Origin of the sequence: Nonomuraea sp. NPDC000554 (assembly GCF_040300065.1) — a bacterium.
Taxonomy (GTDB): Bacteria; Actinomycetota; Actinomycetes; order Streptosporangiales; family Streptosporangiaceae; genus Nonomuraea.
This window is the reverse complement of the sequence record NZ_JBEPDC010000028.1, coordinates 55,501-146,442: the sequence shown is the minus strand read 5'-3', so window position 1 is coordinate 146,442 and position 90,942 is coordinate 55,501. Positions and strand designations below refer to the sequence as shown.

The 90,942-nt window shown below is 71.4% G+C and carries 91 protein-coding genes and 1 pseudogene (1 of these 92 only partly in view); 48 read left to right on the top strand and 44 right to left on the bottom strand.

The window, feature by feature from the left end:
* Window positions 1-91: 91 nt before the first annotated feature.
* The gene (locus tag ABT294_RS39455) at window positions 92-313 is read right to left on the bottom strand and encodes a hypothetical protein (RefSeq protein ID WP_350811550.1); all 222 of its coding nucleotides are present in this window, start codon (window positions 311-313) and stop codon (window positions 92-94) included.
* A 40-nt stretch (window positions 314-353) separates the two neighbouring features.
* Window positions 354-815: an ATP-binding protein gene (locus tag ABT294_RS39450; protein ID WP_350811549.1), complete on the bottom strand. Its 462-nt coding sequence runs from the start codon at window positions 813-815 to the stop codon at window positions 354-356.
* A gap of 133 nt (window positions 816-948) precedes the next feature.
* Between ABT294_RS39450 and ABT294_RS39445 the strand changes: the two genes are divergently transcribed.
* Complete coding sequence (locus ABT294_RS39445; RefSeq protein ID WP_350811548.1) at window positions 949-1,728, top strand: helix-turn-helix domain-containing protein; 780 nt, start codon at window positions 949-951, stop codon at window positions 1,726-1,728.
* On the top strand, window positions 1,719-1,976 hold the full coding sequence (locus ABT294_RS39440; RefSeq protein WP_350811547.1) for a DUF397 domain-containing protein: 258 nt from the start codon (window positions 1,719-1,721) through the stop codon (window positions 1,974-1,976). Before ABT294_RS39445 ends, ABT294_RS39440 begins: the two co-directional genes overlap by 10 nt.
* Window positions 1,977-2,049: 73 nt before the next feature.
* On the opposite strand, the gene ABT294_RS39435 is transcribed toward ABT294_RS39440, so the two are convergent.
* Window positions 2,050-2,646, bottom strand: coding sequence for an MBL fold metallo-hydrolase (locus ABT294_RS39435; protein ID WP_350811546.1), 597 nt, complete (start codon window positions 2,644-2,646; stop codon window positions 2,050-2,052).
* Window positions 2,647-2,721: 75 nt separating this feature from the next.
* Here ABT294_RS39435 and ABT294_RS39430 point away from each other — a divergent pair, with 75 nt between their 5' ends.
* Both ABT294_RS39430 and ABT294_RS39425 read left to right on the top strand, forming a co-directional pair.
* Window positions 2,722-3,135, top strand: coding sequence for a TIGR03668 family PPOX class F420-dependent oxidoreductase (locus tag ABT294_RS39430; protein ID WP_350811545.1), 414 nt, complete (start codon window positions 2,722-2,724; stop codon window positions 3,133-3,135).
* A 90-nt stretch (window positions 3,136-3,225) separates the two neighbouring features.
* Window positions 3,226-4,707: a cobyric acid synthase gene (locus ABT294_RS39425; RefSeq protein WP_350811544.1), complete on the top strand. Its 1,482-nt coding sequence runs from the start codon at window positions 3,226-3,228 to the stop codon at window positions 4,705-4,707.
* Here ABT294_RS39425 and ABT294_RS39420 read toward each other — a convergent pair.
* Window positions 4,699-5,517 (bottom strand): patatin-like phospholipase family protein, encoded by an 819-nt coding sequence (locus ABT294_RS39420; RefSeq protein WP_350811543.1) that lies wholly within the window; start codon window positions 5,515-5,517, stop codon window positions 4,699-4,701. The two genes, ABT294_RS39425 and ABT294_RS39420, sit on opposite strands and share 9 nt — an antisense overlap.
* A gap of 174 nt (window positions 5,518-5,691) precedes the next feature.
* Between ABT294_RS39420 and ABT294_RS39415 the strand changes: the two genes are divergently transcribed.
* Window positions 5,692-5,868 carry a zinc ribbon domain-containing protein gene (locus ABT294_RS39415; RefSeq protein ID WP_350811542.1) on the top strand — a complete coding sequence of 59 codons (177 nt, stop codon included), beginning with the start codon at window positions 5,692-5,694 and terminating at the stop codon, window positions 5,866-5,868.
* Between the two features lie 8 nt (window positions 5,869-5,876).
* Here ABT294_RS39415 and ABT294_RS39410 read toward each other — a convergent pair whose 3' ends face one another.
* From ABT294_RS39410 to ABT294_RS39395, 4 genes and pseudogenes are all read right to left on the bottom strand, one after another.
* Entirely contained in the window at window positions 5,877-6,497 is a 621-nt protein-coding gene (locus tag ABT294_RS39410) for a LysE family translocator (protein ID WP_350811541.1), read from the bottom strand.
* 94 nt (window positions 6,498-6,591) lie between these two features.
* A pseudogene (locus tag ABT294_RS39405) lies at window positions 6,592-7,538 on the bottom strand (quinone oxidoreductase family protein).
* Window positions 7,539-7,546: 8 nt separating this feature from the next.
* Complete coding sequence (locus ABT294_RS39400) at window positions 7,547-8,425, bottom strand: hypothetical protein (protein ID WP_350811540.1); 879 nt, start codon at window positions 8,423-8,425, stop codon at window positions 7,547-7,549.
* Between the two features lie 111 nt (window positions 8,426-8,536).
* Complete coding sequence (locus ABT294_RS39395) at window positions 8,537-9,289, bottom strand: MerR family transcriptional regulator (protein ID WP_350811539.1); 753 nt, start codon at window positions 9,287-9,289, stop codon at window positions 8,537-8,539.
* A 523-nt stretch (window positions 9,290-9,812) separates the two neighbouring features.
* Between ABT294_RS39395 and ABT294_RS39390 the strand changes: the two genes are divergently transcribed.
* Window positions 9,813-10,466: a maleylpyruvate isomerase family mycothiol-dependent enzyme gene (locus ABT294_RS39390; RefSeq protein WP_350811538.1), complete on the top strand. Its 654-nt coding sequence runs from the start codon at window positions 9,813-9,815 to the stop codon at window positions 10,464-10,466.
* A 28-nt stretch (window positions 10,467-10,494) separates the two neighbouring features.
* On the opposite strand, the gene ABT294_RS39385 is transcribed toward ABT294_RS39390, so the two are convergent.
* A complete protein-coding gene (locus ABT294_RS39385) occupies window positions 10,495-11,367 on the bottom strand; it encodes a Vgb family protein (protein WP_350811537.1) in 873 nt (290 codons plus the stop codon).
* A gap of 115 nt (window positions 11,368-11,482) precedes the next feature.
* Between ABT294_RS39385 and ABT294_RS39380 the strand changes: the two genes are divergently transcribed.
* On the top strand, window positions 11,483-12,070 hold the full coding sequence (locus tag ABT294_RS39380; protein ID WP_350811536.1) for a TetR/AcrR family transcriptional regulator: 588 nt from the start codon (window positions 11,483-11,485) through the stop codon (window positions 12,068-12,070).
* Window positions 12,071-12,157: 87 nt separating this feature from the next.
* On the opposite strand, the gene ABT294_RS39375 is transcribed toward ABT294_RS39380, so the two are convergent.
* The 7 genes from ABT294_RS39375 to ABT294_RS39345 all read right to left on the bottom strand — a co-directional run bounded on the left by ABT294_RS39375 (window position 12,158) and on the right by ABT294_RS39345 (window position 19,946).
* Window positions 12,158-13,435, bottom strand: a complete 1,278-nt coding sequence (locus ABT294_RS39375; protein WP_350811535.1) for a glycosyltransferase — start codon at window positions 13,433-13,435, stop codon at window positions 12,158-12,160.
* 299 nt (window positions 13,436-13,734) lie between these two features.
* Entirely contained in the window at window positions 13,735-15,354 is a 1,620-nt protein-coding gene (locus ABT294_RS39370; protein WP_350811534.1) for a serine/threonine-protein kinase, read from the bottom strand.
* Window positions 15,344-16,075, bottom strand: a complete 732-nt coding sequence (locus ABT294_RS39365) for an HAD family hydrolase (RefSeq protein WP_350811533.1) — start codon at window positions 16,073-16,075, stop codon at window positions 15,344-15,346. Before ABT294_RS39365 ends, ABT294_RS39370 begins: the two co-directional genes overlap by 11 nt.
* Window positions 16,065-17,147 carry an ABC transporter ATP-binding protein gene (locus ABT294_RS39360; protein WP_350811532.1) on the bottom strand — a complete coding sequence of 361 codons (1,083 nt, stop codon included), beginning with the start codon at window positions 17,145-17,147 and terminating at the stop codon, window positions 16,065-16,067. The genes ABT294_RS39365 and ABT294_RS39360 overlap by 11 nt, the downstream gene beginning before the upstream one ends.
* The gene (locus tag ABT294_RS39355; protein ID WP_350811531.1) at window positions 17,144-17,995 is read right to left on the bottom strand and encodes an ABC transporter permease; all 852 of its coding nucleotides are present in this window, start codon (window positions 17,993-17,995) and stop codon (window positions 17,144-17,146) included. The genes ABT294_RS39360 and ABT294_RS39355 overlap by 4 nt, the downstream gene beginning before the upstream one ends.
* On the bottom strand, window positions 17,983-18,801 hold the full coding sequence (locus ABT294_RS39350) for an ABC transporter permease (protein ID WP_350811530.1): 819 nt from the start codon (window positions 18,799-18,801) through the stop codon (window positions 17,983-17,985). The genes ABT294_RS39355 and ABT294_RS39350 overlap by 13 nt, the downstream gene beginning before the upstream one ends.
* A complete protein-coding gene (locus ABT294_RS39345) occupies window positions 18,798-19,946 on the bottom strand; it encodes an ABC transporter substrate-binding protein (protein WP_350811529.1) in 1,149 nt (382 codons plus the stop codon). Before ABT294_RS39345 ends, ABT294_RS39350 begins: the two co-directional genes overlap by 4 nt.
* A gap of 102 nt (window positions 19,947-20,048) precedes the next feature.
* On the opposite strand from ABT294_RS39345, the gene ABT294_RS39340 reads away from it, so the two are divergent.
* From ABT294_RS39340 to ABT294_RS39330, 3 genes are all read left to right on the top strand, one after another.
* Window positions 20,049-20,795 carry a GntR family transcriptional regulator gene (locus tag ABT294_RS39340; protein WP_350811528.1) on the top strand — a complete coding sequence of 249 codons (747 nt, stop codon included), beginning with the start codon at window positions 20,049-20,051 and terminating at the stop codon, window positions 20,793-20,795.
* A gap of 79 nt (window positions 20,796-20,874) precedes the next feature.
* Window positions 20,875-21,141, top strand: a complete 267-nt coding sequence (locus ABT294_RS39335) for a DUF6504 family protein (RefSeq protein ID WP_350811527.1) — start codon at window positions 20,875-20,877, stop codon at window positions 21,139-21,141.
* The gene (locus ABT294_RS39330) at window positions 21,141-24,785 is read left to right on the top strand and encodes a DNA polymerase III subunit alpha (RefSeq protein ID WP_350811526.1); all 3,645 of its coding nucleotides are present in this window, start codon (window positions 21,141-21,143) and stop codon (window positions 24,783-24,785) included. The genes ABT294_RS39335 and ABT294_RS39330 overlap by 1 nt, the downstream gene beginning before the upstream one ends.
* A gap of 45 nt (window positions 24,786-24,830) precedes the next feature.
* On the opposite strand, the gene ABT294_RS39325 is transcribed toward ABT294_RS39330, so the two are convergent.
* Window positions 24,831-25,604, bottom strand: coding sequence for a DUF4328 domain-containing protein (locus tag ABT294_RS39325; RefSeq protein WP_350811525.1), 774 nt, complete (start codon window positions 25,602-25,604; stop codon window positions 24,831-24,833).
* 46 nt (window positions 25,605-25,650) lie between these two features.
* Complete coding sequence (locus ABT294_RS39320; protein WP_350811524.1) at window positions 25,651-26,298, bottom strand: response regulator; 648 nt, start codon at window positions 26,296-26,298, stop codon at window positions 25,651-25,653.
* Window positions 26,299-26,388: 90 nt separating this feature from the next.
* On the opposite strand from ABT294_RS39320, the gene ABT294_RS39315 reads away from it, so the two are divergent.
* Together ABT294_RS39315 and ABT294_RS39310 are read left to right on the top strand one after the other, a co-directional pair.
* Window positions 26,389-27,066 (top strand): ABC transporter ATP-binding protein, encoded by a 678-nt coding sequence (locus ABT294_RS39315; RefSeq protein ID WP_350811523.1) that lies wholly within the window; start codon window positions 26,389-26,391, stop codon window positions 27,064-27,066.
* Complete coding sequence (locus tag ABT294_RS39310; RefSeq protein ID WP_350811522.1) at window positions 27,063-28,994, top strand: FtsX-like permease family protein; 1,932 nt, start codon at window positions 27,063-27,065, stop codon at window positions 28,992-28,994. Before ABT294_RS39315 ends, ABT294_RS39310 begins: the two co-directional genes overlap by 4 nt.
* On the opposite strand, the gene ABT294_RS39305 is transcribed toward ABT294_RS39310, so the two are convergent.
* Window positions 28,991-29,992, bottom strand: coding sequence for an LLM class F420-dependent oxidoreductase (locus ABT294_RS39305; protein WP_350811521.1), 1,002 nt, complete (start codon window positions 29,990-29,992; stop codon window positions 28,991-28,993). The genes ABT294_RS39310 and ABT294_RS39305 overlap by 4 nt on opposite strands.
* Window positions 29,993-30,160: 168 nt before the next feature.
* On the opposite strand from ABT294_RS39305, the gene ABT294_RS39300 reads away from it, so the two are divergent.
* The gene (locus tag ABT294_RS39300) at window positions 30,161-31,513 is read left to right on the top strand and encodes a sulfatase family protein (protein WP_350811520.1); all 1,353 of its coding nucleotides are present in this window, start codon (window positions 30,161-30,163) and stop codon (window positions 31,511-31,513) included.
* 19 nt (window positions 31,514-31,532) lie between these two features.
* Here ABT294_RS39300 and ABT294_RS39295 read toward each other — a convergent pair whose 3' ends face one another.
* Entirely contained in the window at window positions 31,533-32,273 is a 741-nt protein-coding gene (locus ABT294_RS39295) for a helix-turn-helix domain-containing protein (RefSeq protein WP_350811519.1), read from the bottom strand.
* 50 nt (window positions 32,274-32,323) lie between these two features.
* Between ABT294_RS39295 and ABT294_RS39290 the strand changes: the two genes are divergently transcribed.
* Window positions 32,324-33,169, top strand: coding sequence for an NAD(P)H-binding protein (locus ABT294_RS39290; RefSeq protein WP_350811518.1), 846 nt, complete (start codon window positions 32,324-32,326; stop codon window positions 33,167-33,169).
* Window positions 33,170-33,199: 30 nt separating this feature from the next.
* Here the strand turns inward: ABT294_RS39290 and ABT294_RS39285 are convergent, their stop codons facing one another.
* Complete coding sequence (locus tag ABT294_RS39285; RefSeq protein ID WP_350811517.1) at window positions 33,200-33,889, bottom strand: FadR/GntR family transcriptional regulator; 690 nt, start codon at window positions 33,887-33,889, stop codon at window positions 33,200-33,202.
* Between the two features lie 77 nt (window positions 33,890-33,966).
* Here ABT294_RS39285 and ABT294_RS39280 point away from each other — a divergent pair, with 77 nt between their 5' ends.
* The 3 genes from ABT294_RS39280 to ABT294_RS39270 are packed head-to-tail and all read left to right on the top strand — an operon-like array spanning window position 33,967 to window position 36,660.
* Window positions 33,967-34,698 carry a (Fe-S)-binding protein gene (locus ABT294_RS39280; protein WP_350811515.1) on the top strand — a complete coding sequence of 244 codons (732 nt, stop codon included), beginning with the start codon at window positions 33,967-33,969 and terminating at the stop codon, window positions 34,696-34,698.
* A complete protein-coding gene (locus tag ABT294_RS39275; RefSeq protein WP_350811514.1) occupies window positions 34,695-36,098 on the top strand; it encodes a lactate utilization protein B in 1,404 nt (467 codons plus the stop codon). The genes ABT294_RS39280 and ABT294_RS39275 overlap by 4 nt, the downstream gene beginning before the upstream one ends.
* A complete protein-coding gene (locus ABT294_RS39270) occupies window positions 36,085-36,660 on the top strand; it encodes a LutC/YkgG family protein (RefSeq protein ID WP_350811513.1) in 576 nt (191 codons plus the stop codon). The genes ABT294_RS39275 and ABT294_RS39270 overlap by 14 nt, the downstream gene beginning before the upstream one ends.
* Here the strand turns inward: ABT294_RS39270 and ABT294_RS39265 are convergent.
* Together ABT294_RS39265 and ABT294_RS39260 are read right to left on the bottom strand one after the other, a co-directional pair.
* Complete coding sequence (locus ABT294_RS39265; protein WP_350811512.1) at window positions 36,650-37,660, bottom strand: baeRF2 domain-containing protein; 1,011 nt, start codon at window positions 37,658-37,660, stop codon at window positions 36,650-36,652. The two genes, ABT294_RS39270 and ABT294_RS39265, sit on opposite strands and share 11 nt — an antisense overlap.
* A 3-nt stretch (window positions 37,661-37,663) precedes the next feature.
* Complete coding sequence (locus ABT294_RS39260; protein ID WP_350811511.1) at window positions 37,664-37,948, bottom strand: DUF2795 domain-containing protein; 285 nt, start codon at window positions 37,946-37,948, stop codon at window positions 37,664-37,666.
* A gap of 75 nt (window positions 37,949-38,023) precedes the next feature.
* On the opposite strand from ABT294_RS39260, the gene ABT294_RS39255 reads away from it, so the two are divergent.
* From ABT294_RS39255 to ettA, 10 genes are all read left to right on the top strand, one after another.
* Window positions 38,024-39,103 carry a GNAT family N-acetyltransferase gene (locus ABT294_RS39255; RefSeq protein WP_350811510.1) on the top strand — a complete coding sequence of 360 codons (1,080 nt, stop codon included), beginning with the start codon at window positions 38,024-38,026 and terminating at the stop codon, window positions 39,101-39,103.
* Window positions 39,104-39,159: 56 nt separating this feature from the next.
* Window positions 39,160-40,338: a precorrin-6y C5,15-methyltransferase (decarboxylating) subunit CbiE gene (gene cbiE, locus ABT294_RS39250; protein ID WP_350811509.1), complete on the top strand. Its 1,179-nt coding sequence runs from the start codon at window positions 39,160-39,162 to the stop codon at window positions 40,336-40,338.
* Between the two features lie 67 nt (window positions 40,339-40,405).
* Window positions 40,406-41,254 (top strand): sirohydrochlorin chelatase, encoded by an 849-nt coding sequence (locus ABT294_RS39245; RefSeq protein WP_350811508.1) that lies wholly within the window; start codon window positions 40,406-40,408, stop codon window positions 41,252-41,254.
* Window positions 41,255-41,277: 23 nt separating this feature from the next.
* The gene (gene cobT / locus ABT294_RS39240; protein ID WP_350811507.1) at window positions 41,278-42,348 is read left to right on the top strand and encodes a nicotinate-nucleotide--dimethylbenzimidazole phosphoribosyltransferase; all 1,071 of its coding nucleotides are present in this window, start codon (window positions 41,278-41,280) and stop codon (window positions 42,346-42,348) included.
* A gap of 108 nt (window positions 42,349-42,456) precedes the next feature.
* Complete coding sequence (gene cobA / locus ABT294_RS39235; RefSeq protein WP_350811506.1) at window positions 42,457-43,689, top strand: uroporphyrinogen-III C-methyltransferase; 1,233 nt, start codon at window positions 42,457-42,459, stop codon at window positions 43,687-43,689.
* Complete coding sequence (locus ABT294_RS39230; protein WP_350811505.1) at window positions 43,686-45,578, top strand: dynamin family protein; 1,893 nt, start codon at window positions 43,686-43,688, stop codon at window positions 45,576-45,578. The genes cobA and ABT294_RS39230 overlap by 4 nt, the downstream gene beginning before the upstream one ends.
* Window positions 45,575-47,197, top strand: a complete 1,623-nt coding sequence (locus ABT294_RS39225) for an ABC transporter (protein WP_350811504.1) — start codon at window positions 45,575-45,577, stop codon at window positions 47,195-47,197. Before ABT294_RS39230 ends, ABT294_RS39225 begins: the two co-directional genes overlap by 4 nt.
* Window positions 47,198-47,620: 423 nt before the next feature.
* Complete coding sequence (locus ABT294_RS39220) at window positions 47,621-48,835, top strand: single-stranded DNA-binding protein (protein ID WP_350811503.1); 1,215 nt, start codon at window positions 47,621-47,623, stop codon at window positions 48,833-48,835.
* 322 nt (window positions 48,836-49,157) lie between these two features.
* Window positions 49,158-50,447: a sensor domain-containing diguanylate cyclase gene (locus ABT294_RS39215; RefSeq protein WP_350811502.1), complete on the top strand. Its 1,290-nt coding sequence runs from the start codon at window positions 49,158-49,160 to the stop codon at window positions 50,445-50,447.
* A gap of 272 nt (window positions 50,448-50,719) precedes the next feature.
* Entirely contained in the window at window positions 50,720-52,384 is a 1,665-nt protein-coding gene (gene ettA / locus ABT294_RS39210) for an energy-dependent translational throttle protein EttA (RefSeq protein WP_350811501.1), read from the top strand.
* 439 nt (window positions 52,385-52,823) lie between these two features.
* On the opposite strand, the gene ABT294_RS39205 is transcribed toward ettA, so the two are convergent.
* Together ABT294_RS39205 and ABT294_RS39200 are read right to left on the bottom strand one after the other, a co-directional pair.
* The gene (locus tag ABT294_RS39205) at window positions 52,824-53,258 is read right to left on the bottom strand and encodes a hypothetical protein (RefSeq protein ID WP_350811500.1); all 435 of its coding nucleotides are present in this window, start codon (window positions 53,256-53,258) and stop codon (window positions 52,824-52,826) included.
* Window position 53,259: 1 nt separating this feature from the next.
* Window positions 53,260-54,207 carry a ribonucleotide-diphosphate reductase subunit beta gene (locus ABT294_RS39200; protein ID WP_350811499.1) on the bottom strand — a complete coding sequence of 316 codons (948 nt, stop codon included), beginning with the start codon at window positions 54,205-54,207 and terminating at the stop codon, window positions 53,260-53,262.
* 75 nt (window positions 54,208-54,282) lie between these two features.
* On the opposite strand from ABT294_RS39200, the gene ABT294_RS39195 reads away from it, so the two are divergent.
* From ABT294_RS39195 to ABT294_RS39185, 3 genes are all read left to right on the top strand, one after another.
* Window positions 54,283-54,495, top strand: coding sequence for a hypothetical protein (locus tag ABT294_RS39195; protein ID WP_350811498.1), 213 nt, complete (start codon window positions 54,283-54,285; stop codon window positions 54,493-54,495).
* 71 nt (window positions 54,496-54,566) lie between these two features.
* Window positions 54,567-54,941 carry an acyl-CoA thioesterase gene (locus tag ABT294_RS39190; RefSeq protein WP_350811497.1) on the top strand — a complete coding sequence of 125 codons (375 nt, stop codon included), beginning with the start codon at window positions 54,567-54,569 and terminating at the stop codon, window positions 54,939-54,941.
* 49 nt (window positions 54,942-54,990) lie between these two features.
* Entirely contained in the window at window positions 54,991-56,163 is a 1,173-nt protein-coding gene (locus tag ABT294_RS39185) for an MFS transporter (protein WP_350811496.1), read from the top strand.
* Here the strand turns inward: ABT294_RS39185 and ABT294_RS39180 are convergent.
* The 4 genes from ABT294_RS39180 to ABT294_RS39165 all read right to left on the bottom strand — a co-directional run bounded on the left by ABT294_RS39180 (window position 56,158) and on the right by ABT294_RS39165 (window position 59,782).
* Window positions 56,158-57,663 carry a glycoside hydrolase family 13 protein gene (locus ABT294_RS39180; RefSeq protein ID WP_350811495.1) on the bottom strand — a complete coding sequence of 502 codons (1,506 nt, stop codon included), beginning with the start codon at window positions 57,661-57,663 and terminating at the stop codon, window positions 56,158-56,160. The two genes, ABT294_RS39185 and ABT294_RS39180, sit on opposite strands and share 6 nt — an antisense overlap.
* An 18-nt stretch (window positions 57,664-57,681) precedes the next feature.
* The gene (locus tag ABT294_RS39175; RefSeq protein WP_350811494.1) at window positions 57,682-58,065 is read right to left on the bottom strand and encodes a globin; all 384 of its coding nucleotides are present in this window, start codon (window positions 58,063-58,065) and stop codon (window positions 57,682-57,684) included.
* 9 nt (window positions 58,066-58,074) lie between these two features.
* Window positions 58,075-58,992: a mechanosensitive ion channel family protein gene (locus tag ABT294_RS39170; RefSeq protein WP_350811493.1), complete on the bottom strand. Its 918-nt coding sequence runs from the start codon at window positions 58,990-58,992 to the stop codon at window positions 58,075-58,077.
* 505 nt (window positions 58,993-59,497) lie between these two features.
* Complete coding sequence (locus tag ABT294_RS39165) at window positions 59,498-59,782, bottom strand: hypothetical protein (RefSeq protein ID WP_350811492.1); 285 nt, start codon at window positions 59,780-59,782, stop codon at window positions 59,498-59,500.
* 301 nt (window positions 59,783-60,083) lie between these two features.
* On the opposite strand from ABT294_RS39165, the gene ABT294_RS39160 reads away from it, so the two are divergent.
* From ABT294_RS39160 to ABT294_RS39135, 6 genes are all read left to right on the top strand, one after another.
* Window positions 60,084-61,613 (top strand): NsdA family TPR-like regulatory protein, encoded by a 1,530-nt coding sequence (locus tag ABT294_RS39160; protein ID WP_350811491.1) that lies wholly within the window; start codon window positions 60,084-60,086, stop codon window positions 61,611-61,613.
* Entirely contained in the window at window positions 61,610-62,098 is a 489-nt protein-coding gene (locus ABT294_RS39155; RefSeq protein ID WP_350811490.1) for a GNAT family N-acetyltransferase, read from the top strand. The genes ABT294_RS39160 and ABT294_RS39155 overlap by 4 nt, the downstream gene beginning before the upstream one ends.
* Before the next feature lie 668 nt (window positions 62,099-62,766).
* Complete coding sequence (locus tag ABT294_RS39150) at window positions 62,767-64,035, top strand: DMT family transporter (RefSeq protein WP_350811489.1); 1,269 nt, start codon at window positions 62,767-62,769, stop codon at window positions 64,033-64,035.
* A 196-nt stretch (window positions 64,036-64,231) separates the two neighbouring features.
* The gene (locus ABT294_RS39145; protein ID WP_350811488.1) at window positions 64,232-65,944 is read left to right on the top strand and encodes a tetratricopeptide repeat protein; all 1,713 of its coding nucleotides are present in this window, start codon (window positions 64,232-64,234) and stop codon (window positions 65,942-65,944) included.
* A gap of 155 nt (window positions 65,945-66,099) precedes the next feature.
* Window positions 66,100-66,552 carry a hypothetical protein gene (locus tag ABT294_RS39140; RefSeq protein ID WP_350811487.1) on the top strand — a complete coding sequence of 151 codons (453 nt, stop codon included), beginning with the start codon at window positions 66,100-66,102 and terminating at the stop codon, window positions 66,550-66,552.
* A gap of 251 nt (window positions 66,553-66,803) precedes the next feature.
* The gene (locus tag ABT294_RS39135; protein ID WP_350811486.1) at window positions 66,804-67,955 is read left to right on the top strand and encodes a pyridoxal phosphate-dependent aminotransferase; all 1,152 of its coding nucleotides are present in this window, start codon (window positions 66,804-66,806) and stop codon (window positions 67,953-67,955) included.
* Here ABT294_RS39135 and ABT294_RS39130 read toward each other — a convergent pair.
* Window positions 67,952-68,875 carry a zinc-binding dehydrogenase gene (locus tag ABT294_RS39130; protein WP_350811485.1) on the bottom strand — a complete coding sequence of 308 codons (924 nt, stop codon included), beginning with the start codon at window positions 68,873-68,875 and terminating at the stop codon, window positions 67,952-67,954. The two genes, ABT294_RS39135 and ABT294_RS39130, sit on opposite strands and share 4 nt — an antisense overlap.
* A gap of 121 nt (window positions 68,876-68,996) precedes the next feature.
* Between ABT294_RS39130 and ABT294_RS39125 the strand changes: the two genes are divergently transcribed.
* Together ABT294_RS39125 and ABT294_RS39120 are read left to right on the top strand one after the other, a co-directional pair.
* On the top strand, window positions 68,997-69,773 hold the full coding sequence (locus ABT294_RS39125; protein WP_350811484.1) for a hypothetical protein: 777 nt from the start codon (window positions 68,997-68,999) through the stop codon (window positions 69,771-69,773).
* 43 nt (window positions 69,774-69,816) lie between these two features.
* On the top strand, window positions 69,817-70,560 hold the full coding sequence (locus ABT294_RS39120; RefSeq protein ID WP_350811483.1) for an MBL fold metallo-hydrolase: 744 nt from the start codon (window positions 69,817-69,819) through the stop codon (window positions 70,558-70,560).
* A 3-nt stretch (window positions 70,561-70,563) separates the two neighbouring features.
* Here the strand turns inward: ABT294_RS39120 and ABT294_RS39115 are convergent, their stop codons facing one another.
* The 4 genes from ABT294_RS39115 to ABT294_RS39100 form a co-directional block, all read right to left on the bottom strand.
* Window positions 70,564-70,998 carry an NUDIX hydrolase gene (locus ABT294_RS39115; protein WP_350811482.1) on the bottom strand — a complete coding sequence of 145 codons (435 nt, stop codon included), beginning with the start codon at window positions 70,996-70,998 and terminating at the stop codon, window positions 70,564-70,566.
* Window positions 70,999-71,106: 108 nt separating this feature from the next.
* Window positions 71,107-71,889, bottom strand: coding sequence for a hypothetical protein (locus ABT294_RS39110; protein WP_350811481.1), 783 nt, complete (start codon window positions 71,887-71,889; stop codon window positions 71,107-71,109).
* Complete coding sequence (locus ABT294_RS39105) at window positions 71,886-72,185, bottom strand: PadR family transcriptional regulator (RefSeq protein WP_350811480.1); 300 nt, start codon at window positions 72,183-72,185, stop codon at window positions 71,886-71,888. The genes ABT294_RS39110 and ABT294_RS39105 overlap by 4 nt, the downstream gene beginning before the upstream one ends.
* A 119-nt stretch (window positions 72,186-72,304) precedes the next feature.
* Window positions 72,305-72,592, bottom strand: a complete 288-nt coding sequence (locus ABT294_RS39100; protein ID WP_350811479.1) for an ArsR/SmtB family transcription factor — start codon at window positions 72,590-72,592, stop codon at window positions 72,305-72,307.
* 99 nt (window positions 72,593-72,691) lie between these two features.
* Here ABT294_RS39100 and ABT294_RS39095 point away from each other — a divergent pair, with 99 nt between their 5' ends.
* Both ABT294_RS39095 and purU read left to right on the top strand, forming a co-directional pair.
* Window positions 72,692-73,570, top strand: coding sequence for a TIGR03620 family F420-dependent LLM class oxidoreductase (locus ABT294_RS39095; protein ID WP_350811478.1), 879 nt, complete (start codon window positions 72,692-72,694; stop codon window positions 73,568-73,570).
* A gap of 134 nt (window positions 73,571-73,704) precedes the next feature.
* Entirely contained in the window at window positions 73,705-74,559 is an 855-nt protein-coding gene (gene purU, locus ABT294_RS39090; protein ID WP_350811477.1) for a formyltetrahydrofolate deformylase, read from the top strand.
* A gap of 32 nt (window positions 74,560-74,591) precedes the next feature.
* Here purU and ABT294_RS39085 read toward each other — a convergent pair whose 3' ends face one another.
* Window positions 74,592-75,743, bottom strand: coding sequence for a WD40 repeat domain-containing protein (locus tag ABT294_RS39085; RefSeq protein WP_350811476.1), 1,152 nt, complete (start codon window positions 75,741-75,743; stop codon window positions 74,592-74,594).
* On the bottom strand, window positions 75,740-76,270 hold the full coding sequence (locus ABT294_RS39080; protein WP_350811475.1) for a SigE family RNA polymerase sigma factor: 531 nt from the start codon (window positions 76,268-76,270) through the stop codon (window positions 75,740-75,742). Before ABT294_RS39080 ends, ABT294_RS39085 begins: the two co-directional genes overlap by 4 nt.
* Before the next feature lie 115 nt (window positions 76,271-76,385).
* On the opposite strand from ABT294_RS39080, the gene ABT294_RS39075 reads away from it, so the two are divergent.
* A complete protein-coding gene (locus ABT294_RS39075) occupies window positions 76,386-76,757 on the top strand; it encodes a YciI family protein (protein WP_350811474.1) in 372 nt (123 codons plus the stop codon).
* Window positions 76,754-77,971: an RNA polymerase sigma factor gene (locus ABT294_RS39070; protein ID WP_502912204.1), complete on the top strand. Its 1,218-nt coding sequence runs from the start codon at window positions 76,754-76,756 to the stop codon at window positions 77,969-77,971. Before ABT294_RS39075 ends, ABT294_RS39070 begins: the two co-directional genes overlap by 4 nt.
* Window positions 77,972-78,038: 67 nt before the next feature.
* Here ABT294_RS39070 and ABT294_RS39065 read toward each other — a convergent pair whose 3' ends face one another.
* The 3 genes from ABT294_RS39065 to ABT294_RS39055 are packed head-to-tail and all read right to left on the bottom strand — an operon-like array spanning window position 78,039 to window position 81,247.
* Entirely contained in the window at window positions 78,039-78,389 is a 351-nt protein-coding gene (locus ABT294_RS39065) for a VOC family protein (RefSeq protein ID WP_350811473.1), read from the bottom strand.
* A gap of 4 nt (window positions 78,390-78,393) precedes the next feature.
* Window positions 78,394-79,185, bottom strand: a complete 792-nt coding sequence (locus ABT294_RS39060; protein WP_350811472.1) for a helix-turn-helix domain-containing protein — start codon at window positions 79,183-79,185, stop codon at window positions 78,394-78,396.
* Window positions 79,186-79,192: 7 nt separating this feature from the next.
* Window positions 79,193-81,247: a prolyl oligopeptidase family serine peptidase gene (locus ABT294_RS39055; RefSeq protein WP_350811471.1), complete on the bottom strand. Its 2,055-nt coding sequence runs from the start codon at window positions 81,245-81,247 to the stop codon at window positions 79,193-79,195.
* A 294-nt stretch (window positions 81,248-81,541) separates the two neighbouring features.
* Here ABT294_RS39055 and ABT294_RS39050 point away from each other — a divergent pair, with 294 nt between their 5' ends.
* The 3 genes from ABT294_RS39050 (at window position 81,542) to ABT294_RS39040 (ending at window position 83,139) form a co-directional block, all read left to right on the top strand.
* A complete protein-coding gene (locus ABT294_RS39050) occupies window positions 81,542-82,048 on the top strand; it encodes an HNH endonuclease (protein ID WP_350811552.1) in 507 nt (168 codons plus the stop codon).
* 76 nt (window positions 82,049-82,124) lie between these two features.
* A complete protein-coding gene (locus tag ABT294_RS39045) occupies window positions 82,125-82,934 on the top strand; it encodes a GNAT family N-acetyltransferase (RefSeq protein WP_350811470.1) in 810 nt (269 codons plus the stop codon).
* 4 nt (window positions 82,935-82,938) lie between these two features.
* Window positions 82,939-83,139: an FmdB family zinc ribbon protein gene (locus ABT294_RS39040; protein WP_350811469.1), complete on the top strand. Its 201-nt coding sequence runs from the start codon at window positions 82,939-82,941 to the stop codon at window positions 83,137-83,139.
* Here ABT294_RS39040 and ABT294_RS39035 read toward each other — a convergent pair.
* From ABT294_RS39035 to ABT294_RS39020, 4 genes are all read right to left on the bottom strand, one after another.
* Entirely contained in the window at window positions 83,136-84,017 is an 882-nt protein-coding gene (locus ABT294_RS39035) for a serine hydrolase (protein WP_350811468.1), read from the bottom strand. The two genes, ABT294_RS39040 and ABT294_RS39035, sit on opposite strands and share 4 nt — an antisense overlap.
* A gap of 65 nt (window positions 84,018-84,082) precedes the next feature.
* Window positions 84,083-84,577: a WYL domain-containing protein gene (locus ABT294_RS39030; protein ID WP_350811467.1), complete on the bottom strand. Its 495-nt coding sequence runs from the start codon at window positions 84,575-84,577 to the stop codon at window positions 84,083-84,085.
* 171 nt (window positions 84,578-84,748) lie between these two features.
* Window positions 84,749-86,587, bottom strand: a complete 1,839-nt coding sequence (gene ilvD / locus ABT294_RS39025) for a dihydroxy-acid dehydratase (RefSeq protein ID WP_350811466.1) — start codon at window positions 86,585-86,587, stop codon at window positions 84,749-84,751.
* Window positions 86,588-86,710: 123 nt separating this feature from the next.
* A complete protein-coding gene (locus tag ABT294_RS39020; RefSeq protein WP_350811465.1) occupies window positions 86,711-87,517 on the bottom strand; it encodes a thioesterase family protein in 807 nt (268 codons plus the stop codon).
* A gap of 62 nt (window positions 87,518-87,579) precedes the next feature.
* Between ABT294_RS39020 and ABT294_RS39015 the strand changes: the two genes are divergently transcribed.
* Window positions 87,580-88,263, top strand: a complete 684-nt coding sequence (locus ABT294_RS39015; protein WP_350811464.1) for a TetR/AcrR family transcriptional regulator — start codon at window positions 87,580-87,582, stop codon at window positions 88,261-88,263.
* Here the strand turns inward: ABT294_RS39015 and ABT294_RS39010 are convergent.
* Window positions 88,260-89,087 carry a nuclease-related domain-containing protein gene (locus tag ABT294_RS39010; RefSeq protein WP_350811463.1) on the bottom strand — a complete coding sequence of 276 codons (828 nt, stop codon included), beginning with the start codon at window positions 89,085-89,087 and terminating at the stop codon, window positions 88,260-88,262. The genes ABT294_RS39015 and ABT294_RS39010 overlap by 4 nt on opposite strands.
* A 140-nt stretch (window positions 89,088-89,227) precedes the next feature.
* Here ABT294_RS39010 and ABT294_RS39005 point away from each other — a divergent pair, with 140 nt between their 5' ends.
* On the top strand, window positions 89,228-90,634 hold the full coding sequence (locus tag ABT294_RS39005; protein WP_350811462.1) for an amidase: 1,407 nt from the start codon (window positions 89,228-89,230) through the stop codon (window positions 90,632-90,634).
* 53 nt (window positions 90,635-90,687) lie between these two features.
* Window positions 90,688-90,942: the beginning of an FHA domain-containing protein gene (locus ABT294_RS39000; RefSeq protein ID WP_350811461.1), read on the top strand. 438 nt of this gene lie beyond the right edge of the window; only the first 255 of its 693 coding nucleotides appear in the window; the start codon lies at window positions 90,688-90,690; its stop codon lies off the right edge, out of view.

Sequence of the window (90,942 nt, the reverse complement as noted above, 5' to 3'; positions counted from 1 at the left end):
TCGGGGCGAGCAACATCAAGAGGGCCGGGCTGGTCCTCCGAGACGCCAGCGCGGCGTAGCGAGAAGCCCCCTCGTTTACGAGGGGGAGGAGTCACAAATAGCCTTCGAATCCGGGAGGGCAGTGCGAGGTGCGGGCGACGTAGCCCCTTCTGTGTCCCGAGGTGTCGGGGCCGTAGGTCAGGCAGAGGCCGGTGGAGACGTTTCTGACCACGTGGCCTTTGCCGGCGGCCAGTGCCTCTGACGCGGCCGGGGTGAGGGCGGCTACGACGGTGGCTCCGACGGCCACAAATGCGATCTTTATCCGTCTTTTCATGGGCCGGAATGCTATCTCGATCATTTCGCTCGTACGGCGATCACGGCCACGCGATGAGCTGGAACCAGACGGACTTGCCGTAGGGGGTCAGAGTCCAGCCCCAGTCGTGGGAGAAGGTCTGGACGATGGCGAGACCTCGGCCGCGGATGTCGAGGTGGCTCGCCCGGCGTAGGCGGGGGAGTGCGACGCAGGTGTCGTGGACGTCCACGACGATCAACTCCTGCTCGCGGCTGACGGAGATGCGGATGGCGCTCGCCGTCGGTTCGCCCGCGGGCGTGTGCGCGAGGGCGTTGGTGACCAGCTCGGACGTCAGGAGTTCGGCGACCTCCGGGACGTCCGGCGCCGCGTCCCAGTCGGCGGCCACGTCGCGGACGAACCGCCGGGCGGATGCCAGGCATTTCCCGTTGCGCGGAATCCATTTCTCGCCGAGAAGGGGGACGAGCCGGTCCGGGGCGTTCCGGCATTCGGCGAGCGCCGCACGGGCCTTGAGTGCCTCTTTCATCGATGTTTCTCCCCGCCTCGGATTTCCGGGCTCCAGAGTGCCGTGTCGCAACTACCCTCAGTAGTGACTTCGTCACCAAGGCGGTGTTTTGAAGGCCGCGTCCGTGTCGTTGAACTCCGGCAAAGGGGGCGTTGTGGGTGATTTCTACTCGCCGCAGGCGATATGGGGCAGGGAGCTGCGGCACTACCGGCAGGAGGCGGGGCTGACGCAGGCGCAGCTCGCCGAGAAGATCCACTTCAGCGAGTCGCTGATCAGCGGGGTGGAGACCGGCCAGCTTCCGGCCAGTCCGGAGTTCGCCCGGTGCTGCGACGACGTGCTCGTCACGGGAGGCGCCCTCCAGCGGCTTCTCGACTGGCGACGGGGCCAGGTATATCCCTCCTGGTTCGGGAAGTGGCGTGACAAGGAACAAATGGCGACCACGCTCCGGACCTATCAACCGCTCCTGATCCCCGGCCTCCTCCAGACCGAGGCGTACGCGCGTGTGCTGCTGCGCGGCAATGAGACGGCAGTGTCCGGCCGGTTGAACCGGCAGCTCATCCTCACCCGAGAGGACCCCGCGCCGCCGTGCCTCCGATGCGTGATCGACGAGGCGGTCCTGCACCGGCCGATCGGCGGGCCGGAGGTGATGCGTGAGCAGCTCTGTCGCCTGGTCTCGATGATCGGCCCCCGGCTGAGCGTGCAGGTTCTCCCACACGGGATGCACTCCGGCCTGCTGGGCGGTTTCGTCCTGGCTACCCTGGCTGATGGAGCCGACGTACTGTATGCGGAGACGGCCGTCCGAGGGATCACCACCAGCGACCGGGACGACGTCAGCGCGGCGGTCGAGCGCTTCGAGGCCATTCGCACCGAGGCGTTGCCGCTGAACATGTCCATTGATCTCATCACGGAAGCGGCGGAGGAAAGATGGACCTGAGCAACGCGCGGTGGCGTAAGTCAAGCTTCTCCGGCGACAACGGCGGCGACTGTGTCGAGTTCGCGGAGTTGACCGGCCTCGGTCAAACGGCAGGCCCCGTCGAAGGTCTGGAGCACAAGGCCGGGCATGACAGGTTGGTCGCCGTCCGTGACTCGAAGGACCCCGACGGGCCCAAGCTGTTCTTCACCCCGGCAGAGTGGAACGCCTTCCTCGACGGCGCGAAGGCCGACGAGTTCGATCTCAGGTAGAGCGCGCAGGCCCCTCGGTCGTACGGCCCGGTTGCCGGTGGCCGAGGGGACATGACCGCCTCAACGACCCATCTCAGGCCGATTCGCCGGGCGTCAGATACCGGTAGCCGCTGTCGGTCTCCTCGGCGAGCCAGCCGTTGACGCTGCTGAGGCCGCGATCGTTGAGTTGGGCGTCGTGGATCGCGAACGCCCGCTGCGGCTTGATCGCGTTGACGAAGTCGATCGCCTCCGCCATCTTCATCCACGATCCCTGGGCCGGAACCAGGAGCGTCTCGATCGGCTGCTCGGGGACGTGCAGCGAGTCGCCGGGGTGGTAGAGCGCCTCGTCGATGAGGTAGCCGAGGTTCGCGCAGTCGGGTTGGCCGCCGTAGATGAACGCGTGTCGCCCGCCGACCGCCCGTACGCGGAAGCCGGCGGCGGTGAACTCCTCGCCGGAGGACACCCCGGTGACGTCCAGCCGTGGAATGTCCGCATCGGCAGGGGCGTAGACCGGCACGCCGAGCCCGGCCAACCGGAGGACGTCGACGTGATCGGCGTGCTCGTGGGTCACCAGCACGGCGTCGGCGCCGGTCAGGGCGGCCGGCTCGCTCCAGGTGCCGGGATCGATGACCAGCACCCGGCCGTCGTGTTCGAGCCGTACACACGCGTGGGTGTACTTCATGATCCGCATGACGTCCCAAGGTACGCCCGCCGCACCGCGCACCCGCAATCGTGGCCGGCCGGGATATGCGGGAAGGGGGAGAGCATGGACGTTGAGCGGGCTCGGGAGATGTTCGGTGGCGAGCGGGTCGCCCGGCTCGCCACCGCCGACGCAGAGGGGACGCCGCATCTGGTGCCCGTCGCGTTCGCCGTGCGCGCCGACCGGGTGGTGACGGCGATCGACCACAAGCCCAAGACGACCGCCGACCTGCGGCGGCTGCGGAACATCCGGGCGAATCCCAAGGTCAGCCTGCTGGCCGACCACTACGAGGACGACTGGACGCGGTTGTGGTGGGTGCGTGCCGACGGGCCGGCCCGCGTGGTGGAGGACGGCCCGGAGCGCGAGTCGGCGCTCGACTGGCTGGCCGGCAAGTACGACCAGTATCGAAGGCGCCGCCCGGAGGGGCCGGTGATCGTCGTGGACGTGGTCCGCTGGTCCGGGTGGGCGTACTCGGGATAGCCCGACGGCGGCGTGCATGGTGGATGCCGCTGGGCGCACTCGGGACAGCCCGACGGCGGCGTGTGTCGTGGATGCCGCTACGGTGGCCCGGTGAAGGGTGCGTTGCTGGTCGCGGGGACCACGTCCGATGCGGGGAAGAGCGTGGTCACGGCGGGCATCTGCCGGTGGCTGGCCCGCCGGGGTGTCCGGGTGGCGCCGTTCAAGGCGCAGAACATGTCGCTCAACTCGTACGTCACCGCCGACGGCGCCGAGATCGGACGCGCCCAGGCCGTGCAGGCGCAGGCCGCCGGGGTCGAGCCGGTCGCGGACATGAACCCGATCCTCCTCAAACCGGGCAGCGACCGCCGTAGCCAGGTCGTCCTGATGGGGCGGCCGGTCGCCGACGTCGACGCCATGGAGTACGGCGAGCTGCGGGACCTGCTGCGCGCGTCCGCGCTCGACGCGTTCGGCAGGCTGCGCGAGGCGTACGACGTGGTGGTCTGCGAGGGCGCGGGCAGCCCTGCCGAGATCAACCTACGCAGGGGCGACCTGGCGAACATGGGGCTGGCCAGGGCGGCGAACCTGCCCGTGATCGTGGTCGGTGACATCGACAGGGGCGGCGTGTTCGCCGCGTTCTACGGCACGGTAGGCCTCCTGGACGAAGCCGACCAATCGCTTATTTCAGGATTCGTCGTTAACAAGTTCCGGGGCGCGCGGGAACTCCTGGAACCCGGCCTGGACCAGCTCCGCCGCCTGACCGGCCGCGAGGTCTACGGCGTCCTGCCCTGGCTGGACGGCCTCTGGCTGGACGTCGAGGACTCCCTCGCGCTCGACAGCCGTACCGTCCCGACCCGCAGACCGCACGGCAGGCAGACGCTCCGGGTCGCGGTGGCCAGGCTGCCGCGCATCTCCAACTTCACCGACCTGGACGCGCTGGCCGCCGAGCCGGGCGTGCACGTCCGCTTCGCCACGGACCCGGTCGAACTGGACGACGCCGACCTGGTGGTGCTGCCGGGCTCCCGGGCCACGGTGTCGGACCTGCGCTGGCTGCGCGAGAGCGGCCTGGCCGCCGCGCTGAGCGCCCGCGAGCGGCCGGTCCTCGGCATCTGCGGCGGCTTCCAGATGCTCGGACGCGAGATCGTGGACGAGGTGGAGTCCGGCGCCGGCCGGGTCGACGGGCTCGGCCTGCTACCGGTGCGGGTCGAGTTCGCCAAGGAGAAGACGCTCTCCCGGCCGCTCGGCCACGCCTACGGGCACCCGGTGCGGGCGTACGAGATCCACCACGGGGTCACCACCGTCGAGGGCGGCGAGCCGTTCCTTGACGGCTGCCGCGCGGGGAACGTCTGGGGGACCACCTGGCACGGCGCCCTGGAGAACGACGCGTTCCGCCGCGCCTTCCTGCGGGACGTGGCCGAGCGTGCCGGGCGCGACTTCGTCCCCGCCCCCGGCACGGACTTCGCCCGGCTGCGCGAGGAACGCCTCGACGCCCTGGGCGACCTGGTCGAACGGCACCTCGACACCGACGCGCTGCTGCGGCTCATCGAGCACGGCCCGCCCGCCGTGCCGATCCTCCCGCCCGGAGCCCTAGCCTGAATCGGATCCGGTCCGCAGATATCGGGCAGAGGCCTGGTAGGCGCGTTCGATGTGGCGCGCGGTCTGCGACACATCCCGGTACCGCAGCGGCGACACCGCCTCGGTGGCCCCCGACGGCAGCACGTGCACTTCCACGCCGGGCGGCAGGGTGGCCATCTCCTCGGCGAACCGGTGCCTGCGCGCGATCTCGAACGCCACCATGCCCACCTCCCACGGCCGCCGGGGCGCGGCAAGAGGGCGCTCGATCCGTCCGACATGCAGGACGTAGAGCCGTTTCGCGCCGAGCCGCACCGCGCGCCCGACCGGGATGCTGTGCACCAGCCCGCCGTCGAAGTAGTGCTCGCCGCCGATCGCGACAGGCGGCAGCAGCCCCGGCACCGCGCACGACGCCAGGACCGCGTCGACCAGCGGGCCGCTGGTGAACCAGTGCCCGCTCGCCCGCTCCACCGAGGCCGCCACGCACTGGAACGGCACCGCCAGGTCCTCGATCAGCGACACCGGCACCATCTCGTCGAGCAGTGCGCGCAGCGGGCCCGCCGGGTGCAGGTGGGTGCCGGTCTTGGCCAGGGTGGAGATCCGGCTGACCCAGGAACCGGCGAACGCGGTGCGCACCACGTCCGAACGCCACAGCGAGCTGAGTATGCGCACGGCGTCGGCGGGCGCGGCGGCGATCAGCGCGCCGTTCAGCGCGCCGACGGACGTTCCCACCACCAGGTCGGGCTCGATCCCCGCCTCGTGGAGGGCCTGCAGCATGCCCACCTCGTACGCGCCGAGCACGCCACCGCCACCCAGGACGAACGCGGTCTCCACGCCAGCACGCTACCCTCGCTGCCGGTTCCGGCACGCGACCCGCCCCTCAGGCTGCCGAGCCCGCCGGGCGACGTGATCAGGCCGACCGGCGGAACGGTGCGCGCCGGCCTGGCCGTGGCGCCGATGACGTCTCCGGAGCGGAACTCTGGCCGAGCGTTCACCCGTTGTCGTGACATGACGAGACCGCAGCTCCTCTGCCCCCTCTGCCACGGCACCGAGTTCCAGCAGGAAGAGGGCCGACTCGACAGCAAATGGGGCGTCACCTCCCACCGCATGACCCTGATGATCTGCAAGCGCTGCCGGTACATCCTCCACTTCTACGACAAGCACTCGATCTTCGACTTCGACTGACCGTCCGATCAGTCCTGGAACGCCAGCCGGAGACCGAAGGCGACGATGACCACGCCCGTGACCCGGTCCAGCCCGCGCCGCACCGCGGGGGAGCGCAGGAGGCCGCCCATCAGGGACGCGAACCCGACCAGCACCGCGCTCCACACCAGGGCCTCGGCCACGTGCACGCCCGCCAGCAGCAGCCCCATCGCCGCGTGCGGCGCCCCGGACGGGATGAACTGCGGCAACATCGCCACGTAGAACGCGCCGACCTTGGGGTTGAGCAGGTTCGTCAGCAGCCCCCGCCGGAAGCCCGTGCCGAATCCCGCCGCCCGCTCGTCCGCCGGTGTCTCGTGCCCGTCCGATCTGGTCAGGAGCATCCGCGCGCCCATCCACACCAGATAGGCGGCGCCCGCCCACCGCAGGACGTCGTAGGCGACCTGCGAAGCCGCCAGCAACGTGGACAGGCCCACCGCCGTCAGCAGTCCCCAGGCGAGGGTGCCCAACTGGATCCCCAGCACGACGCCCCAAGCCGGACGCCTACCGGCCAGCAGCGACGTCCGCAGGATGAGCGCCGTGTCCAGCCCGGGGGTGACGGTGAGCAAGGCGACAACGGCGGCGAATGACCAGATTGAGGAGGTTACGTCCACGCGCCAGAAGCCTAACCACCCACTGGCCACGCACCCACGCCACCCCGGGACGTTCGGCCGCTTCGCCGCCCAGCCGCTCTGTAGCCGTCCGGGGTTACGGGATGAGCAGCAGCTTGCCCGTGGTGCGGCGGGCGGCCAGGTCCTCCTGGGCCTGCCCGGCCTGCGCCAGCGGGTAGCGACGCGAGATGTTGATCTTCAGATCTCCGGACGCGATCCACCCGAACAGGTCCGACGCCCGCCAGAGCAGCTCGTCGCGGTCGGCGATGTAGTGGACCAGCGTCGGACGGGTCAGGAAGAGCGAACCGCCCTTGTTGAGCCGCTGCGGATCGACCGGCGGCACCGGCCCGCTCGCCGCCCCGTACAGCGCCATCAGGCCGCGTGGCCTGAGCGCCTCGAGGCTGCCGTCGAACGTGGCGGCCCCACGCCGTCGTAGACGACGTCGATCTGGTGGCGCAGCTTGCCGGCGAAGTCCTCGTAGCTCAGCACCTCGTCGGCGCCCGCCTCACGGGCGATCTTCGCCTTCTCCTCGCTGGAGACGGTGGTGTGCACGGTGGCGCCCCTGAGCTTGGCGAGCTGGATGAGGAGCTGCCCCATCCCTCCGGCGCCGGCGTGGACGAGCACGTTGTCGCCCGGCTTCACCTCGTGCGTGGAGTGGGTCAGATAGTGCGCGGTCATCCCCTGGAGCATCGTGGCGGCCGCCAGCTCGGCCGTCACCCCGTCAGGCACCGGCACCGCCCGCCCGGCCGGGATCACGGCCTTCTCGGCGTAGCTCCCGAGCACGTTGGCCCACGCCACCGTGTCGCCGACCGCGACGTCCGACACCCCCTTGCCCACGGCGGACACGACGCCCGCCCCTTCGGACCCGATCGGGCTGGGCAGGGGCAGCTGGTACGCCCCCGAGCGGTGGTAGACGTCGATGAAGTTCACGCCGCTGGCGGCGACGTCGACCACGACCTCCCCTTCTCCCGGCACCGGGTCGGGACGCTCCACGTATTCGAGAACCTCTGGGCCGCCCTGGGCGGAGATGACAATGGCACGCATGCCCCTAGTCAACCTCGACCCCCGGCAGCTGATTCCACCGGCCCGTCTCCGTGCGCGTGCTGCCGGCGGGGGCGCATCGCGGCGAGGACGGTTGCGGGGTCGTCGGCGAAGAAGCGGATCGTGCGGGCCTCGGCGCGGCTGCCGAGGGGCCGCACGGCCGTGATCGGTTCGGTCAGCTCCAGGATCAGGTTCGTCTGGGACGCCACCGCCACGGCCAGCCGATCGCCGTCGACCTTGACCGTGCCGCTCTCGTTGAAGTTGCGGACGTGCCGCACCCTGGCGATCCGCTCGCGCGGGACGCGCAGGTCGAAGAACGCGCCGTAGCGGATACGCACCTCGTCGTCCGAGACGACGTGCGGACGGGTGACGCAGGCCGCGATGACCGCGAGCACGATCAGGACCGTGTAGGCGTCGGCGACCAGGACCACGGCACGCAGGCCGACCGGCGCGCCGAACGCCCGCAGCAGGACCTCCGCGCCCACCAGCTCCACGACCATCGCGCCCAGGAAGATCATCATCGTGAGGGTCTGCGCGCGCGAGTAGGAGACGGCGGTGGCGTCGGCGGGCACGCCGTGGCGGCGACGGGCGACCCACAGGGCGAGGCTGATCATGCCCTTCAGGTCGAACCCCATGATCCGTCGCACCTGCTCGGGAACCAGCTCCTCATAGGCCGCGCGCAACGCCGTCCGGCGGTCCGCGCCACCCCGGCGGGCGGCCCGGAACAGCCGGTACGCGGTCATCGCCTCCAGGACGAGCACCGCAACGACGGCCGCCTCGGCCACCGCGACCACGGGGAGCGGCAGCGACACACCGGACACGAGCAGGACCGCGAGCACCAGCTCCGCGGGGACCGTGGCGAACAGCGCGGCACGCGCGACCCTCAACATCACCTTCGCTCCTTCAACGGGAAGACCTCGGCCTGGGCGGCGGGCAGCCTCGCCATCACCTTCGCTCCTTCAACGGGAAGACCTCGGCCTGCGCGGTGGGCAGCCTCGCCATCACCTTCGCTCCTTCAGCTGGGCCACGAGCAGCTGGAAGACCTCGGCCTGGGCGGCGGGCAGCTCCCGCAACAGCTCCACCAGCCACTGACCGGTGCCGGTGTCGTCGAGGCTCGCGATCATCGCCGAGACCATCTCGTCGGGAAGGTGGGTCGCGAGGTCACGGGCGACCACGGCGACGCGCGGATCTCCGGGGTCGGCGTCGGCGAGCTCGTCCAGCCGGGCGATGAGGGCGTGCCCCCGCGCGTACGCCTCAGGCTCGGTGAGCGGGCGCAACAGATCGGCGAACTCGGCTCGGTCGGCCGGGTCGGTCACGCTGGCGACCAGGGTCAGCAGCTCGCGGTCGAGTTCGGCGAACGTCGAGCTCCCGGTGGGGAGGCCGCGCAGCACCTCCGCCATGTCGGGCGACACCGTCGAGTCGGGATGCAGGTCCGCCTCCGCCAGCAGAGCCGCCAGCCGGGCCCTTCTGGCGGCGATCGCCGCCTGCTCCCTGGCCAGGTCGGCGTCCAGCTCCAGAAGCATCTCCCGCAGTTCCCGGCCCTGGTCGTCGGCGAGGACGTCGCGGATCTCGTCGAGGGACAGGCCCAGTTCGGCCAGCCGGCGCACGCGGGCGAGCGCCACCGCGTCGCGCAGCCGGTACTCCCGGTAGCCGTTGGCCAGCCGTTCGGGCTCGGGGAGAAGCCCCAGATGGTGGTAGTGGCGCACGGTCCGGGTGGACACCCCGACCAGCGTCGCGAGTTCGCCGATCCTCATGCCCTCATTGGACACGTTGACGCCACGTCAAGGTCAAGCCGATCGATTCCGGCTCCCTCGACTGCTCAGAAAGGGAGTCAGGGGTGCCGTAGCTCTCGGGGGCACCAATGGGTGCCGATCCCTGCTGCGTCTGTAATGAGTCTGAATTCCCGCCAGATGTAATAGCGGTTCATCGGGATTCCGTCTTCGCGACGGAAGATGTGTGCGGTGTCTTCTCCTCAGCGCCGCCAGCGCGGCCACCACGGAGGGCGAAAAGGGTCTGTGATAAGGATGTCGATGCTGATGGTGGCCTTATAGCTGGCTCGGTCGACGGTTCCTTTGGTGTTGTACATGGAGATCGCGCGTTTGGCGACACGGGGTCGGGTCCGGATGCGCTGTTTCTTGGATCAGGGACGCGGGAGCGATTCATCGCCGATCGGGACAGTGATCGTGAGCACTGACGGCCCCGAAGGTTGGGGCTCCAGCAGTCTCAATAGCCTACGGAGACGCACTCGGTTTCGGGCGACGTCGACAGGAGGCTGAGATGAACCGCGATGAGGTATGGCAGGCGATCGATCATGAGCGGTCCAGCCTCGCGGACCTTCTCGACGATCTCTCTGACCGGGAATGGGAGGTCGCATCCCTGTGCTCAGGCTGGCGGGTGCGTGACGTCGCCGCCCACCTGACCCTTGCCCAGATGGGTGTCGCGCAGGTGGCGCGTGAGCTGCTGAAGGCACGTGGAGATATCAACCGTATGCTTCACGACACCGCCATCCGGCAGGCCGAGATACCCTTGCACGAGATCAGCGCCCTGTTGCGGGGCATGGTGGGCACTAGGAGAAAGGCTCCCGGCGGCCAGCCACTCCTGGACATTCTCGTTCATGGCCAAGACCTTGCGATCCCCCTCGGACGAGACCGTCCCATGCCGGTGAGAGCAGCGGCCTTCTCCGCAACCCGGCTCTGGAATCTGGGATGGCCCTTCACGATGGGGTGGTCATTCCGTGCGCGGCAGGAGCTGAATGGACTCGAACTCGCGGCCACCGACTGCTCCTGGTCCGTGGGACACGGTCAGCGTGTTGAAGGTTCCATCGCGGCGATACTCCTGTTGCTGAACGGACGAATGGCCGCTCTGTCAAGCCTGTCCGGCCCAGGCATGGCCGAACTGCGCGTCCGCCTGTCACCGGCCACCCAGCCCTAGATCCAATGCCGTCGCCGGGGCTCGGCGGTCAGCCGATTCTGGCGAGGGCCCCGGCTTCCAGGGCGACCCAGATCGCGCCGTCGGGGCCGACCGTGAGCCCGTGCGGCTCGGCCGGTTTCGGCGGGCCGGAGGGGGCCGGGGGTGCCGGGAGGGGATGCTCCTCGATGGCGCCGCCGGTGGTGATGCGGCCGACGCGGTTGGCGGCCCATTCGGTGAACCAGAGGGCGTCGTCGGGGCCGCTGATGATGGCGTGCGGGCGGGAGGACCGGTCGGGGAGGGGGAATTCGGTGATCTTTCCGGACGTGTCTATCCGGCCGATCTGGCCCGCGCCGATCTCCACGAACCACAGCGCACCGTCAGGCCCGGAGGTGATGCCCACGGGGGCGGCGCCCTCGGTGGGCAGCGGATGGATCGTGACCTCGCCCGACAGGGTGACGCGCCCGATGGCGTTGCCCTGGTTGACGGTGAACCAGAGGGCGTCGTCGGGGCCCACCGTGATGGCCGATGGCATGCCGCCCTCCGGAGGCACCTGGAAGCCGGTGATCGCCCCGTCAGGGCCGACGCGCCCGACGCGGTCGGCCTGGAGCTGGGTGAACCACATCGCGCCGTCGGGCCCGGCGGTGATGCCGTAGGGCGCGCTGACCTCGTACGAGGTCACCTCGCCCGATGCGGTGATGCGCCCGACCCGGCCGCCCTGGAACTCGGTGAACCACATCGCCCCGTCGGGACCGGGCGTGATCACGGTGGGCCCGCCGTCGGCCGGGGTGAGCTGATGCAGGACGGGGGCCTCACCCGGGATGACCCTGCCGACCCGCCCCTCGTGCACCAGAGTGAACCACAGGCCGCCGTCGGGGCCGGTGGCGATGCCGTACGGTGAGCCGCCCGGGATGTCGATCAACATAGGTGCCCCCTGAAATCTCTGACTCCACGCCGCTGAACCAGGATGGAGCTCCAATCGCAACTGTTGTAGCGTTAGTCTGGCACCAGAAGGGCGACTAACGCAACTGGAGTAGTGTTTGGAGACGAGCAAGCGTCCCGGCGGGCGCAGCGCGCGGGTGCGCGACGCCGTCCGGCAGGCCACGATCGCGGAGCTGGCCGAGCACGGCTACGGCGGGCTGACGGTCGAGAACGTGGCAGAGCGGTCAGGCGTCCACAAGACGACCGTCTACCGGCGCTGGGGCAGCGTGGAGGGGCTGATCTCCGACGCGCTGGAGCTGGCCCGTGACGAGCCGTGGCCGGTGCCCGACACCGGCACGATCGAGGGCGATCTGCGGGGCGTCGCCCGGTTGGTGCGCAACGGGTTCGACGACCCGGAGCTGGGCCCGGTGTCGTCGGCGTTCGTCGCGGCGGCCGCCCAGCACCCCGACGCCGCGCGGGCGCTGCACGACTTCTTCGTGGCCCGCCACGACCAGGCCGCGGCCGTCGTGCGTCGCGCGATCACCCGTGGCGAGCTGCCCGACACGGTGGACGTCCGTGAGGTGATCAGGGTCGCGGTCGCGCCCGTCTACTACCGGCTGTTCGTCGCGTACGAGCCGGTGACCGAGCGCGACGCCGACCGGGCGGCCGACGCGGCACTGGCCGCGGCCCGCGCCGGAATCCTTTAGACCTCGCGTGGTTCGAGCCGCGCTACCGGTCCGCCGCTACCGGCGGCTGAATCGAGGCGCGGTTCGAGCCGCGCTGTCGGTCCGCCGCTACCGGCGGCCGAACCGGGGAGGGAGCCGGTCGAGCGTCTCGATGACGCGGGCGGGGCCGTCCTCCGCGCCGACGCGCCCGGCCAGCTCGGCGGCCCGCTGCCGGTAGGCGGGGTCGGTCACGGCCTGGCGTACCAGGTCACCGAGACGCTCGGCCGACAGCTCGTTCATCGGGACGTACCCCGGGCTGACCCCCAGCCCCGCCAGGCGGCGCGACCAGAACGGCGCGTCACCCATGATCGGCACGGGTACGGCCGGAACGCCCGCGCGGACACCCGCGCCCGCCGTGCCCGCTCCCGCGTGGTGGACCACGGCGGCCATCCGGGGGAACAGCCACTCGTGCGGCGTGTCGCCGATGGCCAGCACGTCGTCGCCCATCGCCGACAGCTCCGACCAGCCCGCCTGGACCACCGCCCGCGTCCCCGCGCGGCGCATGGCGGCGGAGATGGTCTCGGTGAGTTCCGCCGTGTCGCGCCGGGTGATGCTGCCGAAGCCGATGAACACCGGCGGCGGCCCGGCCTCCAGGAAGTCGGTCAGCTCGCGCGGTGGCCGCCAGTCCTCGCGGGCCGGCGGCCACCAGTAGCCGACCACCTCCACGCCGGGACGCCAGTCGGCCGGGCGCGGCACGACCTGGGGGCTGTAGCCGTGCAGGATCGTCCAGTTCTCGTCTTCGACCGTCCGCCTGCGCACCTCGCTGAGCCCCGTCTGCGGCAGGCCGAGCTGCTGCTGGAAGGACCTGATCGGGGCGTCGAGCGGGGTCCTGACGTGGCTGGTGACCCCCATCGCGAGGCTGGGAAGGTGGCGGTTGCCCCACCTGCCGAGGAAGCGTACGTCGAACGACGGCAGCGCGAAGTCGGCCGTCGGGACGCTGGGGAACAGTTCCAGGCCCACCGCCGGGATGCCCATGGCCCCCGCCGCCAGGTAGCCGTGCCACAGGGCGGTGCGGTGCAGCAGCAGCACGTCGGCGCCCTCGGCGGCCGAGACGACCCCCTTGCCGGTCTCCTCCAGCAGCCGCATGCCCATCTGGATGTTGGTCTTCATGGCGCGCAACGTCCCGGTGCCGCGCCCCTGCCACCTCTGGCCGTCCTCGGACCCGAGCATGGCCCGCGTGTCGCCAGGGACGAGGCGGAACTCGCAGCCCACCTCGCGGACGAGGCCGGCGAAGCTCTCCTGTGCGGCTATCGCCACATCGTGCCCCGCCGCCTTCAGGCGGGCTCCGAGGCCGGTGTAAGGGGCGACGTCTCCACGGGATCCGCCGGTGATGATGACGACTTTCATCGGCTCGCTACGCCTCCAGACGCGTTGGTGGGCAAGGCGATGGGCTGCTGGGCGGAACGGATGCGCCGCATGCGCGTCCCATCTGGCACGCCGAGGAGGACACTTCCTTCTGTATCGGCTAGCAATTTCATAATAAGCTGAAACTGCTAGCTGTGACAATTCGTTGGCTGAGGGCTCCAGGGTCTCCGAAGGCGGTGGGGCGCAGGCCGGGCGGGCGCCTTCGAGCCACGAACGGGGCAAAGATCGAGGTGCACCCTCGACCGGAGAGGCGCGAGATCGCCAGAAGGCGTCCAGTGAGGCTAGGGTTCCTTGCGGCCGCGTACTTCGAAGTCGTCGAAAGTGGTCTTGAGCAGCGACTGGCTGTCCTTCGTAGTCCGCGCCCACAGCCCCATGTCGCCGTTGCCGATGCCGTTCTGGTCGTCCACCTGGTGGACCCGCTCGCCGTTCACCCACATCGTCAGCCGCACGGTGCCGCCGTTCTGCTCGCACGAGGCCGAGATGCGGGCCCTGCCGGACAGCCCGGACACCTCGACCGGCTGGGCCAGCGCGCCGCCGGAGCCCTTGAAGATGCGCCGGATGCGCGCCTTGCCGGTGGTGTCCAGCGCGAACTCGTAGTACGTGTCGTTGCCGACGCTGTGACAGTAGACGCCGTACTCGCCGTACCCCTTCGCCTGTTTGACCTCGGCGGTGACGCTGATCAGCGAGGACGGCGGCAGCATCGGCGTGGGCGTGGCCGACGGGTCGGGCGTCGCGGTGGGCGTGGCGGTGAGGAACGGGATCGGCGCCTCGGCCCAGCGGTACTCGTCGCTCGTGTCCACGTCGAGGCCGTAGGTGCCGTCGGTCCGGTAGCCGTAGCTCGTGGCGTCTTCCGGGTCGTAGGTACCGCTCCAGCCGCCCGAGGTCTGCGTGAAGTCCTCCTGGTAGAGGATCGGCAGGTCGGGCGGCCCGCCGGGCGCGAGCACCGCCCACGCCGCCACCCCGACGGCGACGACGGCCGCCGCCGCCACCGCGATCCCGGCCATGAGCCTGGCGCGGTTCGTCCTCCGCGGCGGCCGGCCCTGCGATAACGGGGTCGTCGCCCGCTGCCAGGCGACCCCTGCCGTCTGGGCCGCCTGCTCGGGCCCGGCGGCGCGTCCGACGAGCTGGTCCAGCAGCTGCTGGGCGGTGGGACGGGTCGCCGGATCCTTGCGCAGCGCGCTCCCGACCAGCTCCCTCAACCCCGGCTCGACCCGGTCGAGCGCGGGTTCGGTGTTGAGCACCTGGTAGACGATCGCCGGCAGCGTGTCGCCCCCGAACGGATGCCGCCCGCTGGCGGCGAAGGCGATCAGGCACCCCCACGAGAACACGTCGCACGCGGGCGAGACGGGCTCGCCGCGCAGCACCTCGGGGGCCATGTATCGGGGTGTGCCGACCAGTTCGCCGGTGCCGGTGACGCCGCCGAGCGTGTCGAGGGCCCGCGCGATGCCGAAGTCGATCACGCGGGGGCCGACGGGCGAGAGCAGCACGTTGGACGGTTTGAGGTCCCGGTGCACCACCCCGGCCCCGTGGATGGCGGTGAGCGCGGTGGCCACGCTGACGGCGAGCGCGTCCAGGCTGGACCCGGTGAGCGGCCCCGACCTCTGGACGGCCTGCTCCAGGTTCATCCCCGGCACGTACTCGGTGACGACGTACAGTTGCTCGCCGTCGAGGGCCGCCTCGATCACCCCGGCCGTGCAGAACCTCCGCACCCGCTGGGCCGCCTCCGCCTCCCTGCGGAACCGCGTCCGGAACTGCTCATGCTGGCTGAGCTCCGGGTTGATCACCTTGACGGCGACCCGCTGCCCGGACGGATCCTCGGCGAGGTGGACCGTGCCCATCCCGCCACGCCCGAGGACGCTCAACAGCCTGTAGCGCCCGATCTGGGAGGAATCACCGCTCACGGCGCGCTAGCTTACCGATTTCGCGCAGTTCGGGAAGGCCGGAGTGCGGGTCCACCACCAGAACGCGGCATCCGGCGGCGGTCGCGGCGGCGATGCCCGTCGGACTGTCCTCGATGGCGACGCAGCGTTCCGGGAGGACCGCCAGGCGCCGGGCGGCCTCCAGGTACGGGTCCGGGTGGGGTTTGCCGCGTGGCGTGTCCTCGGCGGTGACGATCTGGTCGAACCGGTGCCCCAGGCGGGGGAGGACCAGGTCGGCGATGGCCCGCGGGGAGGCGGTGACCAGGGCGGTGGGTACGGCCGCGGCCGCGAGCCCGCGCAGGAGCGGAAGGGCGCCGGGGATGAGGTCGAAACCCGCGGCGACCCGCTGCGCGAAGCCGTCGGTGAGCCGGGCGGCCACCGTGTCAGCCCGCGGAAGAAGCAGGCAGGCGGCGTCGGCCCGCACAGGGAGCGGGCGGGCGGCGTCGGCCTGGGCGGGGTCCGGGCGGGCGGCGTCGGCCTGAGCGGGGTGCGGACGAGTGGCCGTGGTCCCGGCCCGAGCGGCGATCAGGTGGGCGGCCACATCCTCGACGGTGCGGCCGAGGACGTGAGGGACGTCGTCGGGCCCCAGCGACAGCCCGAGCGAGGCCGCCACTGCCGCCGTCGCCTCCCACCAGAGCGTCTCGGTGTCGATCAGGGTGCCGTCCAGGTCGAACAGGACGGCCTGCGGCGGGTCAGACGGCATCGGCCGCAGCGGGAGAAGGGGCGGGCGAAGGGGACGCGGCCGTGCGCGCCGCCACCAGCACCGGACGCTCCACCAGCCGCACGCTCACCCGGGCGCCGGGCGCGAGCCGTCCCGCCTCGTGGCCCGGGACGTCGGCGAGGACCTCGCCGCCCGCCAGAGCCACCCGGAGGCGGACGGAGGCGCCGCGGAAGGACGCCACCAGCACCTCGCCCTCGCCCGAGGCGTCGGGAGAGACCCGGACGGCCTCCGGACGCACCAGGACGTCCACCTCGGCCCCGGCGGGCGCCGGCCCGTCGACGGGCAGGAGCTGCCCCAGCACGGACACCTGGTCGCCCGCCACCCGGCCGGCCAGGTGGTTCATGGTGCCGACGAACTCGGCGACGAACGGCGTGGCGGGCCGGTCGTACACCTCGGCGGGCGGCCCGGCCTGCTCCAGCCGCCCCTCGCGCAGGACGGCGACCCGGTCGGCGATCGACAGGGCCTCCTCCTGGTCGTGGGTGACGAAGACGGTGGTGATGCCGAGGTCGAGCTGGAGCCGCCGGATCTCCTCCCTGAGCGTCACCCTGACCTTGGCGTCCAGGGCCGACAGCGGCTCGTCCAGCAGGAGCACGCGCGGTTCGAGGGCGAGCGCGCGGGCCAGCGCGACCCGCTGCTGCTGCCCGCCGGACAGCTGGTGCGGGTAGCGGTCGGCGTGCGCGGGCAGCCCGACCAGGTCGAGCAGCTCGGCGGCCCTGGCCCGCCTGGCCGCCGTGGGCACCTTGCGGACCCGCAGCCCGAAGGCGACGTTGTCGCGGGCGTTCAGGTTGGGGAAGAGCGAGTAGGACTGGAAGACCATGCCCGCGTCGCGCTTGTTGGCGGGAACGTCCGTGATGTCCTCGCCGTCGACCAGGACCGCGCCGGAGTCGGGCCGCTCGAACCCGGCCACGCAGCGCAGGGCTGTGGTCTTGCCGCACCCGGACGGCCCGAGCAGCGCGACGAACTCGCCCGGTTCGACGGTCAGGTCGAAGCCGTCGAGCGCGACCGTCCTGCCGAACGTCCGCCGGAGCCCGCGGAACTCCACGCGTGCCGTCATTTCCGCTCCTTACCGAACGCGCTGGACACCGCGAGCAGCAGCAACCAGATGAGCAACAGACTGAGGATCGAGACCGCGACGGACAACTGCCCCTTGGACCCGGAGATCGTCACGATCCACACCGCGAACGGCTGGTACCCCAGCAGCCTGGCCACGGTGAACTCGCCGAGCACCAGGGCGAGCGTCAGGAAGGACGCGCTGGCCAGCGCCGTCCGCAGGTTCGGGATGACCACCCGGAACAGCACGTGCGGCCAGGAGGCGCCGAGGTTCCGCGCCGCCTCGACGAGCGTGCGGACGTCCATCGTGCGCAGCCCCGCGTCGAGCGAGCGGTAGACGAACGGCAGCACCAGCACGACGTAGGCCAGCACCAGCACGACGGGGAAGGCCGGGTTCTGCGCCGCGATCAGCGTCGCCCAGAACGGGGTGGGGGCCAGCAGGTCGGTGCCGGTGCGCAGGGAGGTGGTGAGCCCGACGACGAACGTGATCGGCGGCACCACCAGCGGCAGCGTGCAGAGCACCTCCATCACCGGGCGCAGCCGCGGCGCGCTGAGCCGCACGGCCAGCATCGCGGGCAGCGTCAGCAGCAGCACCAGCGCGATGGTGGCCGCCGCCAGCGACAGCGAGAGCGCCAGGCTGGCGAGGAAGCCCTCGGCCGTGAGCAGCTCGCCGTAGGCGGAGAAGGACACGCCCGCGGTGGGCGTGTAGATCGTGTACCAGAGCGACGCGCCCAGCGGCACCAGGAAGTACGCCGCGGCCAGCAGGAACACCACCCCGCGCCAGATCCGCGGCCGGGTGGGCGGCCTGCGGGCGGCGGAGGCGACCGGCTCCAGGCCGGTCAGTGCAGCCATCGGGAGCTCCTCTTCTGCAACGGCAGGTAGATCGCCATGACCAGCCCGGCTACGACCACCATGTCCAGGCTGAGCGCCAGCGCGATGTTCTCGTAGCCGATCAGCACGTCACCGGTGAGGGCGCTGGCGATCTTCAACGTGACCAGCGGCACCACCGTGCCGACCATGGCGTTGGCCGTCGCGAAGCCCGCGAACGCGCTGCCGAACAGCAGCACCACGCCGCCCAGCATGGCCGGGGTGAGCACGGGCAGCGCGACGAAACGCCAGTACTGCCAGGAGGTCGCGCCGTTGTTGGCCGCCGCCTCCCGCCACTGGGGGCGCAGGCCGTCCAGCGCGGGGGCCATGACCAGCACCATCAGCGGGATCGAGAAGTACAGGTAGACGACCACCAGCCCCCAGAACGTGTACAGTGCGCCCGACGGCAGCCCGACCAGGCCGCTGACCACGCCCGAGTTGCCGAGCGTGGCGATCCAGAAGAAGGCCAGCGGCACGCCGCCGAAGTTCGCGAGCACGCCGGACGCCGTCAGGACCGCCTCGCGCAGCGCGGTGAAGCGCGAGGTCACGACCGCCTGGGCGAGGACCGTGCCGAGCACGGCGCCGAGCAGCGCGACCACCGCGGACAGCCGGATGCTGCCGCCCAGCGCGGTGAGGTAGCCGCCCCGCAGGCTCTGGCCGACGGCGTCCAGGCTCGGCCGGCCCTGGACGGTGAACGCCCCCGCCACCAGCGCGATGGCGGGGATGCCGAAGACGGCGGCGAAGAAGACCAGCAAGGGCAGCGCGCCGAGCCACCCCTTGGAGCGGGTCATCCCGAGATCGCGGCGTCCCAGCCGCTGGCGAGCTTGGCCTTGGCCGCGTCGACCTGTTCGGACGTGGGGAACGTGGGGGTGCCCTCCACCTTGGGCAGGGCGTCGGCCGCGGCCTTGTCGACCGTGCCGTCGGCGGTCATCGACGGCAGGAGCACCGGCCTGGCGAAGCCCTTCAGGTACAGGTTCTGGCCTTCGGCGCTGTAGAGGTACTCCTGCCACAGGCGCGCCGCCGCCGGGTGGGGGGCGTCCTTGTTGACGGCCTGGGCGTACATCTGGAAGTACCTGCCGTCACCGGGGACGTTGACCTTCCAGTCGATGCCCTTGGCCGACATCTCGGGGGCGTAGGCGGCGTTGTTGTAGTCCCAGTCGATGCTGATCTGGGTCTCGCCCTTCTCGATGGTCGCCGGGGTGGTCTCGACCGGGTTGTAGTTGCCGGCGGCCTTCAGCTTCTTGAAGAACTCGATGCCCGGCTGGATGTCGTCGAAGGAGCCGCCGTTCGCGATGGACGCCGCGTACACGCCGGCGAACGCCGAGCCGGCCTTGGTCGGGTTGCCGTTCATCGCGACCTTGCCCTTGTACTCGGGCTTGAGCAGGTCGGCGAAGGTCGTCGGGCAGGTCTGGATCTTCTTGGCGTCGCAGCCGATCGACACGTAGCCGCCGTAGTCGTTGGCCCAGAGCCCGGTGGGCTCCTTCTGCCCCTCGGGGATCTTGTCGAACGCCTGCACCTTGTACGGGGCGAACAACCCCTCCTTGGCGCCGCTGATCGCGAACGCCTGGCCGAGGTCGAGCACGTCGGGAGCGCGGTCCTGGCCCTTGCGGGTCTTCACCGCGTTGATCTCGTCGGCGCTGGCGGCGTCAGGGTCCTCGCTTTCGACCTTGATGCCGTACTTGGCCTCGAAGGACTTGATGATCTCGCCGTAGTTGGCCCAGTCGGGCGGCAGCGCGATGACGTGGAGGTTTCCCTCCTTCTTGGCGGCCTCGACGAGCTTGTCGAGCCCGCCGAGGTCGGCGGCCGAGGTGGCGGTGCGCGCGTTCGCCCCGCCTGCCGAGCTCTGCGCCTGCTGGGCGCCGGGGGCGGCACCACACGCCGCGGTGACGGTAAGTGCTGCGAGGACGCCTGCCACGCGCACGCGAGGTGTGAACACGTCGCCTCCACTCTCCGGGTCGAATGTATGAGAACTTGTACGAACAAGCCAGCGCCAGTAAGTCGCATCGACATTGCGTTTCGGTGAACAGAAAGGTCACGGATGGTTGCTCGCTATGAACGGATCGCCGATGAGCTGCGCGACGAGATCCTCGCCGGTGTCCACGAGGTCGGCTCGCAGCTGCCCAGCGAGGCGGAGCTGGCCGCGCGCCACTCGGCCGCCCGCGGCACGGTGCGCCAGGCGCTGGCGGTGCTCGTCGCCGAGGGCCTGATCGGCTCGCGGCAGGGCGCCAGGAGCATCGTGCTGGGACGCGCGCGCAGCCAGAGCTTCGCCGAGCTGCGCAGCTTCGCCCAGTGGGCGCGGGCCAACGGCTACCGCTTCGGCGGCCAGGTGCTCGCCCAGCGCCGCAGGCGCGCCACCACCGCCGAGGCGGCCAGGCTCGGCACCGAGGAGGTGCTGGACGTGCTGCGGGTCCGCTCGCTGGAGGGCGAGCCGGTGCTGGTCGAGCGGACCGCCTACGCGAGCTGGATGACCGAGGCCGTGGAGGCGCTGCCGCCGGACTGCGAGTCGGTCACCGAGGCGCTGTACGACTCGGTCGGGCTGGTGTTCGCCTACGGCGAGTACTTGATCGACGCGGTCGCCGCGGGCGCGCGGGACGCCCGCCTGCTGGGGGTTCGGCGGGGCAGCCCCCTGCTGCGCCAGCGCCGCATCACCACGACCCACGAGGGCAGGCCCGTGGAGTGCTCGGACGACCGCTACCGGGCGGGCAGTGTCGCGTTCAGCGTGCGCAACTCGATCGGCGCGAACCCGTTGATCCGGCAGGCGGGCGACTTGCGCTCACGGCCGTAAGAACATATGTTCGAGATAGCAGCACCCGCCTTCCCCCGGGTGGCTCAACAGAAGAACCAGAGCCGCGGGGAGAAGCATTTTGAGCAGACTCTATGGCGATCCGATAGAGGTGTGGACCAGAGACGGGCAGCCGACCCAGTTCGTCTGGCGCGACCGCCTCTACCTCGTCCACCGCGTCCTCGACCACTGGGTGGTGGCGCGGGAGTGGTGGAAGCTGCATGAGGCGGATCCGGGTGAGCGCCAGTTCTGGCGGGTCGAGGCCGGCCCCGGCCGTGATTCGGGGGCGTACGAGCTGCGGTTCGACACCGCCAGCAACGGCTGGCTGCTCCTGAGGGCGTGGGACTGATGGCCCCGCCGTTCCCGCACCTGAACGTGAGCTCCGCCTACTCGATGCGGTACGGCACCGCCTTCCCGCAGGCCCTGGCGCGGCGGGCGGCCGGCGACGGGATGGACATCCTCGCCCTGACCGACCGCGACGGGCTCTACGGCGCGGTCAAGCACGCCCAGGCCTGCGCCGACGCCGGCATCGCCCCGGTGCTCGGCGTGAACCTGGCGCTCGACGACGCGCTGGTGACCGGCCTGGGCGGCGCCCGGTCCGGCTCCCATCGCGCCCGTCCGAGAACCGGGCCCGAGGCGGAGGACCGCGTCACCGTGCTCGCCCGCTCGGGCGCCTGGTCCCGGCTGACCCGCCTGGTCACGGCCGCGCACCACGCGGGGGAGCGGGGCGAGCCCCGGGTGACCCGCGAGCTGGTCGGCGCCTGGGCCGCACCCGACGAGCTGGTGGTGCTGCTCGGCCCCAGGTCCGACGTCGGGCGGGCGGTGGCGGCCAGGCGCGACGAGCTGGCCGCGGCGCTGCTCGGCCAGTGGCGGGCCATGGTCCCGGGCGTGGTGATCGAGCTGGTCGACCAGTACGGGCAGCACGACGCCGCCACGGCCGTCCGCATGCTGGCGCTGGCCGAGTCCGCGGGGGTGCCCGCCGTGCTGACCAACGCCGTCCGCTATCTCGACCCCGCCGACCACCAGGTCGGCGACGTGCTCGACGCGGCCCGCCAGCTCGTCCCGCTGCACCCGCGCCACCTGGAGCGGAGCACCTCGCACGCCTACCTCAAGGGCACCAAGGAGATGTGGCAGGTGGCCGCCAAGATCTGCGGCTCCGACCAGGCGCGGATCGCGGATCTCCTGCGCACCACCCGCCTCGTCGCGGAGGCGTGCGTGATCGACCCGGTGGAGCTGCTCGCGCTGCGTGCCGCGCCGCCGAACCTGCTGCTGCCCGAGATCGGCCGCGACCCGGTGCCGCTGCTGCGCCACCGCGTCGAGGACGGGCTGATCACCCGCGGCCTGCGCCGCTCGCGCGAGGCCCGAGACCGGCTCAGGGCCGAGCTGGACATCATCGAGCAGAAGCGGCTGTCCGGATACTTCATCGCCGTGGTCGGCATCACCGACATGATCAGAGGGATGGGCATCCGCTGCGCCATCCGCGGCTCGGGAGCGGGCAGCCTGGTCAACTACCTGATCGGCATCGGCGAGGTGAACCCGCTCGAACACGGCCTGCTCATGGAGCGCTTCCTCTCCGAGGGCCGCATCGGGCTGCCGGACATCGACGTGGACGTGGAGTCCGCCCGCAGGCTCGACTGCTACAAGGCGATCTTCGACAGGTACGGCGAGGCCAGGGTGGCTTGCGTCTCGATGATGGAGACCTACCGGGCCCGCAGCGCCATCCGCGACGTCGCCGGCGCGATGGGGCTGCCGCCGCACGAGATCGACGCGATCGCCAAGGCGTTCCCGCACATCAGGGCCGAACAGATCACCGCGTCGCTGAACGACCTGCCGGAGCTGCGCGACAGCCGCCTCGGTGAGGCGGGGCTCGACCAGGTGTTCCGGCTGGCGGAGAAGCTCGACGGGCTGCCCAGGCACATCGCCCTGCACCCGTGCGGGGTGCTGGTCGGCAACGCTGAGCTGCGCGACCGCACCCCGGTGGAGCGCAGCCTGCTGGAGTTCCCGATGTCGCAGTTCGACAAGGACGACGTCGAGGAGGCGGGTCTGCTCAAGCTGGACGTGCTGGGCGTGCGGATGCAGTCGGCGATGGCCTACACGCTGAGCGAGATCGAACGGGTCGACGACGTCGTGGTGAAGCTGGACGTCCAGCGCGGTTCGGAGCCGGGCGTCCAGTACGTCCCGCACGACGACCCCGACACCTACGACATGATCTGCGCCAGCCGTACCCTCGGCTGCTTCCAGATCGAGTCGCCCGGCCAGCGCGAGCTCGTCGCCAAGCTGGAGCCGCGCACGATGCACGACCTGATCGTGGACATCTCGCTGTTCAGGCCGGGGCCCGTCAACTCCGACATGGTCACGCCGTACCTGGAGGCCAGGCACGGGTGGCGCCGGCCGTACTACCCGCACGAGAGGCTGCGCGAGGCGCTGAAGGAGACGCACGGCGTGGTGGTGTTTCACGAGCAGGTCCTCAAGATCGTGGACGTGATGACGGGCAGGGGCCTGTCGTTCGCCGAGGTGCTGCGCCGCACGCTCGACACGTCGGAGGGGCGGGAGCGGGTGCGCAAGACATTCGTGCCGCTGGCCAGGTCGAAGGGGTTCGACGACGCGGCCGTGGAACGGGCGTGGAAGGTGCTCGACGCGTTCGGCGCGTTCGGGTTCTGCAAGGCGCACGCGGCGGCGTTCGCGCTGCCCACGTACCAGTCGGCGTGGCTCAAGCGGCACCACGCGGCGGCGTTCTTCGCCGGGGTGCTCACGCACGAACCCGGCATGTATCCGCAACGCGTGATCATCGACGAGGCCAGGCAGTGCGGGGTCGAGATCCTGCCGCTCGACGTGAACAGGTCGGGCAAGGACTGGCAGGTGGAACGCCTCGGGCCGCGCGACGACCAGGCGTTGCGGCTCCGGGTGCGTCCGGCCGACCTGGGCGACGACCTGCCACGGCGGATCAAGGGCTTCAAGGCCGAGGAGATCGGCAAGGGGTACGCGCTGCGCGTGCCGTTCTCCGCGGTCAAGGGGGTGAGCGAGGCCGAGGTGGAGCGCATGGTGGCGGGCCAGCCGTACACCTCGCTCGCCGACTTCTGGGACCGCGCCAGGCCCTCCCGCCCGGTCGTCGAGCGGATCGTCCAGGTCGGCGGGCTCGACACGCTGCACGACCTGCGCCCCGGCGGCGGCTCCCGCTGGCGGCCGGGCCGGCTGACGCGCCGCGACCTGGTCGCCCAGGTCGGCGCCCTCCAGCGGGGCTCCACGATCGGCGTCAAGCAGGGGCCGCGCAGCAGCAGGCGTTACACGCCCCCCTCCGCCGCCCGCCCCGACGCCGTGGCGGGCGGCCCGCCGGCCGTCCAGCTCCCGCTGGGCTTCACCGAGCACCTCCCGCCGGGCGAGCTGCCCGAGATGACGGAGACCGAGATGGTGGAGGCCGAGCTGGAGATCCTCGGCATCGACATCAGCCGCCATATCATCAGCTTCCACGAGGAGTTGCTCGACGCGATCGGAGTGGTACGTTCCAGAGACCTCCTCGACCAGCGCAACGGCGCCGAGGTGCTGGTCGCGGGCGTGAAGGTGGCCACCCAGACCCCGGCGGTCCGCTCGGGGCAGCGGGTCATCTTCACCACCCTCGACGACTCGACGGGCCCGATCGACCTGACGTTCTTCGAGTCGGTGCAGGGCAGGTGCGCCGCGACGGTGTTCGGGTCGTGGCTCCTGCTGGCCAGGGGCGTGGTCAGGCGGACGGGCACCAGGGCGGTGTCGATGCGCGCCGTCGACTGCTGGAACCTGGTCGACCTCGACTCCCTCTGGCGCTCCGAGGGCATCGAGGCGGTCAGGGCGGTCCTCGACCAGCCCCTGGACGACCGCGGTGGCGTCGGCGGCCGGAGGATCGAGTACGCCAACGGCTTCAGGCTCTCCCCTTACTCCGACCTCGGCCCCGCCATCACCACCCCGCCACGCAGGCTCTGGCACGCCAGCCAGGGCAGTTCCGGCCCCACCGCGGCGTGACCTCCCGCCCGGCGGGCCGGACGGGCGGGAGCCGGGCGACGACGGTCAGCCGGTGTGGCCGATCGGGGCGGAGTCCGGCGACGGCGGCGTGATCGGCTGCGCGATCGTGGGGGCGACCGTTGGGACGACCGTTGGGACGACCGTGCGCGCGCTGGCCGCGGCCTGCGCGCTCTCCGGCGCGGGCACCGGGTCGGCCTGCGACCGCTGGATGCGGGTGATCTGCCGGACGGTGGCCGCGCACAGCAGGGCGGCCAGAGCCGTAGCGCCCAGCTCCCAGCCGCCCACGCCCGTCAGGTCGCCCGCCGAGGAGTCCATCGGGACCCGGATGGTGATCAGCGCCAGCGCGCCGAGCCAGCTCAGCCACCACGCCCCGAGCAGCGCCAGCCAGCGGGTGCGGCGGTCGAGCGGCGGACGGGCGCCGCGCCAGACGTCGTCCACCAGCACCATCGGCGCCAGCAGGTTGACCCCGGGGATCAACCAGGCGGCGGCCACCGGGCCCGTGGGCGCGGTGCGGTCGTTGGCCTGCCTGGCCCGCACCAGCCAGGTGACGTACGCGGCGGCGGCGGCCACCGCCGTGCCCGCGACCAGCATCATCAGCACGGCGAACACGGTCACGGCGCCGACGACCGCTTCGGCGTCGGCCCCGCGCGGGCGTCCGCCGAACGCGGCGAGCTGGGCCGCGAGGCGACGCCCGCGGGTCTGTTCGAAGATCACAAGGGCGCCCAGGGAGAGGACCTGTGCGACGAGGGTCACGTAGACGGCAGAGGCGGCTTTGGTAGGCGGCTGGGCATAGCGCACGTTGTTCTCCCCCCGGGCCATGCGCTGAGGTTCTGATTCTCTTCTATCCCGCCGACCACGTTGTTAATCAGCCCACCACGCCGGATTCCCACGCCCAAGCTGCGATTCCAACGCGATTTCTGACACCGAGTTTGGCCTGGATGCTCCCAAGATGCGTCTTCACCGTCGACAGCGAGACGAACAGCTCGCCGGCCACCTCCTGGTTGGTGCGCCCCCTGGCCACCAGGCGGACGACGTCCAGCTCCCGGTCGGTCAGCGGGTCCTTCAACGGGGCGGGTCCGCGCCGGGGCCGGGCCAGGTGCTGCAGCAGCCGCACGGTCACGGACGGCGACACCAGCGACTCGCCCTTGGCCGCCGCCCTGACCGCCTCGATCAGCAGCGTGGGCCCGCTGTCCTTGAGCAGGAAGCCGGTGGCCCCCGCGCGGAGCGCGCCGTAGACGTACTCGTCGAGGTCGAAGGTGGTGACGATGACCACGCGCATCGGGTTCTCCACGCCCGGCCCGGCCAGCAGGCGAGTCACCTCCAGCCCGTCGAGCTTGGGCATCCGGATGTCGAGCAGGCACACGTCCGGCCGCAGCCGCCTGGCCTCCGACACCGCCTGCGCGCCGTCGGAGACGGCGGCCACCACGTCGAATTCCGGCTGGGCGTCCAGAATCATCTTGAATCCGGCACGGACGAGTTCCTGGTCGTCGGCGATGAGCACGCTAATAGTCACGGCGACAACTCTAGGATCAGCCGTTCGGCCGAGGCGGCCCGGTCGGACGGCCGATCCTCCGAACCCCCCTTCCACGCCAGGCTCGTGCCCATGAACGACGTGCTTGTTGGACGAACCCTGGCCAAAAGGTTCGGGCAGACGGTCGCCCTGGGGGGCGTGGACATCGCGGTGCAGGCCGCGGAGGCCGTGGCGATCATGGGGCCGAGCGGCTCGGGGAAGTCGACCCTGCTGCACTGCCTGGCCGGCATCATGAAGCCGGACTCGGGCGAGGTGCACCTGCTCGGCCAGCGCATCGACGCGATGCGCGAGCGGGAGCGCAGCGCGCTGCGCCGCACCCGTTTCGGCTTCGTCTTCCAGTTCGGGCAGCTGCTGCCCGAGCTGCCCGCCGAGGAGAACGTGGCGCTGCCGCTCATGCTGGGCGGCGTCCCCAGGGCCCAGGCGGTCCAGCAGGCACGCGACTGGTTCGGGCCGCTCGGCCTGCAGGGCATGGAGTCCAGGCGGCCCGGCGAGCTGTCCGGAGGCCAGGCGCAGCGGGTCGCGATCGCCAGGGCGCTGGTGAGCAAGCCCGCGGTGGTCTTCGCCGACGAGCCGACCGGCGCGCTCGACCAGCACACCGGCCAGGAGACGATGCGGTTGCTGGTGGAGGCCACCAAGCACAACGGCGCGTCCCTGATCGTGGTGACCCACGACACGAACGTGGCGGCCTGGTGCGACCGCACGGTCGAGGTCCGCGACGGCCGGCTCCTCGCGGGTGGGGTGCGGGCATGAACCTCGGTCTGACCTGGCGGCTGCTCAAGGGCGGCGGCCGGAGCGGCATGCTCGGCACCTGGCTCACGCTGGGCGCCGTGGCCGTGGCCACGGCGCTGCTGCTGTTCGCCGTCGCGGCGAACTTCGCCTTCGCGGCCAGGGCCGAAAGGGGCGCCTGGCGCAACCCGGTCGCGGCTACGGGCAAGCCGGTCGCGATCGAGGCCGCGCGCTTCGACTACGTGCGCGACAAGCAGATCACCGTCGTCGACCTGGCGGCGCTCGACCCGGGGGCGCCTGCCCCGCCCGGCCTGGCCCGCTTCCCCGCGCCGGGTGAGATCTGGCTCTCCCCGGCCCTGGCCGAGCTGGCCCGCGAGCTTCCCGCCGCCGAGCTGGCCGCGCGGTACCCGAAGCAGAAGGGCGTGCTGGGCGACGAGGCGCTGGTCTACCCCGGCGAGCTGGTCGCGGTCGTCGGCCACGCCGCCGACGCTCCGGAGCTGGCCGCGCAGCGCGGCGACCTGCCCAGGGGCGCCGCCCCGACCAAGATCGCCGACTTCGCGGGGACGCCGACCGACGACGCGGTGGGCTACCGCATCCTGGCGCTCATCGCCAGCGTGCTCATGGTCGTGCCGCTGCTGGTGTTCGGCGGAGCCGCCGCCAGGCTCACCGTCGCCCGGCGCGACCAGCGGCTGGCCGCGCTGCGGCTGGTCGGCGCGACGCCCGGCCAGGTTGTCGGGATGACCGTGGCCGAGGCCGTCATCGTCGCCTTCGCCGGCGCGCTCGCGGGCACGGTCGCGTACGGCCTGGCCGCGCCGCTCCTCGCGAACATCCCGATCGGCGGCGGCTCCTGGTACGTCTCCGACCTGTGGCCGAGCCCGCTGATCATGGCCGCGGCCCTCGTCGCGGTGCCGCTGCTGGTGGGCCTGTCGGCGGTGGTCGGACTGCGGCGTGTCGTGGTCAGCCCGCTCGGCGTGGCCAAGCGCGAGACGCCGCCCGCCATGCGGTTCGTCAGGGTGCTCGCGCTGGTCGCGGCCCTGGCCGCGTTCCCCGTGCTGAGCCAGAGCACCAGCGTGGCCGTCGTCGTCGTGGCGCTCGCGCTTCCCTTCCTCGGCATCAACCTGGCCGGCCCGTGGGTGGTCGGCCTGATCGGCAGGATCACCGCCGGACGGGCCCGCGGTCCCGCGCGGCTGCTCGCCGGACGCAGGCTGGTCGACGACCCGCGCTCCGCCTGGCGGACGGTCAGCGGGGTGGCCCTGACCGGCTTCGTCGCGGGCTTCATCGGCCTGCTCAGCCCGGGGGTGTTCACCAGCGACGCGGTCCCGGGCCAGCTGCGGGTCGCCGTCCCGGCCGGGCAGCCGTCGGCGGTGGCCGAACAGGCGCGCGACAGGCTCAAGGCCGCCCGGCTGACGGCCACCGTGAAGACCGAGAAGAAGGTGGTCGTGATCGCGCTGGGCACCAGTGCCGACACCGCGACCGTCGACAGGGCCCGCACCGCGCTCGCCGGGCTCGTCCCGGGGCACCTGCCCACGACCGGGGCCGACGACGATCAGGCCGGGGTGCAGATCCTCGCCGACATCCGGTCGGGCACCGTGGTGGTGCTGACGGTGTCGTTCCTGGTGGCGATCGCGAGCGCGGGCATCACGGCGGCCTCGTCGATCCTCGACCGGCGCCAGACGTACGCGCTGCTGCGGCTGGCGGGCACGCCGCTGGAGGTGCTGGACAAGGCGCGCAGGGCGGAGACGCTCGTCCCGCTGACGGTGATGGGCGGGGGCGCGATCGCCGTGGGCGTGTTCTGCGGGCTGCCGTTCATGGCGGGCGCGGTGAACGTCACGGGGGTCGTCACGCTGCTGGTCTGCGTCGTGCTGGGCTTCGCCGGCGTGATCGGGGCCGGCGCGCTCAGCAGCCCCCTCCTCAGGTCGGTCACCGCCGACCCGGCTCCCCGTCCCGACTAGCCCAGCACCAGGTCGCGGACGACCTTCAGGGACGGCTCGTCGCGCACGCCCATGACCAGCAGGTTCGTGACGGGGGAGGCGTGCCAGAGCTGCAGCCGCTCCTTGATGCGGCCGGGCGGGCCCACCAGCGAGATGCCGTCAGCGAGCTCGTCGGGGATCGCCCGGAACGCCTCGTCCTTCCTGCCCGCGAGGTAGAGCGACTGGATGCGCTCGGCCGCCTCCGCGAAGCCCATGCGGCCGATGATGTCGGCGTGGAAGTTGCGGTGCTTGGCCCCCATGCCGCCGATGTACAGGGTGAGCATCATCTTGACGCCGTCCAGAGCGGCCCGGACGTCGTCGGAGATGACGACCATGACCATCGCGGCGATGTCGAAATCCCCGCTCCTGCCGGAGAGGGCGTCGCCGTACATCTCCTCGATCTTCTCGGGGAAGGCGAAGAGCGGCAGCCAGCCCTGGGCGATCTCGGCGGCCAGGGCGACGTTCTTCGGCCCCTCCGCACCCAGGTAGACGGGAATATCGCCGCGGAGCGGGTAGGTGATGAGCTTGAGCGGTTTTCCAAGGCCGCCCGGCAGGGGGAGGGGGTAGTGGACACCGTCGCTGGTCACGGGTTCCGCACGGCGCCAGACGCGGCGCATGATCTCGACGTACTCGCGGGTCCTCGCAAGGGGTTTGCCGAACGGCTGGCCATACCAGCCCTCCACCACCTGTGGCCCCGACGCGCCCACGCCGAGCAGCAGGCGACCGCCCGTGAGGTGGTCGAGGGTCATCGCGGTCATGGCGGTGGCGACCGGCGTCCTGGCCGAGAGCTGGGCGACGGAGGTGCCGAGCTTGATCCGCGACGTGCGCGCGCCGTACCAGGCCAGGGGCGTGAACGCGTCGCTGCCGTAGGCCTCGGCGGTCCACACCGAGTCGTAGCCGAGCCGCTCGGCGGCGAGCACCGTCTCGGTCGCGTCGTCCGCGTGACGCTGCCAGTAGCCGAGGTTGAGACCGAGCTTCATGCGACACCTCCCGAATATAGTTCTATTACGGCCGGGGGTGGCCCACGTGTCAATGCACGATCTTCCGGGGAGGTCAGCTCTGTGTTCAAGGGTCTCCGTCGTCTCCTCTGCCTCCTGCTCCTCCTTCTCCCCGCCGCCGAGCCCGCGGCGGCAGCCGGAGCGGCACGCGTGACACAGCCGAACATCGTCTTCGTCATGGCCGACGATCTGGAAAGCGGCACGTTGCCGAACTTTCCCAACATCACCGAGCAACTGGTCCGGCAGGGCGTCTCGTTCGACCGGTTCTTCGTGACGAACTCGTGGTGCTGCCCGTCCCGGACGTCGATCCTGCGCTCCCAGTACGTCCACAGCCACGGCGTGCTGACCAACACCGCGCCCGAAGGGGGCTTCGACCGCTTCAACGCGCTCGGTTTGGAACGCTCCACAGTCGGGACGTGGATGCAGCAGGCCGGATACCGCACCGCGCTCATGGGCAAGTTCCTCAACCACTATCCGGGCAACTCGGCCCCCGAGACGTACGTGCCGCCGGGCTGGAACGAGTGGGACGTGCCCGTCCGCGAGCTGTACCAGGAGTACGGCTACCGGATGAACGAGAACGGCACCACGGTCGACTACGGCTGGGCCGAGCAGGACTACCTGTCCGACGTGCTGGCCCGCAAGGCCCACGACTTCATCAGCGGCTCCACCCAGCCGTTCTTCCTGTACCTGGCCCCGATCGCGCCGCACAACCCGGCCAACCCGGCGGTGCGGCACGCGAACGACTTCGCGGGGGCCACGGCGCCGCGCCCGCCGTCGTTCAACCAGCCGGACGTGAGCAAGGAGCCGCTCTGGCTGCGCTCCCTGCCGCCGATCGGGCCGGCGGGCATCGACGGGGTGGACGAGCGGTACCGCCGCAGGATGCGAGCCATGCTCGGCGTCGACGACCTCGTCGGACAGGTGATCAACACCTTGCGGGAGACGGGCAAGCTCGACGACACCTACATCTTCTTCACCTCCGACAACGGCTTCCATCTCGGCACGCACCGCCTCAAGCAGGGCAAGACCACGCCGTTCGAGGAGTCCATCAAGATCCCGCTCGTGGTGCGGGGGCCGGGGATCGAGCCGGGCTCCCAGGTCAACGAGATGGGCGCGACGGTGGACCTGGCGCCGACCTTCGCCGAGCTCGGCGGGGCGCAGACCCCGTCGTTCGTCGAGGGGCGGTCGCTGGTGCCGCTGCTCCGGGGCGAACATCCGCAGTACTGGCGCAAGAACGTGCTGCTGGAGTTCTACCGCCCGACCAACAAGTCGTCGGCCCGCCAGACCCCGGTGCCGCCGTACGAGGCGTTGCGTACCGCGAACTACACCTACGTCCGGTACGCCACCGGCGAGATGCAGCTCTACGACCTCGCGAGCGACCCCTACCAGTTGCACAACGTCGCCGCCCAGGCCGACCCCGACCTGCTGCTGAACCTACAGGGGAGGCTGATGTCGATGCACGAGTGCTCAGGGGAGACCTGCCGGATCGCCGACCTGCGCGAATGACCGGCGCTCGGCCCCCGGTTCAGGCCGCCGAGCAGGAACCGGGGGCGGGCAGGCGGCCCGAGCGGTACGCGTTCGGCGGCACCCCCATGACCTCGTGGAACTCGGCCGTCATGTGCGACTGGTCGTAGTAGCCCGTGTCGGCGGCCAGCGACGCGGAGCCCTCGCGGCAGACCCTGGCCAGCACGCCGCGCACCCGGTGGATGCGGGCGAACCGCTTGGGCGACACGCCGACGCCGGCGGAGAACAGGTTGCGCAGGTGACGCTCGCTGACGCCGAGCTCCCTGGCGACGTCGGTCACCCGCTCCCGTGCCAGCAGCTCGGCCGCCGCGTCGAGCAGCTGCCCGCGCGCCAGTTCCGCGGGCCGCCGCTCGGCCAGGCGGCGGCTCAGCGCCGCCTTCATCCGGTCGGCCACCCGCTCCCGCCAGGCTGCCGCCGAGGACACCAGCTCGGTCAGCTCGCCGGCCAGCAGGTCGGCCTGCGCCCCCCACAGCTCGCGCAACGGGACGATCCGGTCGACGAGCTCGCTCATCGGCAGCCCGAGCAGCGGCCGGGCCCGACCGGGGCTCAGCCGCAGGGTGACGCAGTGCGGCACGTTCTTGGGCATCAGGTACGAGGCGCGCGTGCGTGGCCCCAGCACGAACAGGTCGCCCGTCCCGTCTGCGACCGTGCGGAAGGCCACCGTGGCGGCGGTGTCGGGCTCCCGCACGTGAACCGTCAGGTCGCGGAGACCGCCCACGGTGGGCGGCGGCGCAGTGCTCATGTGCCGATTCTTCCTATAACCGGCGAGGAGCGCGCTGGCAGCCTGCCTCTATGATCCTGATCACCGGTGCCACGGGCACCATAGGCAGCGAAGTCGTCCGTCTCCTGCTGGAGCGCGGCGAGCCCGTCCGTTCGCTGACGCGCGACCCCGCGCGGGCCGCGGGCGGCGAGGTCGTGCGGGCGGACTTCGACGACCCCGAGTCGCTGAGAGCGGCCTTCGACGGCGTGTCCACCGCCTTCCTGGCGACGGCCTTCGGGCCCCGGCTCAAGGAGCACGACCTGGCCATGGTCGAGGCGGCCAGGTCGGCGGGCGTGAAGAAGGTGGTGAAGCTCTCGGCCATCGGCACGGGCGACACGGAGGACCCGAACGACATCAGGGCCTGGCACCTGGCGGGGGAGCGGGCCATCCAGGAGAGCGGGATGGCCTGGACGATGCTCCGTCCGGCCGGCTTCGCCTCCAACGCGCTGGCCTGGGCCGAGGCTGTCAGGTCGGGCGGCCCGGTGCCCAACTTCACCGGCGACGGCGCGCAGGGCGTCGTGGACCCGCGTGACGTGGCGGCCGTCGCGGCCGAGGCCCTCACCGGCACCGCGCACGAGTCGCGCGCGTACGCGCTCACCGGGCCCGAGCTGCTGAGCGTCCCCGGCCAGGTGGGCATCGTCGCCCGGACGGTCGGGCGCCCGGTGGAGACGCTGGCGGTCTCCATCGAGGAGGCCGCGGCGGGGATGCGCCAGTCGGGCGCCGGCGAGGACCTGGTCGCCGCGGTCGTCATCGGCTGGACCATGCTCAGGGACGAGGGCTACCCCGTCCTCACCGACACCGTCCAGGCCGTCCTGGGCCGTCCGGCGACCAGCTTCGGGGCCTGGGTCCAGGACCACCGGGCCGCTTTCACGGAGTGACGCTCCCACCTGGGACTTCTTCTCGGCGAGTCACGGAGTGTCGCCGAAGAGTGCCGGGTAGGCGTGTGACAGGTGGTCGGCGACTGCTCGGGTGGCCTCGTCGGGGTCGCCCGAGCGGATGGCGGTGAGGATGTGGTGGTGGTCGGCGTGCAGGAGCGACGGGTCGCCCAGGCGTTCCACCGCCTCCACCGCGTACCGGCGCATCGCGTCGCGCAGCGAGCGCATGATGGCCGCGATCAGCCGGTTGCCCGAGGCGTCGGCGAGCGCGCAGTGGAAGGCCGTGTCGTGCTCGACGAACTCCTCGGCGGACGCCGCGGCCTCCATGCCGGTCAGCGCGTCCGCCAGCGCGGAGGTGTCGGCGCGGGTGGCGGCGGCGCGCGCGGCCGACCAGCGCTCGATCATCAGGCGCGTGTCGATGACCTCGCGCAGTTCCAGGGTGGCCAGGCCGAGGTGGAGCCTGAGCAGGTCCGTGAGGGCGGTGTCCGGCCGGGACGTGAGGATCGCTCCGGCGTCGGGCCCCCTGCCGACCTGGGAGGAGACCACGCCGAGCGTCTCCAGGACGCGCATCGCCTCGCGGACCGAGCTGCGGCCGACGCCGAGCTGCTCGGCGAGCTGGCGTTCGGCGGGGAGGCGGTCGCCGACCGTGAGCCCGTCGTCGGCGATGCGCCGCTCGATCTGCGCGAGCACGTCCTCGAAGGTGCGGGTCTTTTTGACGGTCAACGGGGGTCCCTTTCGGCGGGCCTCGTTCGGTATGGTCAGACCATACAGTGGTCAGACCATACTTCGGAAGGAGAGCCGTGCGCATCGCCCTGTTCATCACCTGCGTGAACGACACGCTCTTCCCCGGCACGGGCAAGGCCGTCGTGTCGCTCCTGCGCAGGCTCGGCTGCGAGGTTGACTTCCCCGCCGCCCAGACGTGCTGCGGCCAGATGCACGTCAACACCGGCTACCGGGAGGAGGGCGTGCGGCTCGCGCGGCACTTCACCGAGGTGTTCGCCGGGTACGACGCGGTGGTCGCGCCGTCGGGGTCGTGCGCCGCGATGGTGCGCGAGCAGTACCCCAAACTGGTGCGGAAGGGCAGCAGGGGAGCGGCGGCCATCGCGGAAGTCGTGCCCAGGGTGTACGAGCTGTCCGAGTTCTTGATCGACGTCCTGAAAGTCGACGACGTAGGTGCATTTTTCCCGCACCGGGTGACATATCACCCGACGTGTCACTCGCTCCGCGGCCTGCACCTGGGCGACCGCCCCACCCGGCTGCTCCAGCACGTGCGCGGCCTCGACCTGGTCCCTCTGCTCGCGGCGGAGGAGTGCTGCGGCTTCGGCGGCACGTTCGCGGTGAAGAACCCGGCCGTCTCGGCCGCGATGGGGGCGGACAAGGTCCGCAACATCCTCGACACCGGAGCCGAGGTGCTCTGCGCGGCCGACAACTCCTGCCTGATGCACATCGGCGGCAGCCTGAACCGGCAGCGGACCGGAGTGCGGATCATGCATCTCGCGGAGATCCTCGCGGCCACGGAGGGGGCCCAATGAGCGCCACTTTTCTCGGCATGCCGGGAAATTTCCCGAAGAATGCGGCTCAAGCCGTCCAGGACTCTCAGCTCCGCTACAACCTCAGGAAAGCCACCCACACCATCCGCGACAAGCGGCTCAAGGCGGTCGCCGAACTGCCCGACTGGGAGGAACTCCGCGCGGCGGGCAAGGCGATCAAGGATCACACGCTCCGCCACCTCGACCGCTACCTGGTCCAGCTGGAGGAGGCGGTTACCAGGGCGGGCGGCCACGTCCACTGGGCCCGCGACGCCGCCGAGGCCAACCGGATCGTGTCCGACCTGGTCAAGGCGACGGGCGAGACCGAGGTGGTCAAGGTCAAGTCGATGGCCACCCAGGAGATCGGCCTCAACGAGGCGCTGGCCGCGCAGGGCATCACGGCCTACGAGACCGACCTGGCCGAGCTGATCGTGCAACTCGGCGACGACTTCCCGTCGCACTTCCTGGTTCCCGCGATCCACCGCAACCGCTCGGAGATCCGCGAGATCTTCAACGCCAAGATGGCCGAGTGGGGCCGTCCCGCGCCCGCGAACCTGACCGACGAGCCCGCCGCGCTGGCCGAGGCGGCCCGGCTGCACCTGCGGGAACGCTTCCTCAAGAGCAAGGTCGCGATCTCCGGCGGCAACTTCATGGTCGCCGAGACGGGCACCCTGGTGGTGCTGGAGTCCGAGGGCAACGGCCGGATGTGCCTGACCCTGCCCCGGACCCTCATCAGCGTGGTCGGCATCGAGAAGCTGCTCCCGACCTGGCGGGATCTGGAGGTCTTCCTCCAGCTGCTGCCCCGCAGCTCGACGGCGGAGCGGATGAACCCGTACACCAGCACGTGGACGGGCTCGGTCGAGGGCCAGGACTTCCATCTGGTGCTGCTCGACAACGGCCGCACACAGGTGCTGGCCGACGAGGTCGGCCGCCAGGCGCTGCGCTGCATCCGCTGCTCGGCCTGCCTGAACGTGTGCCCGGTCTACGAGCGCGCGGGCGGCCACGCGTACGGCTCCGTCTACCCCGGCCCGATCGGCGCCATCCTGACTCCGCAGCTCAGAGGCATGTCGTCGGAGCTGGACGCGTCGCTGCCGTACGCCTCCAGCCTGTGCGGAGCCTGCTTCGAAGCCTGCCCGGTGGCCATCGACATCCCCGAGGTCCTGGTGGACCTGCGTGCGAAGGCGCCGCACAAGCCCGCAGAGCGCGCGGGCATGCGCGTCGCGGGCTGGGTGCTCAACGACAGCGTGCGGCTGGAGAAGGCGCAGCGCCTGGCCTCCCGCTTCCGCAAGCTGGTGCCGAAGCGGCTGCCGGGCCCGCTGTCCGCCTGGACCGACACCCGAGACCTGCCCGACATCCCGGAAGAATCGTTCAGAGACTGGTGGGAGCGGAATGAGCGCGCGTGAGGAGATCCTGGCCGCGGTCAGGCGAGCCGTCCAGGGAGCGCCCGACGTGGAGATCACCCGCGGCTACCGGACGAGCCGGCCGGCCGAGGACGTGGTAGGGCTGTTCGCCGAGCGGGTCGGCGACTACCGGGCTGTCGTGCACGTCACGCCGGCGGCGCAGGTGCCCGGCAAGGTCGCCGAGCTGGTGGGCGGACGGGCGATGATCGTCCCTGACGGGCTGCCGTCCGAGTGGGCGCGGGCGGCGGGCGGCGCCGAGCCCGAACTGGGCGCCGCCGACGGCGTGCTGACCGGCTGCGCGGTGGCGATCGCGGAGACGGGCACGATCGTCCTGGACTCGGGCCCCGGCCAGGGCAGCAGGGCCCAGACCCTGGTGCCCGACTATCACCTGTGCGTGGTGCGGGCCGACCAGATCGTGGCCGGGGTGCCGGAGGCGGTCGCCAGGCTCGACCCGTCCAGGCCGCTCACCTGGATCAGCGGGCCGTCGGCCACCAGCGACATCGAGCTGAACCGGGTCGAGGGGGTGCACGGCCCCAGGACGCTGGAGGTGATCGTCAGCACCTGATGACGGCGGCCACGTCCTCGACCCCGTCGGTGAACCAGAGCTCGGCGTCGGTCATCGCGGCGGCCCTGGCGAGAGCCGAGTCGGCGCGCTCCCTGACCGGCTGCTCGACGCCCCACCGGCGCAGCTCGTCGGCGTCAGTGGAGAGCTGGGTGCCGCCCTTCCCCACCCACACCGGGCCGGGCAGCTCGCCGGGCAGGAGCAGCGCGTGCGCTCTGCCCTCGCGCAGGGCGCGCCCGACCTGCGGCAGCCCGACGGGGCCCGCGGCCTCGCGGTGGCGGTTGAGCAGCTCGTCGCGCCTGCGGTCGAGCCAGCCGTCGAGCGCGGTCTCGACGTCCCGCTCGAACTGGTCGTGGCCGGCGCTGATGCCGTGTTCGACCATCAGCACCCGATCGGCGGACTTCGTCCCGAGATGGTCGCAGAGCAGCGATCGGGACTTGGGGTCGCCCGCCACGATGACGAGTTCGGCGCCGATCCTGCGGACCTGCTCGTCGATCTCGTGTGCGACGGCCGCCGCGCTGCCCTCCCAGGTCTCGTCCACGCCGCGCTCGTAGCGCTTGCGCGACCAGCCGCCCTGCGCCGTCTTCTGCAGCGGCCACGGGACCGCCCGCACGGTGGCCGTGCGCGGCGAGCCGCCGCCGAAGACGGCCAGCTCGGCGCCCGCGTGGTCCGCGATGACCCGCAGGTGCGGGACGTTCTCTCCACGTCCCATCAGCATGGGGGTGACGTGCGGCAGCGGCGACCACCTGGCGAGCGCGGCCGGCGGGTCGGCCAGGGTCTCGGTCAGCACCACGTCCCCGTGGGTGGCGAACAGCACGCGGCCCGGCTCGGGCCGCAGCACCTGGAGGCCAAGGGTTTCCAGCGTGTCGGCATCGGCCTGCCCGAGCTCCGCACGCAGGCTGCGCCAGCGTGCCTCCCGCTCCGGCCCGGTGAGCGCGCCCAGGTAGACGGACGCGTACGGCCCGCGGCGCTCGTAGAGCGGACGGATGAAGTCGAGCCGCACCGATCACCACCTCCGCCTCTCCAGCCCCAGACCGAGGGCCTCGGCCACCTCCGCCACGCTGGCATACCGGCGCTCTGGCAGGGAACGGACCAGGTCGGCAATCTCGTCAGGCGCTCGCACGCCCTCCACATGTTCGGCCAGATCGTGCTGAGAAGCGGGAAACTCGCGGTCGCTCAGCCACTTCGCGAGGTCGCCGCGGAGATCGATGCCCTCGCGGGCCATGTCTTCCTTCTCACGCTTCTGCTGCTCGTCGACGCGGCGGCCGTGCTTGGCGCTTCCTCGTTCCATACTCCACTCACTCCTCTCGAAGTCGCACCTACCCCCGCTTTTGTTGGCAAACGTCCCGTGTGTAGCCTGCCGAACGTGTTCGACCCTGCCGTGAACATCACCACCGAACGCTTGACGCTGCGGCCGTTCAGCACGCGCGACGCCGACCGGGTCCGGTCCATCGTCCGATCGGGCGTCCAGTTCCTGCCCCCTGGCACACCCGCGCAGGTGTCCGGCGTCGACCAGTGGCTCGCGAGCGGCGTGCACGACCTGCAACGCTCGGGGCAGGGCGTCCACCTGGCGATGGCGGACGCCGCCGACCGCATCGTGGGAGCCATCAGCCTGTTCAAGACGTCATGGTCCGCAGGCACGACCGAGGTCGGGTACGGCGTGCACCCCCTGTACCGCGGACGCGGCTACGCCCCCGAGGCGGTACGCGGGCTCACCGGCTGGGTGTTCGCCACCACCCAGCTGCGCAGGATCGACCTGACGGCCAACCTGGACAACCTCTCGTCGCTCCGCGTCGCGCAGAAAGCGGGCTTCACCTGGGAAGGCGTCCTGCGGGAGGCGGCGATGGAGGACGACAGGCCGCACGACCTGGTCATCTTCGGCCTGCTGCGCTCCGACAGCCCGCTGTCGTCCCCGATCCTGCCGCGGACCGAGCTGCGCACTCCCAGACTGCTGCTCAGGCCGCCGACCGAGACCGACGTCCCGGACCTCGCCGCCACCGCGGCCGACCCGCTCACCCAGGCCATGACCGGGGTGCCGCGCGACTACGGCGAGGGACACGCGCGGGCGTTCCTCATCCTCTCCGAGCGGGCGCGGTCGAGAGGTCACGGAGCGGCCTTCACGGTCGTGGAGCCGTCGAGCGGCCGCTTCGTGGCCAACGTCGACCTCAGGGACGCCGACTGGACACACAGGACGGTCGAGGTCGGCTACATGACCGCGCCGTGGGCGCGCGGCAACGGGTACGCGGGCGAGGCGGTGCTGGCCATCGCGCGCTGGCTGTTCGACAAGCACGGCTTCGTCCGGCTCCAGCTCCGGGCCGCGGTGACGAACCAGGCCTCGCAGCGGGTGGCGGAGAAGGCCGGGTTCGTCCGCGAAGGCGTGGCCCGCAACGCGCTGCAGGGCGAGGACCTGGTGGTCTACAGCCTGACCCCGTCCGACCTCGACTGAGCCCTTGGTGAAACACCTCGGCAGCCGTCACCCTTGAGGGGTGAGGTGGTGAGGACATGATCACGGTGGTCGGCTGGGACGGATCGGCGCTTTCGACCAGGGCGGTGAACCGGCTGCACGAGGCCGCGCTCGTCGTCGGCCCCCAGCCGCTCCTCGCCAGGCTCGGCCTCGCCGCCCCCACGACGGCCGGCGACGAGCTGCTCGACACCCTCGACCACCACCTGGAACACGGCGAAGGCCCGGTCGTGGTGGTCGTGGAGGGCGATCCCGGCTTCTTCGGCGTGGTGCGCACCCTCCGCGACCACGGCCTCGCCCCGGACGTCCTGCCCGCCACCTCGCTCGTCACCCGCGCCTTCGCCCGCGCCGGGCTGAACTGGGAGGACGCGCTCGTCGTCGCCCCGGCCGGTGCCCACCAGCTCGACCGCGTGGTCAACGCCTGCCGGGCGCACCCCAAGGTGGCGCTCCTGGTCGCGCCGGGCGCCGGGCCCGCCGAGGTCGCCAGGGAGCTGGCCCCGACCACGCCGCGCGCGCTGATCGTCTGCGAGGACCTCGGCGGCCCCGACGAGCGCGTCACGCACAGCCGGATGGGGGAGGCGACCACCAGGCCGTGGAAGGACCCCCAGGTGGTGCTCGTCGTCGACCCGCTGCACCGGGGCGGCGAGCGGGGCTGGCTGGCCGGCGCGCAGCCGGGGCCCGCCGAGTGGGCGCTGCCGTTCCCCGACGCCGTGATGCCCGCCGAGGTCAGGGCGTACGTCCTGGCCAAGCTCGGGCCCCGGCTCGGCGACCTGGTCTGGGACGTCGGAGCGGGCAGCGGCGAGATCGCCGTCGAGTGCGCCAGACTCGGCGCGGCCGTCATGGCGGTCGAGCGCGACGACGAGGCGTGCGCCAGGCTGCGGGCCAGAGTCCTGGAACACGGCGTCAAGGTCGCGCTGACCCGCGGGCAGGCCCCGCCCGCGCTGGAGCCGCTGCCCGACCCCGACGCCGTGTTCGTCGGCGGCGGCGGGCTCGACGTCATCGCGGCCTGCGCCACCCGCCGCCCACGTAGGCTGGTGTGCGTCCTCAGAACGGTCGAACAGGTGCCCGTGGTGCTCGACCTGCTGCGCGAGCACGGCTATCGTGCGGAGGGCACCCAGATCCTGGCCTCCGAACTCACCATCCAGCCTGCTGGATCACACACCCTGACCTCGGCAGACCCCGTCCTCGTCGTGCACGCCACCCCCGTGCACAAGCGGTGACCTGTCGCCTACGGGCACGCATCGGTTATCCTCGCGTGTCTTGTCCCAACCCACGGAGAATCCCTCAATGAAGCCGCCGCTCCTGCTCGTCGGGCATGGCTCGAACGATGACGCCGACCCCGCGGAGTTCGGCAGGTTCGTCCACAGGCTCCGCTGCCGCCTCGACCGGACGGCCGCCGACGTCTCCGGTGGCTACCTCTCGCGAGCCACGCCGCGGCTCAGCGACTCCGTGGCCTCCCTGGTGGCCCGCGGGCACCACCGCCTGGTGGCGCTGCCGCTCAGCCTCAGCCGGCTCGACCAGGAACTGCCCGCCGCGCTGGCGCTGGAGCAGGAGCGCCACCCCACCCTCATGTACGACTACGGCCGCCCACTCGGCCCCGACCCTCGGGTCCTCGCGCTGCTGGCGGAGCGGCTGAACGACGCCGCCACCGAGATGACCAGGCCGCGCCCGCTCGAACTGGTGGGCGCCAGGCCCCGGCTGCGGGCCGTCGACGCACTGCCCGCCGAGGACGCGCCGACGCACGTCGAACCGCAGGAGACCGCGGTGGTCCTGGTGGGCGAGGGCTCGACCGACCCCTCGGCCAACGCCGAGATCCATCGGGTGTCGCGGCTGTTCTGGGAGACGCACGCCTACGACTTCATGACCGTCGAGACCGCGTTCGTCTCCGTCACCCCGCCCGGCGTGCCCGGCGGGCTCGAACGCTGCCGCCGGCTCGGCGCCAAGCGCGTGATCGTCGTGCCGTACCTGCTGTTCGCGGGCGGCATGCTGGAGCGCGTGTGGGCCCAGGCGCTGGCGTACGGCGCGGGCCACCCTGACCTCGACATCCGCTGCGCCGAGGTGATCGGCGACTGCGAGACCCTGGCCGATGTCGTGATCGACCGCTACGAGGAAGCGCTGCTGCAACTGGTCCCCTGAAGCCCGTCCACTGGAGGTCTGCCGTGCTGGCCGAGACGCTCACCGCGATCCGTCCCGCCGATCCCCGCGTTCTCGCCGACGCCCGCGCCCACCAGGACCGGCTGACCAAGCCGCGCGGCTCGCTCGGCGTGCTGGAGGAGGTCGCCGTACGGCTCGCGGGCGCGGCGGGGGTGACCCCGCCGCCCATGCCCGCGCCGGCCGCGCTCGCCATCTTCGCCGCCGACCACGGCGTGCACGCCCAGGGCGTCACCCCGTGGCCGCAGGAGGTCACCGTGCAGATGGTGGCCAACTTCCTGTCGGGCGGCGCGGTGGCCAACGCGTTCGCCGCCCAGGTCGGCGCCTCCGTCACGGTCGTGGACGTCGGAGTGGCCGCCGAACTCGCGCCCGCGCCCAGCCTGCTCGACAGGAAGATCACCTGGGGCACCGCCGACCTGTCCGCGGGCCCCGCGATGACGGTCGACCAGGCCGTCCAGGCCATGGAGGCCGGCATCGCGGTGGCAGGCGACCTGGTGGCGGGCGGCGCGCGCTGCCTGATCACCGGTGACATGGGCATCTCCAACACCACCGCCTCCGCCGCGCTCGTCTCCACCTTCACCGGCCTCGACCCGGCCCTGGCGACGGGCAGGGGCACCGGCATCGACGACGAGACCCACGCGCACAAGGTCGCGATCGTCCGCCAGGCGCTCGCGGTGAACGGCCTGCCGCCCGTCGGCTCCCAGCCCAGCGACGCGCTGCGCGCCCTCGCCGCCGTCGGCGGGTTCGAGCACGCCGCCATCGCGGGGTTCATCCTCGGCGGCGCGGCGGCCAGGGTGCCCGTGATCCTCGACGGGGTCATCGCCGGGTCCGCCGCGCTCGTGGCGGCCGCCCTGGAACCGGCCGTCGTGGACCACTGCGTGGCCGGGCACCGCTCGGCCGAGCCCGGCCACACCGCCGCGCTGGACAAGCTGTCCCTGCCGCCGCTGGTGGACCTGGGGATGCGGCTGGGCGAGGGCACGGGCGGGCTGCTGGCGTACCCTCTGATCTGCGCCGCCGTACGCGTCATGCACGACGTTGCCACGTTCGACGCGGCAGGGGTGACGGACAAGCCCGTGTGACATCCGCGGCCTTGACGGCCGTCGGCTCGCGCGCAGCGAGTCTCGTGTAAGACCCGGTAGGTTAGCGTCCTAATAGCCACAACCCTCGCGAACGGGAGATTCCCCACGATGGGCCCCTACCTCCTCGGCCTGCGGCTTTCCGGCCGCCGGGTCCTTGTCGTAGGCGGCGGCCGGGTCGCGCAACGGAGGGTTCCCGCGCTGCTGGAAGCCGGTGCGTTGGTCACCCTGGTGTCGCCGTCCGTCACCCCGGCCCTCGACGACCTGATCGCCACGGGCCGGATCGAATGGCGGGCCCGGCCATACGAGGTCGGTGACTGCGACGGCGCCTGGCTCATCCAGGCCTGCACCGACGACAGGTCCGTCAACAGTGCGGTCGCCGCTGAGGCCGAGGCCAAGCGGATCTGGTGCGTGCGCGCCGACGACCGCGACTCCTCCGCCGCCTGGACCCCCGCCTCCGGGCGGGTCGACGAGATCAACGTGGGCATCACCGCCGGAGGCGACCCGCGCAGGGCGGCGGGCATCAGGGACGCCGTGGTGAGCGCGCTGCGCGACGGCACCGTCGACGCCCGACGCAACCGGGCCAAGCCCGTCGGCGTCGCGCTGGTGGGCGGCGGTCCCGGCGACCCGGGGCTGATCACCGTCCGTGGGCGGCAGCTCCTCGCCCAGGCCGACGTGGTGGTGGCCGACCGGCTCGCGCCACGCGGCCTGCTCGACGAACTGGCCCCCGACGTCGAGCTGATCGACGCGGCCAAGGTTCCCTACGGCCGGGCGCTGCCGCAGGAGACGATCAACGAGCTGCTCGTCGACCGGGCCAGGCAGGGCAAGTTCGTGGTCAGGCTCAAGGGCGGCGACCCGTTCGTGTTCGGACGCGGTGGCGAGGAGATGATCGCCTGTGCCCGCGCCGGAATTCCGGTGCTGGTCGTGCCGGGTATCACCAGCGCCGTCGCGGTGCCGGCGGCGGCCGGGGTCCCCGTGACGCATCGGGGAGTAAGCCAGGAATTCCACGTCATATCCGTACACGTGGCGCCGGATGATCCGAAGTCGACCGTCGACTGGCCCGGGCTCGCTCGTTCCGAGGGCACCCTGGTGCTCATGATGGCCGTCGAACGGCTGGCGAAGGTGGCCGAAACCCTCCTTCGCGACGGTCGTTCCCCAGAGACTCCCGTAATGGTGGTACAGGACGGTACCCTTCCGACCCAGCGGGCGGTTATCGCTCCACTTTCCACCGTGGCCGACCGCGTGTCCGCGGCCGGGATACGGCCACCGGCGATCGTGGTCGTCGGCGACGTCGTGAGGGTCGGCCAGGAGGTCGAGATGGTTCGAGCGGAGCGCTTGCCGTGAACACGGCCATGGATGACGGGCGGCAGGAGTCGCCAGGGGAGCAGACGTGGAGCTTCCGTGCGATCACGGGCGAGGACGACGGCGGCCTGCCTGAGGAGGTCGCCGCCGTCGAGGACGCCGTGCCCGCAGACGTCCCCGAAGAAGGGGAGACCAGCGTCCCGGATTCTTCGGACTCTACGGGCGTCACGGATTCTTCGGACGTTGCGGACTCCTCGGAAGAGGAGGCCGAGTCGGCGGGCGGCGAGGAGTTGCCGCCCGAGGTTGTCGCGGCGCTGACCTCGGCGCTCAACGCGCTCCGCGAGAGCGTCTCCGAGCTGCGGTTCTCCCTCGACCTGCCCGGCGTCGAGGAGGCCCGGCGGACCCGCGCCGACCTGCTCGCGCAGCTCCAGAACTACGTGCTGCCCCGCGTCCGGACGAGCACCGCGCCCGCGCTCATCGTGGTCGCGGGCTCCACCGGCGCGGGCAAGTCCACGCTGGTCAACTCGCTGGCCGAGAAGAACGTCTCGCGCACCGGCGTGCGGCGGCCCACCACCGGCACGCCGCTGCTCGCCTGCCACCCGGAGGACCAGCAGTGGTTCGCCGAAGGCGATCTGCTCAGCGACCTCCAACGGCTGGAGCAGCTCAGCCCCGAGGCCGGACCGGGCGACCTGATCGTGGTCCCCACCGAGAAGCTGCCGGAGGGCGTCGCACTGCTCGACACCCCCGACATCGACTCCGTCGTCGAGCAGCACCACGAGATCGCCCACCGCATGCTCGACGCGGCCGACCTGTGGATCTTCGTCACGACCGCCGCCCGCTACGCCGACGCGCCCGCCTGGAGCCTGCTCAGGCTGGCCAAGGAGCGTGGGGTCCGGCTCGCCATCGTGCTGTCGAGGGTGCAGCCCAGGTCCCGCGAGGTGGTGCTGAAGCACTTCGTCCGGATGCTCACCGAATACGGGCTGGGCGAGGTCGACCGGTTCGTCATCCACGAGTCGAAGGTGACCGACGGCAGGCTGCCCGACAACGAGGTGACCGACCTGCGGCTCTGGCTCGCCGAGCTGTCGGTCGACGGCAAGCGGCGGGCGCAGGCCGTCAACGAGACGCTGAACGGCGTCCTCAACAGCTTCCGCACCCGCGTGCCCGCGCTCGCCCGCCACCTGGAGAGCCAGGTGGCCTTCCGCGCGGACCTGCGCGGCGACGTGGAAACCGCCTACTTCAGCGCGCTCGGCGAGATCGACAAGGCGTTCAGGGGCGGCTCACTGATCCACGGCGAGGTGCTGGCCCGCTGGCAGGACTTCGCCGGGTCCGGCGACCTCATCCGCACGATCCGGCTGCGCAGGCGCGGCAGGGCCGCCGGGCGGACGCCGGAGCGCGTCACCGCGTTCAGGACGGCGCTGCGCACCGGCCTGGAATCCGTGATCGTCGCCGCCGCCGGACGCGCCAGCGAGGAGGTCGTCGCCCGCTGGCGGCGCCGATCCGAGGTGGGCGCCGCGCTCGCCGACGGGCTGGAGCGGCCGTCCGACGAGCTGGTGCGGCGCGCCAGCCGGGGCATCGCCGCCTGGCAGGAGCACGTCACAGAGCTGGTGCGCACCGAGGGCGTGGCCAAGCGGTCGGTGTCCAAGATGGTGTCGTTCGACGCCGACTCGCTCTCATTGATCTTCATGGTCGCGATGTTCAGCGGACGCGGCGCGGAGGGCCTGTCGCATCGGCTGGTCACCGCGTTGCTCGGAGCCGAGTCGCTGCGCGGCATCGGCGCCAAGGCGCTCAGCGACCTACGAGCCAGGATCGGCATGCTGTTCGACGAGGAATCCATGCGTTACGTGCAAGCGCTCGACTCCGCCGGGGTCCCGGACGAGTCCACCGCGACCCGCCTCTACCAGGCGACCTACAACCTAGAGGTCGCCCGATGACCACTGTCGCGACCAAGCCGGGCCTCGCCCCGCGGCTGACCGCCCTCACCAAGATCGTCGAGCTGGGGGGCGGACGGCTCGACGCCAAGCTGCACTCCGAGGCGGGAACGGTGCTGCAGCAGGCGGGCGAGCGGCTCAAGCTGTCGTCGGACCACACCGTGGTCGCGCTGGCGGGCGGCACGGGAAGCGGCAAGTCGTCGCTGTTCAACGCCGTCTCCGGGCTGGAACTGTCACCCACGGGCGTGCGCAGGCCCACCACCGCGCGCACCCACGCCTGCGTGTGGGGGCTGGAAGGCGCCGGGCCGCTGCTCGACTGGCTGCAGATCCAGTGGCGGCACCGCTTCGCCCGCGCCAGCGCCCTCGACAAGGGCGAGAGCCAGCTCCACGGGCTGATCCTGCTCGACCTGCCTGACCACGACTCCATCAGGGCGCTCACCGACACCGAGGCCGACCGGCTCATCGGCCTGGCCGACCTGGTCGTGTGGGTGCTCGACCCGCAGAAGTACGCCGACGCCTCCACGCACCGGCGCTACGTGACCGAGCTGGCCGGGCACGACGCGGTGACCGTGTTCGCGCTCAACCAGTCCGACCGGCTGGCCCCCGAAGAGCTGGCCGAGCTGGTCATCGACCTGAACGACCTGCTGCGCAGGGAAGGCGTCGAGCATCCCACCGTCGTGCCGACCTCGACGGTCAGCGGGCGCGGGATCGACAGCCTCAAGAGCGTCATCGCCGCCGCCGTGTCCCGCCGCCGCGCCGCCATGCAGAAGCTCGAGGCCGACCTCGACCGGCTGCAGAGCCGCCTGGCGCAGAGCATGCCGGTCGGCAGCGCCCTGTCGGCGCCCGCCTCGGTGGACGAGGCCAGGCGGCTCGGGCTCACCGACGCCCTCTGCGACGCGGTGGGCGTCCCGGCCGTGGGCGAGGCCATGGAGAACATCTACGCGGAACGGTCGAACCAGTGGGTCGGCTGGCCGTACCCCCGGTGGATCGCCCGGCTGCGTCCCGACCCGCTGAAGAGCCTGCGGCTGGGGGACATCGCCGACGAGGTCCGCGGCATCGCCACCGGGTCGGTCAGCGCGCAGTCGGCCGAGGTGAACAACGCCGTCCAGGCGCTCGCCGACGGGCTGACCGCAGGGATGCACCCGGTCTGGCGGACGGCGGTGCACAAGGCGGCCAGGTCGCGCGCCGGGAAGCTGCCCGAGGCGCTCACCAAGGACCTCACCGAGGTCGCCCCGCAGCTCGACCGGGTGCCCGGATGGTGGCGGGTGCTGCAGGTGTGGCAGTACCTGCTCGTCGTGGCATTCGTCCTCGGGCTGGCCTGGCTGGCCGTGGGGCTGCTCGCGCCCGGGCAGGCGCCCGGCGGGATGCAAGTGCTCGGCGACACGGCGGCGCTGCCCTGGGTGGGGTTGATGATGGCTTCCGTGCTGGGGTTGGGGGCGTTGTCCGGGATCGCTTCGCGGAACTTCGTGGAGTTGGGGGCGTCCAGGGAGCGGGAGCGGTTGGAGCGGGAGATGCGGCGGCGGGTGTCGGCAGTGGCCGAGACCACGGTGGTGGAGCCGGTGGAGCAGGAACTGGGACGTCACCACGCGTTCTACACGGCCCTGCGCGGCTTGTCGGGATAAATCCACTCTCCTTCCGACACTCCGCACCAACCCGTCGATCCAACCTTTCGGGCTGTCTGCCTTGTTCGGGTTCGTGTGGCGGTTCGTTCTGCGGTGGTCCGGATTCCCCGCTTGGCGGGCCGCCCTTCCGTCGGCCTGCTTCTCGGGGGCTTGCCGTCCCGGTTTGGTAGCTCGCTCTCGCGTTGGCTCGGCCTTCCGTCGGCCTGCCGTTCTGGCGGTCTGTCCGTCCGGTAGTCCGCCACGCGGCGGCCCTCCTACCTGACGATCCCTTCGTTCCGGCGGCCTGTCTTCTGTCCACAGGGAGTAGCCGGCTGCATGGCGCCTGTCCACAGAACCGGGTTCGGAGGGCGGCCCGACTGGGCGGCTGGGGCACGGTGTTCCCAGGTCGCGGGCAGCCTGGCCCGCCGCATGGGAGGCAATCAGATGAACGACATCCAGATCACGCTGACCGGCAACGTGGCAGCAGAGCCACGGCAGTACACCTTCGAAGACGGCGCCAAGGTCACCTCGCTCAGGGTGCTGACCACGCACCGCTACTACGACAAGCGCACCGGGCAGTGGGCCGACGGGGAGAAGGTCTGCTTCGCGGTCCGCTGCTGGCGCTCGCTCGGCGACAACGTCGCCCACTCCGTCCGCATCGGGCAGCCGATCGTGGTCTCCGGCAAACTGCGCATCAGAGAGTTCGGGGCCGAGGGAGACCGCAGGTTCATGCCCGAAGTGGAGGCCAGCGCCGTGGGCCACGACCTGCGTTGGGGCACCGGCGTCTTCACCAAGCCGGAGCGCGCCGGAGCGGGGGCCGCGGTGAGCAGGGAGATGCGCGACCGCCTCGACGAGGAGACCCAGGACTGGGCGATGGGTGGCAGGCGCCTTCCGGCACGACGCCCAGAAACCGCTCCCAACGGCCCGATCGGTTCGACCGCGCACACCGGCTCCGAAACCCCCGGCCAGGCCCAAGCCGAGAATGCCCCTGGTCAGGCCCGAGCCGAGGGCGCGTTCGATCGGCCAGGCGGCATCGAAGTCAGGCCTGACGCGTCGGTCGAGGCGTCGGGCGCTTCCCGCCGCCGATCGCCCGACGCCGCCTCGGCCGATGAGGGCGGAGCGACGGCCGCGACCTCGTCCAAGCTGGGAATGCCTGCCGACGAGACGATGCCCCCGCACCCCTTCGCCGCAGACGACGACAACGGAATCGACAACCAGGAAGGGGCGCCCGGAGAGACAACCGGCCTCCAGGCAGCCAGGGGTCAGGCGCGCGGGGGTCGGGCAACCGGGGCCCAGGTAACAGCAGGCAAGGCACTCGACGCCCAGGAAACCGGAGACCGGGCAGCTGGGGATCAGGAAATCGGAGGGAAGGCGGCCGGAGGCCAGGCGACCGAAAGCCGAGCAACCGGAGGAAGGGCGGTCGGGGGGCAGGCGACCGAAAGCCGAGTGGCTGGAGGAAGGGCGGTCGGGGGCCAGGCGACCGAAAGCCGAGTGGCTGGAGGAAAGGCAACCCGGCAGACAACAGGAGGGAAGCCGGTTGGAGGGGCGGTCAGCGCAGAGACAACAGGAGGGAGGTCGGCGGGAGTTGGACGGCGCGCGCAGGGGGAGACGGCAGCAACAGGCGCCGACTGGCACGTACAGGAACGAGCAGCGGCCTGAGGAGCCCTGAAGCGGGTTGGTGAAGATGGCGGAGGAGGGGCCACCGGCCGTACGTGTATACCGTGCGTTGCTAGGCGCGGCATGAGGGAGGAGCGGCCGATGGTGTGTTGCCCGTGTCAGCTGGCAAGAGCGTTTGTCAGGTCCAGGTTACGCCCCGCACCATGGCTGCTCCTTTCCCGCACGGTTCGCTCGCGAAGTGAGCGGTTCTCCTTCATTTGACCACAAGTGGTATGCGGCCCTGCAGTCAACGTAGCGGTTCCCATCGCACGACGCACACTCCGCAATTATCGTGTTACACATCGTTAGTCAGGGAGGAGACGAGATGGCGACGACCAGTCACACCTCGGTCGAGTCTCGCGACGGTGTGTCATCGCTGGTCGGCCGTTGGCCGCTGCTGGGGCAGCGCCGCTCGCTCGTCGGGTACCTGTGCGGGCTCGTCACCCTCGATCTCGCCGCGATCCTGCTGTTGGCGGCTTTCACCCATTTCCGGTGGTCTGATCTACTGACCTTCGCCGCTCTCATGGGTTGCGGCGCGGTCTGCATCGAGGCAACAAGGCGTCTCGGCATGCCTGCGGGGGTCTCGCGAGACCTGCTGTCGGCGTGGTGGCTGCCGGTCGCGCTGCTCCTGCCGCCGGTCTACGCCCTGTTCGCGCCCATCGTGCTGCAGTTCCTGCTCCAGCTGCGCGTCCGCGCGACGGTCCTGTACCGCAGGGTCGGCAGCTCGGCCGCCATCGGCCTGGCCGGATGCACGGCCTCCGTGGTCTTCCACGAGCTCGTCCCCGATCCGTCCGCGCTGTCGAGCGGCCGCGGCAGCCCGATCGCCGCCGCGGTCGCCGCCGCCACGATCTTCGCTCTCCTCAACACGAGCCTGATCGCCATCGCGGCGCACACCGCCGATCCCGACATCCGCTGGCGCGAGGTGCTGTGGGACCGGGAGAGCTTCCTGCTCGACGTCGTGGAACTGTGCCTCGGTGTCACGGTGGCGATCGCGTGCGGTCTCAACCTGGCGCTGCTGGTGCTGACGCTCCCCCCGGTGGTCCTGCTCCAGCGCAGCCTCCTGCACGCCCAGCTCCAGGCGGCCGCCCGCACCGACCCCAAGACCGGCCTGCTCAACGCCGCCGCCTGGCAGCGCGAGGCCGACACGGAGATCGTCCGCGCTCGGCGCACCGGCGAGACCCTGGCGCTCCTGCTCATCGACATCGACCACTTCAAACGGGTCAACGACACCCACGGCCATCTCCTCGGCGACCAGGTCCTCATCAACGTCGCGGCGACCCTGCGCAGCCAGCTCCGCGACTACGACGTGGTGGGCCGCTTCGGAGGCGAGGAGTTCGTCGTCCTGCTACCGCGCGCCGACATCAACGAGGCCCGCATGGTGGCGGAGCGCCTCCGCTGCAGAATCAGCCGCATGGCCGTCCCGGCCGACGACTGCATGATCACCGTTACGGTCTCGACGGGGGTCGCCATCATGAGCATCCACGGCGATGACCTCATCGAACTCCTGGCCGCCGCCGACCTGGCCCTCTATCGAGCCAAGGAACTCGGCCGAGACCGCATCTGCATCCCCATCGTCCAGCCACCCCGCCCAAGCTCGGAAGACACCCCCACCTAACGCCCAGCCCGACCAGATGCGGGCGGCCACCCCACGACCAGGGACCTGCTCGACCTCTGACGGCCCCTCTTCTGGCCCTGATCATCTGCCCGCTGTGCCCGGGTGTGTCCAGAGGCTCTTCGGACAATCCCAACCGGACAAGGCGATGGGTTTGTTGAGCTTTGGGAGCGTTGTCGGAGGGATTCGGGGGTTGGTGGGAGCTCCGGGGCGGCTGGGGTAGGGGGTTGGGGAGGCGGCGGAAGCGCGGGTCCGTAGCCCCTAAGCTAGTTACCATGCCGGAGTACATCTACACGCTGCAGCGCGTGCGCAAGGCGCATGGCGACAAGGTTGTCCTTGACGACGTCACGCTGTCGTTCCTGCCCGGAGCCAAGATCGGCGTCCTGGGTCCGAACGGCACCGGAAAGTCGACGCTGCTCCGCATGATGGCCGGCCTGGAGCAGCCGTCCAACGGAGAGGCCAAGCTGATGCCGGGCTTCACGGTCGGCATGCTCCAGCAGGAGCCTCCGCTCAACGAGGAGAAGACCGTCCTCGGCAACGTGCAGGAGGGTGTCGCCGAGACGATGGCGATGCTCAACCGGTACAACGAGATCGCCGAGCAGATGGCCACCGACTACAGCGATGAGCTGCTGGATGAGATGGGCAAGCTGCAGGAGCAGCTGGAGCACCGCAACGCCTGGGATCTCGACAGCCAGCTCGAGCAGGCCATGGACGCGCTGCGCTGCCCGCCGCCCGAGGCCGACGTGACGAAGCTGTCCGGTGGTGAGCGCCGCCGCGTCGCGCTGTGCAAGCTGCTGCTGGAGGCGCCCGACCTGCTGCTGCTCGACGAGCCCACCAACCACCTCGACGCCGAGAGTGTCCAGTGGCTGGAGCAGCACCTGGAGAAGTACGCGGGCACCGTGCTGGCCGTCACCCACGACCGCTACTTCCTCGACAACGTCGCGGGCTGGATCCTCGAGCTCGACCGTGGCCGCGCCTTCGCCTACGAGGGCAACTACTCCACCTACCTCGAGGCCAAGACCCAGCGTCTCAGGGTCGAGGGGCAGAAGGACGTCAAGCGCAAGAAGCGCCTGGAGGACGAGCTGGAGTGGGTCCGCTCGAACCCCAAGGCCCGTCAGACCAAGAGCAAGGCCCGCCTCCAGCGCTACGAGGAGATGGCCGCCGAAGCCGACAAGTACCGCAAGCTCGACTTCGACGAGATCCAGATCCCGCCGGGCCCGCGCCTCGGCACCACGGTGATCAAGACCGAACAGCTCACCAAGGGCTTCGGCGACCGGCTGCTCATGGAGAACCTGACATTCGACCTGCCGCGTAACGGCATCGTCGGCATCATCGGCCCCAACGGCGTCGGCAAGACCACGCTGTTCCGCATGATCACCAACGGCGAGACGCCCGACAGCGGCTCGATCACGGTCGGCGACACCGTCAAGATCTCCTACGCCGACCAGAGCCGGGGCGGCATCGACCCGGCGAAGAACGTCTGGGAGGTCGTCTCCGACGGGCTCGACCACATCAAGGTCGGCAACGTCGAGATGCCGTCGCGGGCGTACATCGCGGCGTTCGGCTTCAAGGGCCCTGACCAGCAGAAGAAGGCCGGGGTTCTGTCGGGTGGCGAGCGCAACCGGCTCAACCTCGCGCTCACCCTCAAGCAGGGCGGCAACGTCCTGCTGCTCGACGAGCCCACCAACGACCTCGACACCGAGACGCTGTCGTCGCTGGAGAACGCGCTGCTCGACTTCCCGGGCTGCGCGGTGATCACGTCCCACGACCGGTGGTTCCTCGACCGCATCGCCACGCACATCCTGGCGTGGGAGGAAGGGTCGAACTGGTTCTGGTTCGAGGGCAACTTCGCCGACTACGAGAAGAACAAGATCGAGCGGCTTGGCGCCGACGCCGCTCGTCCCCACCGCATCACCTACAGGAAGCTGCACAGGGACTGATCCTCTAAGACGTGCCCTTCGCGGGGTGGAGGCTGGCCTCTGCTCGTGTGCGGGTGGGTGTTTCTGTGGAATTCGACGGCGGGTCCTTCCTCAAGGGCCCGCTGTGAGTTTTGTCGGATCCGAGGTGCCGTCGAGCCGTGGTGCTGCCCTGAGGCGCCGTGTCGTGGTGCTGTTCGGGGCTCGGTCGAAGGGCCGCTGAGCTGCGGTCTGCTGGGGTGCCGGGTCTGAGGGGTTGCCGGGCTGTGGTGCTGCACGGGGTGGCGGGGTCGTGGTGCTGTTCGGCCCCGGTCGAAGGTCCGCTGAATTGCGGTCTGCTGGGGTGCCGGGTCCGAGGGGCTGTCGGGCTGTGGTGCCAGGCCGGAGTGGGGCGTCGGGCCGGGGGCGGGCTGCTGGGCTGAGGGGTGTCAGCTGGCTGGTCTGTTGTGGCGCGTCTGTCGGGTCATCGGGACGGGGCTGCCGTCGACGGGCCGTCGGTTGGCAGGCGGGACAGGACGGCCAGGGACTCCACGAAGAGGTAGATCACGCGGAAGAACGCGAGCACGTCCCCCTGTTCCAGGCGAAGGCCCCGGTACATCACGATGCGCCCCGGGTCGGCGCCGTTTCGCAGGTCCTGCCAGGTCGCCTGGTCCGCCGCCAGGACGTAGTCGGCCTCGGGCCGGCGGGTCGTGATCGTGCCCTCGACGCACCGGCCGTCCTTCCAGGTCAGCACCAGGTACGTGGCCGACTCTCTGATGCCGAGGGCCCAGGTCGCGGTGTACCCGGCGCGGGCCCTGTCGATCCACTCCCAGTACGTCGGGAGCTTGCCCTCCTGAGGAGGGCCCGCGTCGACCGTGCGGCGGGCCGCCTCCGCCCATTCCTGGCTGAAGAAGCGCACCTCAGCCGCCGGCCAGCTCAGGCTCGATACGGGAGATCATGTCCTGGATGTCGGGCGGGACGGTGATGCCGACGTCCACCAGTTTCATGTGCAGTTGGCGGATCATCAGGCGCCTGATCTCCTCCGGCGTCCAGCCGAGCGCCTCCAGGGCCAGCCTGCGGCTGGCCGCGCCGTTGATCGACAGGATCGTGCGGAGCGTCTCGTGGATCTGGAGCAGGAGGCGCGGGTCTTCCCGCACCGAGTCGCGCAGGAAGCGCATGCCGAACTGGACGTGCCTCGCCTCGTCCCGGCAGGTGGCGGTGAAGCCCGTGTAGTAGCCCGGCAGGAAGCCGCGCTGTCTACAGTAGGTCAGAGTGATCTTCATGACGGTGAGGGCCAGCACGCCCTCGATCCAGAGGAAGTACGTCGTCCCGTACCGGACCCGCGCCTGCGCGGACTCGGGATCGCGGCGCAGCTCGTCGGCCTGGTAGGCGAGCAGGCCGAACGGGCCGACGAAGGTCTCCGACACGTGCTCGAACGAGGCGTCGAGCACCTCCTGCACCGAGTCGCCCGGCATGCCGACGACCTCGCGGTAGAAGCGGTCGAAGAAGACCGTGTGGCGGGCCTCGTCCTCGATCTGGCTGGACATGTAGATCTTGGATTCCTCGGAGCCGCCCAGCATGAAGACCGGCAACTCCACCTCTACCTGCCGCTCGCCGTGGTGGAACCCGGCGGAGATGCCGACGAACGCGTCGCGTTCCTCCTGCGTCATGCGCTGGCGCCAGTCGATCACGTCCTGGGAGAAGTCGAGATCGTAGACGTTCCAGCGCTGACGCAGGTAGCGCTTGTAGAGCTCGGTGTAGTCGGGAAGTCGTTTGAGGTCGCTGTGCACGTAGGCGAGCACGTCGTCGATGTCGAGGTCGCGGATTCCCCGGAGGTCGGATTCGGCGACGGCGGACAGCTCGGTCAACTTTCGGCCTTTCCGAGGGTGACGGGGGCGGTGGCGCTGCGTCGCTACGGACCATTGAACAGGACGATCGCGGGCATGAACAGGGACAACCAGGTCAACGGCTACCGCACCCTGCAGCTCAGCTACGCCAACGGAGGCAGGGTAGAGCCGCTGGCGGGCTCGGCCTTCTTCGAGCTGATCCGCGGCAGGGGCGGCGTCCCTCGCTGGGGGACGTGCTCGCCGGCCGCGGCAGGAACGGCATCGCCAGCCCCTGACGGCCGTGAGGCTGCCCGGAGCGAGGCGGGGTGACGAGGGCAGGTACGGTTGCGGACGTGGTTGAACACTCCCTCGTCACACAACAACGGCATATCTTCCCCCGCATGGTGAGATTTGCTGACATTGACTCACTCGGGCACGTCAACAACGTCCGCTTCTTCGACTATCTGGAAGACGCCCGCCTGGGGATGCTGCACATCGATCCGTACAAGGCCGGTGACGCGCCTTTCAAGAGCCTCGTCGTGGCCCGGCACGAGATCGACTACCTGCGCCCGCTGAGCTTCCGGGCGGAGCCGGTCCGCGTGGAGACGTGGGTCACGGAGATCAGGCCGGTCAGGTTCACGCTGCAGTACGAGATCCGCGACGACGACGAGCTGTACGTGCGGGCGATGTCGGTGATCGTCGCCTACAACGTGGAGCGCGCCGCGCCACGCAGGCTCACGGGGGACGAACTCAGCTACCTCCGGCGCTTCGCCTAACACGCCCGGTGCTCGACCCATGACACCGCGGGGCAGGAGCCGCTGGGTGATGCTGGGCATCGGAGTCAATGCCCACGCCAGTGTGACGTTGGGACTGTTCGGCCTGCCTCTCGTCATGCCGGACGTACAACGATATTTCGGTGTTTCCCTGCCCGTCGGGGGACTGATCGGCAACGCCCCCGGCATCGGCATCATGGTCGCCCTCGTCGCCTGGGGCGCGCTGGCCGACAGGCGCGGCGAACGGCTGGTGCTCGGCGCCGGAGTGGGGCTGGCCGTCGTCCTGTTCGCCGCCGTCGCGTTCGTCTCCGAGACCTGGGCCGTGATCGTGCTGCTCGCCCTCGCCGGAGCCGCCGGATCGGCCGCCATGGTCGGTGGCGGGCGGATCGTGCTGCGCTGGTTCGACCCGACGGAACGCGGCGTCGCCATGGGCCTGCGCCAGGTCTCCTACACGCTCGGCATGGCCGCTGCCGCGTTCGTCCTGCCGCCTGTCGCACGCGCCCACGGCATCCGCGGAGTGCTGCTCGTCTGCGCCGCCGTCAGCCTGCTCGCCGCCGTGCTGGCCGCGCTCTTCCTGGCCGAACCGCCCCGCAGGCTCGCCGAATCCAGCACCGAGCAGGACGTCTCGCCGTACCGGCAGCCCGCGCTCTGGCGGGTGCACGCCACCAGCGCGCTGCACGTCGTGCCGCAGATCGTGGTCAGCACGTACGGGGTCGAATGCCTGGTCGGCGTCTACCACTGGGACGGCGTCCTGGCCGGCCAGCTCTTCGGCGTCGCGGCGATCGGCGGAGCCGCGGTCCGCATCGCGGTGGGCCGCTGGTCCGACAGGAGCGGGCTGCGGATGGCGCCCCTGCGGCTGCTCACCTTCTGCACGCTCGCCGTGCTCGCCCTGCTCGTGCTCGGCTCCGTCACCCGCTCCTGGCTGGGCCCGGCCATGCTCGGGCTCGCCGCGGTCATCACCGTGGCGGGCAACGGGCTCGCCTACCTCGCGGCGGGCGAGCTGGCCGGCCCCGGCTGGGCCGGACGGGTGCTCGGCACCCACAACACCATCCAGAACACGGTGTCGCTGGGAGTGACCTGGCTGGGCGGCGTCCTGATCACCAGGGCCGGGTTCTGGGCGGGCTTCGCCGCAGGGCTGGCCTGCGTGCTGATCTCGGTGCCCGTCATCCCGGTCCGCGGTGAGCAGAGCGCCATCGAGGTGCCGGACGCGACACCGTCCTCATGAGGTACGCAGCCAGGCGGCGGTGTCAGGCGGCAGGACGCCGTCCTCGACCGGCCCGCTCGACAGCAGCACGGACTCGTGCGGCGGCAGCAGCACCGGGTCGGAGCCGCAGTTCACCGCGCACGTCAGCGAGCCACGGCTGAAGAACAGCGCACCCTGCGGGGATTCCAGCCACTCCAGCGCGTACGGGACGGACCGGGCCAGCTCGCGGCGGCACGCCAGGGCCCGGCGGTAGAACTCCAGCGTCGAGCCGGGGTCGTCGGCCTGGCTTCGCGCGTTCAGCGTCCGGAACTCGTCCGGCTGGGGCAGCCAGGGCGCAACCCCGTCGGCCGAGAAGCCGTACGAGGCGCCGTCAGGAGTCCACGGCAGCGGCACCCGGCAGCCGTCGCGGCCGGGCAGCTCGCCCTTCGACCGCTTGAACACCGGGTCCTGGCGGGACTCGGGCGGCAGGTCCGTCACCTCGGGCAGGCCCAGCTCCTCACCCTGGTAGAGGTAGACCGAGCCGGGCAGGGCCAGCATCATCAGCAGCCCCGCCCTGGCCCGCGCCAGACCCGTGCCCGGATCGTCGGTGCCGTAGCGGGTGCGGTGCCGCACCACGTCGTGGTTCGACAGCACCCACGTCGCGAACGGGACCGTCTTCAACGTGTCGTCGATGACCTTCCTGAACGCGGCCGGCGACCAGGGCGCCTGCAGCCAGGAGAAGTTGAAGCTCTGGTGCAGCTCGTCGGGACGCACGTACAGGGCCAGGTCGGCGGGGTCGTCCGTCCAGACCTCGCCCACCGCCATGCGCTCGCCCGGGTAGCTGTCGAGCAGCGCGCGCCAGTCGCGGTAGACGGCGTGCACCTCGGGCCGGCCCCAGATCGGCGAGACCGAGGCGAACGCCTGGTCCTCGACGTCGGGCAGCCCCTCCGCCTTGTACAGGCCCATGGCCACGTCGATGCGGAACCCGTCGACGCCCCGGTCCAGCCAGAACCTCAGGATGTCCAGGAACTCCGCGTGCACCTCGGGGTTGCGCCAGTTGAAGTCGGGCTGCTCGGGCGCGAACAGGTGCAGGTACCACTGCCCGTCGGCCGACTGGGTCCAGGCCGGGCCGCTGAACGTCGACTGCCAGTTGTTGGGACGGTCGCGGAAGAGGTAGCGGTCGCGGCCCACCCCGCGCAGCGCGTCACGAAACCACGGATGCTCGCTGGAGCTGTGGTTCGGCACGACGTCGACCAGCACCTTCAGCCCGAGCTCGTGCGCGTCGTGGACCAGCGCCTCGAAGTCGGCCAGCGTGCCGAACAGCGGGTCGACGCCGCGGTAGTCGGCCACGTCGTATCCGCCGTCGGCCATGGGGGAGGGGTAGAAGGGGGTCAGCCAGACGGCGTCGACTCCCAGGCTCCTGAGGTACGGCAGGCGCTCCCGCACCCCGGGGAGGTCGCCGACGCCGTCTCCGGAAGCGTCGGCGAAACTGCGAACGTAGATCTCGTAGACGACGGCGTCACGCCACCAGGGGGAATCCATGTGGCGTGTCATGCCCGTTTATGCCGGTGAGTTCACCAGACTGTGCGCGGCGTAGACGAGATAGTCCCAGAGCTGGGTCTCCTGCTCCTGCGGCAGTTCCAGAAACTCGACCGCGTCGCGCATGTGGCGCAGCCACGCGTCGCGCTCGGCCTCGCCGATCACGAACGGCGCGTGGCGCATCCGCAGCCTCGGGTGCCCGCGCTCCTGACTGTAGGTGTTGGGCCCGCCCCAGTACTGGATGAGGAACCCCCGGAACCGCTCTTCCGCGCCCGTGAGGTCTTCCTCGGGGTAGAGCGGCCGCAGCAACGGGTCGGCGGCCACGCCCTCATAGAAGCGGTGCACCAGGCGCCGGAAGGTCTCCTCGCCCCCGACGGCCTCGTAGAAGGAGGTCTCAGCAGTCACCGTCACAGCCTATGCGCTGGCGACCATGGCCACGCCCGCGGAGTCGAGCGCCGCCTTGACCCGGTACCGCAACTCCCGTGCCACCTGGGCCTGCCTGGCGGGCAGCGTCTTGGCGGAGATCCGGAAGATCAGGGACGCGTCCGACAGCGCCTCCACGCCGAACACGTCGGGCTGCTCGACGATCTGCGTCTCGCGGAACTCGGCGTCGGCCCAGATCTCCTCGGCGACGTTCTCCAGCAGCGCGCGCACCGTCGTGACGTCCGAGTCGTACGCCACCGGGACGTCCACATAGGCCCGGGACCAGCCCTGCGACTCGTTGCCGACCCGGGTGATCGTGCCGTTGCGGACGTACCAGACGCGGCCGTCGGCGTCGCGCAGCCGGGTGACACGCAGGGTGACCGCCTCCACCGTGCCGATCGCGGAGCCGCAGTCGATCACGTCGCCCACGCCGTACTGGTCCTCCAGCAGCATGAACATGCCCGCGATGAAGTCCTTGACCAGCTCCTGCGCGCCGAAGCCGATCGCGACGCCGAGGATGCCGACGCTGGTCAGCAGCGGGGCGATGGGGATCGTCAGCCGGTCGAGCACCGTCAGCACGGCCGTGCCGAGGATGACGATCGAGGCGATGTGCTTGAGCACCGAGCCCATGGTCTCGGCCCGCTGCTTGCGGCGCTCGTGCAGCAGCGCGTCGATGCCCTCGGTGGCGACGCCGTTCCTCCGGAAGCGGCTGGTGAGGGACCCGCCGGTGGCCGCCCGGGTGACCACCCGTGTGATCAGGCGGTGGGAGAGCTTCCGTACCACGATCGCGAGCACCAAGATGAGGACGATCGTGATCGTGCTGGCGACGAGTGGAGCCCATGCCGCGTTGTGCAACCACTCGACGATCGGGCCGCAGAGGACGGTGTCCTTCTCGCATCCTTGCGCCATCTCCGTGCCGATCCTTTCGAAGCCCGGGGACTCCGTCGGAGGTGGCGTCGTGGGCGGGACCAGCAGGAACACTGGGGGAATCCTCCTTGGAAGCGGTTCGGCCGGCGGGCCCTTTGCATGTTTTCGATGCAAAAGATACCGCCGACCGAACCGGCCGCCGTCACATCACGCCGGGGAAGACGGGGTCGGCAGGGCTCGGGGCCGCGGAGGGCGAGCCCTGTCGCTCCGGTGACGTGCGGCTCGGCGGGGACATGCACCCGGAAGCATGTCCGCCGCCGTTCTCATCTCCGGGAGGGATCTCCCGGAACGCCCTCCGGTCAGACCGGAGGACGATCGTCCCTGCGGCCGGGGGGCCGCAGGAGTCATCGCGTCTTGCCAGAACCGGCGGAGTGACCAGGGCCTCCGGTAGGAGGAAGCCCTCCGCACCGGCCACTCCGCCGGCCCGCGAAGCCGCCGTGGGTGCGGTGATCCGTGATGGCTGCGCTCCACCCGGGTCACCGCCTCGTCACTCCCCCACGGCGGCAAGCACTCGCGCGACCTTGGTCGCGGCACCAGCCGGATCGTCGGCCGCGTGCATCCGTTCCCCCCAGGACCAGCAGTACCACCAGTCGGGTAGCTCAGACGCGACCGTCGGCCGACAGGTGACGTTCTCGGACAGGCTCGTCGCGTTCGGGTTGATCACCCGGACGAACATCCGTCCGCTCTGGGTCTGGACCACTCGTGCGAGCAGACCGTGAGCGTCGAGTGCGGAGACAAGACGCGCGAGGTGCTCGAAGTTGTCGTCCCCCACCTCGTTCCTCCCTTGGGTCGTGGCTGGTGGGCCAAAGATGACTCAAGTCCGCGACGGGCGCAACGAGCCCCCCCTGGCTACAGGGAGTTGCCTTCTCCCACGCGGGATGTAAGAAACAGTCCGCAGGAGGACGATCCTTATCCCTAAACTTTCAAGAGGACGTTTCAAACCCGTCATCAATGGTCCATAGTCTTTCGTAGGCGCAGCGCAACCTGAAAGCTACGCTCCGTCACCGGTAGTGAACCGGTCGGGACATGTGAGAGGGGCCGGGATGTCCGGCAGACAGCACAGGGAAACGGAGATGGCGAGGCGGATCAGGGCCAGAGGCCTGGCCGCCGGCCGCACTCCTGCCCAGATCGCTGAGGAGATTCACCAGTCCTGCGGGTCCCAGTTCGGCACGACCAAGATCAAGGGGCACCGCCTCGCACACGGCATCGCGCTCGCCGACGTGATCGAACAGGTCCGCGCCCTGTTCGCCCGCGACGCGAAACCCGTTCCCGGCATCGGCGAGACGCTGCTGTCGGCCTACGAGAGCGGGCTCAAGCGGCCCGGCCCCGAGTACCTCCACTACCTGTGCGGTGTCTACCGGGTGGAGCCCGTCTCGCTCGGCTTCGACGTCCCGTGCATCTGCGGCCACAGCCACCGGATGCCCGGCGTGCTCGTCACCGAGGCGCAGGAACGGCCCGGGGCGCGCCCGCCGTACGAGCGCGACCTGATCATCAAGCCGGAGAACCCGGACCTGAGCTCCGGCAGCGAGGAGGACGAGAACGTCCTGCGGCGCACGCTGCTCCGGCTGCTCGGCGACAACCCCTCCGACGCCAAGCCCGACGCGACCGTCCTCGGCGCGGCCGAGGGCATCAGGCGGCGGATGGACGAGACCCTCGTCTCGGCCACCGTCTCTCCCGCGATGCTCGACCAGTGGGAGGAGGCGACGCTCAGCTTCGGCCGCCAGTACACCAACACGGCGCCGCAGCGGCTGCTCTGCGACGTGCTGCTCGAACTGAGCGCCGTACGCAACGCGATGGCCCACCGCCAGCCCGTCGACCTGCTCGAGCGGCTGTGCCGGATGGCCGCCCAGCTCTCCGGGCTGAGCGGCATGATCATGATCAACCTGGGCGACCACCGGCTGGCCAGGTCCTTCTTCCGCACCGGCCGCACGGCCGCCGACGAGACCGGCGACCGCGCCCTGCGCGCCTGGGTCACGGCCCGCGAAGCCCTCGTCCCGCTCTACTACGGCGACGCCCGCGAGGCGCTCAACCTCGCCAAGAAGAGCCGCGACCTCGCCGGCCAGACCCCGTGCGCGGCGCAGGCCATGGCCCCGGTCGTCGAGGCCCGCGCGCTGGCCTTGCTCTCGGGAACCGAGAGCAAGAAGGAGGTCGTCGACCAGGCCAAACGCGCGCTTCAGCGGGCCAGGAACGCCTTCTCGCACATGCGGGCCGACGACAAGGAGGACATGGCGTTCGGCTACACCGAGAGGCAGCTCTACTTCTACCAGGGCGACGTCCTGACCAAGCTCGGTCAGACCCTCGAAGCCGAGGTGGTGCTCAACCAGGCCCTCGACAAGTACCAGGACCACATCCTCGACCAGACCCTGATCAGGCTCGACCATGCGCAGTGCCGCCTGATCGACGGAGAGGTCGACGAGGCCGTCAGGATCGCGAACGAGGCTCTGGGCAGGCTCGGCCCCGACTACCTGACGGAGTTCATCATCCGGCCGGCCGTGAAACTGGAGAGGCTCATCAGGCAGAAGGACCCCCAACATGCGGGGCTGCCCGTCCTCCTGGAGTTTCGCGCGCAACAGGCCAAGGGGGAAGGGAATGGCGGTGCATGAAGCTGAAGATTCGGCGCTATCGCTGGTCTGACCTCGACACGATCCTCACCCTCCACCAGATCTGCCTGGCGGAGGTGGGGCTGGCGCCGGGTGACGGCGTCTACTACGACGACGACTTCCCGCGCATCCAGGAGCTCTACCTGGCGTGCGGCGGTGACTTCCTCGTGGGCGAGGTCGACTCTCGGGTCATGGCGATGGGCGGGCTGCGTCCCATCGACACGGAGACCGCCGAGATCTGCCGGCTTCGCGTCCACCCCGCGCACCAGCGCCGCGGCCACGGCGCGGCCATGCTCCTGGCGCTGGAGAGACGCGCGGTGGAGCTGGGCTTTCACAACGTCCGCGGCGACACCACCCTGAACCAGGGGGCTGCCCTGTTGCTGTACCAGCGGCACGGGTGGCGCGAGATCTCCCGGCAGCAGGTGGGCGGGCTTACGGTGGTGTACGGAGAGAAGCGGCTGACGCCGGCAGCGATGCTGGAGCGGTGACCCTTGCGGTTCACCCGCGCCCCCTCCTGCCTGCCGCGCTCCCGCATGGCGCGGACGCATCGTTGACAGCGCGTGCGGACCCCGTTCGGTGCTCGTTCCGCCGCATGGCGCGCGGAGGATCTCGTTCTGCGGCATTCCGCATCCCGATGACACCGTTGCGGGGTGCTTCTGAGCCCGCGCGTGCGTTCCTGTGCGTGCAGCGGTCCGGCGCGTGTCTGGGCCGGTCTCCTGGCTTGAGCCCGTCTGCGGCTTCCTGGGGACGGCTCGCTCCTGATCCCGTGCGTGCGCCATGCCCGTTGTTCGAGTGGCCCGGAACGGCCGGATCCCGTTCGTGCGCGGCTGCCTCTGCTGAGACGTCTCCGAACCGCACAGCACGGCCTGTCCCGCCCGTCGGCGTGCTCCGTTCGGTCGCGAGACTTCTCCGCGCGCCGGGAGGCGCGAGTGGGAGCTCCGTTTCGTCTCGCTGCGTACGCGAGCGCATGCGCCGCGTAAGACGTCGGAGCAACTCCTGGGACAATTTTCTGGTGGAGAGATTTGTGGGGAATGGGCGGTTCGGCGACCCGCGCGGATAAGGATGTCCGGGGCCCCGGGTGAGACTCTTCATCCCGAGTGGTAGAGGAGCATCACCGTGCGCTCGCTGTACACTTTCGACTGCTCATCGTGATGAGATGCTTTCCAGCATGGCAGGCTTGGCCGCTCCCCGACCCCTCCTGGGAGCCGTGCTTCTCTTGTTCGTCAGCGCCGCTTGGGGGTCGGCGTTCCCGCTGATGAAAGATCTCATCCTCCGGTTACCAGTCGAGGACCTGCTCGCCGCGAGGTACTCGATCGCGGCGCTCACCCTGTTCCTCATCCGGCCGGGAAGCCTTCGGGGGCTGTCGCGGCGGACCTGGGTCAACGGGGTGATCCTGGGGGTCATGTTCGGGGTCGGGCAGAGCGCCCAGGCGATCGCGCTCGACAGCCTCCCCTCGGCCGTGTCGGGGTTCGCCGTGGGGTGCAGCGTCGTCATCACGCCGATCCTGGCCCTGGGCCTGTTCAAGGCGCAGGTGCCGGTGCGGGTGTGGGTGGGCGTCGGGCTCGCGCTGGCCGGGATGACGGTGTTCACGCTGCTGCGCGGGGTCGAGGGTCAGGAGTTCTCGCTGCTGGCGCTCGTCGTCACGCTCGGCGCCGCCGCGCTGTACTCGGGGCACACGCTCCTGCTGGCGAAGCTCTCCCGGGCCGGCCGCGGGTTCGACGCCTACGCCCTCACCGTCGTCCAGCTCGCCACGATCGGCGCGATGACCGGGGTGCTGGCGGCCCATGACGGGTTCAGCGTGCCCGCCTCGCTGCCCGACTGGGGGATACTCGCCCACCTGTCCGTCGTCTCGTGCGCGCTGGGCTTCCTGGCCCGCTCGTACGGGCAGGCGCACCTGTCGGCCGTGCCCAGCGCGGTGCTGATGTCGTCGCAGCCGCTCTGGGTGGCCGCGATCGCGGTGATCTGGTTCGGTGAGCAGATCGGCTGGAGCATGATCGTCGGTGGCGGGCTGATGGCCGTCGCGATGCTGCTCGCGGTGCCGTCCCGGGAGGTCGCTCCGAAGATGCCGCTGGAGCGGCGGAAACTGCTCGCGGTGTCACGTCAGGCGTCCAGGGTGCTGGCCGACCTGCGGGTCAAGCGGGACGATCCGCTGAAGCTCGGCGGCGGTCCCGTGCCGATCGTCGGGAAGAGCGGTTGCGAGAGCCACGACGACTGCCCGTGGCGGACGCGTGCGGTCAAGGGGGGCGACGAGCCGAGCCTGGAGCGGCTGATCGAACGGGCCACTCTGATCGTTCGTGCCAAAAACCTGTCAGGGCCCGGCTGCTGCCAGTCGGTCACGCTCGCCGGGCGCTGCCTGTGCGCGCTGATGGAAGAGGCGGAGCAGAGCAGGACGGGGTCACTCCCCTCGTGGTTTCGGTCTCGATAGGCCGACGGAAACGGACAAATTCCGCGAACTTCCCATCTATAAAGTCCGCACTTATTCGCCGCAAAACTTGATAATCGCTGAAGTGTCCGAATAATGGGGAGTTATCCCCAAGTGAAGGGCACATCATGAAGCGCATTATCGTCCGCAAGCCGGGGGCCAAGAGGCTGACCGGGAACTCCAGCGTCATTCACAAGGGGTGAGTGACAGCAAGTCCCATCTGAAGGCGCGGGGGGCGCCACCGACGCGGCAACGGGAGACCGCGTCGTTGCTGATGCCGATCATCGACGGGCAACGGCGCCCCCATGGTCCCTACACCGTTGGGTCCGCGCTGCTGCACCACCTCGTCCCCGTCGCCATGGAACGTTCCGCTGATCTCGTCGCGGCTCATGACCTCGAGATCCGCGCGGTCGCACCCGGTCTGCGTGACCGGGTGCCCGCCCGACGGGCCACCATCGACGCCGACCTCCCCGACGACGAACGCATCCTGGTGCCCGCGCCCCGCCGCACGCTGCGGCTGGCCAACGGGATCGCCGAGTTCGTCCGCGCTGTGGTGCCGCCCGGCAGGACGCTCGTGGTGTGCAACGGCGCTGAGGCCGACCCCACCGACGTCGAGCTGCTCGACGTCCTGATGCGCCGGATCCCTCCTGACGTGCTGACGATCGTCCTTTACTCCGGCGGCCCGCCCGTCGCCCCCGACTCGCGTGACGCGGACGAGCTGTGGACGCTCGTCGACCACTGCATGCGCGAGGGATTCCTGCACGCCGCCGCCGAACTGGGCGCGCGCGGCCTCACCCTGACCGAGCCCGGCGGGACGCAGTGGTGGCGATTCGCCCAGCGCACCGCGACGGCGCTCGGCGGGCTCGGCCGCGTCCAGGAGGCCCGCGACCTCTGGGAGCTGGTCCGCAGGACCAGCCAGGACCCTGCCGTGCACGCCGCCGCCGCGTACGGCACCGCCATGCTGGACGCCCGGCACCCCGACCCCGCCCAGCGCGACCTCGGCCGGGCCAGGGGCTGGATCAACCAGGCGATCGCCATCTCCACCCTGCTGCCCGACCCCATGGGACGGGCGTTCAAGCTCGGCTTCGACCGCAACGGGCTGGCGCTGGTCGAGCTCAGGCACGGGCGGCTGGAAGCGGCGCTCGAACTGGTCGAGTCGGCCCTCGAACTCGCTCGCGAGCTGGGGGAGCGGCATCCCGTCCACCGCATGGTGCTGCTGGCCAACCGGGCCCAGCTGCTGGCGGCGCTCGGGTACGCCAAGGAGGCGCTCGCCGACTACGGCGCGGCCATCGCGATCGACCCCGCCTTCCCCGACTACTACCTGGAACGCGGAAACCTGCTGCTCGGCATGGGGGAGGAGGAGCCCGCGCTGGCTGATTACGAGTCCGCCATGCGAGCCGGGCCGCCGCTGCCGGAGGCGTACTACAACCGCGCCGAGCTGTGGATCGGGCGCGGCGACCTCGACGCCGCCCTGGCTGACCTGAGCCGGGTGATCGACCTCGACCCCGGCTACCTCGACGCCTACATCAACCGGGCCGGGCTGCTGGCGGGTCTGGAACGCGACGAGGAGGCGAGGGCCGACGTGGCCACCGGGCTCGCGCTGTCGCCTGGAAACGCGTACCTGCTGACGGTTCTGGGGCAGCTCGAAACGGCTGCGGGACGGCTGGAGGAGGCCCGCGCGGCCCTGGACCAGGCCGTCGAGGTGGGCCCCGCCCTGGCGTCCGCCTGGGGCAACCGGGGGGTGCTGCGGTTCGAGCAGGGGGACGTCGAAGGCGCGGTGTCGGACCTCACCCGGGCCATCGACCTCGACCCCCAACCGGACCTGTTCGCCAACCGTGCCGTCGCGTTACGTGCCCTGGGCAGGCTCGCTGAGGCCGCCGCCGACGAGCGCCGCACACCGCAACCGTCGTAACCGCGCCGGTCACCGCGCCACTCACGGTTTCGCGCCGCTTGACGGCTGCGCACCGTTCACGGCCAGCGCCGCGTTGCTCACTGCGCCGCGTGGCTCGCGGTTCCGCAGCGGGAGGAAGGGCGGAAATCGGGGGATATGGGTGCGATCATGGCCGCATGGTGGGGCGGATGGGGCGGGCGGCGGGGGTTTACGGCGCGCTCGGGGTGCTCTGGTGGGCGAGTGCCCGATTGACGTGGCTCGGGATCGGGTGCGAGGACTGGGGGTGTCTGGCGCCCGCCGTCGGCGCGCTGGCCGTGGTCACGGTCGCGGTGCTGGGCGCGGCGGCCGTCGCGCTGGAGCGGGTGGGGGTACGTCCCGGACGGCGGGTCACGGTGGTGGCGGCCGGAGTGCTGACGGTGTTCCGGCTGGTGGGGGAGGTGCTGCCGTCGTGGCCGTCGGCGTACGCGCACGCCGTGGCCGCCGCGGCCGCCTTCGCGGGGGCGGGGGCGATCGCGGCCTTCTTGACGGCCGCGGAGGTGCCGAAACGCTGGCGGGTGCTGGCGGGCGTCGCGGTGGTGGCGCTGCTGCCGGCCGCCGCCGCCGCGGTGGGGTGGGCTGCGGAGTGGTGATCCGCCAGCCGCACCGGTGTGAAATCTGTGGTGATCTGTCGGTCGCACCGGTGTGAAATCTGTGGTGATCCGCGGGCGGCACCGGTGTGAAATCTGCGGGTAGAGAACTTTCCCCTGGATTTGTGCGGTGGAAGATTCTCCACCTTCGGGAGAAATCATTACTCCTCAGGCGAATAACTGTCCTCCGCTTGACAGGGCCGGTGAGCCGAGAGACCGTGTCGTTCCGTATACGGAACACACGGAGGTGTGTCATGCGGCCGAACTCCCGCTTCGCCCAGGTCCAGCAGTTCGACATCGACAAGGTCGCGGCGGCCGCCGGGGCGGACCCTGACGTCCTGCGGATGGAGAACCTCGACACCGACGTCCTGCCGCCGCCGGTCGCCGTGGCCGCCACCGCCGAGGCGCTCGCGTCCGGCGCCGGCAACAGCTGGCTGCCGTTCACCGGCCTGCCCGCGCTGTGCGAGGCGGTCGCGGACGAGTTGCGCCGGCGGACCGGCCTCGACTACGACCCGCTCCACCAGATCGTCATCACCTCGGGCGGGACGTCCGCGGTCATGCCGGTCCTGCTGGCCACCACGGAACCGGGCGACCCGGTGGTGCTCACCGATCCCACCTACGCGGGGCTGCTCCAGCGGGTGCGGCTGTCGGGCGCGCGCCCGTCCCTCGTCCCGCTGAGGGTCGAGGGCGGCTACTGGCGCCTGGACCGCGACGCCCTCGCCCGGGTCGGCGCCGCCACGGCGCTGCTGCTGATGAGCCCTTCGATGCCGTCAGGCGTCCTCCTCGACCGGGACGACTGGGCCGCCGTGGCCGAGACCTGCGCCAGGACGGGCGCGTACCTGATCTACGACGCCGCCATGGAGCGCATCGTCTACGGCGGCCACCCCCGCATCAACCCCTGCCAGGTGGACGGCCTGGCAGACCGGACGATCGTCATCGGCTCGATGTCCAAGGAGTACCGGATGATCGGCTGGCGGATCGGCTGGATCGCGGGCCCGCCGGACATCATGGCCAGGATCCGGGTCGCGGTCGTCTACAACACCACGGTGTCGAGCGGCTTCGCCCAGCTCGGCGCCGCCGCTGCCCTCTCGGACCCCTCGGGCGCGGGAGTCGGCGAAGCGGTCGCCGAGTACCAGGCCCGCCACGACACCGTGCTCGACCAGCTGTCCGACCTGCCGGTGGTGCGCGCGGCCGGCGGCTGGTCCTGCCTGGTGGACGCCGTGGCGCTCGGCCTGACCGCCCCCGCCCTCTCGGCCCGGCTCCTGGAGCGCGGCCGCGTCGCGGCGACCCCGATGACGGCCTGGGGCGAGACGGTCGCCCCGAGGTACGTCCGTCTCGTCTACAGCAACGAACCCGTCAGCCGCCTCGGCGACCTGCGCTCGCGCTTCGCCGCGGCACTCCGCTAGCGCGGCTCGGACAGGAGCAGGGTCTTGCCCGTGACCGCCCTGGCCTCGATCGCGGCGTGGGCCTCGGCGGCGGACTCCAGGGGAAGCCGCAGGCCGATCGTCGGGCGGAGGCGCCCGGCCGCCGCGTGCGCCAGCGCCTCCTTGGCCAGCTCGCGCAGGTCCACCTGGGGGAAGGGGACCTGGGTCACCCGGTCACCGGGAGTGGTCATCGGGCCGCCCGCCATGCCGTACACGCTGATCCTGCCGCCGTCGCGCAGCAGCGACAGGGCCGCCGCGCCGATCGCGCCGCCGACGCCGTCGAAGACGACGTCCACGGCGGGCAGGCCGTCGGTCCAGGCGGGTGCGGTGTAGTCGACGGTCAGCTCGGCGCCGAGCCGTTCGGCGAGGCGCCTCTTGTCGGGGCTGCTCGCGGCGCCGATCACTCTGGCCCCGGCGGCGTGTGCGAGCTGCACGAGCAGGCTGCCCACGCCGCCGCCGGCCGCCTCCACCAGCACCCACTCCCCGGCCCGTGGCGCGGCGGCGCGCACCAGCCCGACGGCGGTGCGGCCGTCGGCCAGCAGCGCGACGGCGTCCTCCAGCGGCAACCCGCCGGGCACCGGGATCAGGTCGCCGGCGCTCGCCACCGCCAGCTCGGCGTAGCCTCCCGCGCCGCCCAGCGTGCTGACCACCTGGGTGCCGACCAGCGACTCGGGCACGTCCTGGCCGGCGGCGAGCACCGTGCCCGCGACGCCGTTGCCCAGGATCGCCGGCAGCTCGGGACGGCGCGGCCCCCGGTCTGCGCGGACCTGCGTCTCCACGAACGTGACGCCCGCGACCGACACCTCGATCAGGACCTGACCGGGGCCCGCCACCGGGTCGGGGACGTCCTCGGCGACCAGCGCCTCCGGCCCGCCGAACTTCCGCAGCACAACCGCACGCATGCCAGATCCTCCTTTATCGGAGCATTTCGCTCCGGATGCTGTGCAACCTTATAGCGGAGCATTTCGCTCCGCAAGCGCGAAGGCCGTCACCGGACGCCACGGCCGACTACGGTGGGTACTCGTGAGCTTCGACGAGCTGCTCCGCGACCTGCCCCAAGGAGCGAGCGCCCAGGCCGCCGGGATCAGGCGCGGCTTCGGCGGGCCGCCCGCCCGCACGGTGAGCGTCCGGTCGGGCCTGGCGAGGCTGCGCTGCGCCTCGCTGCTCAAACCGCTGTACGCATGGGTGACCGCGCCCCACATCCCGGACGAGGAACGCTGGCGACGCCATGCCGAGCCCGCCGTGGTGATCTCGTCCAACTCCGACACGCTGAACCTCTGGCTCGCCGTCGGCCCGCCCGTCGTCCTCGACGACATCTACCAGCGCACCGGCGTCGCCTGGGCGCTGCCCAACGGCGACCCGTCGCGGTTCGGCTCGGTCGAGGTGGCCGCCGACGAGGTCGCGACCGCGTACGCCGCGCTCGCGCAGTCGGCGGTCGCCGGGGACCCGGTGGCCGGGGCCGTCCTGGAGTGGATGCGGGCCGTCGGTCCCGACCAGGCGTACGGGACCCGCGAGGCGCTCGCCGCGCCCGGCGCCGGGGTCAAGTGCGGCTGGTACGGCGCGGCCGACGAGACCTGCCTGCGCACGCACGCCGTGGCGGTGCTCCCGAGGGGCGGCACGCGAGCGACGGTCGTGGTCGGGATGACCGCGCAGCCGTACACGGACGAGCGGGACCGCGCGTGCTACCAGAGCCGCATCGCGCAGGGGCTGCCGGTGGAGGCGGAGCACGAGAAGGTGGCCGGCCCTCTGCTCCGCGGCCTCATGGCCGTCACCTTGGCCGAACTCGGCCACACGGAGTAACCTCGGGCGGACCTTCGGCCCGAACCCACAGGAGACGTGCTTCATGAGGCTCACCGTGCTGGGCGGATGCGGGGCGTGGCCCGCGGCGGGGCAGGCGTGCAGCGGGTACCTCGTCGAGCACGAGGGTTTCCAGGTGCTGATCGACCCGGGCTACGCCACACTGCCCAGGCTGCTGGAACTCACCGCCGCGGAGTGGGTCGACGCGGTGCTGGTCAGCCACGGCCACCCCGACCACTGCGCCGACCTGAATCCGCTGCTGCGCGCCCGGGCCCTCGGCGACGCGCCGCCTGCCGCGCTTCCCGTGCACGCCCCGCCGGGCGCGCTCGACGCCGTGCTCGCCCTGGACCGTCCGGGCATGCTGGCCGGCAGTTTCACCGTCGGCGAGCTGGCGCCCGGCAGGCCGTACGAGCTCGGCCCCTTCCGCCTGGACGTGTGGTCGCTGCCGCACCACGTCCCCAACGCCGGGCTGCGGTTGAGCGGCGGCGGCCGGGTGATCGCCTACACGGGTGACACCGGCCCCACCCTCGACCTGGTCGAACTGGCCAGAGACGCGGACGTCCTGCTGGCCGAGGCCACCTACCCGGAACGGGTGCCCGAGGAGGACGCGCCCTACCTCTCGACCGCCCTGGACGCGGGGCGCACGGCGTCCAAGGCGGGGGTGGCGCGGCTGCTGCTCACCCACCTGTGGCCGGACACCCCGCGCGAGCCCGCGCTGGCGGCCGCGTCCGCGCACTACGCGGGCGACCTGGCGGTGGCCGAGGCCGGGCTCGTCGTGGATCTCGGGTAGCCGTCACCCGAGCTTCTCGATCACCTCGGCCAGCTCGGGTGGCTCGACGTTGCCGGGCAGGTCGTTCGGGGCGAACCAGTCGTACCCGAGGTAGGCGCCGGTCTCCTCGTCGGTCAGCGCACCCGGGCCCAGCTCCGGACGGCTCGTCGCCAGGCGGGCCAGGAAGAACGGCTCCATCTTCACGTAGCGGACCCCGAGCCAGCAGAAGTCACGGGGGACCTCGACGGACCGGTCCTCCACGGACGATCCCGGCAGCCCGGTCTCCTCCGTGAGCTCCCGCCTGGCCGCCTCCAGAGCCGTCTCGCCCGGCTCCAGCCCGCCCCCTGGTGGCTCCCAGAGGTCCAGCCCGCTGACCCGATCGTGCCAGTGCAGCAGCAGCACCCTGCCGTCGGCGTCGAAGCAGAGGACCCGCGCGGCAGGCCGATCGTTGTCACTCACCCTGGCCTCCTCCGTCGCCGCTCACCCCTGGGAGACAGTCTCCCCCACTACCGGTTCGACGTCCTCACAGCGAAGGCCCGCCCAGTCGTCCTCGGGCTCGGCCGGCGCTCACCCGGTCTGTGGCAGGCGGCGGAGGTCGCGGACGGTCGCCACGAAGGCCCAAACCAGGACGAACAAGGCGGCCCCCATCGCACCCGACGTGGGATCGTGCCGCGCGCCGGTGACGAAGACGCCGAAGATGACGGCCGCCGTGCCCGCACCGGCGCCGGCCAGGATCCAGATGCCCAGGCGCAGCCGCCCCGGCCGAGGCGGCACAGCCACGCCCGCGCCCAGCCCCGCGACGATCCGGCAGCACTGGACGGCGCCTGCCGCCAGGGCGCTCCACCAGCAGGCGAGCAGGGCGAGCCGTACCGGCGCGGGCACACCGGCGACGTCGACGCCGCTGTGCACGCACGCCACCACGCCCGCTCCGACGATCGCCGGGGCTGCCAGGCGGCGCACCGCCTGACGCAGGACGGTGATCGCGGCGCCGGGGGTCAGCCTGGGGCGGGGGGCGACGAGGACCGTCCCGAGCAGCATCAGGACACCGCAGACGGTCATGGGCCAGGTTCCGGCGACGGCGGAGAGCGGGGTGTCCAGCTCCGTCGCCGCGAGCGTGAGGAACGAGCAGGCGGCCGCGACGCTGATCGCCATCGTCGCCGCCCGCTGTCGCCGCTGCGCGCGGGAGTCGGCGGGCCAGATCGCGGGGTGCAGCCACATGCCGGCGACGCTCACGGCCAGGTTGGGCCACGTCCGCCAGCCGGCGGCCTGGACCTCGAGCTCGAGATCCGCGCCCCACCGCTCCCTGATGGCGCCCGGATACAGCCTGACCAGCCAGTGGGCGGCGTTCACGCTGGGTTCACCCCGAGACTCCGCAACCCGGTGGCCGCGACGCGGGCCATGGCGCGTAGCTCCTGTTCCAGCACCTCGCGGCCCCGGGGAGTCAGCCGGACCGGGCGCTGGCGGCCCTTCTCGCCGAGGGACTCGATCAGCTCCTTCGCCTCCAGGCGGGTCAGGGCTCCGTACAGGCTTCCCGGCCCCAGGCGCTCTCCGGTCAGCTCCTCGATCGCCGTGTTGATGGCGTAGCCGTGCATCGGCCCGTCGGCCAGCGCGCACAGCACCAGCGTCTGGGCGTCGTTGACTTGCATGCGCCGCATTCTACTACGCGCCGAGTAGTACACGTTGTGTACTATGGCTGGATCGTGCCTTTGTGTCGGAGTCGCACCCGAGAGGGTGGCGGGTCGCCCTCGTGTCCGGCGAGGCCCGCTCAGGGCGCCTCCTCCTCCAGTACCAGCGAGAGCAGGCCGGGGAAGCGGCTGTCGAACTCCTGGCGGCGGAGGCGGTTGAGGCGGCGGGTGCCCTCGTCGCGCTGCTCCAGGAGGCCGACGTTGCGCAGGACCGTGAAGTGGTGGCTGAGCGTGGACTTGGCCACCGGCAGGTGGGTGAACGTGCCGCAGGGGCGCGACCAGTCGGGAGAGCCCGCCAGCTCGCGCACGATGCCGCGGCGGACAGGGTCGGCGAGCGCGTCGAGGGCCGCCTGTAGCGACACCTCCACGGGGGACGTGTGGCTCGGGGCGCGTGTTCTGTTCGACGGCGGTCGAACGTCGGTGTACTGTTCCATCTCGATCGAACATCTTAGTCGGGAGGAACCGTCATGCACACCGGTCACGTCGGGGTCTGGCACCCCCTGCTCAGCAGGGCCCCCGTGCAGCAGGTTCGCCGCGCCGCCGCGGAGATCGAGGAGCTGGGCTACGGGGCGCTGTGGGCGCACGAGGCGCCGGGCACCAAGGAGCCGTTCGTCAACGCCGCGCTGCTGCTCGCCGCCACCGAGCGCGTCGCCGTGGGCATCGGCATCGCCAGCATCTGGGGCCGCGACGCCACCGCGACGGCGGCGGGCTGGGCGACTCTGGCCGAGGCCTTCCCCGGGCGGTTCCTGCTCGGCCTCGGGGTCAGCCACAGCCCGCTGGTCAGCGGCCGCGGTCACACCTACGCCAAGCCGCTGGCGGCGATGCGCGCCTACCTCGACGGCATCGACGCGGCCAAGCCGGAGGTGCCCCAGGGCGACGCCCCCAGGCTGCTGGCGGCGCTCAAGCCGAAGATGCTGGAGCTTTCCCGCGACCGGGCCGAGGGCGCGCACACCTACTTCGTCCCGCCCGAGCACACCGCGCTGGCCAGGCAGATCCTCGGCCCCGACCGGCTCCTGGTGCCGGAGCAGGCCGTGGTCATCGAGACCGATCCCGCCAGGGCCCGCGAGATCGCCCGCACGTACATGTCGTACTACCTGGTGCTGCCCAACTACCTCAACAACCTGCGCGACCTCGGCTTCACCGACGACGACTTCGCCGACGGCGGCAGCGACCGCCTCGCCGACGCGATCGTGGCCTGGGGCGACGCCGAGACGGTCGCCAGGCGGGTCCGCGACCATCTCGCCGCGGGCGCCGACCACGTGGCCATCCAGCCCCTGTCGCCGCTCTCCGACCTCGACGACGCCCTGATCCAGCTGAAGGCCCTCGCCCCGGCCCTGGGCCTGTAACCGCCGTCCGTCGCGGGTCTTTTGAGCGGGCGCGCGGAAGGTCGCGATCCGGGCGGCGGGCGCGAGAGACAGCCGGTAACCTGCACAGATCGGCCTCAAGGCACCCAACGATTCACGTCCGCGAGAGTGAAGGCATGAGCAGTCCCGCCGAGTACGTCCTGACCTTGTCCTGCCCCGACCGGCCGGGTGTGGTGGCCGCCGTCTCCGGGCTGCTGGCCGGACGCGGCTGCAACATCATCGAGAGCCAGCAGTTCGGCGACCGGATCGGCCAGCGTTTCTTCATGCGCGTGCAGTTCTCCGCCGTCGTCGGCGAGGACGATCTCGGCGGCGCCTTCGCCGCCCTGGCGCCAGACTTCGGGATGGAGTTCAAGCTCCGGAACGTGGCCACCAAGCCCCGGGTGCTCATCATGGTCAGCAAGTTCGACCACTGCCTGAACGACCTGCTCTACCGGGTCCGCTCGGGCGGCCTCGACATCGAGATCGTCGCGGTCGCGTCCAACCATCCCGACCTGCGGCCGCTCACGCAGTCGTACGGCGTCGACTACCACCACCTGCCGATCACCCCCGACACCAAGCCCAGACAGGAGGCGGAGGTGCTGGCGCTCGTGGAGCACTACCAGGTCGACCTGGTGGTGCTGGCCCGCTACATGCAGGTCCTCTCGGAGGGGCTGTGCGCGAAGCTGGCGGGGCGGGCCATCAACATCCACCACTCGTTCCTGCCGTCCTTCAAGGGCGCCAAGCCGTACCACCAAGCCCACGACCGGGGCGTCAAGCTCATCGGCGCCACCGCTCACTACGTGACGTCCGACCTCGACGAGGGGCCGATCATCGAGCAGGAGGTGGCCCGCGTCAACCACAGCCACTCCCCCGAAGACCTCGCCGCGATCGGCCGCGACGTGGAGCGCGTCGCCCTGGCCAGGGCGGTCAGGTGGCACGCCGAGCAGCGCGTCCTGCTCGACGGCCACAAGACCGTCGTCTTCCCTCGCTGACGCCGGAACCTGGTCGCCGGAGCCCGGGCTCGTCAGAACCCCGGGATCGAGAGGTCGCCCGCCCAGCCCCGGTAGGTGTACTTGGCGCGTTCGCGCACCTTCCCGGTATTGACGTCGATCCCGTAGACGACCTCGCCCAGCATCGGCGTGCCGTCCTCAGACCGTGGGCCACGGGCCGCGTCGCTGACGGCCACCTCTGTGGGGCTGAGCCAGCCGCCCAGCCGGGGGGTGAAGTCTTTCGGCGCGTCGCGGAACGTGACCTTGGTCAAGGTCTTTCCGGTCGTGGCGTCGAGGGTGGCGACGGCGTTGTCCGGGCTGAACATCCCGTTGCCGTCGTCCTTACGGCCATCCAGGTAGGCCATGGTGTGCTCATCGGGCGCCGGTACCGTGATGTCGTCCCAGGGCTTGCCGATGGTGAGGGGCGTCACCTTCCCGTCGGACATCAGGCCCAGGCCGTCGGCTAGGTCGCTCATCACGACCGAGGTGCCCCCGCTGGCCACCCTCCGCACCCGCCAGCCGTTCGGCGGCTCGGTCAGTTGCCCGGTCTCTACGTCCACGACCGCGTCCAGCCGGTCCGGGCCGTTCACACCCAGGTAGCGCCCGTCGGGTGACAGCGTCAGCAGGACGCCGGACCTCACCATCGCCTGCCGGGTGACGGTCAGCGGTGCCAGCCAGATCTGGCCACCGGCCAGGTCGCGGACCGCGAACGTCCGGTCCTTCTCGCTGTAGTAGGCGATCCGCCGCCCGTCCGGGGTGATCACCAGCGGCGCGCCGGTGTTCATGTAGTTGTCGGCGGTCTGCTCGGTGTAGACGCTCGTCGCCTCCGGCACCCTGAACCTCTGGCCGGTTCTGGTCACCAGTTGCCACTGGGCGCAGTTCTGGCCCGCGAAGGTGTGGGTGTTCTTCCGGTAGTCCCACTTCCTGCCGCAGAAGTCGTAGTAGGCGTAGGCGGCCGGGTCCACGCCGGAGGCGGGCAGGACGTCGGTGACCTGGGTGCTGGTCGTGGCGCCTCTGGAGCCGTCCACCAGGATGGCCGCGCTCACTGCCAGCGCCGCCAGCGCGGCCACCACGGAGGCGAAGGTCGTCGTCTTCTGCCGCCGCGCGCCGCGCACAGCCCGCTCGGCCAGGTCGACCTGGGGCGCCTCGGCGGCGAGCAGCCGGAGTTCGTCGCGAAGCCTGGTCATGGGGCAGCCTCCTGAGGGTCCGCGTCGCGGAGCAGGTCGGCCAGCTCGGGCGCGAGGACGCGCAGCCAGCCGAGGGCGTGGTTGGTCTGGCTCTTGACCGTGCCCGGCGAGCAGCCGAGCAGGTAGGCGGTCTCCTCGATGCTGCGGTCCTCGTAGAAGCGCAGCACCAGGACGGCCCGCTGGCGGCGCGTCAGCCGCAGGAGGGCGTCACGCAGCGCCAGCCGGTGCAGGCTCTCGTCTCCGGTATCGCGTCCTCGCCCGCTTTCCGGCGGGTGCGCGGTAGGTGTCTCGACGCGCCCGCGCCTGCGCCGGTACCACGAGACGTGCTCGTTGATCAGCGCCTTGCGCACGTACGCCTCGGGGTCGCCGTTGGCGGCCAGCCGCCTCCAGTGCCTGGCCGTCCGCATGAGCACGGTCTGCAGCAGGTCTTCGGCCTGCGGGGCGTCACCGGTGAGCAGGTACGCGGTCCGCATCAGGGCCTGCTGGCGGCCGCGCACGAACTCCCTGAAGCCCTCGTATGGATCCATCTGTCTCCCTTCACCCGTTATGACACGCAGATCGGGGCATGGACGTTGGAAGCTGCGCGGCCCCGTTTCGGCATGGTTGGCTGAGACCGGTTCGACAGCGGAGCGGAGGAGTCGGGTGAAGTACCTGATCATGGTCTATGGCAACCCGGAGTCGCGGGCGATGTGGGAGGCGATGCCCGAGGCCGACCGGTACGCGGGTCTGCGCGGGCACGCCGAGCTGACAGAGCGGCTGGCCGCGTCCGGGGAGCTGATCGTTTCGGAGGCGCTGGCCGACCCGTCGCGGGCGACGCGTGTGCAGGTGAGCGAGGGCAGGACGATGCCGACCGACGGGCCGTTCGCCGAGGTCAAGGAGCATCTGGCGGGGTTCTACCTGGTCGAGTGCGCCAGCCGGGAGCGGGCGGTCGAGTACGCCGCCCAGGTGCCCGAGGCCGCGCTGGGCCTGGTGGAGGTCCGGCCTGTGGTCGAGCTGGGGGAGCTCGCCGGGTGAACGAGGTGGGGCTGCCGGGGGTCGAGGGGCTGCTGAGGGAGTTGGCCCCGCACGTCCTGGGCGCGCTGCTGAGGCGCGACGGCGACTTCGACGCGTGCGAGGACGCCGTGCAGGAGGCGCTGCTGGCCGCCGCGGTCCAGTGGCCCTCCGAGGGAGTGCCCGCCAGCCCCAGGGGCTGGTTGATCACGGTGGCGTCGCGGCGGCGGACGGAGATGTGGCGCGCCGACTCGGCCCGTCAGCGGCGCGAGGAGCGGGCCGCCTCGCTGGCCCCGACGGGGGAGGACCCCGCGCCCGCGGCGGATGACACGCTGACGCTGCTGCTGATGTGCTGCCACCCGTCACTCACCCAGCCGTCGCAGGTGGCGTTGACGCTGCGGGCCGTCGGCGGGCTGAGTACGGCCGAGATCGCCCGCGCGTTCCTGGTGCCGGAGGCCACCGTCGCGCAGCGCATCAGCCGGGCCAAGCAGCGGATCAAGCAGAGCGGTGCCAGGTTCGTCCTGCCGGCGCTCGCGGAACGTCCCGAGCGGGTGGCCGCCGTGCTGCACGTGCTCTATCTGATCTTCAACGAGGGGTACACGGCCAGCTCGGGGCCGAGCCTGCACCGGGTCGAGCTGACCGCCGAGGCGATCCGCCTGACCCGGCAGCTACGTGAGCGGCTGCCGGGAGATGGCGAGGTGGCCGGGCTGCTGGCGCTCATGCTGCTCACCGACGCCCGCCGCCCCGCGCGGACGGGCCCCGACGGAGCCCTCGTGCCGCTCGCCGAGCAGGACCGCGGCCTGTGGGACGCCCGCGCCATCGCCGAAGGCGTCGACCTGGTCAGCCGGGCTCTGCCGACAGGCCCGGTCGGGCCGTACCAGCTCCAGGCGGCCATCGCCGCCGTGCACGACGAGGCGGCCCGCGCGGCCGACACCGACTGGCCCCAGATCCTGGGCCTGTACGACCTGCTCGGCGGCCTCACGCCGGGCCCGATGGTGACGCTCAACCGGATCGTCGCCGTCGCCGAGGTGCACGGCCCGCAGGTGGCCCTGGAACACCTCGCCGAGGCGGAGGCCGACCCGGCGCTGTCCGGCCACCACCGGGTCGAGGCCGTCCGGGCGCACCTGCTCGACCGGGCGGGCGAGCACGAGGCGGCCCGCGCCGCGTACCGGCTCGCCGCCCGGCGCACGCTCAGCCTCCCCGAGCGCCGCTACCTGGACTCACGCGCCGGGACGTGAGCGCGCCCCCACGGCCATGACCCCGGGCCGGGTTTCCGGTCTGCTGGGGGCTCGCCGCGAGGGCGGCCTACGGCCGGTAGGTTCCGAAGTACCAGGTGTTGCCCTGCGGGTCCTTGCAGGCGTAGTCGCGCGAGCCGTAGTCCTGGTCTGTGAGCCCCATGGTGATCTCGGCCCCCGCCGCCTTGGCCCTGTCGTGGTGGGCGTCCGCGTCGTCCACCGCGATGTAGACGCCGGGCCCGCCCGGACTTCCCTGGCCGAGCATGACGATGTCGTCCTCGACGAGCAGCTCGGCGTGGACGATCGCGCCCTGTTCGTTCTTGGACACCTCGTGGACCTGGAACCCGAACGCGGCGGTCAGGAAGTCGATGGCCGTCTGGCAGTCGTGGTAGCGGGCGAGCGCGTAAACGGTTCGTTTCATGCCGTCAGTCTCCGCCGTCCGCCCCGGCAGATCTTGGACGAATCTGACCGGGCGTGGCGCCGCCCAGCGCCCTGCATTCGCGGTTCAGGTGCGCCTGGTCGTAGAAGCCGCACTCGGCGGCGACCGTCGCGATCGGCGTGCCCGACCGCAGCAGCGCCGCGGCCCGGTGGAAGCGGATCACCCGGGCCGCCGTCTTGGGTGTCAGCCCCACCTGGTCGTGGAAGCGGGCGACCAGGTGCCGGTGGCTCCAGCCCAGCGACTCCGCCAGCCCGGCCACCCTGGCGCGTCCGCCCGAGCCGAGGAGCCGTGCCCACGCCCACGGGATCTCCGGCCCGAGCGCCGGGCCCGCCAGGATGCGCGCTGTCAGCAGCCGGTCGAACAGCGCCAGCCGGTCGGGCCATGACGGCGTGCCGGCGAGCCGCTCGACGGCCCGCCGCGCCCACGGCCCGAGCAGGTCCTCGACCGGCAGTACCAGGTTCGTCAGGTGCCGCATCGGCACGCCGGACAGCCGCCTGGCGCCGAACGGCGTGAGGAACGCCTCGACGCCCTCCGTCGGCTCGGCGACCCGGGTCGCGAAGGACCGGTCGCTGAGCCCGACGGCGAACGAGGTGACCCGATCGCCGCCCACCTCCATCGGCGCGCCGAAGCCGAGGATGAGCACCGCGCCGGGCATGGCCGCCTCGTTCCGCGTCACCGGCTCGCCGTAGCGCTCGCTGTAGGCGCTGAGCCTCGTCACGTAGGGCCGCAACGCGGCGCTGGGAGGGGCCTCCACCGATCCCAGCCCGGGCGTGCTCATGCCTCGACTATAGGCCGGTGTACCGGGCCAGGAACGTGAGCGTGTCGGCCGCGAGGTCCACCGACCGGCTCACCGACCGCGCCCCGTGACCCACCTCGGTCTCGTTGCGCAGCAGGATCGGCCGCTCCCCGGACGACGCGTGCTGGAGGGCCGCGCACATCTTCCACGCGTGCAGCGGGTGCACCCGCGTGTCGGACTGGAAGACCGTGAACAGCGTCGCCGGGTACGACACGCCCTGCTCGACGTAGTGGTACGGCGAGTACCCCATCAGCCAGCCGAACTGCTCGGGATCGGCGGCGGAGCCGTACTCGACGTTCCACGTCGCGCCCAAACCGAACTGCTCGTACCGGATCATGTCGAGCAGCGGCGCCGAGCACACGACGGCGGCGTACAGATCAGGACGCTGCGTCAGCGCGGCCCCCACCAGCAGCCCGCCGTTGGACCCGCCGGAGATCCCGAGTTGGTCGGCCGTGGTGACGCCGGTGGCGATCAGGTGCTCGGCCGCGGCGTGGAAGTCGTCGAAGACGTTCTGCTTGCTGGCGAGCATGCCCGCGCGGTGCCAGTCCTCGCCCTCCTCGCCGCCGCCGCGCAGGTTCGCGATCGCGTAGACGCCGCCCGCCTCGACCCAGGCCAGCACCGAGGCGGAGTAGCCCGGGGTCATGGAGATGCCGAAGCCGCCGTACCCGTACAGGATGGTGGGCCTGGGGCCGCCGCCGTCGACCGGCGAGATGACCAGCATGCGGACGTCGGTGCCGTCCTTCGACTGGTAGACCACCTGCTCGGTGCGCACGGGCGGCACCTCGACCGCGCCCGGCGAGGTGGCCCAGAGCGTGGTCTCTCCGGTGCGGGCGTCGTAGCGCTGGATGGTCGGCGGCGTGGTGTTGTCGGTGTAGCCGAACCACGCCTCGTAGCCGCCCTCAGGACGCTCGGAGATGCCGCCGATCGTGCCCAGGCCGGGCGTCGGCACCTCGCCGACACGCTCGCCCGTCTCCAGGTCGTGGACGGTGATCTCGCTGATCGCGTGCCTGGTCCAGCCCACCAGCATGACGGGACGTTCCAGGTCGTCGAGGATCGCGAAGTCCGACAGCACCGCCTCGGGATCCTGCGGGATCAGGTCCCGCCAGGACTCGTAGCCGGGCTTCGACGGGTCGGCGACGCAGATCCTGGCCCGCGAGGCGTCGCGGTCGGTGTGGACGTAGAGCCGCCCGTCGCGGCCGAAAAGCAGCCCCGTCTGGGCGTCGACGCCCTCCTGGACCGGCTTCAGCTCCGGCCCGTCGACCGGGGTGACGCTGAGGTCGGCGATCCACAGGTCGTTGCGGGGGGCGGTGCCCTCGCTGGCCGACACCTGCAGCCAGCGGCCGTCGCGGGAGACCGAGACGCCGTAGTAGTTGGTCATCTTCATGCCGTCACCGAAGATCATCACGTCGTCCTCGGTTGACGTGCCGACCCGGTGCAGGTAGATGCGGCGGTGGAACTGCCTCTCGTTCTCCGGCACCTCGGTGCTCGGCAGCCTGCGCACGTAGTAGAACGCCTCGCCGCCGGGCAGCCACGCGATGGGGGAGTAGCGGCAGCGGTCGATCGGACCCTCGACGCGGGCGCCCGTCGCGACGTCCATGACGTACAGGATCGACTCCTCGTCGCCTCCCACCGAGATCTGGTAGGCGAGCAGGCGGCCCTCCTTGTCGGGCTGCACGGCGTCGAGCGTGGTCAGGCCCGACGGGTCGATCTCCATCGGGTCGATCAGGGCCCGCTCGGTGCCGTCGGGTTCGACCACGTAGTAGACGGCGTGCTCCTGGTCGGGGGTGCGACGGCTGAAGAAGTACCGCCCACCCCGCCAGGCGGGCACGCCGACCGAGCCCGACCTGAGCAGCTCGGCGATGCGCTCCTTGAACCGCTGCGGCTCGCTTTCTCCCTTGAACAGTTCGGCCTGGGCGAGCAGCCACTCCGCGGTCTCCGCGCTGTCGGAGTCCTCCAGCCAGCGGTACGGATCGGGCACGGGGGTCTCGTGCAGGACGTCGACGGTTTCGCCGCGGGGGGCGGCGGGGTATGGCTCTCGCGTCATGCCTCGAACCCTATGACAACCTGGATGCCCGCGGACGGGCGTAAAGACCAGGTGATGTGGGCATAAAACGTATCGTGCGTCCCTCTGGTCATTCCGGCTGGAGGTTATGGGGTGGCGGGGACCACGCTTTTAACGCCAGACTTGGGTGACAGGACGGCGCCGTGGTGACCATCCGCTGGGCCGTCCGGCGGAGGTCCACGTGACGGAAGCGACAGTGCCCCAGGAGGGGCCGACAGCCGGGACATGCCGCGGCATGTCCCCTTTGATACGCGCTCAGCGGGGAGAAGCCCGATGATGCGCCAGGTCCTGCTGCTGAATGCCACCTACGAGCCACTCACCACTCTGTCCATGCACCGTGCCATCGTGCTGGTGTTGCGGGAGAAGGCCGACGTCGTGCACCGCGACGGCCGGGGCGCGGTCCTGCGCTCCGCCAGCCGCACGCTCGACGTCCCCTCGGTGATCCGGCTGAGAAGATATGTCCGCATCCCCTACCGGTCGCGTATCCCCCTGACCAGGGCCGCTCTCATGCGGCGCGACGACTACCGCTGCGCCTACTGCGGCCAGCGGGCCGAGACCATCGACCATGTCATCCCTCGGTCGCGGGGTGGCGCTCACACCTGGGAGAACTGCGTCGCCTCGTGCACGCCGTGCAACCACAGGAAGGCGGACAAGTTCCTGGACGAGCTGGGGTGGACCCTACGTGTCGCCCCCGCGGTGCCACGGGGCGCCCACTGGAGGCTGATCGGCGCGTCACTCGTCGGAGACCCCCAATGGGCGCCCTACCTGGAAGCCGCCGCCTGACCGATCGGGCCCGGGATCCTGTCCCGGGCCCGATATCTTTTTGTGCTCGTCCGCCGGGTGCTGCCAAGCTTCCGTCATGTGGACCTTCACCGCTGACGCCGAGGAGTACGCCGCGGCGGCGGAACCCTTCCTGCTCTCCGACCCCGAGGGCAACACCGTCCCCCTGAGCGTCCTGGCCGGCATCCGCGCGGGCATGCCCGCGAAGGACGCCTACTTCGGCTGGTGGACCGTCGACGGGGAGGTACGCGGAGCGGCGTTCCGCACGCCCCCGAAGCCGGTCGGGCTGGCCCGCATGCCGGTGGAGGCGATCGTCCCGCTCGTGGAGGCGCTGCGCGGCGAGATCCCGGAGGTGATGGGGCCACTGGAGCTGACCGACGCGGTCACGGCCGCGCTCGCCAGGCCCGCCGACGTCGTGTCGGAACGCCTCTACCGGCTGGGCACGCTGACCACCCCCGACGTGCCCGGCCGCGGCCGGCCGGCGGTGGCGGGCGACTTTCCGCTGCTGGTGAGCTGGTACCAGGCGTTCGGTGTCGAGGTGGCCATGAGCGACTCCGAGGACGTGGCCCAGCGGGTCGAGCACCGCCTGACCGCCCGCGAGCTGTTCCTCTGGGAGGACGACGGCGTGCCCGTGGCGTTCGCCGGGCTGTCACCCGAGTCCGGCGGCGTGTGCCGGATCGGCCCCGTCTACACGCCGCCCGCACGGCGCAGGCGCGGCTACGGGGCCGCGGTGACGGCCTTCGTCAGCCACGCCGCCCTGGAGGAGCGCTGCAAGCAGGTGGTGCTGTTCACGGACCTGGCCAACCCGACGAGCAACTCCATCTACCAGTCGATCGGGTACGAGCCCGTCTCCGACTATGCGCACGTGAGCTACCGGCCGCTAACCTGAGGTCATGCCGCGTTACGACTTCCGCTGCCGCGCCTGCGGCTCCACGTTCGAGGTGTCGCGTCCCATGGCCGCCTCCGACGCCCCGGCCACCTGCCCCGAGGGCCACGACGACACGGTCAAGCTGCTCTCCACGGTCGCGATGACCGGTGGCGCCGCCCCTCGCGGCGGCGGTGGGGGTTGCTGCGGCGGCGGGTGCTGCGGCTAGCCTGCCGCCCGCCGGGCGTGTCCGTCCGGGGGGTGAGTGATCGCTCCGTGCCGCCAGGCAGGTGGGCGGGTGATCGCCCGCACCGTCAGGCGGGCCACCCGCTCGACCGTCGCGATGCCCGCCTTCCGGGTCGGGCTGCGCTCTGACAGCACGGCGACCAGCAGCTCGTGGCCGTCCGCGACGAGCAGCCCCACGCTGTTGACCGTCCACAGCCCGCCGTGCACGCGGGCGGGCAGCCAGCCGTTCTTGAGCGCCCACCCGCCGTCGGCCGCCGCGCTCACACCCCACGCCTGCCGCCTGGTCACCGACGACATCAGGCGCACCGCGTAGCGGCGGTTAGCGGCGTTCACCGGGCCTGTCGCGGCCGTGAGCCTGTCGAGCACCTTCACCTGGTCCGACGGCTTGCTGCGGGTCGCGCCCCAGTACAGGCCCGGCCCCGGCACGGTGTCACGGACGCCGAGCCTGTGCAGCTCTCTGGCCAGCCCCGCGCGGCCGCCGATCGCCAGGTAGAGCTCGTGCGCGCAGTCGTTGTCGCTGAACCGGATCATGCGCGCGGCCAGCTTGCGCTCGTCGTCGCTCAGTCGCCGGTGCTCGCGCTGCGCCCTGAGCAGCAGCGCCAGCAGGATGTCGACCTTGGCTACGCTGGCCAGCAGGAACGGGACCCGCTCCCGGTAGGCGTAGCCGGTGGACGTGGTCCGGTCGAGCACCGCCACCGCCGCCCGCCCGGGACGCCGGTGGAGATAGCGGGTCAGCGACCGGTCGAGCCGCCGCTCAGCGTCGGGCGGCGGCCCGGCCTCCCGCTCCACCGCCGCCCGCGCGGGCGACGCGGGCGCGGTGACCAGCAGGGCGACGACGAGCGAGATCTCCCGGACGCGCATGTGCGGGAGCCTGCCAGTCGCCGCCCCAACGCCCGGGGGGCGAACGGGTCAAGCGCCGGCCAGATCTACGCGGCCTTGGCGCGCTTGCGCCGCTGGAACGGCAGGAACCGGTCGGCCAGATGCGGCCTGGACGGGACCAGGGTCGGCTCGACGGCCAGCACCCGGTCGAACCTGAACGCCCTGATGGCCCTGCGCATGCGGCACACGCCCACCAGGTACCAGTACTCGCGGTGGACCAGGCAGGTCACCGGCTCGACGTCGCGCGCCGTGACGTTGCCGGCGGCGTCGCGGTAGTGGAGGCGGATCATCATCCGGCTGGTGATCGCGTCGGCGATCAGCCGGGCCCGGGACGCCACCTCGACAGGCAGCGGCTCGGTGAGTGTCGTGAGGGTGGTGGCGATGACGTCGTCGTCGAGTTCGAGGTGTTCGAACGCGTGCTGCAGGCCGCGCCTGGCGGTGACGGCCTGCGGGCCCGACCCGAGGTGGGCCAGGGAGAGGGCGAGGGCGGCGATCTCGGCGGTCGTCAGCGGGCGGGTGTGGGGCTTCACGACTGTAGCCATACCCCTACCATAGAGATCGCCACCGACATTTTTCGAAAGCCTGTACGGCAAGCAACCCTGTTCGTACCTTATGGCAACGGTGACCTACCCAGGAGGTTCGAACGCCCGTGCGGTGCTCCCGAACGCTCGAATCACCGATGTCGGGGGCGCCGGTGGGCGCCCCCGAAGCCCCTACCTCGACAGCTGCGACAGGTCGCGGGAGGCGCCCGTCGACGCCGACGTGGTCATCGCCGCGTACGCCTGGAGCGCGACGCTGACCGGGCGGTTGCGGTCGCGCGGCCGGTAGCCGCCCAGGTCGGCCAGCAGCCGCTCCCGGCGGGCGGCCAGCTCGGGCTCCGGCACCCGCAGCTCCATCGACCGGTTCGGGATGTCGATCGCGATGATGTCGCCGTCCTCGACCAGGGCGATCGCGCCGCCCTCGGCCGCCTCGGGCGAGGCGTGGCCGATCGACAGCCCGGACGTGCCGCCCGAGAAACGGCCGTCGGTCACCAGCGCGCACGCCTTGCCCAGACCCTTGCCCTTGAGGAACGACGTCGGGTACAGCATCTCCTGCATGCCGGGGCCGCCCTTGGGGCCCTCGTACCGGATGACGACCACGTCGCCCTCCTTGACCCGCCCGCCGAGGATGCCCTCCACGGCCTGCTCCTGCGACTCGAACACCACCGCGGGCCCGCTGAACCGCCAGATCGACTCGTCGACTCCGGCCGTCTTCACCACGGCGCCGTCGCGGGAGATGTTGCCGTACAGCACCGCCAGCCCGCCGTCGGCGGTGTAGGCGTGCTCCAGGTCGCGCACGCACCCGGCGGCGCGGTCGAGGTCGAGGGAGTCCCAGCGGTTGTCCTGCGAGTACGCCTTCACCGTGCGGACATTGCCCGGCGCGGCGTGCCACAGCTCGACGGCCTCCGGCAGGACGGAGGGCGAGCGCGGGTCCCAGGCGGCGAGCATGTCGCCGAGGGTGCCGCCGTTGACCGTGGGGACGTCGCGGTGCAGCAGCCCGGCCCGGTCCAGCTCGCCCAGGATGGCGGGGATGCCGCCCGCGCGGTGGACGTCCTCGATGTGGTACTTGTTCGTCGCCGGGGCCACCTTGCACAGGCACGGCACCCGCAGCGAGATCTCGTTGATCTCCTTGAGGCCGAAGTCGACCTGCGCCTCGCGGGCGGCGGCCAGGATGTGCAGGATCGTGTTGGTCGAGCCGCCCATCGCCACGTCGAGCGTCATCGCGTTCTCGAACGCCTCGCTGGTGGCGATCGAGCGCGGCAGCACCGACTCGTCGCCGTCCTCGTAGTAGCGGCGGGTGATCTCGACGAGCTGGCGGCCGGCGTCCTCGAAGAGCTGCTTGCGGGCCTTGTGCGTGGCCAGGATCGTGCCGTTGCCCGGCAGCGCCAGGCCCATCGCCTCGGCCAGGCAATTCATCGAGTTGGCGGTGAACATGCCCGAGCACGAACCGCAGGTCGGGCAGGCGTTCTCCTCCATCTCCAGCAGTTCGTCGTCGGAGACCGAGGAGTCGGCGGCGGCGATCATCGGGTCGACCAGGTCGAGCTTGCGGGTCGGCGTCTTGCCCGCCTCCATCGGCCCACCCGAGACGAAGACGGTCGGGATGTTCAGCCTGAAGGCGGCGAGCAGCATGCCCGGTGTGATCTTGTCGCAGTTGGAGACGCAGATCAGCGCGTCGGCGCAGTGGGCGTTGACCATGTACTCGACCGCGTCGGCGATCAGCTCGCGCGACGGCAGCGAGTAGAGCATGCCGCCGTGCCCCATTGCGATGCCGTCGTCGACCGCGATCGTGTTGAACTCGCGCGGGATCGCGCCGGCCTCGCGGATCGCCGCCGACACCACGTCGCCGACCTCGCGCAGGTGCACGTGCCCCGGGACGAACTGGGTGAAGCTGTTGGCCACCGCGATGATGGGCTTGCCGAAGTCGCTCCCGGCTACGCCGGTCGCCCGGAGCAGGGCCCGGGCACCGACCATGTTCCTGCCGTGGGTGACCGTACGTGACCTGAGGGCGGGCATGCGCTTCTCCCATCGCTAACGAGTCTTCCCATGGTACGAGGTCGCGCCCGGTACCTGAGACGGCTGTCCAGAAAGCGGACGGCCAGCTCCGGAATGCGTGCGCCCCGGTCCCGGGATGGAGCCCTAGGCGGGCACGCGCACGGCGGCTAGCTGGGTGGCCTGGCCCACCAGGCGGCCCTTGTCGTCCCAGACGTGGGCCACCTCGTCCATGCGGTCGCCGCCGACGTCCGTGGCGTGCAGCCTCACCCGGACCGGGCCCGGGGCGGGCAGTCGGCGGATGTAGGCGGAGAACTGGATGGTGGGCATCCAGCCGGGCAGGCCCAGGTCGTAGGAGACGGGCGGCACCGGGTCGAGGGCGACGAGCAGGCTGAGCGGGTCCCAGTCGGAGCCGTCGGCCAGCCGCTGCCAGGTGGCGATGACGCCGTTCCTGGAGGGCGCGCCGAAGGCGAAGGCGAGGTGCGCGGGGTCGATGTGCTCCTCGACCACGTCCATCAGCGGGACGGTCATGTCCGCGCCTGGCGGGTCGGTGGGGGCGAGGAAGCACTCCTCCCTCGGGGGCAGCCGCACCGGTTCGGCGGCCGTCCACCAGGGGTCGGCGTCGTCCAACCGGCCGAGGGTGATCAGCGCCTCCACGCACGGCCTGTCCCGTTGCGTCAGCGTCGCCGTGACCTGGGCGACGCTCCTGCCGACGCGCAGCGTCCGCACGCGCACGGTGGCGGGGCCCGGCTCGGGCGGTTCGACGAAGGAGCCGCTCACGGCCGTCACGTGCGGGTGCTCGGCGCCCGCGCTCTCGACGGCGGCCCGGCCCAGCACCGCCAGCAGGTATCCGCCGTGCAGCCTGGCGCCGATGCTCCACTGCGCGTCGAGCGTGGCCTGGTACTCGTCCGCGCCGTGCGCGGTCAACGCGGTCGCTTCCCGAAAAGTCCCCATCTGACCCCTTCCGCAGGGGATCAGATTGACATCGTTAACCTGACAGCGTCAACCTGAGTTCCATGACCACCGCGAGACGCGTGCGCGCCCGGCGCGGCGAGGGCGCGCTGCTGCGCGAGGAGATCCTGCGAGCCGCCGAGGACCTGCTGGCCGAGGCCGGCACCGAGGACGCGCTCACGCTGCGCGCCGTCGCCCTGCGCGCCGGAGTCTCCACGCCCTCGGTCTACCTGCACTTCACCGACAAGGAAGCGCTCGTCGAGGCCGTCTGCCTGCGAGTCTGGGACGAACTGGGCAGGCTCTTCGCCGAGAGCTCCGTCGGCGACCCGTTCGTCGCCCTGGGCAACTGCGGACGCGCCTACGCCCGGTTCGCCCTCGACCACCCCGTGCAGTACCGGGTGCTGATGATGCGCCCGTCGGCCGGCGAAGGCGTGCCTCCCGCCGCCGCGACCTGCTTCGGACACATGGTCGACAGGGTCGCCGCCTGCGTCGCGACCGGGGTCCTGCAGGGCGAGCCGGAGGCGCTCGCGCTCGGCCTCTGGTCGGCCGTGCACGGGTGCGTGTCGCTGCTCATCGCCCAGCCCTCCTTCCCCTGGCCCGAGGACAGGGAGGCGCTGATCGCGCACATCGTGCGCATGGCGGGGCTCGGCGCCGCGCTCGTCACCCGAGTGCCGCGGACGCTCCCGCCCAGCACGGAACTGGCCGCCGGCCTCGACGCCTTCGGCGGCCGGCTGACGCCTGGCTGCTAGCCCTCGCCGTACCTGGCGGGGAGCACCTGGGCGGCGATCTCGTACAGCCGGTCGATCTCGGCGTCGGTCAGGGCCCGCTCCCGCTTGGTGATCCACTTGCGAGCGCGGGCGCCCTCGTAGACGTCCACGCCGCGGATCGTCATGATCTTCCACGGCACCGGCGGCCCGTAGATCGCCAGCGACGGCACGACGGAGACCTCGCGCCCGTACGCCTTGCTGATCAGCTCGCTGGCCTGCGAGGCCTCCCATTTGGCCTCGGTCAGGCGGGGTTTCATGTCGAACGGCCCGTGGAAGAGCTTCTTGCCCATCTGGACGCGTACCGGCAGCCGCTTGTCCCACTTCTCGGAGTCGACCGCGTACACGCCCGTCGGGCCCACCACCAGGTGGTCGATCTGCGCCTCGCTGCCCGGGATCGCCCTGGCGTGCAGCGTGCGGTAGCCGCTGCGCTCCAGCTTGCGGAGCTGCGCCTCGGTGCGCCGCTCAGCCACGGAGGCGCGCCGCCAGGCAGGCACGGTTGAGGACGAGCGCGCCCGGTAGACCGTGTCGAGGATGGCCGCCACCACGGCCGCTGTCACGCCAACCCGCCAGTCGCGCACCAGGAAGCCCACGACGAGCCCGACGCCGATCGCCAGCAGCGCGCGGTTGCGCAGCCGACGGTAGCGCGGCTGCTGGAGCAGGCTGCGCACGGACGCGCGCTCTACCGGCGCGTACGTTGACGTGGTGGGCGCCGAGGGTTTGGCGGTGGTCTGCTCGCCTTCGGGCCGATCGCTCACCCAGATAGGGGACGAGTTGTGACCGTCTTCTCGCTGGTTGTCGGAGTCCACGCAACTCACCGTAGCCCGCGGGTTTGATTGATTCCTAGTGTTGCCCTGTCCATAGTTTTATGGCCCAGCTCACCGTGTTCTACGCCCCATTGCGGGGTATCTATTACGTTCTTCGCCAGAGATCCCTAGTGTGCAGAAGCGTGCGAGAACTTCACGAGCTATCTGCTCTCGAGCAGGCGCAAGCCATCCGTGACCAGGACATTTCGCCGGTCGAGCTCACCCAGCACTACCTCGACCGGATCGAGCGCATCGATCCCGAGGTGGGCGCGTACGTGACCGTGACCGCCGAGAGGGCACTCGACCAGGCCCGCCGCCTGGAGAAGGAGCTGCCAGACGGACCGCTCGCCGGAGTACCGATCCCGATCAAGGATCTTAACCTGGTGAAGGACGTCCCGATCATGTTCGGGTCGGCGACATACCGGGACTTCGTCGCACCCGTGGACGACACGGTGGTGGAACGCCTGCGCGAGGCCGGCACCGTCATGCTCGGCAAGACCGCCACCCCCGAGTTCGGCCTGCCCTGCTACACCGAGACCTTCCTCTCGCCGCCCGCCCGCACCCCGTGGGACCTCAGCAGGTCCGCGGGCGGGTCGAGCGGCGGCGCGGCGGCCGCGGTGGCCGCCGGGCTGGCACCCGCCGCGCAGGGCAGCGACGGCGCGGGCTCGATCCGCATCCCCGCCTCGGTGTGCGGCCTGTACGGCATCAAACCCACCCGTGGCCGGATCAGCTTCGCCCCGATCATCCCCGACCTGGCGGGAATGAGCACGAACGGGCCCATCGCACGCACGGTGGCCGACGCCGCGGCGCTGCTCGACGTCATGGCGCACCACAGCCCCGGAGACCTGTTCCACGCGCCGCCGCACGACGGCACCTTCCTGGAGCACGCCACCCGCGACCCCGGACGGCTGCGCATCGCCCGCTACGCCCGCCCAGCGGTGCCGGACGCCGAACTCGATCCGGACGTCCTGGCCGCCTACGAGGACGCCGCCGCCACGCTCGCCGCGCTCGGCCACGAGGTGGTCGACATCGACCCGCCGTTCGGCCCCGACATCGTGCCGCAGTTCGTCACCATGTGGTACGTCTTCGCGTGCATGCACCCTGTCGCCGACCACCAGAGCGACCAGCTCAGGCCGCTCACCAGGTGGCTGCGCGAACGCGGCACGGCCACCTCCGCCCCGGCCTACGTACAGGCCCAGGCGTCGCTCCAGCTCGCCACCAGGGCCGCGCTCGCCGTCACCGACGCCTACGACGCGGTGCTCACGCCCACCGTCACCCAGCAACCCCGGCCCGTGGGCTGGTTCGAGGACGTGGACGACGTCCAGGAGACCTTCGAGCGGATGAAGCGGTTCGCCGCCTTCCCCGCGATCTACAACGTCACCGGGCAGCCCGCGGTGAACCTGCCCCTGCACTGGACCGCTGACGGCCTGCCGATCGGCGTCATGCTGGCGGGCAGGATCGGCGGCGAGGCCACACTGATCTCGCTGTCGGCCCAGGTCGAAGCGGCCAGAGGCGGCTTCTGGGGCGACCGCAGGCCGGCCGTCTGGTGACCCTGGAACCTTACAGCTAGGCGGACGTAGAGCGAGGTCGTACAACCATGCGCATGCACACCGTCCTCATCCAGACCGACACGGCCGTGGCGGCCGAGCTCAGGCCCGGCGAGGCCGCCACGTTCGGACGCGGAGCCAAGGACGTCCCGGTCGACATCGTGGTGGCCGACCGGGCCGTGTCACGCCTGGCCGGACGCATCGAGGCGGTCGAGGACTACTGGCACATCAGCAACCTCAGCACCGACCGCACCTACGTCGTGGAGAACCCCGAGGGCGGCGGCGAGTTCGTCAAGGTGCCGCCGCTGCGG

Excerpts from the sequence above, each read along its gene's own strand:
- ABT294_RS39455 (WP_350811550.1), bottom strand. The coding sequence starts at position 313 with ATGAAAAGACGGATAAAGATCGCATTTGTGGCCGTCGGAGCCACCGTC.
- ABT294_RS39450 (WP_350811549.1), bottom strand. The coding sequence starts at position 815 with ATGAAAGAGGCACTCAAGGCCCGTGCGGCGCTCGCCGAATGCCGGAAC.
- ABT294_RS39440 (WP_350811547.1), top strand. The coding sequence starts at position 1,719 with ATGGACCTGAGCAACGCGCGGTGGCGTAAGTCAAGCTTCTCCGGCGAC.
- ABT294_RS39435 (WP_350811546.1), bottom strand. The coding sequence starts at position 2,646 with ATGCGGATCATGAAGTACACCCACGCGTGTGTACGGCTCGAACACGAC.
- ABT294_RS39430 (WP_350811545.1), top strand. The coding sequence starts at position 2,722 with ATGGACGTTGAGCGGGCTCGGGAGATGTTCGGTGGCGAGCGGGTCGCC.
- ABT294_RS39415 (WP_350811542.1), top strand. The coding sequence starts at position 5,692 with ATGACGAGACCGCAGCTCCTCTGCCCCCTCTGCCACGGCACCGAGTTC.
- ABT294_RS39400 (WP_350811540.1), bottom strand. The coding sequence starts at position 8,425 with ATGTTGAGGGTCGCGCGTGCCGCGCTGTTCGCCACGGTCCCCGCGGAG.
- ABT294_RS39395 (WP_350811539.1), bottom strand. The coding sequence starts at position 9,289 with ATGAGGATCGGCGAACTCGCGACGCTGGTCGGGGTGTCCACCCGGACC.
- ABT294_RS39390 (WP_350811538.1), top strand. The coding sequence starts at position 9,813 with ATGAACCGCGATGAGGTATGGCAGGCGATCGATCATGAGCGGTCCAGC.
- ABT294_RS39385 (WP_350811537.1), bottom strand. The coding sequence starts at position 11,367 with ATGTTGATCGACATCCCGGGCGGCTCACCGTACGGCATCGCCACCGGC.
- ABT294_RS39375 (WP_350811535.1), bottom strand. The coding sequence starts at position 13,435 with ATGAAAGTCGTCATCATCACCGGCGGATCCCGTGGAGACGTCGCCCCT.
- ABT294_RS39365 (WP_350811533.1), bottom strand. The coding sequence starts at position 16,075 with ATGCCGTCTGACCCGCCGCAGGCCGTCCTGTTCGACCTGGACGGCACC.
- ABT294_RS39360 (WP_350811532.1), bottom strand. The coding sequence starts at position 17,147 with ATGACGGCACGCGTGGAGTTCCGCGGGCTCCGGCGGACGTTCGGCAGG.
- ABT294_RS39355 (WP_350811531.1), bottom strand. The coding sequence starts at position 17,995 with ATGGCTGCACTGACCGGCCTGGAGCCGGTCGCCTCCGCCGCCCGCAGG.
- ABT294_RS39350 (WP_350811530.1), bottom strand. The coding sequence starts at position 18,801 with ATGACCCGCTCCAAGGGGTGGCTCGGCGCGCTGCCCTTGCTGGTCTTC.
- ABT294_RS39340 (WP_350811528.1), top strand. The coding sequence starts at position 20,049 with ATGGTTGCTCGCTATGAACGGATCGCCGATGAGCTGCGCGACGAGATC.
- ABT294_RS39330 (WP_350811526.1), top strand. The coding sequence starts at position 21,141 with ATGGCCCCGCCGTTCCCGCACCTGAACGTGAGCTCCGCCTACTCGATG.
- ABT294_RS39325 (WP_350811525.1), bottom strand. The coding sequence starts at position 25,604 with ATGGCCCGGGGGGAGAACAACGTGCGCTATGCCCAGCCGCCTACCAAA.
- ABT294_RS39315 (WP_350811523.1), top strand. The coding sequence starts at position 26,389 with ATGAACGACGTGCTTGTTGGACGAACCCTGGCCAAAAGGTTCGGGCAG.
- ABT294_RS39310 (WP_350811522.1), top strand. The coding sequence starts at position 27,063 with ATGAACCTCGGTCTGACCTGGCGGCTGCTCAAGGGCGGCGGCCGGAGC.
- ABT294_RS39305 (WP_350811521.1), bottom strand. The coding sequence starts at position 29,992 with ATGAAGCTCGGTCTCAACCTCGGCTACTGGCAGCGTCACGCGGACGAC.
- ABT294_RS39295 (WP_350811519.1), bottom strand. The coding sequence starts at position 32,273 with ATGAGCACTGCGCCGCCGCCCACCGTGGGCGGTCTCCGCGACCTGACG.
- ABT294_RS39290 (WP_350811518.1), top strand. The coding sequence starts at position 32,324 with ATGATCCTGATCACCGGTGCCACGGGCACCATAGGCAGCGAAGTCGTC.
- ABT294_RS39275 (WP_350811514.1), top strand. The coding sequence starts at position 34,695 with ATGAGCGCCACTTTTCTCGGCATGCCGGGAAATTTCCCGAAGAATGCG.
- ABT294_RS39270 (WP_350811513.1), top strand. The coding sequence starts at position 36,085 with ATGAGCGCGCGTGAGGAGATCCTGGCCGCGGTCAGGCGAGCCGTCCAG.
- ABT294_RS39260 (WP_350811511.1), bottom strand. The coding sequence starts at position 37,948 with ATGGAACGAGGAAGCGCCAAGCACGGCCGCCGCGTCGACGAGCAGCAG.
- cbiE (WP_350811509.1), top strand. The coding sequence starts at position 39,160 with ATGATCACGGTGGTCGGCTGGGACGGATCGGCGCTTTCGACCAGGGCG.
- ABT294_RS39245 (WP_350811508.1), top strand. The coding sequence starts at position 40,406 with ATGAAGCCGCCGCTCCTGCTCGTCGGGCATGGCTCGAACGATGACGCC.
- cobA (WP_350811506.1), top strand. The coding sequence starts at position 42,457 with ATGGGCCCCTACCTCCTCGGCCTGCGGCTTTCCGGCCGCCGGGTCCTT.
- ABT294_RS39225 (WP_350811504.1), top strand. The coding sequence starts at position 45,575 with ATGACCACTGTCGCGACCAAGCCGGGCCTCGCCCCGCGGCTGACCGCC.
- ABT294_RS39220 (WP_350811503.1), top strand. The coding sequence starts at position 47,621 with ATGAACGACATCCAGATCACGCTGACCGGCAACGTGGCAGCAGAGCCA.
- ABT294_RS39215 (WP_350811502.1), top strand. The coding sequence starts at position 49,158 with ATGGCGACGACCAGTCACACCTCGGTCGAGTCTCGCGACGGTGTGTCA.
- ettA (WP_350811501.1), top strand. The coding sequence starts at position 50,720 with ATGCCGGAGTACATCTACACGCTGCAGCGCGTGCGCAAGGCGCATGGC.
- ABT294_RS39195 (WP_350811498.1), top strand. The coding sequence starts at position 54,283 with ATGAACAGGGACAACCAGGTCAACGGCTACCGCACCCTGCAGCTCAGC.
- ABT294_RS39190 (WP_350811497.1), top strand. The coding sequence starts at position 54,567 with ATGGTGAGATTTGCTGACATTGACTCACTCGGGCACGTCAACAACGTC.
- ABT294_RS39185 (WP_350811496.1), top strand. The coding sequence starts at position 54,991 with ATGCTGGGCATCGGAGTCAATGCCCACGCCAGTGTGACGTTGGGACTG.
- ABT294_RS39180 (WP_350811495.1), bottom strand. The coding sequence starts at position 57,663 with ATGGATTCCCCCTGGTGGCGTGACGCCGTCGTCTACGAGATCTACGTT.
- ABT294_RS39170 (WP_350811493.1), bottom strand. The coding sequence starts at position 58,992 with ATGGCGCAAGGATGCGAGAAGGACACCGTCCTCTGCGGCCCGATCGTC.
- ABT294_RS39160 (WP_350811491.1), top strand. The coding sequence starts at position 60,084 with ATGGCGAGGCGGATCAGGGCCAGAGGCCTGGCCGCCGGCCGCACTCCT.
- ABT294_RS39155 (WP_350811490.1), top strand. The coding sequence starts at position 61,610 with ATGAAGCTGAAGATTCGGCGCTATCGCTGGTCTGACCTCGACACGATC.
- ABT294_RS39150 (WP_350811489.1), top strand. The coding sequence starts at position 62,767 with ATGCTTTCCAGCATGGCAGGCTTGGCCGCTCCCCGACCCCTCCTGGGA.
- ABT294_RS39140 (WP_350811487.1), top strand. The coding sequence starts at position 66,100 with ATGGTGGGGCGGATGGGGCGGGCGGCGGGGGTTTACGGCGCGCTCGGG.
- ABT294_RS39135 (WP_350811486.1), top strand. The coding sequence starts at position 66,804 with ATGCGGCCGAACTCCCGCTTCGCCCAGGTCCAGCAGTTCGACATCGAC.
- ABT294_RS39130 (WP_350811485.1), bottom strand. The coding sequence starts at position 68,875 with ATGCGTGCGGTTGTGCTGCGGAAGTTCGGCGGGCCGGAGGCGCTGGTC.
- ABT294_RS39120 (WP_350811483.1), top strand. The coding sequence starts at position 69,817 with ATGAGGCTCACCGTGCTGGGCGGATGCGGGGCGTGGCCCGCGGCGGGG.
- ABT294_RS39105 (WP_350811480.1), bottom strand. The coding sequence starts at position 72,185 with ATGCAAGTCAACGACGCCCAGACGCTGGTGCTGTGCGCGCTGGCCGAC.
- ABT294_RS39095 (WP_350811478.1), top strand. The coding sequence starts at position 72,692 with ATGCACACCGGTCACGTCGGGGTCTGGCACCCCCTGCTCAGCAGGGCC.
- purU (WP_350811477.1), top strand. The coding sequence starts at position 73,705 with ATGAGCAGTCCCGCCGAGTACGTCCTGACCTTGTCCTGCCCCGACCGG.
- ABT294_RS39085 (WP_350811476.1), bottom strand. The coding sequence starts at position 75,743 with ATGACCAGGCTTCGCGACGAACTCCGGCTGCTCGCCGCCGAGGCGCCC.
- ABT294_RS39080 (WP_350811475.1), bottom strand. The coding sequence starts at position 76,270 with ATGGATCCATACGAGGGCTTCAGGGAGTTCGTGCGCGGCCGCCAGCAG.
- ABT294_RS39065 (WP_350811473.1), bottom strand. The coding sequence starts at position 78,389 with ATGAAACGAACCGTTTACGCGCTCGCCCGCTACCACGACTGCCAGACG.
- ABT294_RS39060 (WP_350811472.1), bottom strand. The coding sequence starts at position 79,185 with ATGAGCACGCCCGGGCTGGGATCGGTGGAGGCCCCTCCCAGCGCCGCG.
- ABT294_RS39055 (WP_350811471.1), bottom strand. The coding sequence starts at position 81,247 with ATGACGCGAGAGCCATACCCCGCCGCCCCCCGCGGCGAAACCGTCGAC.
- ABT294_RS39050 (WP_350811552.1), top strand. The coding sequence starts at position 81,542 with ATGCGCCAGGTCCTGCTGCTGAATGCCACCTACGAGCCACTCACCACT.
- ABT294_RS39045 (WP_350811470.1), top strand. The coding sequence starts at position 82,125 with ATGTGGACCTTCACCGCTGACGCCGAGGAGTACGCCGCGGCGGCGGAA.
- ABT294_RS39040 (WP_350811469.1), top strand. The coding sequence starts at position 82,939 with ATGCCGCGTTACGACTTCCGCTGCCGCGCCTGCGGCTCCACGTTCGAG.
- ABT294_RS39035 (WP_350811468.1), bottom strand. The coding sequence starts at position 84,017 with ATGCGCGTCCGGGAGATCTCGCTCGTCGTCGCCCTGCTGGTCACCGCG.
- ABT294_RS39030 (WP_350811467.1), bottom strand. The coding sequence starts at position 84,577 with ATGGCTACAGTCGTGAAGCCCCACACCCGCCCGCTGACGACCGCCGAG.
- ilvD (WP_350811466.1), bottom strand. The coding sequence starts at position 86,587 with ATGCCCGCCCTCAGGTCACGTACGGTCACCCACGGCAGGAACATGGTC.
- ABT294_RS39020 (WP_350811465.1), bottom strand. The coding sequence starts at position 87,517 with ATGGGGACTTTTCGGGAAGCGACCGCGTTGACCGCGCACGGCGCGGAC.
- ABT294_RS39015 (WP_350811464.1), top strand. The coding sequence starts at position 87,580 with ATGACCACCGCGAGACGCGTGCGCGCCCGGCGCGGCGAGGGCGCGCTG.